The following is a 110,121-nucleotide window of genomic DNA, read 5'->3' as shown; positions in this document are numbered from 1 at the left end:
TCGCTTGGATGACGCGCGCCGCCATCTGGGCCGAAAAGTGGGACCACCACCCCGAGTGGTTCAATGTCTACAAACGGGTCGAGGTGACGCTGACCACCCACGACGTGGGTGGACTGAGCACGCTGGATGTGAAATTGGCCCGCAAAATGGACAGTTTGGCGGGGTAAGACCATGGAAACAGTAAACAACCTGCTTGCCACAGAAGTGTGGCAAGGCAAGACGCTTGGCGACTACCTGTCACTGGAATTCCTCGCCTCTGTCGTCGGGTCGGTGCTGGCGGCCATCACCATCCTGATCCTCGGCTGGATCGTTGCAGCATGGCTTGGTCGTCGCGTCACCCGGATCGGGCTGAGGAGCGCGCATCTTGACGACACGCTCTTCAACTTCCTGGGCTCGATCCTGCGCTACGTGATCCTTGGGTTCACGTTCCTGATCGTCCTGAACACCTTTGGGGTGCAGACCACGTCGGTGGTCGCCGCTGTCGGTGCCGCGGGCCTTGCCATTGGTCTGGCGCTGCAGGGCACCCTGTCGAACGTGGCAGCAGGCGTCATGCTGATCCTCTTCCGCCCGCTCAAGATCGGGGATTTCGTCGAGGTGGCGGACAAGATGGGCACGGTGAAGGACGTGACGCTGAACTTCACCGAATTGGCCAGCATTGGGAACGTGCAGATTATTATTCCCAATTCCGAGGTCTGGGGCAACGTGATCGAAAACTACTCGATCTATCCCACACGCCGGGCCGAATGGACATTCGGCGTGGGCTACGGTGTGAACCTGAAACAAGCCGAACAGGTGATCCGCGACACGATTATGGCGGACGAGCGGTCAAAACCGGACCCTGAGCCGTTCATTCAGGTCAACAACCTGGGCGACAGCTCGGTCGATTTCCTGGCGCGGGTCTGGTGCGACAGCGGCGACTACTTCCAGTATCAGGCGGACATGAAACGCAAGGTCAAGGAAGCGCTGGACGACGCGGGCCTCGACATCCCGTTCCCAACCCGTACCATCGTGCAGGCGGCCGAATAGATCAAAACGTGATCCAAATGAAAAAGGCCCCCGATTGGGGGCCTTTTATTTCATGCTGATCTGGCGCGCAGATCACATCGCCTCAAGCAGCGCCTCACCGCCTGACACCTCGCACATGCCGGGGTTTTCTTCCTCCTGCAGCACGGTCACCTTGCCGTCCTCGACCACCATCGCATAGCGCTTGGACCGGTTGATCAGGCCCGCAGGCGGTGCCGTGAACTCACGGCCCATCGCCTTGGTAAACGCCGCCTCCGCATCCCCCAGAAACGTGATGCCCGCCGCCTCGGCACCGGTGCTTTCGCCCCACGCCTTTAGCACAAAGGGGTCGTTCACGCTGACGCAAATGATCTCGTCCACGCCCTTGGCGTCGAACTGGTCCTTGGTGCGGACAAAGCTGGGCACATGCGCCGTGCTGCACACGCCGGTATAGGCGCCCGGCAGGGCAAAGATCACGACCTTGCGGCCCTTGGTCTTTTCACTCAGCTGCACCTGTGCGGGCCCTTCGTCCCCCAGATAGACCAGTGATGCGTCGGGCAGGGTGTCACCAACGGAAATAGCCATGATATGCGCCTTTCTTGGAATTGCGTCTGCGTTCCCCTGCGATATAGGCTCCGGCTTGGCAAAGGGCGAGGGCAAAGGTGCAAGACATGAGCCATGTGATTGTGATCGGGGCAGGGCAGGCGGGGGCATCCTGCGTTGCCAAGCTGCGCAATGGCGGGTTTGAGGGGGCGATCACGCTGATCGGCGCCGAGCCCGCATTGCCCTATCAACGCCCCCCGCTGTCCAAGGCGTATCTGCTGGGTGACATGCCGCTGGAACGGATGTTCCTGCGCCCCGACAGCTTCTATGCCGACAACAACATCACCGTGCGCATGGGCGACGCGGTTACGGCCATCGACACAAGCGCGCAGACCGTGACGGTGGGCAGTGACACGCTCGACTACACTGATCTAGTCCTCACCACCGGATCGTCCCCCCGCCGCCTGCCTGCGTCCATCGGCGGCGATCTGGATGGGGTCTTCACCGTCCGCGATCTGGCGGACGTGGATAAGATGGCGCCGTGGTGCCAGTCCGGCAAAACCGCCCTCATCGTGGGCGGAGGGTATATCGGGCTCGAAGCGGCGGCCGTCTGCTGCAAGCTGGGCCTGACCGTGGTGCTGGTCGAAATGGCCGATCGCATCTTGCAACGGGTCGCCGCCCCCGAAACCAGCGACTACTTCCGTACCCTGCACGCAGGCCACGGCGTTGACCTGCGCGAGGGCGTCGGGCTGACACGGCTCACGGGCGATGGCACCGTGTCGGGCGCCGAACTGACTGACGGCACGGCGCTTGACGTAGACCTCGTGATCGTCGGCGTCGGCATCTCCCCAGAAACCGGCTTGGCCGAAGCGGCGGGCATCGCCCTCGACAACGGCATCGCCACCGATGCTCAGGGTCGCACCTCCGCCCCCCATGTCTGGGCCGCGGGCGATTGTGCCTCCTTCCCTTACAAGGGCGACCGTATCCGCCTCGAATCCGTGCCCAACGCAATCGACCAGGCCGAATGCGTTGCCGAAAACATCATGGGCGCGGCCAAGGATTACGTGGCCCGACCATGGTTCTGGTCCGACCAGTTCGACGTCAAACTGCAAATCGCGGGACTGAACACCGGCTACGACCGGGTCGTGACGCGCGATGGGGGGACGGCCAAATCATTCTGGTACTACGCAGGCGACACGCTGCTCGCCGTGGACGCCGCCAACGATCCGCGCGCCTACATGATCGGCAAACGGCTGATCGAAGCGGGCAAATCGGCAGACCCAAGCGTCGTCGCGGACCCCGCGGGCGATCTGAAAGCCCTGCTCAAGTGAGGATCATCGCAGGCCGCTGGCGCGGTGTCCCGCTGGCCAACGTGGGCAGGGGCGACGCGCAGGCACATCTGCGCCCCACGCCCGACCGGGTGCGCGAAAGCCTGTTTTCCATGCTCACCCATCGCGGGGTGATAGACGGCGCACATGTGCTGGATCTCTTCGCAGGCACCGGCGCGCTTGGGCTTGAGGCGCTGTCGCGCGGCGCGGCACACGTAACCTTCGCGGAAAACGGGCGCGTGGGCCAAAAGCTGATTGCGGAAAACATCAAGAAGCTGAACGCGGGCGACCAGACCAAACTGCTGCGCCTCGACGCAACCAAACCCGGCGAGCTTGGGCCAACACCCTTCAACCTGATCTTTCTCGATCCACCTTACGGCAAGGGCATGGGCGAAAAGGCACTCGCTGCCATCCGCACGCACTGCGCCGACGACGCGCTGATCGTATGGGAAGAAAACGCCGCCATGGACCCACCCGCAGGCTACGCGCTGCTGGACCGGCGCCGCTTCGGCAGCACACACGTTACATTGCTTGAAACGGCGTAGGGTGCGCCTTTACGGCGCACCGCTCACCTATAGGTCGGATGAAACCGACCACCGGGCGACAGGGTAAAGATCTCCACCCCATCCTCGGTCACGCCCACCGAATGCTCGAACTGCGCCGACAACGACTTGTCGCGGGTGACGGCGGTCCAGTCGTCGGCCAGCGTCTTGGTTTCGGGCCGCCCAAGGTTCACCATCGGCTCGATGGTAAAGAACATGCCAGGCTCCAGGACTGCGCCCGTGCCGGGACGGCCATAATGCAGCACGTTGGGCGGCGCGTGGAAAACCCGGCCCAGACCATGCCCGCAGAAATCGCGCACAACGGACATGCGCTGGCTTTCGACAAAGCTCTGGATCGCATGGCCGATGTCGCCAAAGGTGTTGCCGGGCTTCACCGCCTCGATCCCGCGCATCAGGCTGTCATGGGTGATCTCGATCAGCCGCTCGGCCTTTCGCGGCAGCTTGCCTGCCACATACATGCGGGACGTGTCGCCATACCAGCCATCCACGATGACGGTCACGTCAATGTTCAGAATGTCGCCATCCTTCAACGTTTTGTCGCCCGGAATGCCGTGGCAGACCACATGGTTCACGCTGATGCAACTGGCGTGCTTGTATCCTTTGTACCCGATCGTGGCCGAGGTCGCGCCCGCCGCGTCGACCATATCGGTGATCATCTTGTCGATGGCGCCCGTCGTCTGCCCCGGAAACACCTGATCCGCCATCGCATCCAGGATCTCGGCCGCAAGCCGCCCTGCCGCGTGCATCCCGGCAAAGTCCAAAGGGTCATAAATGCGTATGCCGTCCTTCGTCAGACGACCGCGGGTATCGTGGTCCAAAGCGCGCTCCATCGGCGTTGAGGCCTATAATATACTGCACTGCGGCAAAAAGGGCCAGTGGGTCACATCACCACGGCCATGGGCGCACCGACCCGTACGCCTGTCGGCGTGATATGGGTGCCGAGGCACAGCGTTTCCACCCCCGCCCCGGTCGCTGTCGCATAGGCTGTAGCATAGGCCGGGTCGATGTCCGCCGCCAGTGTGAGGCGATCACAATCCGTGCGCTGCACCAGATACAGCATCACGGCCCGATGCCCCGCCTCCGCCATGCGCGCCAACTCCACCAGATGTTTGGCCCCGCGCGCGGTCACCGAGTCAGGGAACTCCGCCAGCCCCGGCTGCCGTGCGAGCGTCACCGATTTCACCTCTACATAGGCATCGGGCAACCCGTTGCCCTGAAGCAAAAAGTCGATCCGGCTGCCTTCCCCGTATTTCTGCTCGGGCCGCACGGTCGTATACGCGTCAAACCCCGGCACCTGCCTCGCCTCGAACGCCGCCCGCAGCGCCTTGTTCGGGACCGAGGTGTCCACACCGGTGAAATACCCGCCCGCATGCTCCACGAGCCGCCAGCCAAACTTCAGCTTCTTCTTGGGATCGTCATTCGGCTCCAGCCAGATGCGCACGCCCGGCTCCGCCAGCCCCATCATCGACCCGGGGTTGGCACAATGCGCCACCACCTCGCGCCCATCCTCCAGACGGCAATCCGCCAGAAACCGTTTGTAACGGCGGATCAGCGTGGCGGGAACAAGTTCGGTTTGAAAGCGCATGGGCGCAGCCCTATACCGTCACTGGCCGCAATCGCAAGGAGGCCGAGATGCCCAACCCTACCGCCGCCATGCTGGTGATCGGAGACGAGATCCTCTCCGGCCGCACCCGCGACGCCAACATGCACCATCTGGCAGGCCAGCTGACCGACCACGGCATCGACCTGAAAGAAGTGCGCGTGGTCAGCGACGACCCCGCCGCTATCGTCGCAGCTGTTCAGGCGCTCAGCGCAACATACGACAGCGTCTTCACCTCCGGCGGCATCGGTCCGACGCACGACGACATCACGGCAGATTGCATTGCCGCCGCCTTCGACACGCCCATCGACATACGCGACGATGCCCGCGCAATCCTGGCCGAACACTACGCGAAATCCGGCACCGACCTGAATGCCGCACGGCTCCGCATGGCGCGGATCCCCGACGGTGCCACGCTGATCGAAAACCCTGTCTCCGCCGCCCCTGGCTTCACGCTCAAGAACGTCCACGTGATGGCAGGTGTGCCTTCGGTCTTCCAATCCATGGTCGCCTCGGTCCTGCCCACACTCACAGGTGGCGCGCCGCTGATCTCCAAAACCATGCGGATCGAGCGAGGCGAGGGCGACATCGCAGGCCCGCTCGGCGACATCGCGACGGCCCATCCCGACCTCAGCATCGGTTCCTACCCATTCCAGAAGGATGGCCGCTACGGCGCCAACGTGGTCATCCGCGGCACTAGCGGGGCGGAGGTGGACGCCGCCCTGACCAAGCTCGCCGACCACTTCCCGGCATGATCGACGCGGCAGCCTTCTACGCTGCCATTGACGGCACATGGCCGGCCGCCACGATCACGCGCGCAGGCCCTTGGACCATCCGCGACGGCCAAGGGGGCGGCAAGCGCGTGTCGGCGGCCACAGCGGATGAGCCGACGCATGACCTTGCCCAAGCCGAACACGCGATGCGCCACGCGCACCAGACGCCACTCTTCATGGTCCGGCAAGGCGAAGACGCCCTCGACACCCTGCTCGACCAAAACGGCTACACCATCGTTGACCCCACAAATGGCTACATCACGCCGGTTGAAACACTCACCGACATCCCGATCCCCCGCGTCACCGCCTTCGCCATTTGGGAGCCACTGGCGATCATGAAGGACATCTGGGCCGCGGGCGGCATCGGCCCCGCGCGCCTTGCGATCATGCATCGGGCGCGTACGAAAACGGCGATCCTGGCACGGCACAAAGACAAGCCCGCAGGCACCGCCTTTGTCGCGATCCACGACCGCATCGCCATGGTCCACGCGGTCGAGGTGCTGGCCCATCAACGTCGCCACGGCATGGCGCAATGGATGATGCGACGGGCGGCACTCTGGGCCGCAGAAAACGGCGCCACGTACATGGCGGTGCTGACCACGGCCGCCAACGGCCCGGCCAACGCGCTCTATCAGGGGTTGGGCTTCGGGCGCGCCTGCGGCTATCATTACCGGATCGCATCGGAGGACACATGACAGATCAGCCCACCGCCCTGAACCTGCCCATGGTCGACCCGCTGCCAGCGGAAACGCAGAAATACTTCGATATCTGCATGGACAAGCTGGGCATGGTCCCCAACGTCCTCAAAGCGCACGCCTTTGATATCGACAAACTCAACGCCTTCACAACGCTCTACAACGACCTCATGCTCGCCGACAGCGGGCTGACCAAGCTCGAACGCGAGATGGTCGCCGTCGTTGTCAGCGCCACAAACCGCTGTTTTTACTGCCTCACAGCCCATGGGGCGGCCGTCCGCCAACTCTCGGGCAACCCGGCTTTGGGCGAACAACTTGTCATGAACTGGCGCGTGGCAGACATTACGCCGCGCCAACGCGCCATGCTCGGGTTCGCGGAAAAGGTCACACTCGCCTCCGCCCAAATCGAAGAACCCGACCGCCAGATCTTGCGCAACCACGGCCTCACCGACCGCGACATCTGGGACCTGATCAACGTCGCCGCCTTCTTCAACATGTCGAACCGCGTCGCCAGTGCGACGGCCATGCAGCCCAACCCAGACTACCACGCACAGGCGCGGTGATCATGCGCGGCTGGCTCACTCTGATGGCCTGCGCGCTGGCAGGACCGGCACTTGCCCTGCAACTGGAATTGCCGTCGAATGCCCGGCAAACCGCCGCGCGCGACAGCGTGCTCGACCGGGTCGAGATTGCGACCGGTCCCTTTGCCAATGGTGCGGTGCGCGCCGAAACCATTGACGGCCCGGTGCAGCGACGCAGCTACCGCGTGACGTCGCCGGGCCTGACGCCGCTGCAAATCCTGGCGCCCCTGCGCGCGCAATTGCTCGCAGCAGGGTATGAGCCGCTACTGGACTGCGCGGCCGACACCTGCGGAGGCTTCGATTTCCGTTTCGCCATCGACGTGCTGCCCGCGCCCAACATGTATGTGAACGTGCGCGCCTTCCACTTCCTGAGCGCACGGCACCGGGACAATGGGAACGCTGTGTGGTTGCTGGCCAGCACCGCGCCGGACGCGGGCTATCTGCAGGTGGTGCAGGTCGGCACGCAGCAGGCAGCGACGGCAACCGCCACACCGCCGGTCGCCGCACCGTCCGGCAACAACTCTGTCCAAGAGCTCGGCCAGAGGCTCTTGGCCAACGGCTCTGTCATATTGCGCAGCCTCGATTTCGCCGTCGGCACCACGCGTCTGGGCGAGGGGCCCGCGCCCGAACTGGAACAAATCGCCACCCTGATGGCCAACCGCCCGGGCTTGCGTATCGCCGTGGTCGGCCACACCGACACCATCGGCGGGCTCGAGGCCAACCTCACCGTCTCCCGCGCCCGCGCCCGCGCCGTGCGCGAGCGACTGATCAATCGCTACGATGTGCCCCCGAACCGGATCGAAGCCGAGGGCATGGGATACCTCTCACCCGTCGCAACCAACCTGACAGCAGAGGGTCGCGAGGCGAACCGGCGGGTCGAGGTAATTGTGGTGGGGGAAGAGGGGTAGAGGTTTGTGGTGCGGACAAAGCGCTCATTCTCTGCGGCGGCGCCAAGGTCTGCTTCAACTGCTGCTTTGCACACCTAAATTTCTTCTTGGTCGTTACTCATCCCCACGGTCCTCGCCAGCCTTTCTTTCAGCCTGTTGACGTTGCTGTGGAGCGCGAAGTCTTCGTCGTTTTCGACGGCGAGGACCATGCGCGGGCGCTCTTTTTTGGCGATGACGCGTTCCCCATTGTCGCTGTTTTTTGTGATGAAGAAAGTGCGTGCGATGTGGCGGGGGCCGGAGCTAGACATCGCGGTCAGCGCGCGACGAAGAAGGCCGGTGCCTCGCCCCTCGGAGACGGAGAAAGTGGACGGGATGCTCTGTCCGCTGCTGGCGAGATTGGCGATCCGGACCCTTTGGCCATCGCCGCCCGCGGAGGATTAGCGGACGATGGCGCACATGTCGCTGTTGTGATGGGCCGTCGGCGGGGTGGTGCGGTCTGTGCGTTCCGCGGGCACTCTTGAGCGCATTTCTGTTCGCACCCTTCGCGAAGTTACGCCGACGACGGGCGGCTGGCCACTCTCGACTCGCGCGGCGGACTGGGCCGTGGCTATGATCTGATCAGGCATATTTTAACGATTGGGTCGGGGGCTTTTTAATGAACGTCGCGCGTGATTTTGTTCAAGCCGACCGCATCCTGCGCATCGCGACACCGCTTGGCGATGATATTCTGCTGGCGGAGAAACTCACGGTCAACGAACATGTCTCGGCGCTCTTCGAGATCACCGTGTCGGTGCGCTCCAAACAGCCCGAGATCGCGCCCGATCAGCTTCTGGGCAAGCCTGTCGACGTGAGCGTCGAGCTCAGCCAGGAGCCGCCTGTGCGCCGGACCTGGAACGCCATCGTCACCGATCTGATCGCCGGCCCGCGCGCGAGCCGTGGCTTGCGCAGCTACCAGCTGGTGCTGCGCCCGGCGCTTTGGATGCTGGCCCAGAAGAGCGACTGCCGCATCTGGCTGGACAAGAGCGCCACCGAGATTGCCGAGATCCTGTGCGCCGAGCATGGTCTGCCCGCGCCCGTGACCGCGGGCGTGGTCGACCCGGTGCCGCGGCAGCACTATTCCGTGCAGTGGAACGAGACGGATCTGGACTACCTGATGCGGCGGCTCCAGGAGGATGGCTTGTTCTTCTTCTGGCAGCATGAGGCGGGCGCGCATGACCTTCATATCGCCTCGCATGCGGCGGGCTATCTGACCGCGCTGGAAGGCGATGGCGATGTGCGCTTTGCGGCAGGCTCCACGGACCGCAACCACATTAACCGCTTTGAAACGACCTTCCGTTACATCCCCGGCAGCCATGCGGGACGGGACTGGAACTTTACCACACCGGGCATGGTGCCGGGGGCGGCCGCGCCCGGCCTCGTGACGCTGCCGAAGAATGGCGGCTATGAGCTTTATGAGTACCCCGTGCAGGCGGGGTATGGCACGGGCACGCGCGCATCCGAGGGGATCGACGACGCCGAGGTCGAGCGTGTCGCGAAGCTGCGCATGCAGGCGCTGGAGGCCGAGCATGCGCGTGTCGAGGGCGCGAGCGCCGTGCGGACGCTGGCACCGGGGCACCGCTTTACGCCCTATGATGTGGCGAACCCGGACACCGTGTTCGCCCCCCACACGATCCTGTCGATCGTCCATGAGGTGACGGATACAAGTTACGAAAGCGTCGAGAACCAGCCCGAATACCTCAACCGCTTCCTGGCGCTGCCTGCCGATGTGCCTGCCACGCCGCAACGCACGACCCCGCATCCGCGTATCGACGGCACGCAGGTGGCGATTGTTGCGGGCCCCGAGGGCGAAGAGATCCACCCCGACGAATACGGCCGCATCAAGCTGTGGTTCCCCTGGGACCGCCGCGCGGCCAAGGACGGCAGCGACACCTGCTGGGTGCGCGTGACGCAGAACTGGGCGGGTGCCGGCTGGGGCGGGCAAGTGATCCCGCGCATCGGGATGGAGGTCATGGTCAGCTACCTCGACGGCGATCCGGACCGCCCCGTGGTGACCGGCGTCGTGCCAAATGAGCGGCAGAAGGTGCCGTATGAGCTGCCCGCGAACAAGACGAAGAGCGTGATGCGCACCCAGACCCACAAAGGCAGCGGCTTCAATGAGATCACCTTCGAGGATCAGGACGGTGTCGAGAACATGTTCTTCCACGCCCAGAAGGACCAGACGACCCGGGTGCTGAACGACCGCACGAAGCGGGTTGATCGTCACGAGGTTGCAGCCATCGGCGCCAACCGCGCCGTCGAGGTCGGAGGAAACCAAAAACACGAAGTCGGCGGTTCGATGAACACCGTCGTGGGCGGCACCGGCGTGTCGGCCTTCGCGCTGATGGCTGGTGTGGGTGGGCTGGCACAGAACACCGCAGGCTTCCTGCAGGAAGCCGGCGAAATTGCGGGAGCCGGAAGCCCAGCCTTGTCGGCCTTCGCAGGAACGCTTGCGTCCTCAGCGCTTGGGTTCTTTGGGCCGGGCGGTCTGATGAACCGTTCCGGCGTTGTGGGTGGCGCCAGCAACCGGCCTGACGCGGGCGCATCGCTCGCGGCCTCGGGCACCGGGATGGGCGGCGATGCCTCGGGCCTGTTCCCGATGCCAGGCGTCAAGAATACGGTCGTTGCCGCGTTCCAATCCGATACAGTCGGCGTGGCACGCGCCGAACAGATCGGCGTGAGCAAGGTGACCAATGTCGGCCAGACCTCCATCGAAAACATTGGCAAGTCCAAGAAACTTATCGTGGCCGAAGAATACGTGATCGAAGTCGGCAAATCCAAAATGATCATGAAATCGGACGGCACCGTAATAATCACGGGTGTCACCTTCCATTTCGAGGCCGAGGGATCTTTCCAACAGATCGGCAAAGTTATTGACCTGAACTGACATGGCAATTGACCTTATCAATCGCACGCCTTTCGCAAATCTCCGCTTCTCGAACCTCGATTCGGATGGTCAGGAATTCGGCGTGGTGATGGTCAAACTGGCTTTTGACATCCCCGAAAGTGGCTCCTGCGCCATCTCCGATGAGCAGGAGCCACTGGTTGTGACCGACGAATACACCGGTGCGCTGAACGAGACGTCTCTGCGCTATCCGAGTGACCTGGTGCCCTACAAACCGACGACCGATATCGTACTCGATGCCGTGGCTTATGCACCTGGTGGGCGGGCACGGTATTGGACCTCATCCGTCATTGTCGAGGACGCGACAGGTCGGCAGGTCAATGCCGCGTTGGACATTTTCGGGCCGCGCAGCTGGATACCGCGTGTGCTGCCCCGGACCACGCACGTGACCGATTGGCAGCTGACAGACCCCGACGAAGTCGACGCTGTGCCCATTCGCTACGAGCACGCCTTTGGCGGGCCCAGGGTGATCAGCGATGCCGATGGAGCGCTGAACGAAGCCTATGACGAACGCAATCCCATCGGCTGTGGCCGCGTTCCCCAAGCCTTCGCCGAGGGTGAGACGCCGGCCGCGGTGCCTGCGCCGCAAATCCTGGCTGCGGGCCAACGCTATGAAACCGCAAGTGACGCTCCCGACCCGGCGGGCTTCGGCCCGATCCCACCGGCCTGGTTACCCCGCCGACTGCTTGGCGGAACATACGACCAGAACTGGCTCGACAACATCTGGCCGAACTGGGCACCGGATTATGACTTTGCCTATCACAATTCCGCCCATCCCGATCTGCGCAGCGATCGCTTCCTGCAAGCTCCTCTTGGTGTGACGCTCACGCATCTTCACCCCACCCGGGCAGAGTGGCGGTTTCAGATTGATTACCCCAGGCTCAGCCTTTTTGCCGCCTATTCCGACGGCACCGACGCCGATCTGGAGCTGGTACTGGACAGTGTGTTCCTGGATGTCGGTGCCGCTGCGGCGGATGATCCGCGCGCCTTTCTGGTGCTGCGGGCAGTTTTTCCGATAGATCGGGTCGAGAGCCTGGAAATCTACCGTCCCTACGACAGCGCCGAAATATCGCCGATCCGGTATCACCCCCGCGACGTGTCCTGTGATCCTGCCTTGCTTGACCCCCAACCAATTGATGACCCGGAGGAGGCCGCCGAATGAGCCACCCAATTTCAGCCCGCAAAGATGGCAGCAACATCATGCACACAACCGGCCCGGACGTCTGCATGACACCCATCGGTAAAAGCGTGGTTCCGGTGGCCTATACCTCGATGGTGACGCTGGCGGGCAGCATCCGCGTGTCGCATTCGGTGCGGGACAACTCGAACCCCGATTTTCAGCTGAACTCCCGCACACGGTCCGTGACCGGACATGAACCGGGGACCAAGAAAGGTGCGAAGGTTTCGGGCTACAAAGGCTACGCCCACGCCCGCACCGCAGCCTCAACTGTGTTCTCCGAAGGCTTTGCGCTTGTCCGAGATGCCGATCCGGCGTGGATCAACCATCCCGACCCGCAGCCTCAAGAGGGCAGGCGGTCCAAGTCCAGCACGTCGGTCGGACACATGTAGGCAGCCATGCAAGACTTCGACCCCTCCCAATCCCAAGACGTGACCTCCAGTGCGGGTGGCACCGATACCAGCGGGTATGGCGCCAACGCCAATGGACGCACCGCCGTGGGGGCCGGCGGGCCAGAGATGCTGGCCGATTGGATCACGGCCTTCGACGATTATCAGCAGCGCTGGGAAGAGGAAAAGGAAGCCCTCGAAGAAGAGGTCGCGGCTATGGAAGCCGAACTCGCCGCCGAGACCGACCCGTTGATGCGTCAGATGATCGAGGCTGACCTAGCGGAGGCGCGGATCGACCTTTCGGTGATCGACGCAGAATTCGGCGGCGCCTTCAACCCATACGAAAGCGGGACGGGCCAGTGGGAAACCCGTGATTTCAACCAATGGGCCGAGCAGATGCAGATGGATCCGACGAACCCGGATCACGCGGCCATTTTCAATCAACAGATGGAGACTTATACCGAGTTCAATGAACAGTTGATCGAACGGGTCGAAGACGATCACTGGTTCTTCTATAACATCCTGAACCCGCTGGATCGTATTCTGCAATGGGATCCGCGCGGCATCTTGATGCGGCGCGCCACGCGCGAGCTAGCCGAACGGGGGTTGCGGTCTGGGCTTCGTAATGCGCCCCGTGCGCTGTCGCGGGGGCGACGCACCGCCCGCGTGAATGGCCGCCGCAACCGCACCCGGAACCGGCGCAATTGCCGCCGCGCCTCGAACCCGTTCATGCTGCCCACCGGTTTGGGCAATCACGAAGACCCCTTCTTCTTGATACCCGGCCTGATCGAGCTGTCGCTGCATTCGATATACTGGTCCGATATCGACCATGTCTCACCTCACGGGACAAACCGGATCGCGCCTTACGACGCCGTGATCAAGCGAAACCTTAGGGGCGGCTTTGACCTGCTGGATGATGACGGCTACGTCGTGTCATTCCCCGCGCCTACGCCGATCCCCGAAGGCTGGGTCGATGGCAGCACAACCCGGCCTTTAAAGCTGATGCAGGGCAGAGCGCGCGCGTTGATCCTCCGCGATGGACGGCTGTTTCACCATTTCGACAAAGGTGCTGATGGTGTCTGGCGGATCAGCCGCACATACAATGCCAATGGCAACTCGCTGAACTTTACGCGCGGCCCCGACGGCCACTTGGATCGGATCACCACACCCGAAGGCCTCACCGTCGCCTTCGGCTACAACGGCGCGTTTCGTACATCCGCCGATCTTGTCGCACCGGACGGGCAGATCAAGCGTGTATTGGAATGGCGCTACGATGAACGCGGCAACATGCTGGAGGCGCGCGCCCTTTATGGCGAACACCATCGCTTCCGCTACGACGAACGCAACCGGATCGTCGGCCTACAACGTAACGAGGTTTATGACGCCACCTATACGCTTGACGATCAAGGCCGCCGCCTGTGCAGCGACACGTCCGGCCCTTATCACGGTGACCGCGCCGTCTATGACAGCGATTCGCGCAAAACCCTGTATCTACCGGGCGGCGATCATGCGCGGGCGCAAACCTATCACTACAATGCCAACGACAACATCACCGCCGAGGAAAATGCCCTTGGCCATCTGACCCGTTTCGAGGAAGACGCAGAGGGCCTTGTCAGCGCGAGCATCGACCCCCTCGGTCACAGTACCCGCTTCCTCTACGACGCCGATGGCAATGTGAAATCCATCCGCGATCCGCTGGACCAGATCACCTATTACGGCTGGTCCGCTGACGGGCAGATCGAGCGGGTGATCGACCCGACCGGCGCAGCATGGGAATACGAATACGACGAACGCGGAAACCTCGTTTCGGTCCGTGATCCGCTTGGCCATGTCACTGATCTGAAAGTTTCGGATCGGGGCCTTGTATTGGGGGAATGCCGACATGACGGCATGATCCGAAGCTATAGCTACGATGATCGACACCGGCTGATCTCGGAGGTCGATTTCAACGGTGCACAGACGACATTCATACGCGACACCTGGGGGCGCATCACCTCTACCACCGATGAACTGGGGGCCACGATCCGCTTCGAATACGAAGACCAGCCCGGCCTCGATTTCTGGACTGCCGCGCGCGTGATCCGCGCGGATGGCGCGAAAACCGAGCTGCGCGGTCAGGCGCATGGCAGAATCGTTGAGATGCGCGACGCCGAAGGGGCCGTCACCCGCCTTGTTCACGACGCTTTCGACAATTTGATCGAGATGATCGATCCGCGCGAAGGCAGTTTACGGTTCACTTATGACGACCAGCTCGCGCTCAGCGAGGTGACAAACCAGGTGGGCGAGGTTTGGCGCTTCGAACGGGACGTCGCGGGCCGGATCATCCGTGAGGTCGACTTCGCGGGCCTGGAGCTGCGTTACGACTTTGACGATGCCGATCGGCCTATTGCGCTGCATTTCCCCGATGGCCGGACCATGCGCTTCGAATGGGATGCCGCCGATCAACTGACCGCCCGCATTGGTGTCGCCCCTGACGGCACGGTGCAGGTCGAAGATCGGTTCGACTACGACGGCCGTGGCCTGATCAAGCGGGCCACTGGGGCCGATGCAGTGATCGAACTGGAATACGATGCCATGGGCAACCAGATTGCCGAAGTCCAAAACGGCGAGCGGATCGAACGCGCCTTCGATTGCTGTGGCAATGTTACCGAACGGCGTATCGGCACACATCTGACGGAGTATCGCTATGGACCTTCGGGCTTTCTGACCGGGCTCAGCCTCAATGGGACGGATGCGCTTACCATTGACCGTGATCCGCTGGGGCGGCCCATCGCCATGCGCGGGGCCGGGGCTTTCGAACTGATGCAGGAATTTGACAGCGCCGGGCAACTCATCCGTCAACTGGCCTACGGCCCCGATCGTTTCACCCGCAGCTACGCGTGGAACCGGCGCGATACGCCAACGCGCATCGCCGACGATCTCTGGGGCGCGACCGAATATCAAGCCGACGCAAACGCCCAGATCACCCAAGCCCGCCATGGCCTGCCCTCCGGCGTCGGAATGCGCCTTGCCACGCCCGTGCCCAGTGATGTGCCGGGCTTTCCGTCCGAGACCATCGAGGTCGAACGCTTTGCCTACAAGCTCACGCAGGATGTCGAAGCCGCCGATATCGCACAACCGCAGATGCCGCTGGACCGGCCGCTGTCGTATTGGCGCACAGCGCCGGGCGGCCGTGTGCACGAAGCCGCAGGGCTGGGGGGCGAGCGCATCACCCTGTCCTATGACGCCTGCGGGCGCGTCACCGAACGCCGCGTGCAACGGGACGGATTCCGGCCCCAGACCTGGACCTACCATTGGGACGTGATGGATCGGCTGGTCGCGTGCATCACGCCGGAAGGCGAGCGTTGGGACTACACCTATGACCCGTTCGGGCGGCGCATCGAAAAACGCTCGGCCAGCACGCGCACCCGGTTCCTCTGGGATCGCGATGTCATCGCCATTGAAGCGACGGATGGAGCCGCCGCCGTCCACTGGCACTTTGAGCCGCGCAGCCACCGCCCGCTCCTTCGCGAAGGCGAGACCCTTGGCCATGTCATAACCGACCACCTCGGCACGCCGCGCGAGATCGTGGATGGCTCAGGCGCCATCCTGTGGTCGGCCACCTACCGCCTCTGGGGGAAGGAAAGGGGGCAATGGGGTGATTCCACCCTTTGCCCGATCCGCTTCCCAGGCCAATGGCATGACGCCGAAAGCGGGCTGCACTACAACCGCTTCCGGTATTATGACCCGGATGTCGGGCAGTATCTGTCCATTGATCCACTCGGTGCATCCGCCGGAACGCGCGCGCATGGCTATGTCAGCAATCCGCTACACTGGATTGATCCGCTAGGGCTTGAGGCGCGCTATCCACCTTGGATGACGCGGATGCCAGGCTTTGAGCGACATCACATTATTCCTTGGCACCTGCGAACCAACCCGTTTCTGCGATCCATCGGGTTCGACGTAAACTCGCGGCAGAACCTAATGTACCTGCCACGTTACTGTTCATCGGTTTCAGGCGGTGGGGCGGCGGCACCGCGGACGTCTGCGCAGCACCGTGGGTTCAGCGGACACAGCGATTACAACACGTATATGGCAACGCAGTTGGAACTGCTTGAAAATAGGACGCGCAACATGACCCGAACGTGCAAGAGGCTTGCCGTCCGGGCCTTTGTTCTTGCTCACAGAACCATGTTACAAACCGGTGCACTACAGATTGCCAATTGTCGTTAGGGGCGAAGAAAACATGTGCAATCGTCGTTCTTGATCGACCGAAGCGGACAGGTTTTGAACACCGGGCGATAACGTTCACGCCAGAGGATGAAGATGCAGTACTACCAAATTCAACCAGACCCACGCGTCAAATCGGTCTCGAAGGTTTACGAAAGCGACTACGATAAAAGGGTCGCTGCGGAAAACCGCGGGGAGGTCTACCTTGGGCCATTCATAGCCGACGATCTAGGGCGGGATGAGATCACCGAGCATGATTGGATCCCTTCGGTTGGGTGCAAACTGGTGACCGACCGTTTTGTGTCTGCTGTCCGTTGCTACGACATGCGTCAGCCCGAGTTCTTCGAAGTCACGATCACTTGGGGGCCCGAAAACCTGCTGGAATGGGTCGGTGACGTCATTGCAGCATACTACACAGTCAAACTTCCTCAAGTGGAGGTCATCGACGCGGAAAAAACGCCGCTTCACTTCTGGCCCACGTTGAAGAAGTTCAAAATGTTGGACTACGTCATTACCCGTCCAATGCCTGACGACGTTCATATCGGCATTGACCAGCGCCAACCCGGCGTGGTGCTGTGCACAGAGGATTTCAAATCTTGGGCGGAACGCGACCGCCTGATGGTGGGCTTTACTCCGGTCCCATGCGCGATCTGAAGTGGCACGCCCATGTCCGAACGTGAAGCCTTAGAGAGGTTTGGCAACCTCATCGCGCACGTGCGCGACGCAGCGCTAGGGGAGATCCTGCAAGACCATGCGCAGGACGGATCAAACGTCAGCGGCTTGGGTAGCCTGCTGCGCCAGCTGAATCCCTGGCCTGAGCTCGTTACCCGGATCTTCGATCTACGCCGTACTCAATTTTCTCATCGCGCTCCAAGAGGCGGAATTGGAGCATGGCATCAAGCGTCGCGACAGACGGCGCAATCGCCGCTCTTGTGACATCGCTACGCAATGCATTGCCGGGCAGTGATCGAGATCATGTTTGGCAGGCTAAAGGATTGGCGGCGGGTCCCAACGCGATATGACGGATGCCCAAAGGTCTTCCTCTGTGCAATCGCCCTCTACGGGCTACGAGGCCCGAGCCTAAGACTCTCATTCGTCGATTTTTGACGGTGCGGGTCTGAAAGCAGACCTTGAGGTCTTGGCCGGGGAATGTCGTCAACGCGGCACGCAGCTGTCATTCAGATTGGTCACATCAAGGTCCGCTCTTGACCTTCTGTGAGGTATTCCGATCAAAAGCCAACGCAGCAATAGCAACTAGAATGATGCCGCCAGAGATCATGGCGAGAACGGCCCATCCCACGCTTGAAACGACGAACCCTGCAGCGAAGGCGCAGATGGTAGAGATCAACGCAATGATCGTGTCGTTGGCCCCCTGCACGGCAGCTTTCTCGCTCTCAGACACAGCGGCGTCGAGCATTGCCGTGCCTCCGACGAACCCGAAATTCCATCCAACGCCAAGAACGATCAGCGATCCGTAGAAGTGCAGCGCGGAAAGACCAAGCGCGGCTGCAATTGCCGCCGTGGCTATGGTGACAAGCCCGATGGTCGCAATGGTTTGCGCCCCGAACCGCTTGATCAAAAACCCGGTAAAGAAGCTTGGGGCGAACATTGCAACAATATGCCAACGCACAACGTCGCTCGCGGTAGCCTTACTGAACCCGCATCCGACCATGGCAATCGGTGTTGGGATCATTAGAAACACCATGACACCCTGCGACACGGCGGCGATGCCAATGGCCTGCCTGATGGCGGGGCGGCGGAGAGCGGCGAGAGAGGCGAACTTATTTGGTGGTTCATCGGTCGGTTCCCTCTTTCGTCGAGGCATGCGAACCAGGCCAAGGGGAACAATGCCAAGCACAGCAATCAGACCTGTCGCTGCATATGCGCCAGCAAAAGGGATGGGCGCGAGTAAGTCTTTCGCGGCAATGAACACTTGTGGGCCAACAATAGCGGCGATCAGCAGAGAACTCATCATCAGCGAAATCGCCACGGGCCGCCAGTTCGTTTCAACGGCCTCTCCGGCAGCGAACCGAAAATACTGGAACGATGCCCATCCAGCGCCCATCAGGAAGTGTGCTGCGCACAGCAGGATAAAGCTTTGAGAAATCAGAGCCTGGGTGGCCAAGATCGCTCCGAGGAGCGTCATCAAACCACCCAAGGCAAAGCCAACTCGCCTGCCGAACCGCCCCATCAAGAGCGAAAAGGGTGCAGCGGCAACCATGCCCGCCAAGGTCTGAACAGATGACGGGAGTGTGGCAAGCGTCGGGCTTGGTGCCAGCATCAGCCCCGCCAAGCCTCCGAGGATGAGCTGAACAGGAAATGCCGCTCCGAGAATCGTGTTCGCAAGCAATAGGCCAGCGAAGTCGCGTTTTTGAAAAATGGACACCACGGAAACGAACGGAAAGCCTTTAGATTGAATTTGGCTTACTACGTTGTAGCGTATTTGGACATACTGTCATGGTCCGGAGCGGTCCTTCGTGGATGTCGCCGCATTCGACAAAAGGGCTCAAAACTGGCCTACCCCCAAAGAAAAAACCCCGGCACTCACGCACCGGGGTCAGTCATCAACCGAGGGGAGGTCGGTTAACTCTTACCAGTCAGACGGACCCTTTTCAGCAAAGGCGTGGACCAGGAAATCAATAAACGCTCGCACTTTGGGCTGGGTGAAGCGACCGGGCGGATACACGGCATAGATGCCCTGCGTCTCGATCGGCAGATCGGGGATCGCATCCTCGACCAACCCCTGCTCCAGCGCGTCGGCGTAAAGGAAACTGGGCAGATACGCAATGCCCAGACCCGAAATGGCCGCATTCAACAGCGACTGTCCGTCATTCACACTCAGCCAACCGGCGGTGCGCACCTGGCGCTTTTCCCCCGACGGCGCGGTCAGCTTCCAGACATTGCCCGACGACTGGTTGGAATAATGAAGCAGCTTGTGCGCGTTCAGATCGTCGATCTTTTGCGGGCGCCCATATTGCTCGAAATACTTGGGCGACGCGATCATACGCTTGGTCGTCTCGGTCAGCTTGCGGGCGCGCAGGGTGCTGTCCTCCAGCTCGCCAATGCGCACGGCCATGTCAAAGCCTTCCGAGATCAGCTCGACATAGCGGTTGTTCAGCACCATGTTCACCGTGATGTCCGGAAAATCGGCCAGAAACTCCGACAATCGTGGCGACAGGTGGTTGACCCCAAAATCCGTCGCGACAGAAATGCGCAGCAGGCCCGAGGGCGCCGACTGCATGGACGTCACCAGCGAATCCGCCTCGCCCGCGTCGTTCAGAACACGGCGGGCACGGTCGTAGTAAGCCAGACCGATCTCGGTCGGGCTCACGCGGCGGGTCGTACGGTTCAGCAGGCGGGCACCCAGACGGGCCTCCAGCGACGACACGTGCTTTGAGACGGCGGATTTCGAAATCCCCATCTTCTTGGCCGCATCGGTAAAACCGCCCTGATCCACGACCGTGGCAAAGGCTTCCATTTCTGTAAGGCGATCCATGCCTGCTACCTCAAATCACTCTGTGTTGACGGTCGGTATGCGGGTCAATAAGGGCAGGATCAGGGCAAGGGTTGGACAGTATCGCGGTCATTGCGGGGATCGTTCATGGCGTGGAAACGACCGGATTCCGCTCAGATGGCGATATCCGCACTCCAGGATTGGAAGGTTTCGGCCTCTTCGGCCAGCGGCGCGGCATCGGTCCCGCCAATCAGCAGAAAGCCAAAACCGGGCGTGTTCCAGCGGGCCAGATCCATCCCCTCTGCGGCCCCCATGCTGACGGGGGCGGCATCGGGCCCGGCCGGAATGATGCACAAGGCAACAGGCGTTCCATCGGCGCGGGCAAAGGCGATCTGCACCAGCGGCTTGTCGTTGAACCCCAGCACCTGCGCCCGTTTGAAGGTCAGGCCCTGCGCTTCGGGCAGGCCGGTGACATCAATCCCCAGCGCATCCGACACGGCGGCAAGCTGCACCGCCGCCTCCTCTGCCGTGGGCTGGGCAATCGCCAACGTCTCGGGCGTGTAAAGCACCTGGTAGGACGCCACGAAAGACACCCAACCGCGCGGCGCAGGTTCGGGTGTCCCGAACCCCGTGAACATCGCCACGGCCAGCCCAGCGGCCAACCCGGTTGCAAAGGTGCCCACACCCCAGGCCCAGCGGCCACGCGCAGGCGTCGCAACGGGCGCCGCTTCGGGCAAGTCGGGCATCGGTGGCGCGTCCTGCAACAGCGCCTCATAGGCTTCGGCAATCGGGACCATCGGAATATCCAGCATCGCAAGCTGATCGGCCACAGCCGGATCCGCCTCCAGCGCGGCATCAATCTCGGCATGCAGGGCGTCGTTCGCCTCCCCATCCAGGTAGGCGGTCAGCTCTTCATCGGAAAATGCACGCACCTGTGTCATTGAACCTGTGCCCTATCCCCGGCCATCTCGGTGTTCAGCCGCTTGCGGGCGGCCGCCAGACGGCTCATCACCGTGCCGATGGGTATCTCCATAATCTCGGCCGCTTCCTTGTAAGCGTACCCCTCTACATAGACCAGAACCACGGCCTGACGTTGGGCCTCGGGAAGTCCGTTCACCCTGTTCAACACGTCACGCGCCAGAATATTCGTTTCCGCTCCGGGGGCTTTATCAGGTAGGTCGATCTCTTCGACAGGCACCAGCCCGCCACCGGTGCGCACCTTGCGGGACCGCAACTCGTTCAACCAGATGCGCTGGGCCATGCGGAACATCCAACGGTCCAGATGGGTGCCCGGCTCGAACTGGTCGGACTTGTCCAGCGCGCGAAGGCACGTGGTCTGCACCAGATCGTCAGCCCAATCGCGACGCCCGGTCAACGACACGGCATAGCGCCAGAGGCGTGGATGTACCTCTGCCATGCCATCGCGGACAGCGCGGTACGAAATTTCTGCAACGGTACGAATAAAATCAATCCCGACGTGTTAACCTTGGATGAACTTCAACATGTCCGGGAGGAAATGAAAAATGAAAACCTTTGTCAAAGCCGTGACTTTTGCAACAGTGTTGGCCACGCCAGTATTCGCGCAGGACACGCCCGCACCGGCGGATGCGCGCGTCTACTTTGTGAACATCTCGGACGGTGACACGGTATCGTCGCCTGTCACCGTGATCTTCGGGCTCGAAGGGATGGGCGTCGCCCCCGCCGGGACCGAGGCCGACAATACCGGCCACCACCACATCCTTCTGAACCGCCCACCGCTGGGTGAGGGGCCTGAGGGCGCGGAAGAGCTGGAATTTGGCCTGCCCGCTGATGAAAACCATATCCACTTCGGCGGCGGTCAGACGCAGGTGACGCTGGATCTGCCCTCGGGCGAGCACACGATGCAGCTGGTGTTGGGCGACCTGAACCACGTCCCCCACGCCGATCCGGTGGTCAGTGACGTGATCACGATCACGGTCGAATAACCCGCCTGCGTCGGCTCAGATCCACTTGAGCCGACGCAGCACCCAGACGGCCAGCACGGTCATCACCGCAAGCGATGCGCACAGCGCGGCAAAGGCCCACGGGGCCTCAAGCCCCGGCATACCCGCCACGTTGACGCCAAACAGCCCCGTGACAAAGCCAAGTGGCAGAAACACGGCGGCGACAATCGACAGCACATAGCCATTGTGCCCCTGCAACAAGGCGGCCTGCGCGGTGTGATGGTCCTGCACCGCCGTCATCCGGGCGATCAGGCCCTCCAATTCCTCGACAGCCAGCTTGGCCAGGTTCGCCTGCTCGCGCAGAAGGTCGCGCGTGCCCTGCGCCATCAGCGGGCTGTTGGTGCCCACAAGTGCCACAAGGGCGTCGCGCTGCGGCGCCAGATACCGACGCATTCGTATGGCCATCCGCCGCTCCTCCGCCAGTTCGGTCGGCAGCGGCTGGTCGTCGTCCTGAACGCTGTCTTCCATGGCGTCCACGCGTTCCGACAGGTCAAACACAGTATCCTGCACCCGCCCCATCAGCCGAGTGGCAAGAGAGTTCACAAACGCCATGGGCGTGCTGGGGGCCTTGCCCTGTTCGGCCTCGACGCGCATCGCATCAAGGGCAAAGACCCGCCGTACCCGCACCGTCACCACCAGCTGTGCCGTCACCCACATCCGCACGGCCACCATCCGGTCGGCAGGCCCGTCGGCGTTCATGTTGACGCCCCGCAGGTTGAGGATCAGACCGTCACCAAACGCATCTGACCGGGGCCGCGTTTCGGGGGCGCTCAGAGCAGCGGCAGGAATGGACGGAACATGCGCCTCCAGAAATCCTGCCAGATCCGCGTCGCCGAGATCGAAATGCACCCAGCGGTAACCGTGTTCCGGCGGCGCATCACCCGATGCAACATCTGTTCGGTCGGGCATGATATCGAAGGCACAAATGGTCATGTCCGCACGCTATCCACACCGCTCACATGCGGCAACCGCATGGCGGGGGCGGAGGACACCTCCGCCTTACGATTGGTAAGGCGGATCCTGATCCGCCCTAGAGCGTTGCCGCCAGCCGTGTCCCCTGATCAATAGCGCGCTTGGCGTCAAGTTCCGCCGCAACATCCGCGCCGCCGATCACGTGGCACTGAATGCCTTCGGCCTCCAGCGCGTTGGCAAGCGACCGCTCCGGCACCTGACCGGCGCAAAGGATAACGTCATCCGCCTCGATCACCGTCGGGTTCTCGCGCGCTTCGCCAAAGGACACGTGCAGCCCCTGATCGTCGATGCGCTCGTAATTCACGCCGCCCACGAACTCCACATCCTTCATCTTCAATGCCGCGCGGTGGATCCAACCTGTTGTTTTCCCAAGCCTTTTCCCATGCTTCTCCGCCTTGCGCTGCAACAGCGTAACGGCGCGCGCGGGCGCTTCGGGCTGCGGTCCCTTGGGGTCAAGGCCGCTCCGGTGGTCTTCGGTGTCGGCGACACCCCATTCCTTCATCCACTCGGGCAGGTTTTCGGTCGGGCTTTCGCCTTCGTGCACAAGATACTCGGACACATCGAACCCGATGCCACCCGCACCGATCACGGCAACGCGTCTGCCCGTCTCAACCTTGTGGCGCAGCAGGTCGATATAGGAATGTACGTTGTCGCCGTCCTGACCGGGGATCTCCGGATCACGCGGCAGGACACCGGTCGCAATGATAACCTCATCATAACCCTTCAGTGTCTCGACCGTCGCCTCGGTGTTCAGCTGCACCGTAATCCCGGCCTCCGCCACCATCGTGCGATACCAGTCCACAAAGCCCCAGAACTCTTCCTTGCCCGGCACCTGCTTGGCCATGTTCAACTGCCCGCCAATCTCATTTGCACGGTCAAAGATGGTCACATCGTGCCCGCGTTCCGCCGCTGTCAGAGCAGTGGAGAGGCCGGCAGGACCAGCGCCCACGATGGCGATGGATTTCCGTGTCCCCGCGGGGACAATCTGCAATTCGGTCTCGTAGCATGCCCGCGGGTTCACCAGGCACGAACTGATCTTGCCCGAGAACGTGTGGTCCAGGCACGCCTGGTTGCAGGCGATGCAGGGCGCGATCTGGGCGGACTTGTCCTCCATCGCCTTCTTGACGAAATGCGGATCGGCGAGCATGGGCCGGGCCATCGACACCATGTCGGCGCAGCCCGTCGCCAGCACTTCCTCGGCTACTTCGGGGGTGTTGATCCGGTTTGATGTGATGACGGGGATGCTCACCTTGCCCATCAGCTTCTTGGTGACCCAAGCAAAGGCCGCGCGGGGGACGGAAGTGGCGATGGTGGGAATGCGCGCCTCGTGCCAGCCGATGCCGGTGTTGATGATCGTGGCGCCCGCCTTTTCGATCTCTTGGGCGAGTTGCACGACCTCGTCATAGGTCGAGCCGTTGGGCACAAGGTCGATCATCGAGAGGCGGTAGATGATGATGAAATCTGTGCCGACTTCCGCGCGCGTGCGTCGCACCACCTCGATGGGCAAGCGCATCCGGTTCTCGTAACTGCCACCCCAGCGGTCCTCGCGTTTGTTGGTGTGGGTGACGAGGAACTGGTTGAGGAAGTAGCCTTCTGACCCCATGATCTCGACCCCGTCATAGCCCGCTTCCTTCGCGCGGCCTGCGGTGGCGACGATATCGCTGATCTGCTTTTCGATCCCGTCCTCGTCCAGCTCGGCGGGCGGGAAGGGAGAGATTGGCGACTTCACGGGCGAGGGGGCGACGCACATGGGGCCGTAGGCGTAGCGGCCCGCGTGCAGGATCTGCATCGCGATCTTGCCGCCGTTTTCGTGCACGCGGTCGGTGACGATCTTGTGGCTGGCGACCTCTTCGGCGTTCGACAGCATCGCGGCGCCGGGCAGGACGGAGCCTTCGAGGTTGGGGCCGATGCCGCCGGTGACCATCAGGCCGACCTCGCCGCGGGCGCGTTCGGCGTAGAACTCGGCGACGCGGTTCCAGTCCTTCGTCTCCTCCAGCCCGGTGTGCATGGAGCCCATGAGCACGCGGTTTTTCAATGTGGTGAAGCCAAGATCTAGCGGCGCAAGCATGTGCGGATAGGCTGTCATGGTGTCCTCCCGAGCCAAAGTTCCTCTTGGTGTCAGACATAGGGGGCGCGATGTCACGTGCAACGCGGCGTCACCCCGTGGGGACGGGCTGTCCCCGCGGGGACAGGTTTGTATGATTTTTTGTGCTTGTCACATGAGCTAGCGGCGGGGCGCATATGTGGGAACGGTTTTGGTGCCGTTTATTGACACGGGCCTAATGAAACGGACGGCAGAGCGATGGATAAGGCAACGAAATGCGTGCTGCGCGACATGATCCGCGGCGAGGCGGATGCGCTGGGTCGGGTGATGTTCGAAGCCATTCAGGAGGGGCCGGGCGCCTACACGCCTGCGCAGCGAACGGCCTGGTGTGCCGCACCCCATGCCGGGCAGGCGTGGGCGCGCAAGCTGGCCGCGCAGGACGTTGTCGTGGCCGAGGCACAGGGCGCGCCGGTGGGGTTTGTGACGCGCGAGGGGGCCTATGTCGATCTGGCCTTTGTTCTGCCGGAGTGGCAAGGACGGGGTGTGTTTTCAGCCCTTTATGACCGCATTGAGGCGGGAGGGCGTGCCGCGGGGCTGCACCGATTGCGGGTCCATGCGTCGCTGATCGCTCAGCCTGCCTTTGCGGCGAAGGGTTTTGCCCTTGTCCGGCATGAGCGCATGGAACGGCTTGGAGAATACCTGGACCGGGCCGAGATGGAGAAAACCCTGACCGCACCCGCTTAGAGCAAAAAGGGGCGATCCGTGTTGCGGCGCTGCCCAGGCGTGTCAGGTTTCGGCACGCGATGTCTTGGATCGTGGGGGCAAAGGGTGAGCCCAAGAGATGAGTGACTGTTCGTCTATGCGACGCGGCTGGCGTCCGCTTTGCGGCCGACTGTTCATTCGTCGCGGCGCGGTTAACGGCTCCTTCGCGAATCGAATAATTGGGCCAGTTGGAGCGGGGTGATACAAACCCCTTCTCGGCTCGGCGCCCTGTATCTGCGAAGCATCGGTGACCCGAAGTGCACTCGTTTGAACCTGCCACGCTACAGCGCAGCCTGCCCTAGACGCCGTTTGCGGCTCTTGAAGGAAGGAACCTTGCGGTGGCTGTTGCCCAGACAGATACCGGACCGCCCATTTCGCGCAGTTTTCCGTGAGAGTTCGCGTCAAACATACCCGGGCCTGCGCGTCGATCATGCCTGGCACCCATTTTCGAATTTTCTTTGAACCGCTCCCTGCGCTTGCACGACCAATGAGCAATCCGGCCTGCTGGTCGATCCGCAAACACGAACGCACGAGGGTAAAGGACATGGCAACGACGTCGAACGATACAATCCAGGGTCGCAGCGGGTTTGGCGACCCGTTTGCGCCGAGCACTTCGGACCAATCCCGCGTGAAAAACGCGTTGATGAATTGGGCACAAAATTCCTCCACCCCGGTTGGCTCGCAACGGTTTGCGCTTGCTATCGAGCAGGCCAAGCACACCATGTCGCTGGCACCCTGGCTGCAATACAGTTCCAATCCGGAATTGGAACAGGCAGCCGCCGAATGGCAGCTCAAGCACCAAATCTCCGCCGCGCTGGACCAGGGGTTTGTCTTGCACGATCCCTGTTTTCCAGAGTTTTCCCGACTTGATAAGCACAATCAATTTGGGTTGGTGAACCCTGATAATCTCTACTTCCTGGCCAGTATAGAAACACCCGGAACCTATATCATCTACGGCAAACGTGGAACGAGCGCAGATTTGCAGATCCAGGTTGGCGCAGGCGAGCCGGGCTTTGACGACGACCTGACAAGCCCCATCCCCGTGAGCGAACTGGATTTGGGCGCCTTGTCGGTCAAACGCAACGGCGAATTCACCATCCTCATCAGTGACACCGAGCCTTGCGACCTGAAGACCGGTGAAAACTGGCTTTGCAACACAATTGTTACTCCGAAAGGAAAGCTGTGTGCAAACAGCGTCTTGATCAGAGAAAGCCTGATGGACTGGGACACGGAAACGGGCGGCACATGGCGTATCGAACGCATTGACACTGTCGGGAAACCGAACCCGCTGCCCACCCCTGCGCGTGTTGACCTGCAATACGAACGGGCGGCCAATTATTTGACGGGGTCCACGAAAGGTTGGATAAAATTCGTCGAGCAACTCAGGGTCAATTTACCTGCAAATCATATCAGTCCGGCGCGCAAAACCGGGCAAGGCTTGCCAGGGCAATTCAACTCTGCCGGTCATTTCCAGATGAGTGATGACACGGCCATTGTCATTACAGTTGACGAGTCTGACGCAAGGTATCAGGGCATCCAATTGGGTGATCTGTGGTTCAACGCCCTTGATTTTCGTCGTCGGCAAACGAGCCTGACGACCAAGCAAGCGTATCAAAGTGAGGATGGCAAATATCGGTTTGTCATCAGCGCGAAAGACCCCGGGTTTGAAAACTGGTTGGATCCTGCCGGCGCCTCGACAGTTTTTGTTTTCATGCGCTGGCAGGGCATACCTCACTGCCCCGGAGAGGAACCGAAAGCACCAAATAACCCCCAACGGCAGGTTTTGACGTTTGATCAGCTTGGCGAAAAGCTGAAATGCGAACCTGATTTTTCGCCAGAACAACGAAAGGAACAACTCGCCGCCCGACATGTGAGCGCGCTGAATATTCCACGAGGGTTCTGAGGTTTTTTAGGATAGCGCAATCCGGGTTCGCGTGTGTTTTTTAGCGCTTTGGGCTTGAAGCTGGTCCTGACAGCGATCTGAAGGAGCACTCAGAACGTTCACGCAGCCGACCACCTTTCAATCATGGAAACGAGACATCCTCTTCACATCGCATGGAGAATGGTGTTTTTCGGCTCAGGAACGGCCGGAGACACCCGAGATGACCCCCGAAGAGATCGAGAAGCTGCCCTATCGCAAGAATGTGGGCGTGATGGTGATGAACGGGGCGGGGCTTGTTTGGGTGGGCCAGCGCCGGGATCGTTACAAGGACGCCTGGCAGATGCCGCAGGGCGGCGTCGACAAGGGTGAGGATGCGCGGACAGCCGCCTTGCGCGAGTTGGAGGAGGAGACGTCCATTTCACCGGCCCTGGTCGATGTGGTGGCTGAGACGGCCGATTGGCTGCCCTATGAATTGCCGCATGACCTGATCCCGCAGCTTTGGAAGGGCAAGTATCGGGGGCAGAAGCAGAAGTGGTTTCTTTTGCGCTTCAACGGATCGGACGCGCAGATTGATCTGGAAACGGCGCATCCGGAGTTTTCGGCGTGGAAGTGGATGGCCCCGGCGGACTTGCCGGACGCCATCGTGCCGTTCAAGCGCGATGTCTATGTGCGGGTTCTGGCGGAATTTGCGCCGCATTTGTGAGCGCTATTGCATAACTGGGGGCTGCATCCTTACGTCCAGAGTACGTTTCGAGGAAAGGTCCGGTCAATGTTACGACTTCTGAGTTTGATGCTGCTGCTTGCCCCTCTGCCCGCTTTGGCCCTGTCCTGCGTGCCTTACGGCGTGACCAACGCGTATCAAGAGGCGGTGCAGGCGGAAGACGGTTACGTGCCCGTGCTGGGCACGCTCGACTTCGATGCCGATCTGCTGCCCGACACGGACCCGTCTGTTCAGGTGGTGCCCACTGATCCGGTGACGTCGATCCCGGCCACGTTCAAGGGTGAGGCGCTGGCCGTGCGCGGTGTGGACCGCCCGTTTGAAACTGATGTTGTTCTGGAGGTGGAGTGCATTGGCCCGTGGTGTCCCCAGATACAGCCCGGCCCGGTTTTGGGGTTTCTGCGCCAGACCACGCACAGTTATGCCCTGAGGACCGACGCCTGTGGCGGGTTTCTGTTTGGCCGCCCGAGCGAGGCGCAGGTGGATCAGCTGCGCGATTGCCTGGCCGGGCGGGATTGCGTGCCGATGGGGCTACGCTAAGGTAGCGTCGGCTTGGACACCCCTGCTTCTCAGGGGTCGATGATGGGCACGTGGGGGGCGAGGTCACGCGGGTAGCCATGCGCGATGCGCGGGTCATCCGCAATTTCGATCCGCAGCCCTGTCGGTGTGAAGCCGGACCGTTTGTAAAACCCCAGCGCCTGCTGGCTGTCGATTGTGCAGGTGTGCAGGTGGAACCGCGTGATGTCGCGGGCAAAGGCAAATTCGATCGCCCGGTCCATCAGGTACGCCCCGGCCCCCGTGCCGATCAGGGCAGGTGTGAGGCCGAAATAGTCCAGCTCGCACGCGCCTTTGACACTGAAGTCAAGCTCTAGCAGGCCTTCGGGCCGTCCGTCTTTTTCCAGGGTGTAGAGGCCCGTGTCGGGGTCCACCAGGATGTCGTGTAACTCCTGTTCCGGCATGATCGTGCGCCCGTACCAGAGCCACGGCCCGCCCACGCGGCGGAAGAGGTCGAGATAGGGCGCGACCTCTCGCGTCATGGGTTTCAGCGTGACGCCGTCGGGGCAGGGTGCGCCGCGGTATTGCGGCGTGGTCATTTCGAGGTTGGTGACCACCATGGCCACTTTGCCGGGTGGGATGTTGTGGTATCCGTCGGTGAGCATTTGTTTTCCGGGCTGATTGGGGGCCAGCCCCCAAACCCCCGCCGTATTTTCAAAGAGAAGAAGCAGGGGGTGGGGAGAGCGGGTCAGAGCAGTCCCGCGCTGGCGAATTGTTGTTTCATGTCGATTTTGGGGCGGGGGCCGATATGGCTGATCACCTCAGCCGCACAGAGGTTGCCCATGCGTCCGCAGGTGGCAAGGTCGCGTTCCGTGGCCAGCCCGTAGATGAACCCGGCGGCAAACTGGTCGCCTGCGCCTGTGGCGTCCACGGGTGTGACCGTTTCGACGGGGATGTCGTGGCGCTGGCCATTGCCGATGATGGTGACGCCGTCGCCGGATTTGGTGCAGACGAGCAGGTCGATCATGTCGGCGGTCTTGTTCAGCGCGGCCTCAAGGTCGTCGGTTTCAAAGAGCGAGGTGATCTCGTGCTGGTTGCCGATGACGAAGTCCAATTCGTTGCCGATCATGTCGAGGAAATCGGCGCGGTGCCGGTCGACGCAAAAGGGATCGGAGATGGCGATGCCCGCATTGCCGCCCGCGCCACGGGTGAGGCGGGAGGCCTGGCGGAAGGCCTCTTTGCCCTTGTCCTTGTCAAAGAGGTAGCCCTCGAGGAACATGAATTGGGCGGCTGAGGCCACGTCGTCTGGCACGTCTTCGGGGCCAAGTTCGGTCGAGATGCCCAGATATGTATTCATCGACCGCTCGCCATCCGGTGAGACGAAGATCATCGACCGCGACGTGGGCAGTTCGCCGTCGGGGATGGGCGCGTTCACGAAATCGGTGCCGCTGTCGGCCATGGACTGGGCGTAGAAACGCCCCAGCGCGTCGTCGTGGACCCGCCCGATGAAAGCGGTGGGCAGACCCAGCGCGCCGACGCCCGCGATGGTGTTGGCCACGGCGCCGCCGGGGGTTTGCAGCCGTTCGGTCATGGAGGCGTAGAGCACCTCGCCCCGGTCCTGTTCGATCAGCTGCATGATCCCCTTTTCGATCCCCATAAGATCAAGAAAGCTGTCATCGGCATGGGTGATCACATCGACAACGGCGTTGCCGATGCCAGCGAGCGTGTATTTGGTCATTCGGTTTTGTCCTCAAACGGGCAGAGATCGCGGATAATGCAGGTGGGGCAGAGCGGCTTGCGCGCCTTGCAATGATAGCGCCCGTGCAGGATCATCCAGTGGTGGGCGTGAAGCTGGAAATCGGCAGGGATGTTGTCTTCGATGGCGCGTTCGACGGCGTCCACCGTCTTGCCCGGTGCGATGCCGGTGCGGTTGCCGAGGCGGAAGATGTGGGTGTCGACGGCCTGGGCCGGGTACTGCCACCACATGTTGAGGACGACGTTGGCGGTCTTGCGCCCGACGCCGGGCAGCGATTGGAGTGCGGCGCGGGAGTTGGGCACCTCGCCGCCGTAGTCATCGACGAGGATCTGGCTGAGCTTCATCACGTTCTTGGCCTTTTGCCGGAAAAGGCCGATGGTCTTGATGTGCTCGGTGAGGCCGTCGAGGCCGAGGTCGAGCATTTTCTGGGGCGTGTCGGCGATCTGGAAAAGGGCGCGCGTTGCCTTGTTCACGCCTGCGTCCGTTGCCTGAGCAGACAGGGCTACCGCCACGACGAGGGTGTAGACGTTCACGTGCTCCAACTCCCCCTTGGGTTCGGGGTCTGCCGCGTGGAAGCGGGTGAAGATCTGGCGGATCGTGTGGTAATCGAGCTGCTTGGCCATGGCGCGGGGTTATGGGGGAAGATGGGGCAGCGGGCAAGTGGTGTGCGGCAGACCTGTTCAGTCATGTTTCCGATGTATATTTCCTGGCGGCAGACTGCGACAACTTGTCCGATTCGTGCCAAAGTTGTTCTGTCAAGATTGATTGACAGCATCGGCGTCACGACGTGGATGCAAAGTGGCGGGTCGCCATTGATCTGGGAGGGACGATGTGCAGGGCGCGGGACAGCATGATATGCAATTCGATGTCGATCTTTATGCGAGGTCGCAGGCCAACCTTCGTCTTCTGAAATCGCGATTACCGACTGGATCGGTCGAGGATCTGGCGCGCGAAGTTTTGATACGTCTGAACCGGCCCGCCGCGCAGAAGCTTGCGCAAAATCCTGACACCGATCGGATCGAGGCGTTTTGTGAGGCGTTGCTGTCCGATGACGATCAGGCGGGCGCCATGTTCATTCAGGAGGTGCGCCGGGCAGGCGCGTCGGTCGAGGTGATCTACCTCAGGTACCTGGCCGACGCGGCCTGCCAACTTGGCCGGTGGTGGGATGAGGACCGTGTGTCTTTTGCCGAGGTCACACGCGGCACGAGCCGCCTCTATGCCATCATGCACGCCATGCGCCATCAGGTGCCCATAACGGCGCCGGTCACATCGAAAAGCGCGCATTTTGTGTCCGTGCCCGGTGAAACGCACACCTTGGGTGTGCGCATGGCGGCGGACCTGTTCCGGCGCGACGGGTGGGACGTCACCCTGCTGCTTGGCAAGACCCATGACGAGATCGTGGAAGAGATCGGACAATCGCAGGCGATTGTCATCGGCATGTCGGCAGCTGGAGGCCACGCGCTGGACGCGCTGTCCCGGCTGGTTGTCGCGCTGCGATTGGAAAAACCGGATGCCGCATTGTTCGTGAGCGGTCAGATCCTGGAGACGGATGCAGAGACTGTATCCTTGCTGGATATTGATGGCATGGCCCACGATTTCGAGACGGCGCAGGCGCTGATCGAATGCCATTGGGACAATGTGTCGGCCCGCAGGAATTCGCTGTTTTAGGGCGCGCGCCCTTTGACGGAGACCTGCCACCACTTGGGCCGCCCGGCCCGGTATGAATGCGATGTCGGCACCAAATCTGCCGGGCTGGTGTCATCGAATATGCCCAACAGCAATGCGATCACCGGGTCATCGTCGATGGCGCCCAGCGTGCTGCCGCATATCGGGCAGAAGGCGCGGCTGGAATAGTCCGAGGAGCGGTAGGTCGATGGCGCACCACCCGGTCCGGTCCATGTCACTGCGTCGGCAGGAAATTCGACCCAAGCCGTTGTCAGTGCGCCGCTGTGGCGTTGGCACATCTTGCAAGAACACGTGTGCGGTTTCAGCGCAGGGCCGGTGGCCGAGAATCGGATGTGACCGCAAAGGCACCCGCCGATATGTGTGTGCGTGTCTGGCATGATCCCCCCGGTTTTCGCCGTGTGGCCTTATCGTGACGTTTAAATGGGTGTAGTCCGCCCGGTCGCCAAAGGGGTGTTTTGGCGCAGGAAACGGGTCGCGCCGATGCGTGCCGTCGCCTAGGTTCGGATCATGGAACAGATGACAGATATCCCGACTGAAACCGGCTACCACTTCAATGTCATGCGCCGGGCCATCGACCTGATCGACGGGGCCGAGGCGCCGCTGAGCCTTGAGGCGCTGGCCGCAGAGATGGGCATGAGCCCCGCGCATTTTCAGCGTATTTTTTCGCGCTGGGTGGGTGTGTCGCCGAAGCGCTATCAGCAATATCTGGCGCTGGGCCACGCCAAGGCGCTCTTGAATGAACGGTTCACGACCCTTGAGACGGCCCATGCCACGGGGTTGAGCGGGTCGGGGCGGCTGCATGACCTGTTTCTGCGGTGGGAATCCATGAGCCCCGGCGACTATGCCAAGGGCGGCGCTGGTCTGACCATTTACTGGGGGTGGTTCGAGTCGCCCTTTGGCCTTGCGTTGGTCATGGGCACCGACAAGGGGATTTGCGGCTTGGGCTTTGCCGCCGAGATGGGCGAGGAGGGCGCGATGCAGGATCTGGTCCGCCGCTGGCCCAAGGCCGACTATGTCGAGGACCCCATGCGTTTGCGCCCCTGGGTGCTGGCCGCCTTTGGGGCCGAGGATGCGGAATTGCGGCAGGCACCGTTGTACCTGATCGGGGCGCCGTTCCAGATCAAGGTGTGGGAGGCGCTGTTGCAGATCCCGTCGGGCCACGTGACCACCTATTCCGAGATTGCCGAAAGCATCGGCAACCCGCGTGCCGTGCGTGCCGTGGGCACCGCCGTGGGCCGCAACCCGGTCAGCTGGCTGATCCCGTGCCACCGGGCGTTGCGCAAGTCCGGGGGGCTTGGTGGTTATCACTGGGGGTTGCCTGTGAAACGCGCGCTCTTGGCCTACGAATCCGCGCGTGCGGAGGCCTGACACGCGTTCTCACAACTCTGCGCGGGATGTTGCTGATTACATTTTCCCCCTATTTCCGGGAACAAACCGTGCCTATCTTGCGTCCACGATAAGGGGGTGTGCCCGAACGCGTCCCCGTTTTGGAAGGCAGTAGGACAAAAGATATGCTTAAATCCCCCGTAGTTTTCGCCATTGGCGCCATCGCCGCGCTGAGCGCGTGTACCGACCCGAACGCGCTGGGCACCACCGGACCGAGCGGTGAAACCATCAACCAGAACCGCAACCGTGGTGCGGCCATCGGTGCCGCGTCGGGCGCGGTCATCGGCGCCATTGCAGGTGACCGGAGCGCCGCTGTGGCGGGCGCCGTCGTTGGCGGCCTTGTTGGCGGTGCCATCGGGTATGACCTGGACCAGCAGGAGGCCGAACTGCGCCGCGAGTTGGCCAGTGGCGTGACCATCACCAACACCGGCGACCGCTTGATCGTGTCCTTTCCCGAGGCGATCCTGTTTGACGTGAACAGCTTTACAGTGCGCCCCGGTCTGACATCGGACATGGCCGCGCTGGCCCGCAGCCTGGATCGCTATCCCGCGTCGACCGTGCAGATCATCGGCCACACCGACAGCGACGGCGATGCCGCGTTTAACCAGCAACTGTCCGAACGCCGTGCCAATGCCGTTTCCGACGTGCTGATCGGGCAGGGCGTGCCGTTCAACCGCGTGCAGGCCTTTGGCCGGGGCGAGAGCCAGCCGATTGCGACCAACGCCACCGCCGCGGGCAAACAGCAGAACCGCCGGGTGGAGATCGTGATCCTGCCCAACCCGGCCTAGGCCGAAAAACCGCTCAAACCAGTATCAGAGGCCCCGGTTCATCGCCGGGGCCTCTTGCTTTGTGGGGGGATCGCGCCATTCTGATCGTGGATAGGGAATGAAGGACGGATTATGACGACGCCAATTTTGCTGGGGATTTCGGGGTCTTTGCGGGCGGAGGCCACCAATACCAAACTGATGCGCGAGGCGGCCCGGCTGTTTGGCGACTGTACCTTTGTCGAGGGTGATCTGCGGATGCCTCTTTATGACGGGGATCTTGAGGCCGCCGAGGGCGTGCCAGAGCCTGCGCAGGTGTTGGCGCGCCAGATTGCAGAGGCTGACGCCGTCATCATCTCGACCCCCGAATACAACAAAGCGCCGCCCGGTGTGTTGAAGAATGCGCTGGATTGGGTGAGCCGCGTCGAGGGGCGGCCCTGGACCGACAAGCCTGTCGCCGTGATGTCCGCCGCCGCGGGGCGCGCTGGTGGTGAGCGCGCGCAGATGATCCTGCGCGCCTGCATGGTCGCCTTTCGCCCGCGTATTTTGCAGGGCCCCGAGATCCATCTCGCCGGGTCCAGCAAGGAGTTCGATGAGGACGGACGGCTGACGGGTGAGATTTACGTGCGCGAGTTGACAGCCTTGATGGTGGCGCTGCGGGCGGAGATCGGGCGTTAGTCGGCGCGGATCGCGATTTCGATCAGGTTGCCGTCGGGGTCGCGGACATAGAGCGATTGCATCGGCCATTGCGCCCCTGTGCGCGGGACGGGCCCGAGTTCGATCTGCGTGCCGGTTGCTGTGAGGTGTGCTTGCCAGATGTCGAGCGGGATTTCGGTGAGAAAGCACAAGTCTGCCGTGCCTGCGTTGGCTTGCGCCGCTTTGGGTTCGAATTCAGCGCCCCTTTGGTGCAGGTTGATCTTGTGCGCGCCGAAGAACAGCGCGTGGCGCGGGCGCTCGCCGGGGACGTCGAGCGTGCGGTGCGTCATGCCGAGGACATGCGTGTAGAACGCGATGGTGGCGTCCATGTCGGCGGCTGTGATCACCAGATGGTCGAGGCTGTAGAGGGTGGGCTGTTCCATTTTCCGGCTCCGTCGCGCAGGGTGCGTGTATGCAGAGTGCCAAGAGCGATACGCTTCGTCAAAGCGATGTGATGGACCCCGCGCGTGCCTGTGCGATGCAGGTCGCGCTGGGGGGTGCTGGGGTGTTGCAAGCGGGTGATCCGTTGCCGCCGTTCTTTCACCAGCTGTATTTTTGGTCGCCTGCGCCGCCGGGCGGGCTTGGTCGCGATGGGCATCCGAAGGTGGGTGGCGTGATCCCCGACATGGGCCTGCCGCGCCGGATGTGGGCCGGGGGGCGGTTGGAATTTTATGCGCCTTTGCGGCTAGGGGCTGAGGCGGAACGGGTGACGGTGTGTGAGAACGCCGTGCGCAAGGAGGGGCGGACGGGGCCGCTCGCCTTTGTCACCTTGCGCCATGAGGTGTGGCAGGCGGGTCGCCCATGCGTGAGCGAATGGCAGGATCTGGTCTATCGCGAGGATCCTGATCTGGATGCACCGCGGCCCGTGCCGCCGGTTGCGCCGGTGGATGAGGAGGAGGCTGTGGAGCATGCGTTCGACGCGACGCTGCTTTTTCGTTATTCGGCGCTGACGTTCAATGGGCACCGCATTCATTATGACCAGCCTTATGCCCGCGAGGTTGAGGGCTATGACGGGTTGGTGGTGCATGGGCCGCTTCTGGCGCAGCACTTGATGCTGATGGCTGAGGCGGCTTTGGGGCCTTTGGAGCGTTTTCGGTTTCGGGCGACATCGCCGCTCATGCACGACGAAGTCGGGACGTTTTGCCGGAAGGGGCGGACGTTCTGGGTTCGCGGGCCGGATGGGCGGATGTGTATGGAGGCGGAGGCCTAAAGCGAGGCGCTTACCTCGAACCCCTGGGGGATCGTGTCGTCGCCGTTGAGGACGAGGTCGGCCATGGTGGTGGCGACCTTGGGCGCCATGCCGAAGCCGATCTTGAACCCGCCATTTGCGATGAAGTGACCCGAGCGGTCGGGCCATGGCCCGAGCATGGGGGCGCGGCTGCGGGAGCGGGGGCGGAGGCCCGCCCATGTGCCGATGACTTTGGCATCTTGCAGAGCGGGGACGGCGGCGTGGGCGCGGGTCAAGATGTCGTCGAGTTGGTGGTCTGTGCTGGTTGGGTCGTCGTAGTCCCGTTCCGTCGTGGAGCCGATCGCGGTGGTGCCGTCGGCGTGTGGGATGATGTGCAGCGTGTCGGCGAAAAGCTGGGGGGCATCGGGGGCCGCGAAGTCCAGAAGGGCGGCTTGGCCCTTGATGCCTGCGCCGACCATACGGGTGTGGTTGGCGTTAAGTTGGTCAAGTCCTGCGACGCCTGTGGCGTGGATGGTGATGTCTGTGTCCGGAGCGCGGTCTAGGATACTGACGCCCTTGGCGTTGAGGGCTGCGGCGAGAGCCGCACAGGCCTGGCGCGGGTGAACACGGGCGCTGAGTGTGTCAAAAATTTCCATCCCCGTGGGGCTGTTTGCGGCCCATGCGGGGTCTTGAATGGGGCGGACTGTCCAGCTGGCGGCGTCGCCCCAGAGTGTTTTGGCTGTCTCTGACCTTTGGCGTGCGAGCGCGAGGGCTGCGTCGTCGGCGATGGGTTGGCAGCGGCCTGTGCGGGCGTAGCCGGCTGAGGCGCCGCCTGTGGCTTCGACCTCGGCCCAGAAGGCGTCGGCCATGAGAAGGCTTTCCAGTTGGAACTGTTTTTTCGGGTTCCAGTTTTCCGGCACATGCGGAGCGAGAGCGCCGACGATGCCACCCGATGCCCCCGCGGCGAGGCCGTGTGGATCGACCACCTGCACCTTAGCGCCCCGCTGGGTCAGGACCCAAGCGATGGACAGGCCAAAGATGCCTGCGCCGCGGACGGTTATGTCTGCCGTTGCCATTCGTTTTGCCTTTCGCCAAGGTCGCGCCGGTATCCTTTACAGGGGCGGATGATGCAGGACCAGCGGGCAGAGCTTGAGTGGCGTGAGGGCCGTGTGCCGGTGTCGGTGCGGTTTGATGATCCGTATTTTTCGCTGGATAATGGATTGGCCGAGACGCGGCATGTGTTTCTGGACGGGAATGATCTCCCAGCGCGGTTTGTCGATGGGTTTCATATTGCCGAGCTTGGGTTTGGGACGGGCCTGAACTTTTTGACCGCTTGGATGGCATGGCGGGATGCTGGGGCGCCGGGGCGGTTCAGATTCACCAGTTTCGAGGCGTTTCCGATGGATGTTGAGGCCATGGAGACAGCGTTGGGCGCGTTTCCTGAGGTGGCGGAGTTGGCGGCGCAGTTGGTTGCGGCTGGTGGCGGGTCGGCTGAGTTTGACGATGCGACGCTGACCGTGGTCGAGGGCGATGCGCGCGAGACCTTGGCCGCCTGGCAGGGCCGCGCCGATGCGTGGTTTCTGGACGGGTTTTCACCTGCGAAGAACCCGGAATTGTGGGGGGCGGACCTGATGGCGGAGGTGGCCGCGCGTACTGTCCCCGCGGGGACAGTGGCCACATATACGGCGGCAGGCTTTGTCCGGCGCGGGTTGGAGGAGGCGGGGTTCACCGTCACCCGCGTGCCGGGCTTTGGTCGCAAGCGGCATATGACGCGGGGCGTGTTGGGTTGAGCCGGGGCAATAACACGCGGCTGGGCATTGCGCTGATGATCGCGGTGTCGGTGGTGTTCGCAAGCCAGGACGGAATCTCGCGCCATCTGGCCGCCGAATACAATGTCTTCATGGTCGTGATGATCCGGTATTGGTTCTTTGCGGCCTTTGTCATCAGCGTGGCCGCGCGCAAGGCAGGGGGGGTGCGGGCGGCGGCGCAGACGCGGCAGCCGGTGGTGCAGGGGCTGCGTGGGCTGCTGCTAGCGGCTGAGATTTGCGTGATGGTGACGGCCTTTACCATCCTGGGGTTGGTGGAAAGCCACGCGGTGTTTGCCGCCTATCCGCTGCTCGTCGCGGCCCTGTCTGGGCCGATTTTGGGCGAGCATGTGGGCTGGCGACGGTGGGTCGCGATTGGGGTCGGTTTTGTCGGCGTGCTGTTCATTCTGAAACCCGGATTGGGCGTGTTTGACCCGGCGGCGGTGATCCCGTTGGCGTCGGCCATCATGTTTGCCGTTTATGGGCTGCTGACGCGGTATGTGGCGCGGGACGACAGCACGGCGACGAGTTTCTTTTGGACCGGAACCAGCGGCGCTGTGGCCATGACATTTGTCGGGGTGTGGTTTTGGGAGCCGATGAATGCGGTCGATTGGGGCTGGATGGGCGCGTTGTGCCTGACCGGTGCCTTGGGTCATTGGCTGCTGATCCGCACCTATGAAGTGGCGGAGGCGAGCGCGGTGCAGCCCTTTGCGTATTTCCAGATGGTCTTTGCCGCGCTGGTGGGCATCACCGTGTTTGGTGAGGTGATGGAGGTGAACGTGATCTTCGGTGCGGCCATTATCGTGGCGGCGGGGCTGTTTACCTTATGGCGCGAACGACAGCAGGGTTGAGCCGGTGAGCTCTTCGGAGAAGGGGATCGGCAGCGGGTCGTTGCCCAGCCGTGCGCGGTAGATGGGCAGGCTTTCGGTGACGCGCATGACGTAGTTGCGGGTTTCGCGGAAGGGGATGTGTTCGATCCAGTCGATGACGTCGAAGTCTTCGGTTCCCCGGCGCGGGTCGCCGTAGCGCAGCATCCATTGGTCGGGGCGGGAGGGGCCGGCGTTGTAGCCTGCGGACATAAGGATCACGTTGCCGTCGAAGCGGGCCGCGAGTTGGCTGAGGTAGGTGGCGCCGAGGCGCGCGTTGTAGACGGGGTCGGTGATCAGCCGCGCGGTTGTGTGGTCTGCGGAAACGCCAAGGTCGGCGGCGACGTCGCGACCTGTGCCGGGCATGATCTGCATCAGCCCGCGCGCGCCGACGCCGGATTGGACGACCGGGTCGAATTCGCTTTCGCGCCGGGCGATGGCGAGGGACATTTCGGGGGCCATGGGCAGGTCCGCGTCCGCCAACGGGTGCAGGGGGTAGTAGGGCGCATGCAGCGTGATGCCGCGCCGCGCGACACGCTTGCCGATCATGACGGCAAGGTGCGGTTGGCCTGCGGCGATGGCGACCTGGCCCAAGCGCCCTGCGGCGTCGCGGTCGAGGGTTTCCGCGAGGTGGGTCCAGAAGCGTTCGGCGAGGGTCAACTCGCCGGAGGCTTGCAGGAGCAGGCCCGCCTCAAAGAGGTCGTTGTCGGTCAGGGGGTTTTCCTGAGAGTTTGGGAAGGTTTCGGAGCCGTCGAGGAGGGGGTCGGTTGGGAGCCCGGCCCGTTCGGCGGCCAGCAGGCCGTAGAAGGAGGTTTGGTACTCTGCGCCTTCGGCATAGGCGGCGCGCGCCTCTTCGTCGTTGCCCATGGCCTCGTGGGCGCGTCCGATCCAATAGCCTGCGCGCCCGCGCGAGATGGGGGAGCGGGTGGCGTTGCGGTGGTTCTGGAAGTGGCCGAGTGCCACCTCGGGGTCCTGCAGCTTGCGCAGGGCGATATAGCCTGCCAGCCATTCGAGATCGGCATAGGCCGACCCTTCGGTCAGGAAGTGGCGGGCGGCGAGTTGGTAGGCGAGGGCCGCGTCGCCGTCGCGCATTTCATCGCGGGCGAGGGCGCGGCGGCGGTTGGACCATTCCTCTGGCTGGCCGAGGGCGTCGGCGGAGCGGGATTGGTCCATGAGCAGCGCCCTGGCGTCGTCCCAGCGGCCCTTGCGGACGCGCCATTCAAAACGAGCGTGGGCGAGGCCGGGGTCGTTCTGCTGCGCCTCGGGCACGGCGTCGATCAGGGCATCGACGTTGTTTGCAAGCGCCCCAAGCCCGATGCGGGCCTGCGCAAGCGCGAGTTGCCCCTTGTCCACCAGGTCGAACATGCGGCGAGCACTGGTCAGGTCGTCTGACCACAAAAGCGCGTCGAGGCGGGCGGCGTGGTGGGGTCTCAATAGACCGCTATGCGCGTTGATGTACCGCGCATGGGTCGTGCCCGCCATCGGCAGAGTGCGCCAGGCGAGGACGAGGTTTGCCTCGGCCTCTCCGTCCCGACCGGCGCGGGCGAGGGCGGCGGCGTGGGCGAGAATTCCTTCTGGTGTTTGGGCGGCCATTTCTTCGAAGAAGGCCAAGATGGCGGTGTCGGAGGCCTCTGCCACTGCCTCTTCCGAGCGGGCGCGCAACAGCGCTTCGCCGGGCCAGTCGGGGCGGCGGTCGAGGAAATTCACGACGTCTTGGTACGTGCCGCGACCGGCGCGCAGGCGGTGCCATTCGATGATGTCGGCGGCCACTTCGCCGTCGCGGGCGGCAAGGGCTGCGGCGGTGTCCCAGCTGCCGCCGCGCAGCGCCTCCATCGCCCAGCCCAGGGGGCGGGGCCTTTCGGCCGGCGCGGCCACAACGGATGCAAAAAGCAGGGCGAAGGCGAGGGCAATCCGGCTCATCTCTTGCAATTCCCTGCGTCGCGTGGCTAGAGCCTTTGAGAATATGTGCGGATGGTGACAGTTCAACTCACGTTTCCGGGCATATAGCAAATTCACACCAGGCCCCCTGCCTGCCACACGTCAAAAAGGAGCTTCGAGATGTTCAAAGGTTCCATGCCTGCCCTCGTCACCCCGTTTCGTAACGGCGCTTTGGATCTGGAAACGCTCAAGAAACTTGTCGAATGGCATGTGGGCGAAGGATCGCATGGGCTGGTGCCTGTAGGGACAACCGGCGAAAGCCCGACGCTGACCCATGAAGAACACGAGACGGTCATCGAGACAGTGGTCAAGGCCGCCGCCGGGCGTATTCCGGTCATTGCTGGGGCGGGGTCGAACAACACGGTCGAGGCGATCCGGTTCGTCGAATGCGCAGCCAAGGTGGGTGCCGATGCGGCGTTGGTCGTGACGCCGTATTACAATAAGCCGACCCAGCGCGGTCTGATCGCGCATTTCACGGCGCTGCATGATTGCGCTGATATTCCGATCATCATCTACAACATCCCCGGTCGGTCCGTCATCGACATGACGCCGGAGACGATGGGTGAGTTGGCCAAACTGCCACGTATTGTGGGTGTCAAGGATGCGACCGGTGATCTGGCACGGGTTTGCGATCAGCGCATGGCGTGCGGGCCGGATTTTATCCAATTGTCAGGTGAGGATGCGACAGCGCACGGGTTCAATGCGCAGGGCGGTGTGGGCTGTATTTCTGTCACTGCGAACGTGGTGCCCAAACTGTTGAGCCAGATGCAGGAGGCGTGTCTGGCCGGGGATTATGCCAAGGCGCTGGAGATTCAGGACAAGGTGATGCCGTTGCACAAGGCGATCTTTACCGAGCCGGGACTGGTTGGTGCCAAATACGCAATGTCCCGTTTGGACCTATGTTCGGACGAGGTGCGGCTGCCGCTGACCGGGTTGGCGGACGAGACCAAGGCCAAGGTTGATGCGGCACTGGCGCATGCGGGATTGACGTAAAAAAGGTGGGCAGATTGCCCACCCTACATGCCGTGCGACCGGAGGGTGGGCAATCTGCCCGCGGTCGCTTACCGCTTGCCGTAGTAGAGGCCGACCACGTGCTCTGCCTCTGCAAAGAAAAGCCAGCGTGAGGCGAGCGCGCCGGTCACGTGGCTGAGCACGGCCAGGATTGCGATCCCGTGCGAGAAGGGCATGGCGAGCAGCAGCACCGGCAGCAGCACCATAAGCACGAATGAGATGACCCGCAGCTTGATGCTGTGCTTGCGCCCTACGATGAAAGCGAATTCCTTGAGCAGGTAGTTGGTGCCGGTATGCGGCGGCTCAAAGGCCCGGACGCTGCCGTTTGTGCCGAGGCCGGTGGCGGTCGCCAGTGTGGTGCCGGAGCCCTTGAGTGCGCCGTCGCCCTGCATCCATAGCACGACCTGGATGACGCCCGCGATGGCGATCAGTGCCATGGCCCATGTGACCTGACCCGCCAGCAGCGCGCCACCCGCCAGCGAAAAGCTGAGGAACATGGCGGGGGTCAGCGGGGAGTTCCAGCGGGGGATCGTCTTGAGCTGGGTGTAGATCATCGACGTGGTGAACACGGTCAGCAGCGAGAAGATGGCGCCGATCAGGCCCAAAAGCCCCCAGCGTTGGTCGAAGAAGACGAGGCCTGCGCCGTAGAGCCCCATGGCGATCAGGGCAATGACCGCGCACCACCCTTCGCGGCTGAGCCAGGATGAGCGCCATTGTGTGAACGCCTTGAGCGCCCGTTCAGGGTGGCCGAGGTGGAAGGTGGACGAGACCAGCCCGCCCACGGCGCAGAGGTATGCGATGGCGAAGAAGGCGAAGGCGGACCAGCCTGTCACGGCAGGGTAGCCGAGGCCGAGGAAGGTCAGGAGGCCGAAGCCGATACCCGAAAAGACCGTGAAGAAGATGACGGAGGGGGCTGGATGCATCAGAGTTTCTCCAACGTCTTGTCGAGCCAGCCGAGGAAGCCCTTGGCTTCCTGTGCGACGGGTTCGAGGTAGGGGGCGAGGATGTCGATGTCGCCAGCGCCTTCGGACAGCGTGTCCTTGGGGCGGGGCGGCAGATATTTGTTGACGGGTTTGGTGCCTTGTTCGGGCATCAGGTCCATGCCGCCGCGTTCTGCGGTCAGTTTTGATACGTTGCTGTCTGGATCTGCGAAGTCACCGAAGTGCCGGGCGCCTGCGGGGCAGGTGCGCACGCAAGCCGGTTCGCGGTCTTCTTCGGGCAGGTTTTCATTGTAGATGCGGTCAACGCAGAGGGTGCATTTCTTCATCACCTTCTCGACGGCGTCCATTTCGCGGGCGCCGTAGGGGCAGGCCCAGGCGCAGAGACCGCAGCCGATGCAGTCGGATTCGTTGACCAGTACAATCCCGTCCTCGACCCGCTTGTAGCTGGCGCCCGTGGGGCAGACCGTGACGCACGGCGCGTCCTCGCAATGCAGGCAGGATTTGGGGAAGTGGATGAGTTGGGCTTCGCCTTGCGCGGGCTGCACTTCGTAGCTGTGCACGCGGTTGAGAAAGGTGCCGGATGGGTCGGACCCATACGCATCCGTGTCAGCGAGCGGTGCGCCGTAGTTTTCGGTATTCCAGCCTTTGCATGAGATCACGCAGGCGTGGCAGCCGACGCATGTGTCCAGGTCGATGACGAGGCCGAGTTTGCGGTCGGTTGACGTTGGGAGTGTGGTCATGCGGTTGTCCTCGCTGAGAGGGCAGGACTGGGGCGCTGCCCCAGACCCCGCGGTTTATCTGGCGAAATGAAGGGGGATCGTTTTTCCATTGCTCCGATAGGTTCGGCCTTGGACGCGTCCCAGTTGGCGATGAAGTAGATGAAGGTGCCCACGGCGATTGCGACGAAGGCTGCGATGGCAAGGAGGGTGCGCTGGATGGGCGTCATTTGCCGACCTTCCATGTCAGGTTTTTCGGGCCGTGACCGACGGGGGATTTGATCGGGTCCATCGCCGGTTGGGACTCGGTGGGGGCGTCGGCCTTTTCGATGCGGACCTTCAGGTCGAACCACGCCGCCTGCCCCGTAATTGGATCGGAGTTGGCCCAGCGGAGGCCGTCGCCTTTTGGTGGCAGCAATTCGTGGATCAGGTGGTTGAGCAGAAAGCCCTTGGTCGCCTCTGGCGCATTTTCATCTAGTGCCCAGGCACCCTTGCGCTTGCCGATGGCGTTCCAGGTCCAGACCGTGTTTTCGTTGAGTGCGGCCATTTCGAGGACTGGTACGGTGATTTCGCCGTGTGGCGAGGTCACTTTGGCCCAGTCGCCGTCGATCAGGTTGTTCTCGCGCATCAGCTTGGTGGGCAGGTAGAGCGGGTTGTGCCCGTGCAGCTGCCGGAGCCACGCGTTTTGGCTGCCCCAGGAGTGGTACATGGCCATGGGCCGTTGGGTGAGCGCCGTGATCGGGTAGGTGTCGCCGTGATTGTCAGGCGATGGGTCGTACCAGATGGGCAGCGGGTCCATCGTTTTCTTGATCCGTTCGCGCAGGTGATCGGGGGGCTGGCGGTCGCCGTGACCCTCGGCTGCCAGCTGGAAGCGCCGCATGGGTTCGACGTAGAGCGTGAAGAGGTAGGGCTGTGGGCTGTCGAAGAGGCCCATGCCGACGGCCCAGTCCTGATAGGCGCTGTTCCATGGCTTGTAATAGAGCGCTTCGTCCGGGATGTGTTCGACGAAGAAACCGCCGTTTTCGATGTAGCGGTTCAGCTGGTCGGGGTTCACGTCGCCGCGGCCCGTGTCGCTGCCGTCGCCGCGGAAGCCAGCAAGCGGGCCGATGCCCGGTTTGCGGATATGGTTTACGATGTAGTCGCCGTAATCGGCGTATTTCTGGCTGCCGTCGTCGTTGGTGAAGCCCGGTAGGCCGAGTTTTGCGCCGAGTTCACAGAGCACAGATTGGAAGCCGCGCACGTCGCGGTCGGGTTCGATCACGGGCCAGCGGATGGCGTCGGCCGCAGCGTCGGCCTCGCAGATCGGACGGTCGAGCAGGGAGATGCAGTCGTGCCGTTCCAGGTAGGTCGTGTCGGGCAGGATCAGGTCGGCATAGGCGACCATTTCCGAGCTATACGCATCCGAATAGATGATGCGCGGGATGACGTAGTCGCCGTTTTCGTCCTTGTCCGTCAGCATGTCCATCACGCCGCGGGTGTTCATGGAGGAGTTCCACGACATGTTTGCCATGTACATGAACAGCGTGTCGATCTTGTAGGGGTCACCTGCATAGGCGTTCGAGATGACCATGTGCATGAGCCCGTGTGCGGACATGGGGTTTTCCCAGGAAAACGCCTTGTCGATGCGGGCGGGTGTGCCGTCCTCTTTCAGCGCCAGATCGTCGGGGCCGTGGACGAAGCCCAGATGTGGGCCGTCGAGGGGCTTGTCTGGCGTGGTCCCGCAATGTGGCTTGGGGTGCGCCGTGGCGGGCTTGGGATAGGGCGGTTTGAAGCGGAAGCCGCCGGGAACCTCGACGCTGCCTAGCAGGATTTGCAGCACGTGCAGGGCGCGGCAGGTCTGGAAGCCGTTGGCGTGGGCGGAGATGCCGCGCATGGAGTGGAAGGAGACGGGGCGGCCCTGCATCGTCTTGTGCGTTTCGCCGCGGAAGTCGGTCCATTCCTGCTGCAACTCGAACGCTTCGTCAAAGGCGACGCGGGCGATTTCGGCGGCGAGCGTACAGATGCGTTTGGCGGAAATGCCGACGCGGTCGGCCACTGCCTCGGGCGCGTAGTCGTCGCTGAGGTAGCGTTCTGCCATATGCTGCATGACGGAGCGGTGGCTGATGCCTGCGTGATGATGGGTGGCGGTGAGGTCGGGTTTGACGCCCTTTTGGTCGAAGGGGGTCAGCTTGCCCGTGGCACGGTCCATGACAAGCTCTTTGCCGTTGTCGTCACGCAGGAGCAGGCCGAACTCGGGTGATTTTTCATCGCCGTTCACGAGGCAGGGCGCGTTTGTGTACTGCGCCAAGTAGTTCACGTCAATCTTGCCGGCTTTCATCAGGCAATGGACGAGGGACAGGATGAACAGTCCGTCGGTGCCGGGCGTGATGCCGACCCAATCGTCGGCTACGGCGTTGTAGCCGGTGCGGATCGGGTTCACGCCGATCACGCGTGCGCCGCGCGCCTTGATCTTGCCGATGCCCATCTTGATCGGGTTGCTGTCGTGGTCTTCGGCGACGCCAAACAGCATGAACAGCTTGGTGTGGTCCCAGTCGGGTTGGCCGAACTCCCAGAACGCGCCGCCCATCGTGTAGATACCCGCCGCAGCCATGTTGACCGAGCAGAAGCCGCCATGGGCCGCGTAGTTGGGGGTGCCGAAGTTCTGGGCGAAGAAGCTGGTGAAGCTTTGCGACTGGTCACGGCCTGTGAAGAAGGCCAACTTGCTGGGGTCATCTTTGCGGATGGGGGCCAGCCAGTCGGTGGCGATTTGCAGGGCCTCGTCCCATTCGATTTCCTCGAATTCGCCCGCGCCGCGTTCGCCCACACGTTTCAGCGGCTTGCGCAGGCGCGAAGGGGCGTTGACCTGCATGATGCCAGCGGAGCCTTTGGCACAGAGCACGCCCTGGTTCACCGGGTGGTCGCGGTTGCCCTCGATATAGGCGACTTTACCGTCCTTCATATGCACGTTGATCCCGCAGCGGCAGGCGCACATATAGCAGGTGGTTTTGCGCACCTCGTCGGACACGTGGGGCGAGGTATTGATCTTAGGTTGCTGGAACGTCATCTGGCCTCCCGTTTGCCTGGATCTCAGGCGAAATAGTAAATCCCCGCAAGTATCAGTGCTGCGATAAACAGGGTTTCTGTGACAAGCAGGCCGATAGCGGCCCCTCCGACCGCGAGCACCCGCTTGAGGTTTGTCTTCATCCCGACGGCCGCGATGGCGATCAGGAGCATCCAGCGCGAGGCCTGGCTCATCAGATCGGCGACGGGCGTCGGGATCAGGTTGAAGGAATTGAGTGTGGCGAGCGCCAGAAAGCCGATCACGAAGATCGGCAGCAGCGGCGGGCGTGAGCCGTCTTCGGGCGCTTCGGCGAAGGTGCGGATCAGGAGGGCCGCGATCAGGACCACGGGGGCCAGCATGGATACGCGGATCAGCTTCACCAGTGTTGCTGTGTCGCCTGCGCTTTCCGAGATGGAGAAACCGGCGCCGACCACTTGGGCGACATCGTGGATGGTGGCGCCGAGGAAGATGCCACCCGAGGTATCGTCCATGCCCAGTTGTGTGACGAGGATCGGGTAGGCGACCATGGCGATGGTCGACAGGACGGTGACGCCGAGTACCGTGAAGATCAGGCGTTGTTCGGAGCGATCATCCTTGGGCAGGATGGCACTGATGGCGAGGGCGGCGGAGGCGCCGCAGATGGCGACTGATCCTGCCGTGAGGAAGGCAAAGCGCCAGCCATGGCCAAAGAAGCGTGAGATCAGGAGGCCGAAGGCGATGGTGGCGGCGACGCCGCCAATGACCAGTAGCACCAGTTCCAGGCCCAGCCCCGCCATCAGTTCGAAGGAGATACGGACGCCAAGGAAGGCGATGCCCAAACGCAGGATGGTGCGTGCGGCGAAAGCGATGCCTTCGACCGTTTTGCCCTCGTCCCCGAGGAACGCGACTGCGATGCCGAGCAGCAGTGCCATCAGCATGGCGGGGGTGTCGTAGTGGTCTGCCAGAAACTGGGCGGTGATGGCGACGATGATGGCGACCAATACGCCGGGAAAGAGCGCGCGCACGCGGTTGGGGAGGTCTTGGAAGAAGGAGTTTGGGCTGCCGGTCGCTGTCATTGCGATGTGCCTGACATCAGGGCACGCGCGTCCGTTGCGATCTGGCGTTCTTCGTCGGCTTTGACCACGTGAACGGGGACGTCGCCGAAGAGTTTGAGGTGCTCCATGATCCGGGCGCGGATGGGTTCCGCGTTTTCCCCGACGCCGCCGGTGAAGGCGACGGCATCAAGCCCGCCCATGGCGACGATGGCAGAGCCCGCGTGGCGCGCGGCCCAGTAGCAGAAATGCTCGACCGCGAGTTTGGCGCGGTCTGTGTCAGCGGCGAGCAGGAGGCGCATGTCGTTGCTGCCGCCAAGGCCCTTCAGCCCGCTTTCGTGGTTGAGCATGTGGGCCGCTTCATCCGCACCGTAGATTTCGGCCAGCCGCAGGACGGCCATGCCGTCGATGGCGCCCGACCGCGTGCCCATGGTCAGACCGTCGAGTGGGGAGTAGCCCATGGAGGTGGCGACAGAGGTGCCGTTGTGGATGGCGCAAAGCGACGCGCCGGAGCCAAGGTGGAACGCCAGCAGTCGTTCGGGGAGGTCCTGCCCAAATTGCGTGACGATCCAGGCGTAGCTGAGGCCGTGGAAGCCGTAGCGGCGGATGCCCATGCTGCGCGGTTCCCGGGGCAGCGCGTAAGTCGTCGCAACCTCGGGCTGGTTCGCGTGGAATGCGGTGCCGAAGCTGGCGTATTGCGGCAGGCTGGGCGCGAGGGATTGCAGCGCGCGGATGCCTGCGAGGTTGTTGGGGTTGTGCAAGGGGGCAAGCGGTGTTGCCGCCTCGATCCCTGCGATGACTGTGTCGTCCACCGCAACAGGGTCCACCAGTGACGTGCCGCCATGCACCACGCGGTGGGCGGCAGCGGTCAGTTTGTCCGGCGTGATCCCTTGGCGCGCGAGGCTGTCGAGGATGGTTGTGAGTGCCGCGTCGTGATCGGGCGCGCTGACATTCTGGTCTTCATCGCCCAGTTTCAGATGGGCCAATGCGCCGCCAATACCGCTGACTTGCCCTGCCATCACTTGCTTCAGGTCGGGCTGGAACAGCGCCACCTTGATGGAGGACGAGCCTGCGTTGACGACCAGGATCATGTGGCGGCCATGATGGCCCCGAGGGCCACGGAGGACAGGCGCGCGGCGGGGGGATCGGCACGGCTGGTCAGCAGGATCGGGACCTTGGCGCCCATGACGATGCCGCCTGCGCAGCCGCCAGCGAGGTAGACAAAGGATTTGAAGAGCGCGTTGCCGGACACGATGTCTGGCACGATGATTGCGTCGGCTTTTCCCGCGACCGGATCGTCGGTCATTTTCTTTGTTGCGACGGACTTGGGCGAAATGATCAGGTCGAACGCCAGCGGGCCGGAGAAGTCGGCGTTTTCGATGTTTTCGCGTGCCCAGTCGCGCAGGGCGCGTCCGTCCATCGAGGACGGCACGCTTTCGATGGCGGATTCGGTGGCGGACAGGAAGGCGACCTTGGGCCGGGCATTGCCCAGCTTGTGCAGCAGTTTCACGACTTCGGTCGTCGCATCCTGACGTGTGGCCATGTCGGGGCTGACGTTGACGGCAGCGTCGGAGATCGTGATCGACCCGGTGCCGTCGGCTGTGGTGATGTGGAAGATATGGACAAAGCGGCGGCCTGTGCGCAGGCCCGCATCGCGGGATACGGCGGCGCGCATGAACGCGTCCGTATGCAGCTGGCCCTTCATCAGCACGTCAGCGCGGCCTTCGCCACAGGCCAGAGCCGCAGCCATGCCAGAGGCCACCTCGCCCTCGGCCTCGATCAACTCGAACCCGGAGATGTCCCAGTCCAGCTTCTCAGCTTCGGCCTCGATCATGTGACGCTCACCGGTGAACACCGGGATCATCATGTTGGCTTCGGTCGCTTCCTTCGCCGCCAGCATCGGCAGGGGTGCACCGGCGCGGGCGATGGCCACGCGCGGGCTCGCTGTCTTTTGCGCCATGTCGATGATATGCGCAGGTGCGATGGCGTCGGCGTCAGACAGGAAGGATTGGGGCACGAAACCGCCTTTCAAAATGAAAAAGAGGGGACGGGCGTGTGCCCATCCCCTCGATGCTTAGCAGGTTACGCAGCGGTTTGCGGCACCATATCGTCCTTGGAGATGCCAGCCACCTGGACGGGCTTCTTCATCGCGTCGCGGCGGAAGGGGTCACCAAGTTCCTGGTTGATCATGGCTTCGATCAGGGTGGTGATGCCGTTTTCCATTTGATCCTTGATCGCCTGGTTCAGGGCGGCTGTCAGCTCTTCCTGCGTGCGGGCCACGACGCCTTTCAGGCCGCAGGCGTTGGCGATACCGGCATAGGAGACCTGCTCGTCCAGCTCTGTGCCGACAAAGTTGTCGTCGAACCAAAGCGTGGAATTCCGCTTTTCCGCGCCCCACTGGTAGTTGCGGAAGACGATCTGTGTGATGGCGGGCCATTCGCCGCGGCCAATCGCCGTCAGTTCGTTCACCGCGATGCCGAATGCGCCGTCACCGGCAAAGCCGACAACCGGAACGTCGGGCTGGCCGATCTTGGCACCCACGATGGCAGGCAGGCCATAGCCGCAGGGGCCGAACAGGCCGGGGGCCAGATATTTGCGGCCTTCCTCGAAGGACGGGTAGGCGTTGCCGATGGCGCAGTTGTTGCCGATGTCCGACGAGATGATCGCCTCGATCGGCAGAGCGGCCTGAATTGCGCGCCATGCCATGCGGGGGCTCATCCAGTCAGGCTTGGCCGCGCGGGCGCGTTCGTTCCAGTTGGTGCCGGGGTCGTCCTGTTCTTCGTTCATGGACGTCAGTTCCTGCGCCCAGGCAGATTTTTTCTGTGCGATGTTCGCTTTGCGCTCTTCACGGCCTGCATCGCCTGCGTCATCGGCCAGTTGGCTGATGATGCCGTTGGCGACTTTGGCAGCGTCACCCACGATGCCAACGGTGACTTTCTTGGTCAGGCCGATGCGGTCGGGGTTGATGTCGACCTGGATGATCTTGGCATCCGTCGGCCAGTAGTCGATGCCGTAACCGGGCAGTGTCGAGAACGGGTTGAGGCGCGTGCCGAGGCACAGCACGACATCCGCTTCGGAGATCAGCTGCATGCCCGCCTTTGAGCCGTTATAGCCCAAGGGACCAGCGAACAGCGGGTGGTTGCCAGGGAACGCGTCATTGTGCTGGTAGCCAACGCAGACGGGCGCGGTCAGGCGCTCGGCCAGTTGTTTGGAGGCTTCCAAACCGCCTTGCGACAGGACCACGCCTGCGCCGTTCAGGATGACCGGGTTCTTCGCCTCGGACAGGATTTTCGCCGCTTCGGCGACCGAGTTCTGGCCGCCGGGGGATGCCTCGAATTCGATGGGATCGGGGATTTCGATGTCGATCACTTGAGTCCAGAAGTCGCGCGGGATGTTCAACTGCGCGGGGCCGGACAGACGCTTGGCCTGGCTGATGACGCGGGTGAGGACCTCGGCCACACGGCTCGGGTCACGCACTTCTTCCTGGTAGGCGACCATGTCTTCGAACAGTTTCATCTGCTCGACTTCCTGGAATCCGCCTTGGCCGATTGTCTTGTTGGCGGCCTGTGGCGTTACCAAAAGTAAAGGAGTGTGGTTCCAATATGCCGTCTTGACCGCGGTCACAAAGTTGGTGATGCCCGGGCCGTTTTGCGCGATCATCATCGACATCTTGCCGGTCGCGCGGGTGAAGCCGTCGGCCATCATGCCGGCAGACCCTTCGTGGGCGCAGTCCCAGAATTGGATGCCCGCGTCGGGGAAGATGTCGGAAATCGGCATCATGGCCGAGCCGATAATGCCAAACGCGTGCTCAATGCCGTGGCGCTGCAGGCATTTCACAAAGGCTTCTTCGGTGGTCATTTTCATGGGGCAGTCTCCAATACAGGCGGGGGCGTCGAATCGCCCCGGGATGTTGCATGGGACGATAATGGTGTGTCGGGTGGTCCGTTAGGGCCAGTTTATACATCCATTTAAGTCCAAGCTAGTGTTTCATGTGCTGCGCGATAAGGCCAATGCCGTCGTGGATCCGGTCAACATGGATGGAGGAGTATCCGAGGCGGTAGAACCCTTGCGGTTGGTCGTCGCCGGAAAAGAAGGCGTTGCCGGGTTCAATCAACACGCCAACCCCTTGCATTTGCTGGGCCATTGCCCGCGTGTCCACCCCTTGCGGTGCGCGCATCCAGTAGGAGGAGCCGCCAAAGGCCCCCTGGCCCGCGATGTCGAGCCCGTGGATTTCGATGGCGTCCTGCATGGCGTTGCGGCGCGTGTGCAGGGCCGCGCTCATTTTGCGGATTTGCGCATCATAGTGCCCCATCGACAGGAAATAGGCCGCGGTGCGCTGAATATGACCGGGCGGATGGCGCAGGACGGAGGTGCGCAGGGCGCGCGCCTCGCGGACAAACGGCTCCGAGCCGACGAGATATCCGAGCCGCAGACCCGGAAAGAGCGACTTGGAAAAGCTGCCCACATAGATCACCCGCCCGTCCGTATCCATCGACTTGAGCGCGGGCGAGGGCGGGTTGAGAAAGGACATCTCGAACTCGTAGTCATCCTCGACAATCAGGGCGTCCAACTCACGCGCCCGATCCAGCAGGGCCTGCCTGCGCGGCATGGGCATGGTGGAGGTCGTCGGGCACTGGTGGCTGGGCGTAGAAAAGATCACGTCCGTGTCGGGCGGGATGCCGTCGGGCGGCAGGCCGTCGCGGTCCACGCGGACAGGGGCCAGGTGACAGCGCGATTGGGTCAGGATGTCGCGGAGGGCGGGGTAGCAGGGATCTTCGAACGCGGCGGTGCGGCGTTGGGTCAGCAGGATTTGCGCGGCGAGCCAAAGAGCGTTCTGGGCGCCAAGCGTGATCAGGATTTGATCAGCATTGGCAGAGATGCCCCGCCGTGGCAGCGTGTTTCGTTGAATAAATTCAATGAGCTGCGGATCATCCTGGTCAAAGTAGTCGGATGTCAGGGCTGCGAAATCCCGTTGCCCCAGTGCTTGCAGGGCGCATTGGCGCCAGTTCGTATGGTCAAAGAGCTGCGGGTCGGTCTGGCCGTAGATGAACGGGTATTTGAAACGGGCCCAATCCTGCGGCTTGCTGAGCGTGTGGCCGCCGGAAAAGCGCTGACCGATGGCGCGGGTCCAGTCCACCGCGTCGCCCGATGCGGGCTGGGGTTGATAGCTGGGCGGCACGGGGGCATTGGCGGACACGTAGTAGCCGGACCTGCCCCGCGCGGTGAGGTAATCAGAGGCTACAAGCTCGGTATAGGCGAGCGTGACCGTGATGCGGCTGATGCCCAGATGGCTGGCGAGCTTTCGGGTCGAAGGCAGCTTTTCCCCCGATCCGAAGCGTCCCGACAGGATGCCATGGGCGATCATCTGCTGGACCTGGCTTTGCAGGGTGCCCTGATGGCCGGGCTGCAGGAAAAAGGTTTCGACGGGGAGTGCCATGGATCAAGCGTATTCTGGACTTACCTAGAAATCAATCTGGTATTACGCGGTGGCGAAACCATGCGCGACCTGTCGTGTCCCTGACGCGCGTTTCTTGTAATAATGAGATGTTTCGTATCATTAATGTCAGCTTAACGCAAGCCAAATCGAAAATGATGCGATGCACAGACCGTGCACAGAGTGTGCACAACCCGTACACCGTTCGGTCACATCATGCGATGTTTACCCGATCTGGCGAGGATCATGGCATTCCGTTGAAAGGACATGACCATGCCACCCCCCAGCAAGAGTGCGGCCCGTACCCAGGCCATGTACGAACTTGAAGCGTTGCAGACGGACCTGTTTATCCAGTGGCAAGACAAGAGCCTGCCGGACCAGTGGAACGGGTTTGATGTGGACGATCCGGTCGAGCCGCACAAGACGCGGGTCACGATGCGGATGGACAGCGATATGCTGGCCTAGTTCCGCAAGCTCGGACCCGGATACCAGAAGCGGATCAACCGGGTCTTGCGGGTCTATTGGCTGTCGCTGCTGTGCGGGCATATCCAAGGCTATCCATCGGACAATACATTGCCGCGGCTGGAGGCCGAAGCGCGCGACATACAACGGCAGATCCGCGAAAACATGTCCAACATGACCTGACCTGCGTCTGGCGCACCTCAAACAGACCTTGCCTGAGGCCCGTCCTGTTGCGCAGGATGCGGGCATGACCAAGCATCTTTCATTCTGGTTGGGCGTCTTTGCGGCTGCCCTTTTGGCCGTTCCGATTGCGGGCGGGATCATGGGTGCGACGGAACAAGAGGTGCGGCGCATCGCGGTCACGGTCTTTGTCGTCGTGGCGGGGTTGGTCGTGGCGCTGGTCGTCGCGCTGTTTTTTCGCGACTGGATCCTGCGCAAGCTGTTTGGTCGGGCCGAGGCGACGCTGGATGATGTGAGCGCATCGTTGATCGCGGGCGTGTCGGCGGCATCTGCAGGCGACCGGGATGCGGCGACGGCCCATGCGCAAGCGTTGGTGCAGCGCGGAATGGGCTGGTACGCGTGGACCGGGTTTTACCGCTGGGTGATTGCGACGGCGGTCGCGCTGCTGCTGGCCTTTGGCGCGTTCATGGGGACGGTTCTGTTGTTTGAGCAGAACCGGAAGCTGGGTGAGCAGACCGAGGTGCTGCGGGCGCAGGGGGAGCGGCTGGCCGAGCAGACCGGGTTCATGCAGGCGCAGACAGAATTGATGCAGGCCCAGACGGAGCGTTTGCAGGAGCAGACCGAGGCGGCTGCACTGCAGAATGAAATTGCGATGCTGAACCTCGTCAGTGATCTGCGCACGCGCATGCTGGCCAGTGCCAGACGCGTGTCGCTGGCCGAAGCCATCGGCGAGGTGGACTATCCGCTGCCCGCCAAAACCCGGCTTATCAACCAGGAAGAAACTTGCGAGGTGTATGTCAACACGGGTGTGGAGCTGACATACCCGCCAAACGGCGCGACACGCGCCGCCATTTTGGGGCTGGCGGCAAACAGCCGGTTGGCAGAGCAGGTGCAGCAAGCGCTGGTGTTTCTGCTGCAGGATGATGAGCCCGCGGTTGTGATGGGGGCAATACTTATTCTTGACTCGCTTGATATCACGCCCCCAGACGACCTGTTTTCAATTCGGAACGGTATCCTTCCGGCTGTATGGTTGGACTTGGAATGGCGGTTGGCGTTTTCTGACAGCATTGTGCACATGCTACGCTGCCCGGCGTGCGTAGTCACTGTCACTGGTTCACTTCTATACACGAGTCAGGTCGACGGCTTCTATGGGTCGCATAATTTTGAGGTTTATGGAGATTTGCTCGATATCACAGAATTTGATGCCGACAACCGATTGCAATCTATTAACGCGACAGGCATCAGCATTATAGGCAATGAGGTGAGTATCGTTGGAAACCACCTGCCGTATATCCCGGACGTCCATCGCCTGAAACTTGGCGATCCGAACGGCATCTCTTGGAAGATAAAACCGCACTTGGCCACGCGCAATTTCCTGGCGGGGCAACGCGTTGTTGACCGGGTCTTGGCGGACACTTGCCCGACACTGCAGAGTTTCGCGAACCACAACGACCTCTTTTCATTTCGCCGTGGTCCGCTGGAACCCATCGTCCCGCCCAGGGGTGTTCTGGATTTTTGACTGGGCCTGTCGTCGGCGCGTTGCGACCGAGCGGCAGACCCTTACCCGAACACCCGTGTCAGCGCGCCATCTACGGCACCGCAGATCTGGTCGATGTCGTCCTTCGTCGCGATCAGCGCGGGCGAGAAGCAGAGCGTGTTGTTCTTGCCCGGCAGGGACCGGTTGGTGGCCCCGATGACCACCGCTTGCCCCATGCAGTCCTTGACCACCGCCTGCACCATCGCCTCGTCCGCGGGGTCCTTGGTCTCGCGGTCCTTGACCAGTTCGGCGCCGAGGAAGAGCCCCTTGCCACGCACGTCGCCGATGACCGCGTGCTTGTCTTTCAGCTCGGCCAGTTTTTCGAGCATGTAGTCGCCCATGGCCGTGGTGTTTTCGAGCAGGTTCTCATCCTCGATGATCCGCATGTTTTCGAGCGCCGCCGCCGGGCCCGCCGTGCAGCCGCCGAAGGTGGAGATGTCGCGGAAGTAGTTGAGGTGGTCGGACGTGTCGTCCTTGAACATGTCGAACACGTCGTTGGTTGTCGCGAGACACGAGATGGCGGCGTAGCCGGACGCGACCCCCTTGGCCATGGTCACCATGTCGGGTTGGATGCCGTAGTGCTGGTAGCCGAACCATGTGCCGGTGCGGCCCACGCCGCAGACAACCTCGTCGATGTGCAGCAGGATGTCGTATTTCTTGCAGATCTCCTGCACCCGTTCCCAATAGCCTTCGGGGGGCACGATGACGCCGCCGCCTGCGGTGACGGGTTCGAGGCACAGCGCGCCGACGGTGTCGGGGCCTTCGCGCAGGATGACCTCTTCGATCTGGTTTGCGGCCCATGTCCCGTAGTTCGCGTCAGGCGCGCCGTCCTGTTCGTGCTTGCGGTATTCGAGGCAGTGGGGGACGCGGACGAAGCCGGGGGTGTAGGGGCCGTATTGTGCGTTGCGTTCGTCCTGGCCGCCCGCCGACAGGCACGCGATGGTGGTGCCGTGGTAGTCGCGGTCGCGGTAGAGGATCTTGTGCTTTTTGCCGCCGTAGCGCTTGTGCGCGATCTGGCGGACCATTTTGAAGGCTTTCTCGTTCGCCTCGGACCCGGAGTTGGCGTAGTAGATGCGGTCGAGCCCGGGCATCTTGGTCAGCAGCTTTTCGGCAAAGAGCGCGCCGGGGATGGAGCCGACCGTGCCGCCGAAGAAGTTCATTTTGACGATGGCGTCGCGCACGGCGTCGCCCATGCTTTCGCGGCCATAGCCCACGTTGACCGTCCAGACACCGCCCGAGACCGCGTCGATATGTTCGATGCCTTTCTGGTCCCAGACGCGCAGGCCCTTGCCCTCGATGATGATCTTGGGGTCGGCGCCGGTGAAAAACGGCTGGTGTTGCACCAGGTGGTGCCAAACATTTGCGCGGTCGGCCTCGATCACGCGGCTCATGTCGTTTTCGTTGAACGTTCCGTCCATGGGTCGAACCTTTCGAAAAATGGGGTCGGCCCATGAAACAAAGGGCCAAACAGGCATGCTGCCGCGCACAATCGCTGAGAATCTGGTCACAACAGTAGGGCCAGTTTGCCTGCACAAGTAAAGCCAGTTGCATGTGTCCGGGTGCGGATGGTCCTTGCGGGCTTGGCGAAAACCCCTTGTTTTCATGGCTCTGCGGGAAATTTGGGAATCTCAAAGGCTGAATTCACCTGCACAAAATTGCGCCATGTGCCCCGATTTTACGTTGATCCGCGCAGGATTATCGTTTCGGATCACGCCAGCGCCGCGACAGGTCGCGTGCGACAGAGGCGGACCACCGCCCGAAACGATCCAGACGCGGGCTCCACTGTCCGCGAAAAACACGGGAGTTACGATATGACATTCAAGACCAAGCTGATGGGCGCCGTTGCCGCCACCGCCATGCTGGCCGGCGCACAAGGTGCTGTTGCAGCGGGCCATGGCGGTGAGATCACCGTTGCCTATTTCCTGGAGTGGCCGATGCCGTTCCAGTTCGCCAAAGAGACCGGCATGTATGAAGAGGCCATGGGCGGGACCAAGATCAACTGGGTGAGCTTTGACACCGGGACTGCGATGTCCGCCGCCATGGCGTCGGGTGACGTGCAGATTTCGGTATCGCAGGGTGTGCCGCCCTTCGTGGTTGCCGCCTCTGCCGGGCAGGACATCCAGATCGTGGACGTGGCTGTGAGCTATTCCGAGAACGACAACTGCGTTGTTGCGTCGGCCCTGGAGATCGACAAGGACTCTGCTGGTGAATTGGCAGGCAAGAAAGTCGCCGTGCCACTGGGCACCGCGGCGCATTACGGCTTCCTGAGCCAGATGAACCACTTTGGTGTGGACCTGGCGAGCCTGGACGTTGTTGACATGGCCCCTGCCGAGGGCGCTGCGGCGCTGGCGCAAGGGTCTGTCGACATGGCCTGTGGTTGGGGCGGTGCGCTGCGCCGCATGAAGGAAAGCGGCAACGTGCTGCTGACCGGTGACGAAAAGCAGGCGCTGGGCATCCTGGTGTTTGACGCCACGACCGCGCCCGCCAGCTTTATCGCCGAAGAAGGCGAGTTGCTGAGCCAGTTCCTGGCCGTCACAGCCGAAGCCAACGCCATGTGGAACAGCGGTGAGAACACAGCCGAGATGCTGCCTGTGATCGCCAAGGACGCGGGTATGGACGAGGACGCAACCGCCGAGACGCTGGCAGGTTTCGTGTTCCCGTCGGTCGAAGAGCAGCTGAGCGACGCATGGCTGGGTGGCACCGCCGCCAGCTTTATGAAGGGTGTTGCGGACGTGTTCGTCGACTCCGGGTCGATCGACGCGGCGCTCGACAGCTATGACGGCACGGTCAACACCGGCCCACTGGCCGCCACACAATAAGCCAACGGGCCCGCGCGACACTCGCGCGGGCCTTTTCAAATCGAGGCAGGGACGAACCTGCCCGAGCCCGCGCGGCATGTCGCGCAAGCCACAGGTGGGAACCTTATGTCCGGATTATCCATCCAGAACCTTTCCATGCGTTTTGACCTGCCCAATGGCGGGCATGTTCAGGCGCTGCAAGACGTGTCGCTTGACCTGAAGGCGGGCGAGTTGATGTCTGTCCTTGGCCCGTCGGGCTGTGGCAAGACCACGCTTTTGAACATCGTCGCGGGGTTTCTGGCCCCGACATCGGGTGTGCTTGAGCTGAACGGCCACCGGGTGGAAGGCCCCGATGCCGAACGCGGCATGGTGTTTCAGCAGGGCGCGCTGTTCGAGTGGATGAGCGTGCGTGAAAACGTGGCCTTTGGCCCGTCGATGAAGGGCATGCCCAAGAAGGACAAGGATGGTATCGTCAACCATCTGCTCGACGTTGTCGGCCTGCAGGACTTTAAGGAAAAGGCGGTTTACGAGCTTTCGGGTGGCATGCAGCAGCGTGTGGCCCTGGCCCGCTGTCTGGCCAATGACCCCGATGTGATCCTGATGGATGAACCGCTGGGCGCGCTGGATGCGCTGACCCGCGAAAAGATGCAGTCCCTTGTCCTGAAGCTGTGGAAAGAGACGGGCAAGACCATCATCCTGATCACCCACTCGGTTGAAGAGGCCCTGCTGTTGGGTGAACGCCTGCTGGTCATGGCCCCGCGCCCCGGCCGCATTCACACCGAATACCGTCTTCCCTTTGCCGAGTTGGGCGTGGGTCAGGACCTGCGTGAGGTCAAGAAGCACCCTGAATTCGCGATCAAGCGCGAAGAGATCCTCGGCATGATCTGGGACATGGAAGAAGAGATTATGGGTCGCACCGAAGGAGAAGACGCATGATCCCCTTTCTGATTTACGTTGGTATCTTTGTGGTCGCGTTTTTCCTTGTGACCAAGATTGCGCAACGCACGGCCATTTCGGATTACGGCTCGCTCAAGACTGTGACCTTTGGCGATGAAAGTGCGGTGACGCCGAACCGGGCCGCGTCGGTCATTTCCATTCTGACCATTTTCCTGCTGTGGGGGATGTTCACCGGATCGTCGCTGTTGCCGAAGTTCCTGCATGCGCCTGGCCCCTTCATGGGCACGGGCAGCTTTGAATACACCGTGTCCACGGGCGATCAGAGTGACAGCGCGACCGTGACGGTGTTGGTGCACCCCATCGACGAAGACGCCGATGCGCCCGAGGTGGCACCCGGCGAGGGCTGGGCAAAGGACGACAGCATTGCCATCGGCATGTGGCGGTCGGGCCTGTTGCGCGTGGACCGGAACGATGAGTTGGGTCGTGACGAAGGTGCCGCAGTGACCGAGATCAACGGCACGTCCGTCCAACCCGGCGACAGTGTCGATGTTGGATTTGGCACCGTGACCATTTCCGACAAGGGCACGCCAAACATCATCCCGGCCAAGGGCTGGCAGATGGAGCCCATCTGGTTGCCGTCGCCCGAGGCGGTGGTGCAGCGCATTGGTGAGATTGCCAGCGCCGGTTTCCGTGGGTCCACCCTGTGGGAGCATCTGGGCTATTCCCTGTTCCGGGTTGTGGTCGGGTTTTTCTTTGGTGCGCTGGTGGGCATTCCGCTGGGCTATGCCATGGGTCTGTCGAACTGGTTCCGGGGGTGGTTTGACCCTATCGTGGAGTTCATGCGCCCGGTGCCGCCTTTGGCCCTGATCCCGCTTGTCATCATCTGGGCGGGGATTGGTGAGACCGGCAAGATCATCCTGCTGTTCCTGGCCGCGTTGTGGATTATGGCGATTGCGGCCCGATCTGGTGTGAGCGGTGTGAAGATTTCCAAGGTTCATGCGGCGTATAGTTTGGGTGCGTCGAAGGCGCAGATCATGCGGCACGTCATCGTTCCCAACTCGTTGCCCGAGATATTCACCGGGGCCCGTGTGGCCATGGGGGTCTGTTGGGGCACGGTTGTGGCGGCCGAGCTTGTGGCGGCCGAGCAGGGGGCCGGCATGATGATCATGGTCGCCTCGAAGTTTCAGAACACGGACATCGTGATCATGGGGATCATCCTGATCGGGGTGATCGGGTTCGGCATTGATATGCTGATGCGCTATGCCGAGAAGCTGCTGGTGCCGTGGAAGGGCAAGGGCTAGTCCGCGCCTGCGGCGCGGCAAACGCTCCGGTGGAGCGTTTGTAGCCCTTGCGGGCGGAGCCCCGGGGGTGGATTTGGAGAAGGACGGCGCCTGCGGGCGCCGTTTTTCGTTTTGGTTGGTCGGGCAGATTTGAAGTGTTTGGTCTGCTGATGATGACCCCTGCCGCGCAGCTTAGCTGCTTGGCATCCCCAACTTACAAAAGATCCCCCGGATCATTTGTTTTGCTGCGCAAACCTGTTTGGGATGGTGGAGCATAGCGGGATCGAACCGCTGACCTCCTGCATGCCATGCAGGCGCTCTCCCAGCTGAGCTAATGCCCCATCCTTGGTGGACCCTGACGGGCCGTGCGCCGCTGATTAGGCGCTTTGCCGGGCGGGATCAAGCGAAAAAGACCCCGCCAGACAGGCGTTTTACGCGTCGTCGTCTTCGGCTGCGACGTCGGCCAATTCGTCGAGCGACACGTTGTCATCGTCGTCGTCATCGTCGTCCAGCAGATCGTCGTCCAGCTCAACCTCGACGTCGTCATCGTCGAGCACCTGATCCTCTTCATCCGCCGATGCCTTGGCCTTGCTTTTGGCTGTGACGGCATCTTCGGCGTCGGCGGCGATCATCCGCGTCTTGGTGCTGTCGACCTCGACCATGTCACCGGTATACGGGCTGATGATGGGTGTGCGGTTCATGTCGTAGAACCGTTTTCCGGTCGTCGGACACAGCCGTTTTGTGCCCCATTCTTCCTTTGGCATATGTCATCCTCTTGTCTGCGCGTGGCCCGGAACCAATGCAATGAATGCGTGCGCGGGCGTGCCTCGTGTTGCGGCGATTCTGGGCAAGTGCCATAAGGTCGGGACGGAGTCAAAGCCTTATGGTCGGGCTGTGGCCCGGGATGGGGAGATGGGATGGCCGAACGCGTCCTTCAAGGGCAGCCCGATATCATTTTGATGTTGCGCCGGTCGGCCCGGGCGCGGCGCATCACGCTGCGCATTTCGTCGCTGGATGGGCGTGTGACCCTGACCCTGCCCACCCATGTGGCCGAGCGCGAGGCGCTGGCGTTTGCCCGGCAGAAAGAGCCGTGGATTCGCAAGCATCTGGCCGCGCGGGTCGAGGATGTGCGCGTGGGCTACGGTGTGGTCCTGCCGGTTGAGGGGCGTGACCGGACCGTGATTGCGGGATCGGGGCGTGCGGTGCGCCTGGGCGAAGAGGCGTTGGCGGTGCCGGGCCAGCCCGATGCGGTGGGCCGCCGCCTGCAAGGATTTCTGAAGGCCCGCGCGCGTGACGTGCTGGCGGCGGCCTGCGACGACTATGCCGCCCGGTTGGGCCGTTCCTATTCCGGCCTGAGCCTGCGCGACACCCGGTCGCGCTGGGGGTCGTGTTCGTCTGCGGGGCGGTTGATGTTCTCGTGGCGCCTGATCCTCGCCCCGCCCGAAGTGCTGCGCTATGTCGCCGCGCATGAGGTGGCGCATTTGGCGCAGATGAACCATTCGCCCGCCTTCTGGGCCGAGGTGACCCGTCTCTATGGCCCTTATGACGCGGAGCGGCGGTGGCTGCGCACCGAGGGCAATGCGCTGCACCGCTTTCGCTTTGGTGATTGACCCTCGGGCACGCTTGTGATCACAAAAGCACATGAGCCAAGCCCCGCGCACCCGTGACACCGCCTCTGCCGCGCATGACCGCGTGTATCGCCGGTTGCGCACCCGCATCATGCATGGCGACATGTCGCCGGGTCAGGCGCTGACGCTGCGCGGGATCGGCAAGCAATATGACGTGTCCATGACCCCTGCGCGCGAGGCTGTGCGGCGGTTGGTGGCGGAAGGGGCATTGACCCTGTCACAATCGGGGCGGGTGTCCACACCGGAGCTGTCCAACGAGCGGATTGAAGAGCTGGCCGCGCTGCGCGCCTTGATCGAGGTTGAGCTGGCGACGCGCGCACTGCCCCGCGCGCACCTGGCGCTGATCGAGCGGTTGCAGTCCATCAACAGTTCGGTGGCCGAGGCCGTCGCGCACCGCGATGCGGTCAGCTATATCCGGACGAACCTTGAGTTTCACCGCACGCTGTATCTGCGCGCGCAGGCTCCGGCGATGCTGGCGATGGCGGAAACCGTTTGGCTGCAGATGGGGCCGACCATGCGCGCGCTTTATGGTCGCCTGCGCCGGACGGAGCCGCCGCGCTATCACCGTCTGATCATCGCGGCCCTGCGGGCCGGAGACGAGCCGAGCCTGCGTCTGGCGGTGCGGTCGGACGTGACGCAGGGCCTGCGGATGTTGGCCAGCTGACTTTAAGCGTTTCGTAGCGCCTGCGTGTTAGTCAACCATGACACGCAACGGATGCAGGATGTGAGACGCTTGGACTATTCGATCTACGATATGGTGGACACGCCGGTTTTCGTGCTGGTCGGGGACAAGGATGATCGTCCCATTTTCGATTTCATGAACAGGTTCGGCTGCACCCTGTTGGGGATGACGATGTCTGATATCGCGGGAAAACCGGTGCATGAGGTTTTGAAAGGCCGCGCCGCCTATGCCGTGTATCGCCAGCAGTTAAAGGCGTGGCGTGCTGGCGAGACGGCCGAGTTCGAGACCGGTCTGCCGCTGGGCGAAAGGATTATGTGGTTCCGCACCTGTCTGGTTGCGTCGCGCGATGAGGAGGGCACGCTGATGCGCATGGTCGGCACCTCGCATGACATTTCCGCCGAACGCGCCCTGTTGCATCAAGACGCGATGACCGCCGCGGCGACGCGCGAGGTGGAGGAGCTGGTGTGTCTGGCCGCGCATGATCTGCGCAGCCCGATCAGCAATCTGAAATCGCTCGCCTATCTGATGCGCCATGAGTTCGTGGATCACGGGGATGGCAAACGTGAACTGATCGACATGATCGACGATCTGGCCGACAAGTCGCTGGTCATCATTTCCGAAACGATGTCGCAGGTCATGGCGAAGTCTGAGCCGGCCGCCTTGCGCCCCGTCGATCTTGGCGCGTTGTGCGACGACATTGTTGTCCTGCTGGATCCGTTGCGCAGGCATTCGGTGTCGTATCCAAGGACCATGGTGGAGGCCGATGTCACCGCTGTGCAGATCATCCTGCGCAATCTGATCGACAATGCGTTGAAACATTCCGGTGATGACGCCGTGCGTGTCGATGTGGCCGTGACGCATGTCAACGCGCGGCGTCTGGCGCTGTCTGTCCGCGATCACGGGTGCGGGTTTGAGTTTGATGCCGACACGCCTGCGGGCGACATTCCGTCCGAAGGTGGCTACGGATTGCCGGGTGTCATGCGGTTGCTCAAGGCGCGGGGCGGCGCCTTTTCCGTGGAGCGGCCGACGGACGGTTCGGGGACCGAAATACGTGTGGAACTGCCGGGCCGGATCCTGGACCAAGGCGACGCGCATGTGCGGGCCGGCTGATCAGGCCGCGAGCCCCGTGTTGCCCAGGCCAAGGAATTTCCGCCTGCGATCTTCGATCAGATCGGTGCGCGTCTTGCCGTCCAGCTCGGCCAGCATGGCAGTGATCGCGTTGCCGACGGACGTGATGGTCGCGTCGCGGTGCCGGTGGGCGCCGCCGACCATTTCGGGAATGATTCGGTCTGTCACGCCAAGTTGCTTGAGGTCCTGCGCCGTCAGCCGCAGCGCCTCGGCCGCTTCGCGCATCTTTTCCGCGTCTTTCCAGAGGATCGAGGCGCAGCCTTCGGGGCTGATCACCGAATAGACCGCGTGTTCGAGCATCGCGAGCTTGTTCGCGGTGGCAAAGGCGACGGCGCCGCCGGAGCCCCCTTCGCCGATGACGACGGATACCAGCGGGACGCCGATTTGCAGGCATTTTTCGGTGGACCGGGCGATCGCCTCGGACTGGCCGCGTTCTTCGGCCCCTTTGCCGGGATAGGCGCCGGGCGTGTCGACCAGTGTGATCACCGGCAGGTTGAACCGGTCGGCCATGTCCATGAGGCGGATGGCCTTGCGATACCCTTCGGGCCGGGCCATGCCGAAATTGCGTTCGATCCGCGATTTGGTGTCGTTGCCCTTTTCGTGGCCGATGATCACCACGGGCTTGTCATTGAACCGCGCGAGCCCGCCCATGACGGCGTGGTCGTCGGCGAAGTTCCGGTCGCCCGCGAGCGGGGTGTATTCGGAAAAGAGCGCGTCAATGTAGTCCACGCAGTGCGGCCGGTCCGGGTGCCGCGCCACCTGGCATTTGCGCCATGGCGTGAGGTCGGCATACAGGTCTTCGAGCAGTTGGGTGGCCTTGGCGTCGAGGGCGGATGCCTCTTCGGTGATGTCCATCTCGTCGCTTTGGCGCGCGAGGGCCCGCAGTTCTTCTGCCTTGCCCTCGATGTCGGCCAGGGGTTTTTCGAATTCCAGATATTGCGTCACGCCTGCGTCCTCGGTCCGGTTTTTCGGCTATATGGCCGCAGGATGCACCTTTTGCAATGTCAGGGGAAGAGGACGGGGTAGAGCGAGGCGACCAGGAGGGCCGCCATGGTCCAGTTGAAGGCCGTCAGCCGTGCCGGGTTGGTGAGGACGCGGGCCATTTGCTGGCCCAGCAGTGTCCACGAGCTGACCGCGGGCAGGTTGATGGCGCCGAAGACGATGGCTACAGCAGCAATCGCCCAGAGCGTGGTGTCGGGTGTGTAGACGGTGACGGCGGTCAGCGCCATGGTCCAGGCCTTGGGGTTCACCCACTGGAACGCCGCCGCTTGCAGGAAGGTCATGGGCGTGCCGGTGCCTGCGCCGTCGCGGATCGGCGCGGCGGTGGCGATTTTGCAGGCGAGGTAGAGCAGGTAGGCGACCGAGCCGATTTTGAGGATCGTGTGGCTGATCGGGTAGGCGTCGAACACCTGGACCAGACCCGCGCCGACCAGCAGGACCATGAACACAAAGCCGAGGCCCACGCCCAGCATGTGCGGGATGGTGCGCCGGAAGCCGAAGTTGGCGCCCGAGGCCATGAGCATCAGGTTGTTCGGCCCCGGTGTGATCGAGCTGACAAAGGCAAAGGCGGCGAGGGCGGTGATAAGGTCGAGCGTCATACGCAATGAATGACGTATTGGATGGGGTGACGGGTTGTGATTTGCCTTAAACTGCGCAAAAAAATGCAATGAATGGCGAAGTTTGATGACATAAACGAAGAGATATTGCGTGAGCTTGGCCGGGACGGTCGGATCAGCAATATCGAGTTGGCGGACCGGGTTGGTCTGTCCCCGTCGGCCTGTTTGCGGCGGGTCCAGGAGCTTGAGCGGTCGGGTGTGATCACGGGCTATCGCGCGGTTCTGGACCGTACGCGGCTGGGTGTCGGGTTCGTGGCCTATATCGGCGTCGGTCTGAACGATCATTCGAAGGCCAGCCAGGAAGCGTTCGAGCGGGCCATTTCGCGTGCGCCAGAGGTGCGGGAATGCCACAACACCACAGGCACCATCGAGTATCTGTTGCGCGTCGAATGCGCAGATCTGGCCAGCTACAAGACGTTTCACACGGACATGTTGGGGGCGCTGCCGCAGGTGAATGGCATCACGTCCTACGTCGTGATCGGGTCGCCCAAGGATGAACGCGCCTAAGGCCGTTTGAGCGCCCGCCGCATGTGCATGTCGGTTTCATGGAACAGGCGATGGTAGGTGCTGTGGCATAGCCCTTTGGGCATGGGCGCGTCGGTTGGTCGATGCGTGTTTTGCTGTGCGGTGGCCTTGCGTTTGTGGCCCGCGTCGCGTGTCGCGCTTGCGCGCTGGATATCCTTGGTCGTTTCGTCTGGCGCGTTGGGGTGGCGCAGGGCGTAATTTTCAATGAGCACGGCAAGCGGGACCTGGATGGTGTCATCGACCGTCAGCGGCGTTGCGGACGCGCAGCGGCGCAGTGCGTGGCGCAACGGGCGCAGGTCGCGCATCTCGGTTTCTGTGACGGGGATGAGGATCCGTTGCCGGGCGTCGATCCCGAGGGGCCGTTGATCGCCCAACGTCGCGCCGGTGCGCAGCCGTAACACGCCAAGCGCCTGTGCCACAGACCCGTCGCCCCATGTCCGCCTGAGCCAGCTAGATGTTTTCAGCGTCACAGCGATAATCCCGGCAATGCGCCGATCCTCTTGTGAGGCGTGGAAATGCGCGACCTCTTGCGCGAATGCGGGGGCGGACAGCAGCCGTGTGACCGGATCGACCTTGGCCGATGCGGACAGGAAAGCGGCCCGTTCGGCGAGGGTTTCCTCGCGCAGGAGCAGGCAGCCCATGGCGGGGACACTGAACAGGTTGAGCAGGAAGATCGTCGGCGCCGCTTCGGAAAAGTACCAGCGCATGATGTCCGTCGGTGCGACGAATGCCGACAGCATGTGCAGATTCATTGCGAGGCCCAGAATGATCAGCTTGCCGATGTCGTGTAGCGGCAGCCTGTGGCGCATGAGCCCCCACGCGTATCCCGCCCCACCCGCAAGCAACATGCCGATGACGCCGGCGGGCATCCCGACACCACCGATAGAGACGCGCATGGCAATCGCGATGCATAGGCAGACCGCGAGCCCCCGAAGACCCAGAAACGCCCCGGCCAGTACGATGGGCACCTGGCGCATATCGACGATCACACCGTCAGTCGGGCTGAGCGGCATCGACATCTGCAGCCCGACGACCAGACCAAAGAACACCCCAAGCACCGGTGCGACATACCATCCGCTGCGCAGCGCCGGTGCCAGCGCACTGAAGCTCAGCACCAGAAGCCCGAGGACCGCAAGCGAGCTTACGAAGTCCAAGAGGACCGTTGCATCAACGAATGCCATACCATTTCCCTTCAACTACGCTGCCATCTAGGCCCGAACTGTTGAAGAAAGTCACAAGCTGGACCTGTGGATCCAGATGAAATCGTTACGTTTTTTAGCTTATTTTACAGCTGTTTCCGCAATGGCGGCGAAAATGGTGTCGAGCTCTGCTGCCAGTGTGGCCAGATCCGCGCCCGCCTCGGGCACGTAAGGTGCAAAGACTGTCGAGGGCAGCTTGTAGCTGAGCGTTGCCGTGCCGTCGGTGTTTTCGGTGACGTAGACCCGCACCGGCGCCTCGATCATGGCGGCGGTTGACAGGTTCAGCACATTGACCGCGTAGACATTGTTGAACAGGCCGATCACCCGGTTGCCGGGGATCGCAATGCCCCGCGCCTTGGCGGCGCCTGTCGGTCCGGCCTGGGTGACTACGCCCATCTTGTTGGCCTTGGCCGCTGTCTTCACATCGGCGATCAACTGGTCGTAACTTTTGGATGTCGGGGTGACGGACCAGCCGTCGCGTGGGGCCATGTCCGCTTGGGCCAGAACGGTTGTCAGGAACAGGGCAAGCGTGGCGAGGGGCAGGCGCATTGTCGGTCTCCGGCGGTCTGTATGACTGATAGGGAAGCACGTGGGCGGACCCTTGCCCAATCACGTCTGTGTGCGTGGATTTCGTCCGGACGGGGCGGTAGGGGAGAGCTTATGAAACACGTCCTTTTGATCCTCGTCCTTACCCTGCTGGCGGCCTGTTCCGCGCCCGAGCCCGAGGCGCCGCCGGTGTCTGCCGTGCCGCTTTATCCCAACGAGACGCCCGAATTGCGCGCACAGATCGAAGCGGCAGCGGCAGAGAACGATGTGCCCGTGGCGCTGGTGCAGCGCGTTGTCATTCGCGAAAGCACGCACCGTCCGTCCGCGCGGAACGGGCCGTATTACGGACTGATGCAAATTCTGCCTGCGACGGCGCGCAGCATGGGATTTCGCGGTCAGCCCAGTGATTTGCTGGATGCGGAGACCAACCTGAAATACGCGGTGCGGTATCTGCGGGGGGCCTGGTTGGTGTCGGGCGGCGACATGGACGCGGCCGTGATGTGGTATGCGCGCGGGTATTACTTTGAGGCCAAGCGGCTGGGTCTGATCGAAGAGACCGGCGTTGATGGGCGCAAGGTCTGGCCGGATTAGCGATGTCGGGGTGACGTGCTTTGGCCTGCGCCAAAGACACCCCACCCGCCATCCCTGATGTCGAGCGGGGCTACGGGTTGGCTTTGCCATCGTAGCAGGCGAAGGCGAGTTTGTTGCCATCGGGATCGCGCACGTAGGCCACATAGAATTCGTCGCCATAGGCTTCGGGCCGGAAGCCGGGTTTGCCTTCGTCCGTGCCACCGCCCTGCATGGCGAGGTCGTGAAGCGTGTCGACGTCGGATGCGGTTTTGAGCCGGAACGCCGTCATGGTGCCGTTGCCCACCGTGGCGGGCTGGTCATCGAACGGGTAGCAGACGAAGAAGCGCGGCATCGTCTCGTCGTCTCTTTTGCCCCAGGACGCGACTTGCGCGTCCTCAAAGCAGAGGGGCATTCCCATATGTTTGAAGAGGGGGGCGTAGAAGGCCTTGGCCCGGGTCAGGTCCTTGGTGCCGACAATCGTGTAGCCGATCATGTTGGGTGCGCCTTTTGTCGCTTACTGCGTTTTGAATACGCGGTTTGCGTCGGCGCGGCTACAGTCTGGATATGCCCTGAGCGTGCCGGCGGCGGCGCGCTCAGGGTGTTTGGCTGTCAGGCGCTGGCGATCATTTCCGACTGTCGCACGATCACTTCCGCCTGCTTGATCGAGGCGATGTCGACGAGGCGGCCTTTGTAGACTGTCGCGCCTTCGCCGTTGGCCTTGGCCTCTTCCATCGCGGCGAGGATTTCGCGGGCTTCCGTGACCGCATCCTCGGACGGGGTGAAGACGTCGTTGGCGAGCGCCACCTGTTTGGGATGGATCGCCCATTTGCCGACCATGCCGAGCGTGGCCGAGCGCAGCGCCTGCGCGCGGAAGCCTTCGTCATCCGAGAAGTCACCGAAGGGGCCGTCGACCGGCAGCACGCCGTGGGTGCGGCAGGCCGCGACGATGGCAGCCTGGGCCCAGTGCCAGGGGTCGGACCAGTGTTTCTGGCCCTCGTGCAGCATGTAGTAGTTGGCTTGCGTGCCGCCGATGCCGGTGGTGGCCATGCCCATGGAGGCGGCGAAGTCCGCGGCACCGAGCGACATTGCGGCGAGGCGGGGGGAGGCGGCTGCGATCTCTTCCACGTGGGCGATGCCAGCGGCGGATTCGATGATCACCTCGAACGCGATGGGTTTGGTCCGGCCCTTGGCCGCTTCGATGGAGGACGCGAGGGCGTCAACGGCGTAGATGTCGGCGGCATTGCCGACCTTGGGGATCATGATCTGGTCGAGCCGGTCGCTGGCCTGTTCCAGCAGGTCCACCACGTCGCGATACCAGTAGGGGCTGTCGAGCCCGTTGATGCGCACGCTGAGTGTCTTGGTGCCCCAGTCGATGTTGCCGATCGCCTCGATCACGTTGGCGCGGGCGCTGTCCTTGTCCGAAGGGGCGACGCTGTCTTCGAGATCAAGGTTGATGACGTCGGCGGCGGAGCCCGCCATCTTTTCGAAGATCGCGGGGCGTGAGCCGGGGCCGAAGAGTTGGCAGCGGTTGGGGCGGGCCGGGGGTGTCGGTTGAAGGCGGAATGACATGATGCGACCTTTGGTAAGATAATTTCGTTTTGGTTGTCTTGGCTGGTATTAAATTGCGCTTGCGGCTGCAAGGGTCATTTTGCAGGTGCAGCATTGGGTGAAGATTCTGTGGTGGTGTGAATTTGGCATGCAAGAAAATTCGCCAGATCATCAGATGGCGCACAATTCTTCGAACATCGCGCCGTTTCCGGAGTATTTCGCGATGCCATTGCGCTGTGCTTGCGTAAACTGTCCTGCAACGATCGAGGGGATGTCAGATGATTCAAACACCGTATCTTTTGTTTCTGGGTGATGCGCCGGACCAGTTGGCGGCCAAGGTGGCGCAGGGGATCAAGGATTGGCGTCCTGAGAATGCCGTGGGCCAGATCCGGCTGGAGGGCTGCGGCGCGGATATGGGCCTGACCGACATGACCCTTGAGGACGGGCTGGCCGCGGGGGCGAAGACGCTTGTGATCGGTGTGGCCAACCGGGGCGGTGTGATTTCCGACAAATGGAAGGTGGTTTTGGTGCAGGCCCTGAAGATGGGCTATGATCTGGCGGCCGGGCTGCACAACCTGCTACGCGATGAGAATGAGCTGCAATCGGCGGCCAAGGTGAACGGTGGCACATTGCATGATGTGCGGGTGCCGACCATTGCGTACCCCATCGCCAACGGGAAGAGGCGCAGCGGCAAGCGGGTGCTGGCCATCGGCACAGATTGTTCCTGCGGCAAGATGTATACGGCCATGTCCATGGATGCCGAGATGCGCGACCGCGGCATGAAGTCGGATTTCCGCGCTACCGGGCAGACCGGTATCCTGATCACCGGCAAAGGTGTGCCGCTGGATGCGGTCATCGCGGATTTCATGGCGGGCGCGGTCGAGTATCTGACCCCCGACAACGACGACGATCACTGGGATCATATCGAGGGGCAGGGCAGCCTCTTTCACGTGTCTTACTCTGGCGTGACCATGGCGCTGATCCATGGCGGGCAGCCCGATGCGCTGGTGCTGTGTCACGAGCCGACGCGGACGCATATGCGCGGTCTGCCGCATTACGGTCTGCCGTCGCTTGAGACCCTGCGCGACACGGCACTGCCCTTGGCCCGTGTGGCGAACCCGGATTGTTTTGTCGCGGGCGTTTCGGTCAACACCAAGGCGCTGGATGAAGATGCGGCGCGGGCGTGTTTGGAAGAGATCGAGGCGCGTATGGGTCTGCCTGCGACGGACCCGTTCCGATTTGGCGCAGGCAAGCTGGTGGATACGCTGACATCATAAGCGTCGGGCCTGTAGCCAATCGGCCCTTTCCTATCGGTGGCATAGCCACCTGACGGGCAGTGGGGTAGGTTTCTTTGAAACAGGGAAGGTGGACGGATGCGCATTGAAGTGACGCGGGATGTGTTTCAGCTGGCGCAGGCCTTTACCATTTCGCGCGGGTCGCGGACCGAGGCGCATGTGCTGACGGTCCGGGTGTCGGACGGGGTGGACAGCGGCTGGGGGGAGTGTGTGCCCTACGCCCGGTATGATGAGACGTTGGACACTGTCACGGCGGAGATTGAGGCATTGTCCGGGGATCTGACCCGTGATGGTTTGTATGATCTGTTGCCTGCCGGGGCGGCGCGGAACGCTGTGGACTGCGCATTGTGGGATCTGGAGGCGAAGCGGGCGGGCAAGCGGGCCTGGACCCTGGCCGGGTTGGCGGCACCCGGGCCGGAGATCACCGCCTATACCCTGTCGCTGGGCACGCCGGAGGCGATGCAGGCGCAAGCCGCGCAGAATGCGCATCGGCCCCTGCTGAAGATCAAGCTGGGTACGCCGGATGACATGCCGCGGTTGGAGGCGGTGCGGGCAGGTGCGCCGACCTCGCGCATCATTGTGGATGCCAATGAAGGGTGGTCCGCGGAGGTCTATGCCGATCTGGCGCCGCATCTGGTGCGCTTGGGCGTGCAGATGGTGGAGCAGCCGTTGCCTGCGGGGGATGATGACGCCCTGATCGGGATGGAGCGGCCCGTGCCGGTTTGTGCGGACGAATCCTGTCACGACCGGTCGGATCTGCCTGCCCTCAAGGGCAAGTACGACATGGTTAACATCAAGGTGGACAAGACCGGCGGTTTGACCGAGGCGCTTGCCTTGCGGGATGCGGCGCGTACCGAGGGGTATGACATCATGGTGGGGTGTATGGTGGGGTCATCCCTTGCCATGGCGCCTGCGACCCTTGTGGCGCAGGGCGTTGCCGTGACCGACCTGGATGGTCCGCTGCTGTTGGCCGAGGATCGGGAGGCGCCGCTCGTCTTTGACGAGGCGGGTGTGCATCCGCCGACGGCGGCCCTGTGGGGCTGAGACATCACATCTAACGGGTGCGACAGTGCGTCGACGCCCCTTGCACCGATTGAAATCGTAACATAACGCCAAGCGCAAAGACCCGTGCCCGAAGGAGCGACACCCATGACCCGGACCGTATATGTAAACGGAGAGTACCTGCCCGAGACCGAGGCCAAGGTGTCGATTTTCGACCGGGGGTTCCTGATGGCCGATGGGGTCTATGAGGTGACGTCGGTGCTGGACGGCAAGCTCATCGACTTTGACGGTCATGCGGTGCGCCTGCAGCGGTCGCTGGACGAGTTGGAGATGCAGTCGCCCATCTCGAAAGAGGACCTTTTGGAAGTGCATCGTGAACTGGTGCGCCTGAACGGGGTCGAAGAGGGCATGATCTACCTTCAGATCACACGCGGGGCGCCGGATGACCGGGATTTTGTGTTCCCCGACCCGGAGACGACCGCGCCGACCATTGTGCTGTTCACCCAGAACAAGCCCGGCCTGGCCGACAATCCGGCGGCCAAGAAGGGCATGAAGGTCATCAGCATCGAGGACATCCGCTGGGGTCGCCGCGACATCAAGACTGTGCAGCTGCTGTATCCGTCCATGGGCAAGATGATGGCCAAGAAGGCGGGCGCCGATGATGCCTGGATGATCCAGGACGGGTTCGTGACCGAAGGGACATCGAACAACGCCTATATCGTGAAGGGCAACAAGATCATCACGCGCGCCAAATCGAACGACATCCTGCACGGCATCACCCGCGCTGCTGTTCTGCGCTTTGCCGAGGAGGCGCAGATGGAGGTGGAGGAACGCAATTTCACCATCGACGAGGCGCGTGAGGCGGACGAGGCGTTTATCACATCCGCCTCCACTTTCGTGATGCCCGTGGTCGAGATTGACGGCGCGAAACTGGGTGACGGCGTGCCCGGTCGGGTGGCGCCGCGGCTCCGCGAAATCTATCTGGACGAGAGCCGCAAGGCTGCCATCTAACCGCCCGAATTTAGGCCCGCTTTTCGATTATCCCTTGAAAAGCGGGCTTTTTATTCCCATCTGGGTATGTGAAGCATATTAACATCGAGGGATAAATTAAATGAACGAAGAGATCATCCTGAGCCTTTTGAGCGAGAATCTGATCCTGATCCTTGCTGCCATTTTCTTGTTGGTCTGCCTGTTTCTGGGCGTTCGCATCGTGCCGCAGGCCGACAAGTTCGTGGTCGAACGCTTTGGTCGCCTGCATGCGGTGCTGGGCCCCGGCATCAACTTTATCGTGCCGTTTCTGGACGTGGTGCGTCACAAGGTGTCGGTGCTGGAGCGTCAGCTGCCCAATGCGAACCAGGACGCCATCACGTCGGACAACGTGTTGGTGCAGGTGGAAACCAGCATCTTTTACCGCGTGACGGAGCCTGAGCGGACGGTGTACCGTATTCGTGACGTGGATGGCGCTGTACAGACGACGGTTGCGGGTATCGTGCGGGCCGAGATCGGCAAGATGGAGCTGGACGAGGTGCAGTCGAACCGGTCGCAGCTGATCACGCAGATCAAGCATCTGGTGGAAGAGGCGGTGAACGACTGGGGCATCGAGGTGACGCGGGCCGAGATCCTGGACGTGAACCTGGACAAGGCGACGCGCGATGCGATGTTGCAGCAGCTGAATGCCGAACGGGCGCGCCGTGCTGCGGTCATGGAAGCCGAAGGTCACAAGCGGGCGACCGAGTTGAACGCCGATGCGGAGCTCTATGCCGCGGAACAGGCGGCCAAGGCGCGCCGCGTTGAAGCCGATGCCGAAGCCTATGCCACGCAGGTTGTGGCCGAGGCGATTGCGACGCACGGGATCGAGGCGGCGCAGTATCAGGTCGCTTTGAAACAGGTTGATGCGGTGTCGGCCATCGCGTCCGGCGCGGGCCAGCAGACCATCGTTCTGCCGTCGAGTGCGATGGATGCGTTTGGCGAAGCCTTTGGCATGTTGAAAGGGAGGAAAGCGTGATGACGACTTTGTGGAGTATCTGGTGGGTGTGGATCGTGGCCGCCCTTGTGCTGGCCTTTGTCGAGGTGTTCGTGCCCGCCTTTGTCTTTCTTGGCATGGCCGTAGGGGCGGTTGTTGTCGGGGTCGCGCTGGGTTTTGGCGCGCTGGGCTGGATCGGGGCGGGGTTGCCCGCGCTTCTTTTGCTCTTTGCCGTGTCGTCGGTTGTCGCCGCGATTGGTTTGCGCAATGTGATTGGTGTGCGGCGCGGGCAGGTCAAGATTGTCGAGCGGGACATCAATGACTGACGGGTAAGGCGGAGCACAGCTCCGCCTTACAATTTACGCGCCATTGCCGGCGTGGCTGGCGGTCTCGGTGCCGTTGTGCACAAGGCGTGTGGTCCACGGGATCGGGTTGCGCAGGGCGAAATGGGCCATGCACGCCCCTTCGGCCTCGGCCAGCAGCGCTTCGATCCGGTCGCGCGGTTCTGGGCTTTCGATCAGCACATGTGTTTCGACCAGTTCGGTCTTGCCATCCGTCGTGTGTCCAAAGTCGCGCATGTGCCCGAGGTTCGTGGCAAAGCGCACGCGCTGTTCCAGCTTCAGCGACGTGATCTCGATCTTGCGCGCGGTGTAGATGTCGGTGAGGTGGGTCATCAGGCAGAACCCGATCCCGGCGCAGAAATAGGCGAGTGGTGGCGGGGCCTGATCCTCGCCCACAGGGGGCTGTTCGTCGCAATAGAGCGTGAGGGGCGAGAAGCCGGGGATGTTGACCGAGACAGAGCCGGTCTTGTGCTGTTTGGTGCCCGCCTCGGCCACCAGGTTCACTTCGAATTGCAGCGGGTCGGGGGCCTTGGTCCGTTTGAACGGATCCGGGATGAAGGCGGTGGGCGTCGGGGCGTTTTCGGCGCGCGCGCCGACGCGGTAGGTCACTTTTTGTCCCCGACATTTTCGGCAAAGGCCTCTTTGAAGTCGGCCTTTTGGGTGTCGGATGCTTCGGTCTGGTGGTTGGCTTTCCACTCGGCCATCGTCATGCCGTAGAACGTTTCGCGGGCGTCATCCTTGGACATCTCAATGCCTTTTTCGGCGGCCGCTTCCTGATACCAGCGCGACAGGCAGTTCCGGCAGAAGCCCGTGAGGTTCATCATGTCGATGTTCTGGACGTCTGTCCGGTCCTCCATCAGGTGCTGGCGCAGGCGGCGGAAGGCGGCGGCTTCAAGTTCGATACGGGTTTGATCGTCCATATGCGTTGTCCTTTTTGGGTGTGTCGGACCGGGGCGCCGCCCCGGACCCCGTGGTATTTCGGGTCAGAAGAAACTCAGATCAGAGATTGGCGTGCGCGCGGGCGGCTTCAAGGTGATATGCGAGGAGGTTGGCCCAATGACGCTGGCCCTCGGGCTTTGCGATCAGGTCCTGGCGGATTTCGAGGATGACATTGGGGCGGCCCGGGATGTGGGCGTGCTGGCTCATTGCGTCGCCGGGGAAGAAGCCCGCGTAGGGCACGTTGTCCCCGACGGGTGAGGTGAGGGTCCCCGATAGGCTTGCTATGAGCGGGTCGGCGAGGCGGCGGTCGCGGGCGGACAGGACGCCGATTTCCCAGGGGCGTCGCGGGCGGCCCACAAGTTGCGGCGTGAAGCTGTGTATGGCAAGGAAGGTGACGTCGCGGGTGCCCGCCGTGCGCGCGATCGCGTCGTGATAGGGGGCATAGAGCATGTCGATCCGGCGCTGGCGTTCGGCCCCTGTCAAGGGGCGGTTGCCGGGAATGATCGTGCCGTCATAGAGCTGCGGCACCAGTGTCGGATCGTCGGCGCCCCGGTTCGGGTCAATCACCAGCCGCGAGAAATTGGCGCTGACCACGGGCGCGTTCAGTGCCGTGCCCAGAGCATGGGCCACGCCAAGCGCGCCGATGTCGATGGCGATGTGACGCTGCATTTCGGTTTCGGGCAGTCCCAGCGTCCCGCCATTTATGTGCTGCGGCACCGTGTTGGTCGCATGATCACAGGTGATCACCCATCTTCCGCCCCGGTCGCCCCCATCTATTAAAAACGGGTCATGTGTCATTTGATCGTCACGCATTGCGCTGAAGGTTTAGGCCAGTTGCCACGTGATGTGAATTGGGCAATAAGAGCGCCGTTAGCGGTATCATCAAAAGGGGCAAGACCATGCGACGCCTGCGCAACGTGAAAATCGTGGCCACCCTTGGCCCTGCCTCGGACACATATGACACCATCCGCGCGCTGCATCAGGCGGGCGCCGATGTGTTTCGCCTGAACATGTCGCATGGCAGCCACGAGGAGATCGCGGAGAAGCACGCCATCATACGCAAGGTGGAAGACGACACCGGGTCAGCCATTGCCATTCTGGCCGATCTTCAGGGTCCGAAGCTGCGCGTCGGTGTCTTTGCAGGCGACAGCGAGATGCTGGACGAGGGCGCCAAATTCCGTTTGGATCTGGACGAGAAAGAGGGCGACAGCCGACGGGTCTGCCTACCCCACCCGGAGATTTTCCAGGCGTTGGACGTGGGCAAGACCCTGCTGGTCAATGACGGCAAGATCCGACTGAAGGTCGAGGCGTGTGGCCCGGACTTTGCCGATTGCGTGGTCACCGCCGGAGGCGTGATTTCGAACCGCAAGGGCGTGAATGTGCCGGATGTCGAGCTGCCCTTGGCTGCCTTGTCGGACAAGGACAAGTCCGATCTGCACTTTGTGGCCGATCTGGGCGTGGACTGGATTGCGCTGAGTTTTGTGCAGCGCGCCGCGGATGTGGAAGAGGCGAAAGCGATGATCAAGGGGCGCGCGGCTGTGCTGTCCAAGATTGAAAAGCCCAATGCTGTCGAACGCTTTGATCACATCCTGCAGGTCAGCGACGGGATCATGGTTGCCCGCGGCGATCTTGGGGTAGAATTGCCGGTACAGAACGTACCGCCGATCCAGAAGCGCCTGGTGCGCAAGTGCCGCCATGCGGGCAAGCCGGTGATTGTGGCCACACAGATGCTGGAAAGCATGATTGAAAGCCCGATGCCCACCCGGGCCGAGGTGAGCGACGTGGCCACTGCCATCTATGAAGGTGCGGATGCCGTAATGCTGAGCGCCGAGAGTGCCGCGGGCAGCTACCCGGTTGAGGCGGTCACCACGATGGATCGTGTTGCGGCGGAGGTCGAACGGGACCCGACCTACACCCAGATTATCGAGGCCAGTCGCGGCGCGAGCCGTGCGTCCGTGGCGGACGGTATTGTTGCCGCGGCGCGCGAGATTGCAGAGACGACGGACATCAAGGCCATATGCTGTTTTACCCAAAGCGGCACCACGGCCATGCTAGTGGCCCGCGAGCGGCCGCGTGTGCCGATCTTGGCGCTCACCCCGCTTGTGCGCACCGCGCGGCGGATGGCGCTGAGTTGGGGGTGCAATTGCTATGTGACGCCCACGATGGAGCGCTTCAAGGAGGCTGTCGTCGGGGCGGCCCGTGCGGCGCGGGATGGCGGCTTTGCGGATGCAGAGGACCAGATCGTCGTGACCGCTGGGGTGCCGTTCAACGTCACGGGCACAACCAACATCCTGCGTGTCGCGCCCTGTGATGAACGTTTGATTTATTCCACTGATCCAGAGTAGCGTAGCCAGACTTAGCGTAAGGTTATGACATGAGCCCTGACTTCTATTTGGTTCTTGGCATTCTGATTGCCGGATTCTCAATTCCGTCCGTGCTGTCCGCGATCTCTGACAGGCGGGCGCCGCGGGCCTCGGCGATCACTATTCTCATTGCGGGCGGGCTGATCGTGTTGGCCTTGCAGACGCAACCGGGCGGGTATTCGATACAGGAAATTCCGGATGTTTTTGTCCGGGTGATTGCCAGCTTTATCTGATCCCGGCACCTGCGTGAGGCGCGCGCGGAATTCCCCTTGCCATGGATATGATCTGCTCGTATACGCCAGCTTCGTTCCGCGCGTCCGGCCCAAGTGGCATGCCGAGTCGCGCATCTACCGCACTCAAACGATGGAGACGGAAATGCCCAAGATGAAGACCAAGTCGAGCGCCAAGAAGCGCTTTAAGGTGACCGCCACCGGTAAGGTGATGGCAGGTCAGGCCGGCAAGCGCCACGGCATGATCAAACGCACCCGTAAATTCATTCGTGACGCCCGTGGCACCACGACCCTGTCTGCCCCCGACGCGAAAATCGTCAAGGGCTTCATGCCCTACGACCGCTAAGAAGAAGGAGCAGATACATGTCCCGCACCAAAGGTGGAACCGTCACCCACGCCCGTCACAAGAAGGTCATCAAGGCCGCCAAAGGTTACTATGGCCGCCGCAAGAGCACCTTCAAGGTTGCACGCCAGGCCGTCGACAAGGCCAACCAGTACGCAACGCGTGACCGTCACAACCGCAAGCGCAACTTCCGCGCGCTGTGGATCCAACGCATCAACGCGGCTGTGCGCGCCCATGACGAAGCGCTGACCTACAGCCGCTTCATCAACGGCCTGAACCTGGCTGGCATCGAAGTGGACCGCAAGGTTCTGGCAGATCTGGCCGTAAACGAGCCAGAGGCATTTGCCGCGATTGTCGATCAGGCCAAGGCGCAGCTGACCGCCTGATTCCAACCGCAAGTTGATGAAAAAGCCGCTCCGTACGGGGGCGGCTTTTTTATTGCGTTTTGGGTTCTCTGAATACCGTGATTTCGCTTGATCCTGTGCCAAGCGCAGTTCACGATACTACATGTAGGATTTAAGAGGTGGCGTGATGAATCTCACTCGGCTGGTTTACTATTCGCAACGGAACCCATCGGAGAGCCTGGATTCGCAGGAGTTGATCGAGACCTGTCAGCGCAACAACAAGCGCATGAACCTGACCGGGATGCTGCATTACAATGGCGACCATTTCCTGCAGGTGATCGAAGGCGGGCGGGTCGAAGTATCGGCGCTGTATCACCGGATTTCACGCGACCCACGCCACAGCAACATCATCCTGTTGTCCTGCATGGACGCGCGCGAGCGTATCTTTCCCACGTGGTCGATGGGCCTGCATCAGGGCATGGATGACCGGGCGCAAGGCATATATTTGCGCTACTTTTCCACGGACGAGATCAACCCTGAGACGGTGAATGTGGACAGCTTGCTTGACGTGTTGCAGGACCTGTCTGTTGAACTGTCGCCGCGCTTTTCGGTCGACCGGGCGTAAGGGTCAGCGTCGGGCCTTCCGGCGCTCACGCACCAAGGCATTCTCGGCGCTGCGGGCGCGGTCTTCGGCCACGTTCGCCCTGCGACGCCATTTTGCCGTTTCACCGGACAGCATCGCGATGTGTGCCGCGCTTTCGTTGCGATACTTCTGCCGCGACAGCAGGTAGCCGATCACGGCTGACACGGCCATGAACGCCAGCGCGATGCCAAACTGAAGCGCAATGGTCGCCATCACCGGGCCTCCCCTTTCAACACCCGCAATTCCACGCGGCGATTGATTCCGTCATCGCCGTTACTGCCCTGCTCGAGCGGGGCGCGGGATCCAAAGCCGACCGTTTCGAATTGGCGCGTGTCGATGCCAAGCGCTGACAGCGCCTCGACCGTGTTTTCGGCGCGGGTCCAGCTGAGTTGAAGGTTGGCAAGGTCAGAACCCGAGCTGTCCGAATGCCCCGCGACCAGGACACGCGCCTGCGGGCAGGCGTTCACCTGTGTCCCGACCTGCAAAAGCTGGTCGTAGCTGCCGGGTGGTACCAGCGCGCTGCCCGCGTCAAATTGCGTCAAAATGCCGGACAGGTCAGCAGCCAGTGTCACAACGCAGTCCTGTTCGATTGCGGCGGGCGGTGATGTGTGGACCGGTTTTGGTGCAGTTTGCTGCGCCTGCTCCAACGCGATAAGCCACGGCATTTCGCTTTCTTCTTCGACGGGTGTTGCTGCCACGCTCGGCACAGAGCGATCTGGACTTTCGGTCGCTGTTTGTGTGGTGTCTGCGATGGCGAGATCAACTTCGGTTGCAGGTGCGACGGCTGTCGGCAGCGAGGCAGGTGGTCGCGCCGTAGCGGCCACATTGCCGCCGGGAAGGTTCATGCTCAGCACGCCAACGCCAGCCAGGACCATGATGCCCAAACCTCCCAGTGCGGACAGAGCCAGCGTCGATCCACCTTTGGTCTGTGCCAGTCGTTCTGCCCCGGCCAGTGTCAGACCAGCTGCTCGTAACGCGCGCATTTCGCGCTGCTTTGCCTTAGCCCGCATGTCGTCTCCCCCAGGTGACGTTTACTTGTAAAAAGTGACAGACAGTCCCGCTTCGTTGCGTTCGAAATGCACCTGCAGCCCCAATAGCTGCGCCGTTTCACGGATCATCGCCTCGTTCTCGGCCAGGTCGAGTTCGGTGCGCCCGTCGTCGAGAACGAGGGTCAGCCCCAGTTCCCGCACAGTGTGTTGCAGCACCGACTTCAAACGATGCGAATACATGATTGGTCTCATTCGTTGCGACCGTCACTTCCCATTTACACGATTCTCAAACCATACCATATCCAGTGCAATACGCTATCGAATATCCCAAGTATTGCGGTCTTTCATAGGTTTAGTGGGAGTTCTCTTTCGGCGGGAACCCTGCTATCTGAGAGTGCAGCGCGCTTGGCCACATTCTTTCACATGCGCACCCAACATTCGGCATATTCTGCCCCTCATAATGCCACCAGCCCTCAGCCAGTATGCAATAGGACGCGCAATACTTTGCCCCGGATCAGTGAACTTCATTACTCCAACGCATACGCGCGGAATTCCGGCGTGTCAGAGTTTCTGGAAGTGGCGCTTGGCCCTTTGGACAATCCGGCGGATTTTGTCGTTGGCTTCTATCAGGACGACGGCAGTCTCGGCATTGAAGTGCGACTGGATGATCCCCGCGTTGTTCAATCCACTGATCCAGACAATGGCGAGGTGATCTTTGTCCTGTCCGCGGACAATCTGCCGATCTTGCTGACCGACCCGGATGGGGGCGGTTCGGACAACTACGAAGCCTATGCGCTGACCAACACGGCGACGGGCGATGTGCTGGATTTCTATGATATCGGCGGCGGAACGCAGAACATCACGGCTCAAGGCGGCGCGGCTGCGGGTGCTGTGTCGGAGAACGTGGCTGTTGTCGTTGGGCCCAATGCCACAACGACTTCTATCCAGTTCAACCAACCGAACCCGGACCAGATCACGTATGGGGCGACAAGTTCGGGGGACACCGGTATCGCCTGCTTTGTTGCGGGCACGATGATCGACACACCGGAGGGCCCGCGCGACGTGGCCACGCTGGAAGCCGGGGACATGGTGCGGACACTTGATCAAGGTCCTATGCGCCTGCTCTGGAGCGGGCAGCGCACCGTCGCCGGAACAGGGCGGTTCGCACCCATCGAATTTGCGGCCGGTTGCCTCGGGGCGCACTCCGCGCTCCGCGTCTCACCGCAGCATCGCATCCTGATCCGCGGGTGGCAGTCCGAGCTTTACTTCGGTGCGGAAGAAGTGCTGGTTCCCGCCAAGGCGCTGGTCAATGGCACAACCGTGATCCAACGCTACGTCCCGCGGATCAGCTATGTCCATCTGCTGTTCGAGTCGCACCAGATCGTATGCGGCAACGGCATGTGGAGCGAAAGCTACTTTCCGTCATGCGCCGCAACGGGCCACTGGAACCCGGAGACGGAGGCCGAGATGTTGGACCTTTTTCCCGAACTCCAACAGCCCGGGGGTTTTGTCACGGCGCGACCATCCTACCCGGTCCACCTGGGATCCCTTCTGAACGTCGCCTGATCTTGCCATCCTGCCGCGTTGTGGTAGCAGGGCAGCGAATGAAGGAGCACGTCATGGACGATCTCAAATCCAAGTATCTGACCCAAATCGCAGACGCCGCTGATGAGGCCCTGCTTGAGGACATCCGCATCGCCGCCGTTGGCAAGAAGGGCGAAGTGGCTCTGAAGATGCGCGAACTGGGCAAGATGACACCGCAAGAGCGTCAGGTGGCTGGGCCCGCGCTGAATGCGCTCAAGGACGAGATCAACAGCGCCTTGGCTGCCAAGAAAGCAGCACTTGCCGATGCCGCGCTTGATGCGCGATTGCGGTCTGAATGGCTGGACGTCACGCTGCCCACCCGGCCCCAGCGCCATGGCACACTTCACCCGATCAGCCAGGTGAGCGAAGAGGTCACGGCCATCTTCGCCGAAATGGGGTTTTCCGTCGCCGAAGGGCCGCGGATCGACACCGACTGGTACAACTTCGATGCTCTGAATATCCCGGGTCATCACCCCGCGCGGGCCGAGATGGACACATTCTATATGCACCGGGCCGAGGGCGATAATCGCCCGCCCCACGTGCTGCGCACCCACACCTCGCCCGTGCAGATCCGGTCGATGGAGGCCACGGGCGCGCCCACCCGCATTATTTGCCCTGGCGGCGTCTACCGTGCTGACTACGACCAGACGCATACGCCGATGTTCCACCAGGTTGAGGGGCTTGCTATCGACAAGGACATTTCGATGGCAAACCTGAAATGGGTGCTGGAAGAGTTCGTGAAATCCTATTTCGAGGTGGACGGCGTCGACCTGCGCTTTCGCGCGTCGCACTTCCCCTTTACCGAACCGTCGGCCGAGGTCGACATTCGCTGCTCCTGGGAAGGTGGCACGCTCAAGGTGGGCGAGGGCGACGATTGGCTCGAAATCCTCGGCTCCGGCATGGTGCACCCCAAGGTGTTGGAAGCAGGCGGGATTGACCCCAACGAATGGCAGGGCTTTGCCTTTGGCATGGGCATCGACCGGATTGCGATGCTGAAATACGGGGTGCCAGACCTGCGCGCGTTCTTTGACAGCGACCTGCGCTGGCTGCGCCACTACGGCTTTGCGGCGCTGGACGTGCCGACGTTGCATGGCGGGTTGAGCCGATAGGCGACAGGTGCGCGGAAACCGCGCACCCTATTTGGGATGTGCATTCATTGCGCACCGCACGGCCCGCTCTATGTGGCCTGGCATGCGCAAATGGCTTGTCCTGACCCTCGTTACGCTGATCGTGATTGCCCACATTTTCCTGTGGCGCTCGGACATGCCCGCGCATCTGAAGCTGACCTTCACCATCATCAACGCAGCAGGATGGACAATCGTTCTGGCTCCGATCCTGCTGATCGACCGCTGGCTTGCAGCCGTCCAGAGGCGCAACAGCGACGACCACGACAATGTGACGTGACATGCGGGGGTGAATGGATAGCGTGCGCGCATGACACGCTTCCTTGCCCTTTTCGCGCTGGTGACCGCGCTGCCCGCCATCCTGTCTGCTCAGACTCAAAGCGACAGGTGCCATCTGGATGTGCCTTGCGCTCTGGGCGACCGATCCTACCATGTCAAAGAGCCGGACGGCTGGGATGGCACCAGCCCGATGCCCGTGCTGATCCACTTTCACGGCTGGCAGCGCACGGGTGCGCTTCCTGTCCAGCACCAGCGCATTTCTGGTGCGACCCGTAGGCGCGGCGTGCTGCTGATCGCACCCAACGGCCAGCGCAAGACCTGGAACATGTGGACGCCCGAGACTGAGGACGTGCAATTCGCAGCCGATGTGCTGGAGGATGTCAGGGCCCGCTATCCCGTCGACGCCGATAACATCTTTCTGTCCGGTTATTCCTACGGGTCGATCATGGCGTGGCGCGTCGCTTGCGACCGGGGCTCCGACATGAACGTGCGTGCGCTTCTGGGCATTTCCGGCACGATCAGCCTGGCCGAAGACTGCGCGCAGGCCCCGCGCGAGGCGCGGCATGTGCATGGTCTCAAGGACAACGTGCTCGACTTTCCCTACGGCCCCGGTGGCGATACCATGTTCCCGGCATCGCTCTGGCGGGACCGGCTGGACTGCACGAATGTGCAGACCGATGGCGGCGACTGGTCGGCGGTCGAGTTCCTGACCCTGACCCGCACCGAATGGCAGGACTGCGCCGGCGGGATCAAGGTCACGCTCGACATCCATCCGGGCGGCCATTTCATCCCCCATGGATGGATCGCGCGGCAACTTGACGAGCTTTTGGGCCGCACTCCGGTCTATCCCTGACGCCCGGACTGCTTGCGCGTCCCGCGCTTGCACCTTGGCCCGAACTTTGCCATTGCAGGCCCGTATTGCACTGCAGGGGACGACCCGATGAAATTCACGCTCAGCTGGCTCAAGCAGCACCTCGACACCACCGCTTCGGTGGACGAGATTACCGATGCGCTGACCGACCTTGGACTGGAAGTCGAAGGGATCGAGGATCGCGGGGCGAAGCTGGCCGACTTTACCATCGGCAAGGTATTGAGCGCGGAAAAGCACCCCGACGCTGACCGCTTGCGCGTGTGCCAGGTGGCCACGGACGAAGGCGAGAAACAGATCATCTGCGGCGCCCCCAACGCGCGCGAAGGGATTACCGTCGTCGTGGCGAAGCCCGGCGTCTACGTGCCCGGCATCGACACCACTATCGGCGTGGGCAAGATCCGTGGGATCGAGAGCTTTGGCATGATGGCTTCGGAACGCGAGATGGAGCTGTCGGAAGAACATGATGGCATCATCGAACTGCCAAGCGGCGAGGTGGGCGACCGCTTTGTCGACTGGCTGGCCGAAAATGATCCAGCCAAGGTCGATCCGGTGATCGAGATCGCCATTACCCCCAACCGCCCCGATGCGCTGGGTGTGCGTGGCATCGCGTTGGACCTGGCCGCACGCGGCATCGGCAAGATGAAACCGGCGCACCACCCGTCGGTCGAAGGTGCATACCCGTGTCCCGTCACGGTCACAATCGACGACGACACGCTGGACCAATGCCCGGTCTTCTTCGGTCGCCTGATCCGCGGTGTGACCAACGGGCCCAGCCCCGCGTGGCTGCAAGACCGCCTGCGCGCCATCGGCCTGCGCCCCATCTCGTTCCTGGTGGACGTAACGAACTTTTTCACCTTCGACCGCAACCGGCCTCTTCACGTGTTTGATGCAGACAAGATCGCTGGCAACGCCCTGCGCATTCACCGCGCCAAAGGGGGTGAGACGCTGATGGGCCTTGATGAAAAGGAATACACGTTCGATGCGGGTATGACCCTGATCTCGGATGACAACGGCCCCGAAAGCATCGGCGGCGTCATGGGCGGTCTGCATTCGGGCTGCACCGAAGAGACGGTGAACGTCTTTGTCGAGGCGGCCTATTTCGATCCGATCCGCACCGCCTATACGGGCCGCGCGCTCAAGATCAACTCGGACGCCCGCTACCGCTTTGAGCGTGGCATTGACCCGGCCTTCACCCCGGAAGGGCTCGATCTGGCTTGCGAAATGATCCTGGAGCACGCAGGCGGCGACGTGTCGAGCAAGGTACAGGCAGGAGCCATTCCCGACACCGCCCGTGCCTTCAAGCTGGATGCCGCCCGTGTGCAAAGCCTTGTGGGCATGGATATCCCCGAAAGCGAACAGCGCCAGACCCTGACGCGACTTGGTTTTCGGCTTGAGGGCGACATGGCGCATGTGCCCAGCTGGCGGCCCGATGTGATGGGAGAGGCCGATCTGGTCGAGGAAGTGGCCCGCGTCGCCTCCTTGACCAAGTTGCAGGGCAAGCCGCTGCCGCGCATTACTGAAGGTGTGCCGAAACCGGTGATGACCCCGATCCAGCGCCGCGAACAGATCGCGCGCCGGACGGCGGCGGCACTCGGCTACAACGAATGCGTGACCTATAGCTTCATCGACCAGGCTTCGGCCAAGCTGTTCGGCGGCGGTGAAGACGCGACCATGCTGGAAAACCCTATTTCCAGCGACATGAGCCACATGCGTCCCGCGCTGCTGCCCGGCCTCTTGCAAGCCGCTGCCCGCAACCAGGCGCGCGGCTTTGCCGATTTGGCGTTGTTCGAGGTTGGCCCCGCCTTCCACGGCGGTGAGCCGGGGGAACAGCGCTTGCTCGTCTCCGGTCTGCTGGTGGGGCGCACCGGGCCAAAGGACGTGCATGGTGCGTCGCGCGCCGTCGATGTCCATGACGTGAAGGCCGATGCCGAAGCGATCCTGTCGGCCATCGGCGCTCCGGCCAAGGTGCAGATCATGCGCGGTGCCGATGCGTGGTGGCACCCCGGTCGTCATGGCAAGATCTGTCTTGGCCCCAAGAAAGTGCTGGGCATCTTCGGCGAACTGCATCCCCGCGTTCTGGACGCGATGGATGTGAAAGGGCCGGCCATGGCCTTCACCCTCTGGCCCGCCGAGGTGCCGCAACCGCGCAAGGCCGGTGCCAATAAGGGCGCTCTGGACATCAGTGATCTGCAAGCGGTCGAGCGTGACTTTGCCTTTGTCGTCGATGCAGAGGTCGAGGCACTGACCCTCGTCAACGCCGCCATGGGGGCCGACAAGGCCCTGATAGAAGACGTGCGGGTCTTTGACGAGTTCATCGGCGGTTCTTTGGGGGAGGGCAGGAAATCCCTCGCCCTGACCGTTCGCCTGCAGCCCAAGGATGCGACCCTCAAGGACGCGGATATCGAAGCGGTCGCGCAGAAGGTGATTGACAAGGTTACCAAGGCGACCGGCGGCACGCTGCGCGGCTGAGTGCAACACCGTAGGGTGCGCATTTACTGCGCACCTTCCACCGCAGATCAGCTTTCGGACAGCATGTCTGTCAGCAGATCGAACACCAGCCGGATGCGCTTGCTCGTGTGCAGGTCGCGGTGAGTGACCAGCCAGACCGGAAAGGTCAGGTCGGTCACGCCGTCCAGCAGGCGCAATGCGTCATCGAATTGTTCTGCTATGTGGTCAGACATCGGAAAAAGCCCAAAGCCCTTGCGCATCATCTCCCACGTTGTGATCCCACTGGTCGAACCGGCGCGCAGATTGTCCCGCGTGACCGGGATGCCCCGGTCCGCCATGGCGGCGATAAACAGATCATCGTCCGCCATGCTGATAAAGTCGTGTTCTTTCAGATCCTCGACGGTCGCCGGCATTCCGCGCCGCGTCACGTAGTCCTTTGACGCATAAAGATGGGCCGACGCATCACTGATCTTGCGCGCAATCAGATCGGGTTCGGTGGGGCGCACATGGCGGATGGCGATGTCCGCCTCGCGCTTGAGGATGTCCCGAATGTCATTGGCCGCGACCACATCGACCCGCAAGCGCGGGGCAATGCTGCGCAGTTTCAGCAGCGTGTCAGGCAGCACATACGCGCTCATCATATCCGATGCTGTGACGCGGATCGTGCCGTCCAGTCCATCGGTCCGCCCTTGCGCGATGACGCTGATGCGCTGGGCAGCATCGCCCATTCGGCGCGCCTCAACCAACAGGTCGCGTCCCGCATCTGTCAATGTCATGGCGCGCGCCGTGCGCTCGAAGAGGGCAAGTCGCAGCTCCTGCTCCAACGCTGCGACCTGCCGCCCGACTGTTGGCTGCGTCACGGCCAATTGTCGCGCTGCCGCCGACAGAGACCCGGTCTCGGCCGTCGCCAAAAAGGCGCGCATATGTGTCCAGTCAAAACCTCTGTCCATGCAAATCTGTATATCTGGGCTGCGAAAAAGGTCAATTTCTGCCGGTGAAAAGGCGGCTTATATGCGTGAGCGAAGGAGACGCATATGAAGACCTCAGCAAAATTCTGGGACGGGGTCGCGGTGAAATACGCGGCACAACCCGTCAGCGACCCCGACGCCTACGATCAGACGCTGGAACGGGTGGCATCTTATCTCAAACCGACGGACCGTGTTCTGGAACTCGGGTGCGGGACCGGCACGACCGCGCTGCGACTGGCCGAACACGCCGGGTCAGTTCTCGCAACAGACTATTCCGGCGGCATGATCGCGCAGGCCGAGGCGAAGATGGGTGTCGAGAATGTCCGTTTTTTGCAAGCGGATGTCTTCAGCCCCGATCTGCAGGACGGCAGCTTTGACGTGGTGATGGCCTTCAACCTGTTTCACCTCGTGGACAAGGTCGACGCGGCCTGGGCCCGCGTGCATGATCTGCTCGCCCCCGGCGGGCTCTTTATCACCAAATCGCCTTGCCTGGGGGAGCGGTCACTTGGTTTCAAGTTTGGTCTGCTGAAGCGGCTCATCCCTGTGATGCAGTTGGTGGGCAAGGCCCCCTATGTGCGGTTTGATACCATCGCCGATCTGGACGCGCGGACCACCCGTGCCGGGTTCGAGATATTGGAGACCGGGAATTATCCGCGGCGTCCGCCCAATCATTTCGTCGTGGCGCGCGCGGTCTGACCCCTTGCCTTTGGCCGCCCAAGGCGCAGGTTAGGCGGGACCACAGCGACAGGGAGCGACGCGATGCTGAATGTGTATTTGTCCGGTGAGATCCACACCGATTGGCGCGAACAGATCGTCACGGGCGCCCAAGGGCTCGACATCACCTTCTCTGCGCCGGTCACGGACCATGCGGCCAGCGACGACTGCGGCGTGGCGATCCTGGGGGCCGAAGATCAGAAGTATTGGCATGACCACAAGGGGGCCATGGTCAACGCGATCCGCACCCGCAAGGGAATTGCGGATGCGGATGTCGTCGTGGTGCGCTTTGGCGATCAGTACAAGCAATGGAATGCGGCCTTTGATGCAGGCTATGCCGCGGCCCTTGGCAAGTCGTTGATCATCCTGCACGGGCCGGATCACGCCCACGCGCTCAAGGAAGTGGACGCCGCAGCGCTCGCGGTCGCAGAGCAGCCGGGACAGGTCGTAGACATCCTGCGCTACGTTTTGACAGGTGCGCTGCCCGGCTGAACGGAGACTGGCGCAGTTTACATCCGGCTTTTGATGCAAATAACCAGGCCGCACGTGAAAACCGCGACGGTTTCCAAATGGTCTTTGCGTCAAAGATCAGCGCCGTCCGACCTAGGGTCACGCTTGTGCCATCAGCGCCCCACTCATAGCGTTCCGGCTGGGAGGAGGGCATATGAAATTCGACTACGTGATCGTCGGCGGCGGGTCCGCAGGCTGCGTGATGGCATCGCGGTTGAGCGAGGACCCATCCGTGTCCGTCTGCCTGATCGAGGCGGGGGGGAACGGGCGCGACATCTTCGTCCGCGCTCCGGCGCTTGTGGCGGGCATGATCTCGGGCCGGCCCAAGGTCAACAACTGGGCCTTTCACACCGAACCGCAGCCCGAACTGAACGGGCGGCGCGGGTTTCAGCCGCGCGGGCGGACGCTGGGTGGCTCCAGCGCGATCAACGCGATGCTTTATGTGCGGGGTCATCGCAAAGATTATGACGAATGGGCTGATCTGGGAGCTGAAGGTTGGGATTGGGACAGCGTGTTGCCCTATTTCAAGCGGTCCGAGGGCAATGTGCGCGGCAGCGATGATCTGCACGGCGGGGATGGCCCCTTGCAGGTGGCCGAACAATCCGAACCGCGCACGATCACGCATAGCTTTGTCGAAGCTGCTGCAAAACAACAGGTTCGCATCACGGATGATTTCAACGGGGACCGGCAGGAGGGTGTTGGGCTTTATCAAGTGACCCAGCACCACAGCGGGCCAGCGCGCGGCGAACGGTGCTCGGCCGCTGCAGCCTACCTGCCGCCCGCGGTGCGGGCGCGCAGCAACCTGACCATCCTGACGCGCGCCGTGGCCCAAAAGGTCGAGATGGACGGCGCCCGCGCCATCGGTGTGCGCATCCGGCAGCAGGGCAAGATCAAGCTGTTGGAGGCTGCGCGCGAGGTCATCCTTTCGGGCGGTGCCTTTGGCTCGCCGCACCTCTTGCTCTTGTCCGGCATCGGCCCGGGGGACGAACTGGCGCAGCACGGCATTGACGTGGTGCATGAGCTGCCCGGCGTCGGGCAGAACTTGCAGGACCACCTGGACTACATCATCAGCTACCGCTCGAAACGGGATGATGTGGTGGGGCTGAACCCCGCAGGGTTGCTGGCGCTGGCCAAGGCGGGTCTGCGCTGGCGCAAGGATGGCACGGGGCTCTTTGCCTCTCCCTTTGCCGAAGGGGGTGCGTTTTTGCGGTCAGAACCGTCCGCGGACCGGCCCGATCTGCAACTGCATTTCGTTGTCGGTATCGTCGATCAGCATATGCGCAAGATCCACACGGCGTTCGGCTATTCCTGCCATGTCTGCGTGCTGCGCCCGCACAGCCGCGGCCATGTGGGACTGCAATCCTCGGACCTCGCGGCGCCGCCTCGGATCAATCCGAACTATCTGACGGATCGGCGCGATCTGGACCTGCTGATGAAGGGCGCGCGACGGATGGAGAACATCCTGACCGCCCCGCCGCTGGATCCGTGGCGTGGCAAACAGCTTTATGCCCATGATGGCAGCGATACAGCGCTTGAGGCGGACATCCGTGCGCGGGCCGATACCATCTACCACCCTGTCGGCACCTGCCGGATGGGGCAGGATGATATGGCGGTGACCGACCCTGCCGGCCGAGTGCGTGGGCTTGAGTGTCTGCGCGTCGTAGACGCGTCGCTGATGCCGCGGCTGGTGGGTGGGAACACGAATGCGCCCACAATTATGATGGCCGAAAAGATCAGCGCGGGTATGCGCGCGGGCTGATCCAAGGGACGCTGCGCGACACCTCTTTTTGATTGGGGCTTTGCCGTCGCCAGTGTCTCTCGGACCAATGGCGCGACAAAGGCGTCCCCCGTGGTATTTTTAGCCAGAAGAAGGGATTAGGGGCGTGGCGGGATGTTCTTGGCCTTGTCCACCGCCGGGCGGGCGTAAAAGCGGTCGACATAGGCGACCAGGTTCGTGTGGTCGCTCCAGCCCACCAAGTCTTGGGCGCCGTAGAAGTTCAGGGCGTTCAGCCATGGGGCGATAGCGATATCCGCGATAGAGTACTCGCCGGTGATCCAGTCCTTGCCCTCCAGTTCCTGTTCCAGCACGGCCAGCAGGCGCTTGCCCTCGTCCACGTAGCGCTGTTGCGGTCGTTTGTCCTCCCACTGGCTGCCCGCAAACTTCACGAAGAACCCTATCTGCCCCAGCATCGGGCCAAGGCCGCCCATCTGGAACATCAACCATTGGATCGTCTTGGCCTTGTCCGTGGCCGTCTTGCCCATCAGCTTGCCGGACTTTTCGGCGAGGTAGATCAGGATCGCGCCGGATTCGAAAAGGCCCACCGGTGCGCCATCCGGCCCGTTGGGGTCTATGATCGCCGGGATCTTGTTGTTTGGGTTGAGCGACAGGAATTCGGGGCTTTTGACATCGGGATCCGCCAGCGTGACCAAATGCGCCTCGTAGGGGATTTGCATCTCTTCCAGCGCGATCGACGCCTTCACCCCGTTGGGTGTCGGAAAGGAAAAAAGCTGTAGGATCGACGGATCCTTGGGTGTCCATTTTTGCGTGATCGGAAAGGCGCTGAGGTCAGCCATGGGTCGTCTCCTTGAAACCATGGGTCCGACATAGGCGAAATTCCCCGTCAAAATAGTCTTTGCTCTGTGAGCAGTTGTGTTAACCAATGTTCACGCACGCACCAAAAACAACATAACGCGTGCAAAAGCCAACAAGGGACGAAATATGCTAAGCGAATTCAAGGATTTCATTGCCAAGGGCAATGTCATGGACATGGCCGTCGGTATCATCATCGGCGCGGCCTTTACCGCCATCGTGACGTCATTGGTGGGGGACCTGATCAACCCCATCATCGGGCTGTTCACCGGTGGTCTGGATTTCACCAACAACTACGCCGTGCTGGCTGGCGACGTCGCCGCAGGCGCCTCGCTCGAAGCTGCGCGAGAGGCGGGCGCCGCCGTGTTCGCATACGGCGCCTTCCTGATGGCGGTCATCAATTTCCTGATCATCGCTTTCGTGGTGTTCATGCTGGTGCGCTACGTGAACAGGGTCAAAGCGATGGCCGAAAAGCCGCAAGAGGTGGAGCCGGAGGTGGAAAGCGGCCCGAGCGAGTTGGACATCCTGATCGAGATCCGCGATCAGCTTTCCAGACAGGGCTGATCCAAGCGCCAAGAACGCACCGCCGCCCGTACGCCTTGGGCGGCGGTTTTTACCACTACTGTTTAATCGCACAGTCAGGTGCGACCACGTCGATGCCCAAGGCCTTGCCGACCGCGTCAAAGGTCAGTTGGCCCGCATGCACGTTCAGGCCCGCCATCAGGTGCGGATCGTCTTCGCAGGCCTGCCGCCACCCTTTGTCCGCCAGCGCCAGCATGAACGGCATCGTGGCATTGCCAAGTGCGATGGTCGAGGTGCGCGCCACCGCGCCGGGCATGTTGGCAACGCAGTAGTGCATGATCCCGTCCACGTCATAGATCGGGTCTTCGTGGGTTGTTGCGCGTGACGTTTCGAAACAGCCACCCTGGTCGATTGCGACGTCTACGATGGCGGCGCCCGGCTTCATCGTCGACAGCTGCGCGCGGCTCACCAGCTTGGGGGCCGCCGCACCCGGGATCAATACCGCGCCGATCACCATGTCGGCTGCCGCCACCAATTCTGCGGTGTTGCCCGCGCTGGCAAAGCTGGTCTTGAACAGACCGGCAAATATGTCATCCAGATAGCGCATGCGGGGCAGGGACCGGTCCAGCACGGTCACATCCGCGCCCATCCCGGCGGCCACACGGGCCGCATGGGTGCCCACGACACCGCCGCCAATCACCACAATGCGCGCGGGGCCGACACCGGGGACGCCGCCCATCAAAACACCGCGTCCCCCATTGGCCTTTTGCAGCGTCCAGGCGCCCACCTGCGGGGCGAGACGACCCGCAACCTCTGACATGGGCGCCAGCAACGGCAGTCCGCCAGACGCATCGGTCACCGTTTCATAGGCGATGGCCGTGCAGCCCGAAGCCAGCAAATCATGCGTCTGCTCCGGGTCCGGCGCGAGGTGCAGATATGTGAACAGCAACTGCCCCTCGCGCAGCATCTTGCGCTCAACGGCCTGCGGTTCCTTGACCTTCACGATCATGTCGGCGGTGGCAAAGACCTCCTTTGCCGTGTCTACGATCGCGGCGCCTGCCGCGATGTAATCATCATCGGCAAACCCCGCGCCCTGACCCGCACCGGCCTGCATGGTCACCCTGTGGCCATGTGCAACCGCTTCGCGCGCGGCATTGGGCGTCAGCCCAACCCGGTATTCCTGTGGCTTGATTTCCGTTGGGCATCCGATGTGCATGGCTGATCCTCCTGTGGATGGCTCCAGCTTCGCGCATTCTGCTTGCAATCGGACACCGAAAATGGCTCGTGTTGGCGCATGACAGTCGAAGAAATCCGCGCCGAAGCATCAATTCAACGAAGGATTCTGCGCACATGACCCTTGACGCGACAGATCGGCGTATCCTGTCAGCCCTGCAAAAAAAGGGGCGCATGTCCAACGCAGACCTCAGTGAACGCGTGCACCTGTCCCCTTCGGCATGTCACCGCCGCGTGCAGCGGCTGGAACAGGCGGGCTACATCCGGGACTATGTCGCCCTGCTGGATGCGCGCAAAATGGGCGTGCCCACCACCGTCTTCGTCGAGATCACGCTGCAGGGTCAGGCGGACGAAGTACTCGAGGCGTTTGAAAAGGCGGTTGCGCGCATTCCCGATGTGCTCGAATGCCACCTGATGGCAGGCACGGCGGATTACATCCTCAAGGTCGTGGCCGAAGACACCGAGGACTTCGCGCGCATCCACCGGCAATCCCTCGCCCGCCTGCCCGGCGTGGCGCAAATGCAGTCCAGCTTTGCCCTGCGCACCGTGTTCAAAACCACCGCCTTGCCGGTGTGAATTGGCCCGCGACATAACGCCCAAGTTATCCATTCGTCACATAGCGGTGATGTTCATGGTGCACGCACACGCGGGGCGTGAATCGCCACACTCAAAACACTAGGGAGTTCACGATGAAAGACGCAGATATTCAGGATCTGTCCTTTGACGATTGGGACGAGCTGAAATTTCCACGCAAAACAACGCAAGACTTCGACGAGGTTGTCGAGCGCGCCATTTCGCGCCGCGGTTTTCTGGGCAGCGTGCTGGCCTTCGGATCGGGTGCCGCCGTCATGGGCACGGGCCTGCTGAAGGGCACGACGGCCATGGCCGGACAGTCCTCGCGCTTTGCCTTTGACCAGCTTGCGCCGCAAACAGACGGCACCGTACATGTGCCCGATGGTTACAAATGGGACGTTCTGGTCCGTTGGGGCGATCCGCTCTTCTCCGACGCGCCTGAATGGGACGCGACCACCGGTATCCCGACCGAAGGATCCGACCGTGTGTTCGGCGAAAACACCGACGGGATGGAGCTGTTCCACAAGGGCGGCACAGAACTGTTGGTGGTTAACAGCGAATATCCCAACCCCAAGATCAACCTCGCCGTCGAGCAGGAAGGCGCGTCCATGTCCGCCGACGACGTCGTGCGCCTGCAGAACTTCCAGGGCGTCAGCGTCATGGAAGTGACCGAAGGCGAAAACGGCTGGGAAGTGGTTGTCGACAGCCCCTATAACCGCCGCATCCACCACCGCACGCCCATGATCATTGACGGCCCAGCAGCCGGTCACGATCTGCTGAAAACCGATGACGACCCAACGGGCGCTGCCTCGCTTGGCACGTTCAACAACTGTGGGTCGGGCCGCACGCCCTGGGGCACCTACTTGACGTGCGAGGAAAACTTCAACGGTTACTTCGGCACCACCGAAGAGCTGTCGCTGGACGATGTGCACGCTGCCAGCTTCAAACGCTACGGCGTGAACACGGATGTCGAACCGGGCCGCTACAACTACCATAGCTTTGACGCGCGCTTTGATATCTCCAAGAACCCGAACGAGCCGCACCGCGCAGGCTATATCGTGGAAATCGACCCCTGGAACCCGGATGCGACCCCTGTCAAGCACACCGCTCTGGGCCGGTTCAAGCACGAGAACGCGGCCTATGCGCTGTCACCGGAAGGTCAGGTCGTGGTCTACATGGGCGACGATGAACGTGGTGAATACATGTACAAGTGGGTCAGCCGTGACATCTATGTCCCCGGCGGCGACACCTCGACCCTGCTGAGCGAGGGTCAGTTGCACGTGGCCAAGTTCAACGATGATGGCACCGGTATCTGGATCGCGCTCACGCCCGAAGACACCGGCATGACGCAAGCCGAAATCTCCGTCTTTACCCGTATGGCGGGCACGGCCGTCAGCGCGACGACTATGGACCGTCCCGAATGGATCGCGGTCAATCCCACGGCGGTCGAGGCCTATTGCTGCCTGACCAACAACTCGCGCCGCGGGGCCACCAATGATGACGGGTCAATCCGCACCAACGCGGCCGGAGAACCCATGGTGCCCAACGCGCCGAACCCGCGGGAGCTGAACAACTACGGTCAGATCGTGCGTTGGCGTCCCCATAACGACGACCATGGTGCGTCCACCTTCGATTGGGACCTCTATGTCATGGCGGGCAACCCCACCGTGCACAGCGACGGGCCATATGCCGGGTCGGCCAACATCAATGCGGGCAACCTCTTCAACTCGCCCGACGGGATGCAGATCGACACAACCGGTCTGATCTGGATCCAGACAGACGGCGATGACGACAACGAAGGCGACTTTGCTGGCATGGGCAATAACCAGATGTTGGCGGGTGATCCGGTGACAGGTGAGATTCGCCGATTCCTGACTGGCCCCAACGGCTGCGAAGTGACGGGCCTCACCTGGTCCGCTGATCGCCGCACGATGTTCGTGGGCATCCAGCACCCAGGCTCGCCGTTCCCGGATGGTGAAGGGTCGCTGCCCCGCTCGTCGATCATCGCGGTCAAGCGCGACGACAACGCGCTGGTCGGCTAGCGCACGGCTCATATCCGGCAGGCGCGGTATCCAGCGCCTGCCTTGATGGCGCGCCTTTGCAAAAGGCGCGCCATTGTCGTTTAGGCAAATGTTCAGAGATTCCGGCATAGAAAGCGCCCATCACATTTGGATGATAGGCAATGCGTGTATTTGTAATGATGGCCCTGTTGGGATTGGCGGCCCCGCTGGCAGGTTTGACTCTTCAGCCGCCCAAGCAATCAGATCTACGGCTGGTGTTTCTGGCGCCCTGGCAGGATGCCGATATGTTGGCGCAGTCTGCCGGCGGCACGCTGGTGGGCCCGCAACAGGCGCTCTTTGCCGCTCTTGTGCAAACGGATGACCCCGCGCGTTTTGATCAGCGCGCCCGGGACTTCGGCGCGTTCGGGGTACGTGACGGCGCTGTCATCGCTGCATTGTGCGGAGTTGCGTTGTAATGGTCGATATTCAAAGATCACTCGAAAAATCGCGCCGGCTCGCCGCCTACTGGATCCTGGTTGGCTGTGCCGTGTTCGCAGTTTTCATCGGCGCTGCGGGCCTCCTGCTGCCGATCTCCTCGCTCTGGCCCGCTGTGATGTGCTTCGGCGCGGTCGCGCTCGGCTTCTGGTCTTTCAAGCGTCGGCACAAACATTATTGCATCATCGTCGGCCAGACAGCCGTGGCGCAGTCCATCGGCCTTGTGGCGGCACTCAGCGGGACCGGGTGGCAGGTCGACGGGCATATGCTTTTCTTCGCGGCACTCGCCACCCTTGTGGGTCTGGTACATGTCCCGACCATCATGCTTGCAGCCGCGACGACCGTGCTGCACCACCTGTCGCTTGGCCTCGTCCTGCCGCACCTCGTCTTTCCCAGCGTGAACCTGCTGGAAAATGCCGAGCGCGCCCTGTTTCACGGGGCAATTGTCGGCATTGAAGTGTTCGTCCTGACGTTGATCGTACAAAAGCGGCTGGACATGACGCGCGCAGTGCATGCGGCCTTTCACGATGCTGACACCGCCTTTGCAGCGGCAGAACAGGCCAAACAGGCCGCGGAAGCGGCCCAGCATCTTGCGGAGGCAGAGGCGCAGCGCGCCCACACCGCCCAGTCCGAAGCCGAGGACCTTGTTCATGCGCTGACGAAGGAGAAAGCGGCGCGTGAACAGGCCATCGCCGCCAGTGACGCTGCCGATCTGCGGACGGCTGAGGCGCAAAAATCCATGTATGATGCGCAGTCCATCGTCGTCACTTCCCTGCGCGACGGGCTCGAACATGTGGCGCACGGGGATATGTCCTATCGGATCAACGCGGCTTTCCCCCAAGACTACGAGCCACTTCGCCGTGACTTCAATCGGGCTGTCGGCACCCTGGGCGATGTCATCGGCGACGTGATGCGCGGCACATCCGACCTGATGGACCTTGTGGCCGCTGTCGAGCGATCCGCCCATGACCTCGCCCGTCGGACCGAGGCGCAAGTGGCGTCGCTTGAAGTCACCAGCCACGCCGTGGACACGCTGCACGGCGCCGTGCGCGCGTCGACCGACAACGCACAGGCAACAGCCTCCACCGCGGACAAGGTGCGCAACGACGCCGTGGCGGGCGGTGAGATTGTTCGTCGCGCCGTAACCGCCATGGGCGGGATCGAAACTTCCTCCCGCGAAATTGCGAAGATAAACGCGGTCATGGACGGCATCGCGTTTCAAACCAATCTGCTCGCGCTCAATGCCGGGGTCGAAGCCGCCCGCGCAGGCGAGGCGGGCCGCGGCTTTTCCGTTGTCGCCTCCGAGGTGCGCGCCCTGTCGCAGCGCGCCACCGAAGCCGCGCGGGGTATTTCCGACCTTACGGAAAAAAGCAACGATCAGGTCCAGGCGGGCGTTGCATTGGTCACGCAAGCGGGCGACGCGCTGCAGGACATTGTTCAATCCGTCTCAGGCATGACCAGGTCTGTGCAAAAGATCGCGGACGCGACACAGGCGCAATCCGATCAATTGAGCGAAGTGAACGTCTCGGTCTCTGAGATCGACAAGGTGACCCAGGGCAACGCCACCATGTTCGAAAGCACAAATGCGGCCTGCGAATCGCTCACCAAGGAGATGAAAAGAATGATGGGAAGCCTCGCACAATTCACGCTCTCGCCACAGGCGGCACAGGGCGACGATGACATGCCCGCGCATGGTTTGCACGCCGCGGAGTAGGGGCCGGGGCAGCACTGCTTTCATTGTACAAACAAAAACCCCGAAGCCGGGCGGCTACGGGGTTCTTTAATTCAACAGCACTCACAAATGGCTCAAAGCAGCCCTTCGCGTTGCGCTTTTTTCCGAGCCAGCTTGCGGGCCCGGCGGATCGCTTCAGCTTTCTCGCGCGCTTTTTTCTCGGACGGCTTCTCGAAATGTTGCTTCAGCTTCATTTCACGGAACACGCCTTCGCGTTGCAGCTTCTTTTTCAGGGCACGAAGCGCCTGATCAACATTGTTGTCGCGAACACTAACCTGCATGTGGTTGTCACCACCTTTCTAGATAAGAGTTGCAAGGATTTGCAGGAGGCCGCCGTATAGCAAGGCCTCCCGCCTTTGTCCAGTGCCGCGCCGTTTTGATCAGTGCGACCTTAGAACAGGAAATCTCCGGCATTAAAGTCGTCAATATCGATGTCGATCAGAACCATCTTGTTCCCGTTGAAATCGTCAATGACCGCATGGGACCCCAACTGTTTCAGATGACCGTCAGACACCAAATCCTGGAACGATGTGATGGTGGTCACCTCGCTTAGATCGATGATTTCGCCAGCCTCGCGCCTATCGAAGTCACGCACGATGTCCCGGCCTTCAGAAAAGATGAAGGTATCGTCGCCTTCGCCGCCGGTCAGTGTGTCGTCCCCGGCGCCGCCGTTTAACTGGTCTCGACCACCGCCACCGTTAAGCCGGTCTGCTCCATCTCCGCCGTCCAGGATGTCACGCCCGATGCCTGCATCGAGCGTATCGCGACCCGCCCCGCCAAAAAGCCGGTCATCTCCGTTGCCGCCCTTTACGAAATCCCTGCCGCTCCCGCCGTAAAGATCGTCGTCTCCGACACCTCCATAGACACTGTCATTGGCGTCACCACCATTGATACGGTCGTCGCCGCCATTGCCGCTGATCCGGTCGTCTCCGGATCCGCCCACCATGACATCCTTTTGCTGGCCGCCGGACATCCGATCATCGCCCGCTCCACCATCCAAGGTATCCCGGCCTGTGCCGCCGAACAGAATATCATCGCCGCCGCGCCCGCTGACTGCGTCATTCCCGGCCATGCCGTCCAGCCGATCACTGCCTGTACCACCGATCAGGATGTCATTGCCGTCGCTTGGCCCTTCTACCGGGGGCGATTTCGGCGGCGATGTGTCCAGTTGGACTGGCGCAGATGTCGCCGCAAAGTTCTGCGTGACGTAAACCGCATCAAATCCGCGGTTGTCGCCGTTTTCGATTCCAATCCCGATCACTTCAAAATCAGGATTCAGGATATTGGCGCGGTGGCCGGCGCTGTTCATCAGTGACGTGTGCAGGTCCGCAACGTCGTCGGCAATTCCCGGTGCGCCGCGCTCGGATTGGAAGGCGATGTTTTCGCCCCAGGCCCAGTTGCCGGACAAAACAAACCCGGCATCCTCCATGCGATCGCCGGCGCTGGATCCTCCGATCCCTGTATGACTGAAGGCGCCGGTGTTCTCCATCCACGCACTGTGGTCTTCGCTGGCCTCGTTCAGGCGCAGTTCGAGCGTAAGCGGATCAATGCCCCGCGAGGTACGCTCTTCGTTAATCAGGTCGAGCATCAGTCGTTCAAATTCGCTTGCAACAGACATCTCATTTCTCTCTCTGGTTGAAAATCCACACCTCTTCTTTCCTGTGATCTGAGCAGGTCGGCAAGCTCTCTGTTTGTGCGCCGTCAATCGAGCGAAATGGCGCAGAAAACCCGGCCTTTTTGAGGCGGCAAACCGCTGTGCGACCGGCGCCAAAGATGTGTCGGCTGCTAATCGCCAGTGGGCATCAAGCCTTCGGGCAAGCTGGTGCCTGAGGGCGCGGCCAAGGGACGCAAATTTAAGGCGCGACCTTGTTTGACCGGCGGCTCCGCTCTACCATCCGGCAATGGAAAATACTCCGAACGACGTAAAAGACCGGCTGCTGGATGCTGCCTTGCTGCACGTGCCATTTGACGGGTGGTCCGAGACCACGCTCAAGGCTGCAGCGGTGGACGCAGATGTCGACATGGCTATGGTTCGTGCGGTGTACCCGCGCGGCGCCGTGGATCTGGCGCGTGCCTACCACGCGCGCGGCGATGACATCATGGTTGCCCGCTTGGGTTCAGATGATCTGCCCGACCGCTTCCGTGACAAGATTGCGGCAGCCGTACGCTTTCGCATCGAGGCGGTCACGGACAAGGAAGCGGTGCGCCGTGGCACGACGCTCTTTGCGCTGCCGATGTACGCTGGCGACGGGGCCAAGGCGATTTGGGGCACGGCGGACAAGATCTGGACCGCTTTGGGCGACACATCCGACGATGTGAACTGGTACACAAAGCGCGCAACCTTGTCCGGTGTCTATTCCGCGACGGTCCTGTATTGGCTGGGTGACGACAGCACCGACAACCAGGCCACGTGGGCTTTCCTCGACCGCCGCATCGATGACGTCATGCAGATCGAAAAGGTCAAGGCGCAGGTGCGCGACAGTAAATTCCTGTCGACACTTTTCGCTGGCCCGAACTGGGTGCTGGACCAGGTCAAAGCGCCATCGGCGTCACCGCACACGGACATGCCCGGCTCATGGTCAGCTTCGCGCGACTGACCACGCTACGATCACAACGATCTGAACGGCGACGACCACCAAATTGGTCAGCACAACCGGGCTGGCCACACCCACGGATAGGACAGTGGTCAGCTTGTAGGTGATTTGCACCGCAAACAGGGCAAAGGTCATGGGTACAGCCCACGCATGCTTGCCCAGATGGAGCGCAATCAGGCCAAGGCTCACAGCGGCAATGCTGATGTACACGCAGGTCAGAATGCGACGGGCCTCAGTATCCGGGCCAAAGGCGGCGTCCGCCCCGCCTGTCAGCAATGCAAGGACCACAGGCACGAGAACCGCGATGTTCAAACATAGCGCCGCAATCAGCATATGGCTTCCTTTCCCCGTGATGACCAAGGTACGGTGCGCAAAAGGAAAGGGATCAGAATGGGCCATGACATGAGCGCCGTCGAAATCAACGCACCGGGCGGGCCGGAGGTGTTGCAGCCTGTCACACGCCCCCGGCCGCGGGCGGGCCATGGGCAGGTCGTGATCGAAGTGGCCTGGGCGGGCGTCAATCGTCCTGACGCGCTGCAGCGCGCCGGACTCTACAACCCGCCTCCGGGCGCCAGCGATCTGCCTGGCCTTGAGGCATCTGGCACGGTGGTCGAGGTGGGCCCCGGCGTCAGCGACTGTGCCGTTGGCGATCAGGTCTGCGCGCTCCTGCCCGGCGGGGGCTATGCCGAATACGTCGCCACACCCGCCGCACACTGCCTGCCTGTGCCGGAGGGTATGGGGCTCAAACAAGCGGCCTGCCTGCCCGAAACCTACTTCACCGTGTGGTCGAACGTGTTCGTGCGCGGTGCTCTGACCGGCGGCGAACGGTTCCTGGTCCACGGCGGCTCTTCGGGCATCGGCACAACAGCAATCCAGCTGGCCCACCACTTCGGCGCGCGCGTGTTTGCGACGGCAGGATCGGATGACAAGTGCGCCGCCTGCCGCGATCTCGGGGCCGAGGTCGCCATCAACTACCGCGACGCCGACTTCGTGGAGGTGATGAAAGAGCAGGGCGGCGCCAACCTGATCCTGTGCATGGTGGGCGGGCCCTATATTCGCCGCAACCTGTCTGCACTGGCCGATGACGGGCGGCTTGTGCAGATCGCCTTCCTGCAAGGGCCAAAGGCCGAAGTGAATTTCGCCCAACTGATGACGCGCCGCCTGACCATGACCGGCAGCACGCTGCGCCCGCAAAGCGATCTGGCCAAAGCGCAGATCGCCCAGGATCTGCGCGAAGCGGTGTGGCCAATCCTGTCCGCCGGGCGCATCGGTCCGGTCATGGACTCTGAATTTCCGCTGAACGAGGCAGCCGCAGCGCACACCCGCATGGAAAGCTCGGGCCATATCGGCAAGATGGTCCTGGAGGTTGCAGGCGGCTAAGCCGTGATCCAAAGGCCGCTGCGCGACACCGTTCTTTAGGGGGCGCTGCCCGCGCCCTTCGGGCGCCCCCGTGGTATTTTAGTCAGAAGAAACTGAATATTTAGGTTAATGGGCTTCTCTCATCGCGCGGTACAGGCTGTGGAGCCGATGGCCGTGTCAGGAGAAGGGTTTGCTTTCCTCCTTCGCCCGCGGTGCTCACATTGGATGAGTGGCGCGGGCGTTTTCGTTTCTTCTGACCAAAAATACCACCGCCGGAGGCTCCGACACCCGCCAAGTGCACCGACGCCAGGCTGATACGCGCGTGCTGCAAGGGGTGCTCTTGAATTTGAATGCGAATCGAGACATATGTGTCTCATGCGAGACATAAATGTATCAACCGAAGCCCATATTCTCGAAGCGGCCTTTGCCGTCTTCAGTCAGAACCCCGGGGCATCCCTTGCGGATGTGGCCAAACATGCGGGCGTCGGCCGGGCCACTTTGCACCGCCATTTCGCGGGTCGTGACGATCTGATCGTTGCGCTGACCCTGACTGCGGCGCAGGAGTTGGACGAGGCGGTCGAAACGGCAACCGCGCATTGCCAGACCTACACGCACGCACTTGAGGTCGCGCTTGGCGCCATCCTGCCCCTTGCCGCACGGCACATGTTTCTGGCCACCGAACCCGCGATCAATGATCCCCGTGTGGCCGAAGTCTATGCCTCGCAAACCCGCGACCTGACCCATGACATCGACATGGCCAAGGCCGAAGGCGCCTTCGACCCGCATGTGCCGACCGAGTGGATCGTGCAGGCCTATGACAACCTGATTTACGCCGGCTGGGCCATGGTGGCCGCCGGCGATGCCACCCCGAAACAGGCCGCCGCCCTAGCCTGGCGCACCCTCACTCAAGGAACAGGAAATGACGCCCCAAGCGCTCGAAACCCTTGGCACCCGCATTGACGAAGTCTTCCTGTTGATCGGCGCCGCCATACTGCTCATCGAACTCGCCGAAGTGCTGTTCAAGGGCAGCCACAAGGGCCGCACGATCGCCGAAATGCTGGTCAGCGCCAGCACACAGATCCCCTCGATTGCCGTGCAGGTCTTCATCCTGACCGGCGCCTACATCATCTACTACATCCTCGCCGAAGTGGCGCAGCCCTGGCAGATCCCGCTCACATGGTGGGGCATTGCACTGGCCGTCATCGCCGCCGATTTCACCTATTACTGGGAACACCGCATCGCGCATCAGGTGCGCATCCTCTGGACCCAGCACGCGGTCCACCATTCCTCGCGCGACTACAACATCATCACCGGCATCCGCTTTGGCCCGCTCGAAGGGGTGTGGAATCTGATCATGCACATCCCCCTGGTTTTCCTCGGCTTTTCGCCTGAGATGATCTTTTTCGGCATTATCGTCGTGCTGGCCTACCAGACCTGGATCCATACCGAGGTCATCGGCAAACTGGGCTGGTTCGACAAAGTCATGAACAGCCCCGCCAACCACCGCGTCCACCACGGCTGTGACGACAAATATATCGACATGAACTACGGCGGCATCACCGTGATCTGGGACCAGCTGTTCGGCACCTACCAGGCAGAGGAGGAAACGCCCCGCTACGGCCTCAAGCGCGACTTCGACAGCCGCAACCCGATCAAGGTCTGGTTTTCCGAACTGCCCGGCCTCTGGCACGACGTCACCCGCGCCCGCTCGTGGGGTGAGGCATGGCGCTACATGATGCGGCCTCCGGGCTGGAAACCCTCAGCGGACCGGGGTGAATAGCGCGTCCTTCACCGTGCAGTCCCGCACCACATCCTGCCCGCAGGGCACCGGATCAAGGTCGCGGGACAGGCATATCCGGGCCTCCTGGATATGCCCCTCGCGGCAGGTGATCGTCACGCCATCGGCCCCCATCCCAGGATTGGCCTGCAAAAACGCTTCCTCCACCACAGATGCGGGCAGCTTCACCGTCTTGTCCAGCTTGCGAAAGACCTCTGGCCGGACCACCCTGCCGTAGGCGTCGCGCGACAGCGCATAATAAGCAGGCGCCGACAGTCCGGAACACACCCCATGCTTTTTCCACTGGTGCCACGCCAGACCGGACGTCCCCATGATATCCGCCATATCCCGTGTCATCGCCCGGCTTGGCGGGCGCTCTGCCGTTGGACAGTATTCAGGATAGCCGCGATGGTATTGCGGCCACAGCCCATGCAGGATCCAGCCATAGTCATGGCGTGTATCGCACTGGTCCGACCCGCGCGCATCTCCCTCATAGGCGCACCAGTTGGGCGACCAGCTCAGCGACAGAACGTAGTAGTCGAATTCCCCCGACCGATCCTGCGCCCACACCGCGCCCGCCATCACCAGCCACATCAAAACAACACGCATCAGGCTTTCCTTTTCCGTTTCAGCCGACTATATCCACGCGACGTTCCCCGACAACGGAAACCGCCTTGAGACCCAAGGCAGCCCATTTCAGGCGACGGGACAGTTATGCATAGGAGCATGTGACAATGGCAAAACCGATCATGGCCAAGGCCACCGCCGTCTGGCTGGTGGACAACACGACGATCAGCTTCAAGCAGATCGCGGACTTTGTTGGCATGCACGAATTGGAAGTGCAGGGCATCGCCGATGGCGACGTGGCCGCAGGGGTCAAGGGCTTTGATCCCATTGCCAACAACCAGCTTACCCAGGACGAAATCGACGCGGCCGAAAAAAGCCCGCTGCACAAGCTGACGCTGAAATTCAACGCTGCCGCTGTGGGTGAAGAAAAACGCCGCGGCCCGCGGTATACTCCTCTGTCCAAGCGGCAGGATCGCCCGGCGGCCATCTACTGGCTGGTGAAATTCCATCCTGAGCTGACCGACGGCCAGATCTCGAAACTGGTGGGCACGACCAAGCCGACGATCCAGTCGATTCGCGAGCGCACGCACTGGAATATCTCCAACATCCAGCCGGTGGACCCCGTGGCCTTGGGCCTGACCAAGCAGTCCGAGCTGGACGCCGCCGTGCAGAAGGCCGCCGCCAAGAAAGCCGCCGAAGGGTCGGTCATGTCCGACGACGAACGCCGCAAGCTGGTCAGCACCGAACAGTCGCTGGGCATGGAGGCCGAGCCGAAGATCCCGACCGCCATCGAAGGGCTGGAAACCTTCTCGCTCGCCGATGATGACGACGACAAGGAAGACGAAAGCACCCTCGTGGACGCCGACAGCTTGTTCAACCTGCCCAAGGGCGGTGGCGACGACGAAGACGAACAGCCCTAACGCCGGGAACTTTTCCGGTTCTGCCGCGTTGCAGCGTCATGGACGCTACAACAACAGACATGCCCAAATTGCCGCCTTGCACAGAGGCGGCAATTTTTTTGGACTTCGACGGCACGCTCGTCGATCTCGCCCCGACCCCCGACAGCATTCACATACCGGACACTCTGCCCGCCCTCCTCACGGATCTGCAGGGCCGGGCAGGCGGTGCGCTGGTTCTGATCTCGGGCCGCGCTGCGGGTGATCTGGCCCATTGGCTGCCCGACTTCTCCGGCCTGATTGTCGGCGGGCACGGGGCGGAATGGCGGCAGGGCGGCACGGTTCAGCCCCGCGTGGACGTGGCCCCTGACAGTCTCGCCATGCTCCGCGACGCGGCCAGCGCCTTTGCCGGCACAACGCCGTCCATCCTGCTGGAGGAAAAGCCAACCGGCCTCGTCCTGCACTACCGCGCCCAGCCCGACCTGCAAGACAGGGTCGAAACCTTCACCGCCGATCTCAGCCAGACCCATACCGACTTCGAAGCGCACCCCGCCAAGATGGCGATCGAGATGCGGCCGCGCGGCGTCGGCAAGGATCTGGCGATGGCCGACGTGATGGCGTTAGAGCCTTACGCCGGACGCACCCCCGTGATGATCGGCGACGACACCACCGATGAACCGGCCATGGCATGGGCCCAAAAACAGGGCGGTCTCGGGATCAAGGTGGGCACAGGCGATACCAATGCCCGGCACCGCTTGCCGGATACACTTGCTGTCCATAGGCTTTTGAAACACTGGCCCTAGGGCCAAAGGAGAGATAGATGTCCCCCCGCCTGATCGTCGTATCCAACCGCATCCCGACCGAGGCGGAACCGTCCGGCGGGCTGGTCGTGGCCCTGCATGACTGCCTAACCACCCAAGGCGGCGTGTGGATCGGCACCAGCGGCACGCCGGTCAAAGACCCGGCACCTGAACTGCGCGAAATCGCGCAAGGGGCCTACACCCGCATGGTCTTCGACATCTCGGAGGCGGAACACGAAGGCTATTACCTCGGCTACGCCAATTCCGTGCTCTGGCCGCTCTTTCACCGACGCGCTGACCTTGTGCAGGTGCAACCGGACTACGCCGACCGCTACATGGCCGTGAACACGCGGCTGGCCGACATGTTGGCCGAATTCGCCAAACCGGACGACCTATTGTGGATCCACGACTACCACTTCCTGCCGCTGGCGGCGCTCTTGCGGGACAGGGGCGTGACCGCCCGCATCGGTTTCTTCCTGCACATTCCGTTCCCGGTGGTCTCCGACATTCTGGCGCTGCCACAGGCCAATGACCTCAAGGATTGGGTGGCTGCTTACGACGTCTTCGGCGTCCAGACCCAGGGCGATGTTGCCCGTGTGATGGCGCACTACCGCGACGACCCCGACGCGATCTTTGACACCCAGGGGCGCATGGTCACGCTCGACAACGGCGTGGCCCCGCGCCACTTCCCCATTGGGATAGACGCGCATGACTTCGCGGCGCTGGCCAAGGCTAGGGCCGATATCGTGCCGCTGGCCATGTCGCCGGGCCAAAAGCTTGTGCTGGGCGTCGACCGGCTCGATTACTCCAAGGGGCTCGTCCACCGCTTTGAAGGGTTCGCAACCTTCCTCGACGCGCGCAGCGACGACAGCCCCAAGGCGACGCTCCTGCAAATCGCACCGCCCTCCCGCGAGGATGTGGACGCCTACAAGGACATCCGCACCGAGCTTGAACAGGCGGCGGGCATGATCAACGGCGCCCATGCCGAACTCGACTGGACCCCCATCCGTTACATTCGCCGCTCCATCGACCGCGACACGCTGGCCAGCGTCTACCGCCGCGCAGACGTGGCAATGGTCACACCGCTGGCCGACGGCATGAACCTGGTGGCCAAGGAATTCGTCGCCGCCCAGGACCCCGAAGACCCCGGCGTACTGATCCTGTCCCACTTCGCAGGCGCGGCCGAACAGTTGACCGACGCCGTCATGGTCAATCCATACGACGCGGCTGAAGTGGGAGAGGCGGTCGCCACGGCCCTCACCATGCCACTGGACGAACGCAAAGCGCGGCACGCCAAACTGCGCGACAACGTGATGACCGAAGATATCGCATGGTGGACAGACAGCTATCTCGCGGCCCTGCGTGGAACGGATTGAACACCACATGTCGCGAGCATAGGGTGATCCCGAACCAGGCTGAGGGACCCGCGATGAACCAATATGCTGCCATGTCGACCAAACCAACCGCGCAGATCATCTGCGACCTGCGCAGCGACACCGTCACGCGCCCGGACGCTGCCATGCGCAAGGCCATGGCCGAGGCCGAGGTCGGCGATGACGTCTTTGGCGATGATCCCACGGTCAACCGGCTCGAATCCACACTCGCCGAACGGCTGGGTAAGGACGCGGGGCTGTTCCTTTCCTCAGGCACGCAAAGCAATTTCGTGGGCCTGCTCGCCCATTGCGCGCGGGGCGAAGAGATCGTCACGGGCCGCGCCTACCACATTCACAAGTATGAGGCCAAAGGCGCCTCCGTTTTGGGTGGTATCGCGTTCGAACCGCTGGACGTGGCCGATGACGGCGCCCTTGAGGCGAAAGCGATCGCGGCAGCGGTCAAGGACGACGACCCGCACATGCCTGTCACCCGGCTTCTGGGCCTGGAAAACACCCACAACGGCATGGCGATCCCGCTCACCCGTTTGGGCGACGCGGTGCAGGCCGGACGCGACGCGGGCCTCGCCGTCCATCTGGACGGCGCGCGCTATTTCAACGCAGTGGCCGCGCTGAACTGCCCGGAAAGGGCATTGGCGGACATGTTCGACAGCATTTCGATCTGCCTGTCCAAAGGGCTTGGCACGCCGGTCGGATCCGTTCTGGTAGGTCCCCGCGATCTGATCGCGCGTGCCCGCCGCTGGCGCAAGATGCTGGGGGGCGGGATGCGGCAGGCCGGTGTTCTGGCCGCGGCAGGCCTGTATGCGCTCGACCAGAACATCTCGCGTCTGTGCGACGACCACACGCGCGCCACGGCACTGGCGGATGTGTTGCGTGAGTACGGCGATGTGCAGCACGCAACCAACATGATCTTCTTCACCCCGCCCGGCGGCGTGACCGCAGACCTGCCTCAGCACATGGCCGCCCACGGCGTGCAACTGACCGGGGCCACCGGAACCACTCGGTTGGTGCTGCACAAGGATGTCACCGACGACGGGCTGCACGCCGCCATCGACGGGTTTCGCAGCTTTTTTGGCGGTTAGATGCTTTGCAACTTACCAAACAGCAAACGCACCCACGCAAACCTTAACGGCGGGCATGTGTGCACAAGACCTTAACGGTTCCGGGACACCCAAAATACGCAGTTTCAGGCCCAAACATCACGCTCTGTGGAAAACCCTCGATTTTGGCCCGTTTTGAAGGGGTCACAATGCGCAGTCTACCCTCGAAAATGTGCAGTTTGGCCAATCCTGCCCACCCCAAGCCCACCGCGAGGCGGCTCAAGACATCACAACGCCTTGCGCGCCCGCAGCGCCGCCGTGATCGTCCCGTCGTCCAGATAATCCAACTCGCCCCCGATGGGCACACCCTGCGCCAGCGACGTCAACTTGACCTGACCGTCCAGCTGATCGGCGATGTAATGCGCCGTTGTCTGCCCGTCGATGGTGGCGTTCAGGGCCAGGATGACCTCGTTGATATTCTCTGTCTGCACCCGGTCAATCAGGCGTGGGATTCGCAGCTCGTCCGGGCCGATGGCGTCTAGGGCCGACAGGGTTCCACCCAGCACATGATAGCGCCCCTTGAACACGCCAGCCCGTTCCATCGCCCACAGATCGGCGACATCCTCCACCACGCAAAGCTCTGAATTGGCACGCTTTTCTGACGAGCAGATGTCGCAGATGTCACTGGTGCCCACATTGCCGCAATTCAGGCATTCGCGCGCCGTGACCGCCACGGTTTGCATCGCGTCGGCCAGCGGGGTCAGCAGCAGCGCACGCTTGCGGATCAAGTGCAGCACGGCACGGCGCGCGGACCGCGGCCCAAGCCCCGGCAGCTTCGCCATCATTTCGATCAGGTTGTCTATATCGCGGGTACTGCTCATCTCGTTGATCCTATTGCGCTTTCGGCAGAACAAAAAGGGTCTGTTTGGGTTCATCACTTCTCAACCATACGGACGCTAGGGTGCGGCCAGTCGTTGATCAAAGGCAGGTGACCATGCGCGTCGTCAGGTGGAGTATCCCGTTGTTTCTATGCGTTTTTCTAGTGGCAAGCCCGGCGCTCGCCTGCGTTTATCCCAGCAGCTTGCGCACCATTAACGCCACCCTCCTGACCGTTCTGAACGTCGGCGGGGAAGTGTCCGTACATCACCGTGGCGCACTGCGACGCAGCCTCGGCCAACTGGACACGGCCGCAGTTCTGAGCGCATTGCAAGAAGACGCAACGCGCCGCGACGCACGCGCGGCCCAAACCATTCTGACCGTGGCCCAAGCGCTCGCCGACGGGCGTGGCGTCCGGGTCGAAGATGGCGTGCGCAGCGACGTCACCCGCCTTGCCAGCGCAGCGGACGCGGCCTGTTCCGGCGCTGCAAATGCGGCCACATCAGGCGAAGATGCGGCGGGTGCAGAGCAAGGCAAAGGGCGGAACACAGGGCAGGGCGGCCGCGCCCTGACATTTCAGGAAGGGGTGGTCAGGCTCAGCCTGACTTTCACCATCTACTTGATTTTCCTTGCTTTCCTGCTTGGCTTGCGGCGCCAGCTGCGCGAGCGCTACGGACGGATTCAGCAGGAAGAGGACAAGACCCAGCCAGCCCAACCCTTCGATCAGTCAGCAATCTGAGCAGCCTCAGAACGGCAGCTTCATTCCCGGTGGCAGGCCCAGCCCTTCGGTCAGCTTGCTCATCTCTTCCTGCGCACGTTCCTGTGCCTTGGCCTGCGCGTCCTTGATCGCGGCAAGGATCAGGTCCTCGACCACTTCCTTGTCATCGCCATTGAA

At 62.3% G+C, this 110,121-nt stretch carries 118 protein-coding genes and 1 tRNA gene (2 of these 119 only partly in view); 69 read left to right on the top strand and 50 right to left on the bottom strand.

What is annotated here, in order from left to right; genetic code table 11:
- Positions 1-167, top strand: partial view of a 4a-hydroxytetrahydrobiopterin dehydratase gene (locus BWR18_RS14910; RefSeq protein ID WP_076629251.1) — the 3' portion only. It extends 130 nt beyond the left edge of the window; only the last 167 of its 297 coding nucleotides appear in the window; its start codon lies off the left edge, out of view; the stop codon is at positions 165-167.
- Positions 168-171: 4 nt separating this feature from the next.
- Entirely contained in the window at positions 172-1,026 is an 855-nt protein-coding gene (locus tag BWR18_RS14905; RefSeq protein WP_076629250.1) for a mechanosensitive ion channel family protein, read from the top strand.
- Between the two features lie 72 nt (positions 1,027-1,098).
- Here the strand turns inward: BWR18_RS14905 and BWR18_RS14900 are convergent, their stop codons facing one another.
- Positions 1,099-1,587: a peroxiredoxin gene (locus tag BWR18_RS14900; RefSeq protein ID WP_076629249.1), complete on the bottom strand. Its 489-nt coding sequence runs from the start codon at positions 1,585-1,587 to the stop codon at positions 1,099-1,101.
- An 86-nt stretch (positions 1,588-1,673) separates the two neighbouring features.
- On the opposite strand from BWR18_RS14900, the gene BWR18_RS14895 reads away from it, so the two are divergent.
- Positions 1,674-2,876, top strand: coding sequence for an NAD(P)/FAD-dependent oxidoreductase (locus BWR18_RS14895; protein ID WP_076629248.1), 1,203 nt, complete (start codon positions 1,674-1,676; stop codon positions 2,874-2,876).
- Positions 2,873-3,418, top strand: coding sequence for a 16S rRNA (guanine(966)-N(2))-methyltransferase RsmD (gene rsmD, locus BWR18_RS14890; protein WP_076629247.1), 546 nt, complete (start codon positions 2,873-2,875; stop codon positions 3,416-3,418). Before BWR18_RS14895 ends, rsmD begins: the two co-directional genes overlap by 4 nt.
- Positions 3,419-3,441: 23 nt before the next feature.
- On the opposite strand, the gene map is transcribed toward rsmD, so the two are convergent.
- Positions 3,442-4,254, bottom strand: coding sequence for a type I methionyl aminopeptidase (map, locus tag BWR18_RS14885; RefSeq protein ID WP_438873635.1), 813 nt, complete (start codon positions 4,252-4,254; stop codon positions 3,442-3,444).
- 62 nt (positions 4,255-4,316) lie between these two features.
- A complete protein-coding gene (gene sfsA / locus BWR18_RS14880) occupies positions 4,317-5,021 on the bottom strand; it encodes a DNA/RNA nuclease SfsA (protein ID WP_076629245.1) in 705 nt (234 codons plus the stop codon).
- A 47-nt stretch (positions 5,022-5,068) separates the two neighbouring features.
- Between sfsA and BWR18_RS14875 the strand changes: the two genes are divergently transcribed.
- From BWR18_RS14875 to BWR18_RS14860, 4 genes are read left to right on the top strand one after another with little or no spacing between them, the layout of a single operon-like run.
- Positions 5,069-5,791, top strand: coding sequence for a competence/damage-inducible protein A (locus BWR18_RS14875; protein ID WP_076629244.1), 723 nt, complete (start codon positions 5,069-5,071; stop codon positions 5,789-5,791).
- Positions 5,788-6,504: a GNAT family N-acetyltransferase gene (locus BWR18_RS14870; RefSeq protein ID WP_076629243.1), complete on the top strand. Its 717-nt coding sequence runs from the start codon at positions 5,788-5,790 to the stop codon at positions 6,502-6,504. The genes BWR18_RS14875 and BWR18_RS14870 overlap by 4 nt, the downstream gene beginning before the upstream one ends.
- Entirely contained in the window at positions 6,501-7,067 is a 567-nt protein-coding gene (locus tag BWR18_RS14865; RefSeq protein WP_076629242.1) for a peroxidase-related enzyme, read from the top strand. Before BWR18_RS14870 ends, BWR18_RS14865 begins: the two co-directional genes overlap by 4 nt.
- 2 nt (positions 7,068-7,069) lie before the next feature.
- Positions 7,070-7,993, top strand: coding sequence for an OmpA family protein (locus tag BWR18_RS14860; RefSeq protein ID WP_076630339.1), 924 nt, complete (start codon positions 7,070-7,072; stop codon positions 7,991-7,993).
- Between the two features lie 74 nt (positions 7,994-8,067).
- On the opposite strand, the gene BWR18_RS14855 is transcribed toward BWR18_RS14860, so the two are convergent.
- Positions 8,068-8,280, bottom strand: a complete 213-nt coding sequence (locus BWR18_RS14855; protein ID WP_076629241.1) for a hypothetical protein — start codon at positions 8,278-8,280, stop codon at positions 8,068-8,070.
- A gap of 347 nt (positions 8,281-8,627) precedes the next feature.
- Between BWR18_RS14855 and BWR18_RS14850 the strand changes: the two genes are divergently transcribed.
- The 5 genes from BWR18_RS14850 (at position 8,628) to BWR18_RS14830 (ending at position 17,342) form a co-directional block, all read left to right on the top strand.
- Complete coding sequence (locus BWR18_RS14850; protein ID WP_076629240.1) at positions 8,628-10,895, top strand: type VI secretion system Vgr family protein; 2,268 nt, start codon at positions 8,628-8,630, stop codon at positions 10,893-10,895.
- A 1-nt stretch (position 10,896) separates the two neighbouring features.
- Positions 10,897-12,075 carry a DUF2169 family type VI secretion system accessory protein gene (locus tag BWR18_RS14845; RefSeq protein ID WP_076629239.1) on the top strand — a complete coding sequence of 393 codons (1,179 nt, stop codon included), beginning with the start codon at positions 10,897-10,899 and terminating at the stop codon, positions 12,073-12,075.
- Positions 12,072-12,482: a PAAR-like domain-containing protein gene (locus BWR18_RS14840; protein ID WP_076629238.1), complete on the top strand. Its 411-nt coding sequence runs from the start codon at positions 12,072-12,074 to the stop codon at positions 12,480-12,482. The genes BWR18_RS14845 and BWR18_RS14840 overlap by 4 nt, the downstream gene beginning before the upstream one ends.
- 6 nt (positions 12,483-12,488) lie before the next feature.
- Positions 12,489-16,691 (top strand): RHS repeat-associated core domain-containing protein, encoded by a 4,203-nt coding sequence (locus BWR18_RS14835; protein ID WP_076629237.1) that lies wholly within the window; start codon positions 12,489-12,491, stop codon positions 16,689-16,691.
- A gap of 93 nt (positions 16,692-16,784) precedes the next feature.
- On the top strand, positions 16,785-17,342 hold the full coding sequence (locus BWR18_RS14830; RefSeq protein WP_157598795.1) for a hypothetical protein: 558 nt from the start codon (positions 16,785-16,787) through the stop codon (positions 17,340-17,342).
- 538 nt (positions 17,343-17,880) lie between these two features.
- Here BWR18_RS14830 and BWR18_RS14825 read toward each other — a convergent pair.
- From BWR18_RS14825 to BWR18_RS21740, 4 genes are all read right to left on the bottom strand, one after another.
- Positions 17,881-19,074, bottom strand: coding sequence for an MFS transporter (locus BWR18_RS14825; RefSeq protein WP_254684872.1), 1,194 nt, complete (start codon positions 19,072-19,074; stop codon positions 17,881-17,883).
- A gap of 204 nt (positions 19,075-19,278) precedes the next feature.
- Positions 19,279-20,184 carry a LysR family transcriptional regulator gene (locus BWR18_RS14820; protein ID WP_076629235.1) on the bottom strand — a complete coding sequence of 302 codons (906 nt, stop codon included), beginning with the start codon at positions 20,182-20,184 and terminating at the stop codon, positions 19,279-19,281.
- Between the two features lie 131 nt (positions 20,185-20,315).
- A complete protein-coding gene (locus tag BWR18_RS14815; RefSeq protein WP_076629234.1) occupies positions 20,316-21,083 on the bottom strand; it encodes an anti-sigma factor family protein in 768 nt (255 codons plus the stop codon).
- Entirely contained in the window at positions 21,080-21,559 is a 480-nt protein-coding gene (locus BWR18_RS21740; protein ID WP_076629233.1) for an RNA polymerase sigma factor, read from the bottom strand. Before BWR18_RS21740 ends, BWR18_RS14815 begins: the two co-directional genes overlap by 4 nt.
- A gap of 106 nt (positions 21,560-21,665) precedes the next feature.
- On the opposite strand from BWR18_RS21740, the gene BWR18_RS14805 reads away from it, so the two are divergent.
- Positions 21,666-22,106: a DUF4399 domain-containing protein gene (locus BWR18_RS14805; protein ID WP_076629232.1), complete on the top strand. Its 441-nt coding sequence runs from the start codon at positions 21,666-21,668 to the stop codon at positions 22,104-22,106.
- Positions 22,107-22,121: 15 nt separating this feature from the next.
- On the opposite strand, the gene BWR18_RS14800 is transcribed toward BWR18_RS14805, so the two are convergent.
- Both BWR18_RS14800 and BWR18_RS14795 read right to left on the bottom strand, forming a co-directional pair.
- Complete coding sequence (locus BWR18_RS14800) at positions 22,122-23,057, bottom strand: CorA family divalent cation transporter (protein ID WP_076629231.1); 936 nt, start codon at positions 23,055-23,057, stop codon at positions 22,122-22,124.
- Between the two features lie 97 nt (positions 23,058-23,154).
- Entirely contained in the window at positions 23,155-25,182 is a 2,028-nt protein-coding gene (locus BWR18_RS14795) for an NADPH-dependent 2,4-dienoyl-CoA reductase (protein WP_076629230.1), read from the bottom strand.
- A gap of 216 nt (positions 25,183-25,398) precedes the next feature.
- On the opposite strand from BWR18_RS14795, the gene BWR18_RS14790 reads away from it, so the two are divergent.
- The 4 genes from BWR18_RS14790 to BWR18_RS14775 all read left to right on the top strand — a co-directional run bounded on the left by BWR18_RS14790 (position 25,399) and on the right by BWR18_RS14775 (position 29,042).
- Positions 25,399-25,884 carry a GNAT family N-acetyltransferase gene (locus BWR18_RS14790; protein WP_076629229.1) on the top strand — a complete coding sequence of 162 codons (486 nt, stop codon included), beginning with the start codon at positions 25,399-25,401 and terminating at the stop codon, positions 25,882-25,884.
- A 505-nt stretch (positions 25,885-26,389) separates the two neighbouring features.
- A complete protein-coding gene (locus tag BWR18_RS14785) occupies positions 26,390-27,805 on the top strand; it encodes a hypothetical protein (RefSeq protein WP_076629228.1) in 1,416 nt (471 codons plus the stop codon).
- A 199-nt stretch (positions 27,806-28,004) separates the two neighbouring features.
- Positions 28,005-28,487: an RNA pyrophosphohydrolase gene (locus BWR18_RS14780; protein ID WP_076629227.1), complete on the top strand. Its 483-nt coding sequence runs from the start codon at positions 28,005-28,007 to the stop codon at positions 28,485-28,487.
- Positions 28,488-28,553: 66 nt separating this feature from the next.
- The gene (locus BWR18_RS14775) at positions 28,554-29,042 is read left to right on the top strand and encodes a hypothetical protein (RefSeq protein WP_076629226.1); all 489 of its coding nucleotides are present in this window, start codon (positions 28,554-28,556) and stop codon (positions 29,040-29,042) included.
- A gap of 29 nt (positions 29,043-29,071) precedes the next feature.
- On the opposite strand, the gene BWR18_RS14770 is transcribed toward BWR18_RS14775, so the two are convergent.
- From BWR18_RS14770 to nth, 3 genes are all read right to left on the bottom strand, one after another.
- Positions 29,072-29,662, bottom strand: coding sequence for a GNAT family N-acetyltransferase (locus BWR18_RS14770; RefSeq protein WP_076629225.1), 591 nt, complete (start codon positions 29,660-29,662; stop codon positions 29,072-29,074).
- A gap of 83 nt (positions 29,663-29,745) precedes the next feature.
- Positions 29,746-30,735, bottom strand: a complete 990-nt coding sequence (locus tag BWR18_RS14765) for an adenosine kinase (RefSeq protein ID WP_076629224.1) — start codon at positions 30,733-30,735, stop codon at positions 29,746-29,748.
- Positions 30,732-31,376, bottom strand: coding sequence for an endonuclease III (gene nth, locus BWR18_RS14760; RefSeq protein ID WP_076629223.1), 645 nt, complete (start codon positions 31,374-31,376; stop codon positions 30,732-30,734). The genes BWR18_RS14765 and nth overlap by 4 nt, the downstream gene beginning before the upstream one ends.
- Positions 31,377-31,608: 232 nt before the next feature.
- On the opposite strand from nth, the gene BWR18_RS14755 reads away from it, so the two are divergent.
- The gene (locus BWR18_RS14755) at positions 31,609-32,421 is read left to right on the top strand and encodes a cobalamin B12-binding domain-containing protein (RefSeq protein WP_076630337.1); all 813 of its coding nucleotides are present in this window, start codon (positions 31,609-31,611) and stop codon (positions 32,419-32,421) included.
- Here the strand turns inward: BWR18_RS14755 and BWR18_RS14750 are convergent.
- Complete coding sequence (locus BWR18_RS14750; protein ID WP_076629222.1) at positions 32,418-32,816, bottom strand: GFA family protein; 399 nt, start codon at positions 32,814-32,816, stop codon at positions 32,418-32,420. The two genes, BWR18_RS14755 and BWR18_RS14750, sit on opposite strands and share 4 nt — an antisense overlap.
- Positions 32,817-32,946: 130 nt before the next feature.
- On the opposite strand from BWR18_RS14750, the gene BWR18_RS14745 reads away from it, so the two are divergent.
- From BWR18_RS14745 to BWR18_RS14735, 3 genes are all read left to right on the top strand, one after another.
- Complete coding sequence (locus tag BWR18_RS14745; RefSeq protein ID WP_076629221.1) at positions 32,947-33,807, top strand: methylated-DNA--[protein]-cysteine S-methyltransferase; 861 nt, start codon at positions 32,947-32,949, stop codon at positions 33,805-33,807.
- 143 nt (positions 33,808-33,950) lie between these two features.
- Complete coding sequence (locus BWR18_RS14740; RefSeq protein WP_076629220.1) at positions 33,951-34,613, top strand: OmpA family protein; 663 nt, start codon at positions 33,951-33,953, stop codon at positions 34,611-34,613.
- Between the two features lie 111 nt (positions 34,614-34,724).
- The gene (locus BWR18_RS14735) at positions 34,725-35,267 is read left to right on the top strand and encodes an NADPH-dependent FMN reductase (RefSeq protein ID WP_076629219.1); all 543 of its coding nucleotides are present in this window, start codon (positions 34,725-34,727) and stop codon (positions 35,265-35,267) included.
- Here BWR18_RS14735 and BWR18_RS14730 read toward each other — a convergent pair.
- Positions 35,264-35,668 carry a VOC family protein gene (locus tag BWR18_RS14730; protein WP_076629218.1) on the bottom strand — a complete coding sequence of 135 codons (405 nt, stop codon included), beginning with the start codon at positions 35,666-35,668 and terminating at the stop codon, positions 35,264-35,266. The genes BWR18_RS14735 and BWR18_RS14730 overlap by 4 nt on opposite strands.
- A 29-nt stretch (positions 35,669-35,697) precedes the next feature.
- Between BWR18_RS14730 and BWR18_RS14725 the strand changes: the two genes are divergently transcribed.
- Positions 35,698-36,495: an FAS1-like dehydratase domain-containing protein gene (locus BWR18_RS14725; RefSeq protein WP_076629217.1), complete on the top strand. Its 798-nt coding sequence runs from the start codon at positions 35,698-35,700 to the stop codon at positions 36,493-36,495.
- Here BWR18_RS14725 and BWR18_RS14720 read toward each other — a convergent pair.
- A complete protein-coding gene (locus BWR18_RS14720; protein ID WP_076629216.1) occupies positions 36,492-37,529 on the bottom strand; it encodes an NAD(P)/FAD-dependent oxidoreductase in 1,038 nt (345 codons plus the stop codon). The two genes, BWR18_RS14725 and BWR18_RS14720, sit on opposite strands and share 4 nt — an antisense overlap.
- A gap of 51 nt (positions 37,530-37,580) precedes the next feature.
- On the opposite strand from BWR18_RS14720, the gene mnmD reads away from it, so the two are divergent.
- Complete coding sequence (gene mnmD, locus BWR18_RS14715; protein ID WP_076630336.1) at positions 37,581-38,243, top strand: tRNA (5-methylaminomethyl-2-thiouridine)(34)-methyltransferase MnmD; 663 nt, start codon at positions 37,581-37,583, stop codon at positions 38,241-38,243.
- Positions 38,240-39,109: a DMT family transporter gene (locus BWR18_RS14710; protein ID WP_076629215.1), complete on the top strand. Its 870-nt coding sequence runs from the start codon at positions 38,240-38,242 to the stop codon at positions 39,107-39,109. The genes mnmD and BWR18_RS14710 overlap by 4 nt, the downstream gene beginning before the upstream one ends.
- Here BWR18_RS14710 and BWR18_RS14705 read toward each other — a convergent pair.
- Positions 39,083-41,044 carry a lytic transglycosylase domain-containing protein gene (locus BWR18_RS14705; protein WP_076629214.1) on the bottom strand — a complete coding sequence of 654 codons (1,962 nt, stop codon included), beginning with the start codon at positions 41,042-41,044 and terminating at the stop codon, positions 39,083-39,085. The two genes, BWR18_RS14710 and BWR18_RS14705, sit on opposite strands and share 27 nt — an antisense overlap.
- Positions 41,045-41,182: 138 nt before the next feature.
- On the opposite strand from BWR18_RS14705, the gene dapA reads away from it, so the two are divergent.
- Complete coding sequence (gene dapA, locus BWR18_RS14700; RefSeq protein WP_076629213.1) at positions 41,183-42,055, top strand: 4-hydroxy-tetrahydrodipicolinate synthase; 873 nt, start codon at positions 41,183-41,185, stop codon at positions 42,053-42,055.
- A gap of 68 nt (positions 42,056-42,123) precedes the next feature.
- On the opposite strand, the gene BWR18_RS14695 is transcribed toward dapA, so the two are convergent.
- From BWR18_RS14695 to BWR18_RS14655, 9 genes are all read right to left on the bottom strand, one after another.
- Positions 42,124-42,996: a dimethyl sulfoxide reductase anchor subunit family protein gene (locus BWR18_RS14695; protein WP_076629212.1), complete on the bottom strand. Its 873-nt coding sequence runs from the start codon at positions 42,994-42,996 to the stop codon at positions 42,124-42,126.
- Positions 42,996-43,754, bottom strand: coding sequence for a 4Fe-4S dicluster domain-containing protein (locus tag BWR18_RS14690; protein WP_076629211.1), 759 nt, complete (start codon positions 43,752-43,754; stop codon positions 42,996-42,998). The genes BWR18_RS14695 and BWR18_RS14690 overlap by 1 nt, the downstream gene beginning before the upstream one ends.
- The gene (locus tag BWR18_RS21910; protein WP_076629210.1) at positions 43,751-43,960 is read right to left on the bottom strand and encodes a hypothetical protein; all 210 of its coding nucleotides are present in this window, start codon (positions 43,958-43,960) and stop codon (positions 43,751-43,753) included. Before BWR18_RS21910 ends, BWR18_RS14690 begins: the two co-directional genes overlap by 4 nt.
- Entirely contained in the window at positions 43,957-46,773 is a 2,817-nt protein-coding gene (locus BWR18_RS14680; protein ID WP_076629209.1) for a molybdopterin oxidoreductase family protein, read from the bottom strand. The genes BWR18_RS21910 and BWR18_RS14680 overlap by 4 nt, the downstream gene beginning before the upstream one ends.
- A gap of 23 nt (positions 46,774-46,796) precedes the next feature.
- Positions 46,797-47,825, bottom strand: coding sequence for a YeiH family protein (locus BWR18_RS14675; RefSeq protein WP_076629208.1), 1,029 nt, complete (start codon positions 47,823-47,825; stop codon positions 46,797-46,799).
- On the bottom strand, positions 47,822-48,892 hold the full coding sequence (locus BWR18_RS14670; protein WP_076629207.1) for an acetate/propionate family kinase: 1,071 nt from the start codon (positions 48,890-48,892) through the stop codon (positions 47,822-47,824). Before BWR18_RS14670 ends, BWR18_RS14675 begins: the two co-directional genes overlap by 4 nt.
- On the bottom strand, positions 48,889-49,818 hold the full coding sequence (locus BWR18_RS14665; RefSeq protein ID WP_254684871.1) for a phosphate acyltransferase: 930 nt from the start codon (positions 49,816-49,818) through the stop codon (positions 48,889-48,891). Before BWR18_RS14665 ends, BWR18_RS14670 begins: the two co-directional genes overlap by 4 nt.
- Positions 49,819-49,883: 65 nt before the next feature.
- Positions 49,884-51,665: a sulfoacetaldehyde acetyltransferase gene (gene xsc / locus BWR18_RS14660; protein ID WP_076629206.1), complete on the bottom strand. Its 1,782-nt coding sequence runs from the start codon at positions 51,663-51,665 to the stop codon at positions 49,884-49,886.
- 115 nt (positions 51,666-51,780) lie between these two features.
- On the bottom strand, positions 51,781-53,238 hold the full coding sequence (locus BWR18_RS14655; RefSeq protein ID WP_076629205.1) for a PLP-dependent aminotransferase family protein: 1,458 nt from the start codon (positions 53,236-53,238) through the stop codon (positions 51,781-51,783).
- 270 nt (positions 53,239-53,508) lie between these two features.
- Here BWR18_RS14655 and BWR18_RS21735 point away from each other — a divergent pair, with 270 nt between their 5' ends.
- The 3 genes from BWR18_RS21735 to BWR18_RS14650 all read left to right on the top strand — a co-directional run bounded on the left by BWR18_RS21735 (position 53,509) and on the right by BWR18_RS14650 (position 55,396).
- Entirely contained in the window at positions 53,509-53,700 is a 192-nt protein-coding gene (locus BWR18_RS21735; RefSeq protein WP_157598791.1) for a hypothetical protein, read from the top strand.
- A 45-nt stretch (positions 53,701-53,745) separates the two neighbouring features.
- A complete protein-coding gene (locus tag BWR18_RS22295) occupies positions 53,746-53,880 on the top strand; it encodes a hypothetical protein (RefSeq protein ID WP_302622824.1) in 135 nt (44 codons plus the stop codon).
- A gap of 64 nt (positions 53,881-53,944) precedes the next feature.
- Complete coding sequence (locus BWR18_RS14650) at positions 53,945-55,396, top strand: hypothetical protein (protein WP_076629204.1); 1,452 nt, start codon at positions 53,945-53,947, stop codon at positions 55,394-55,396.
- Positions 55,397-55,437: 41 nt separating this feature from the next.
- Here BWR18_RS14650 and BWR18_RS14645 read toward each other — a convergent pair whose 3' ends face one another.
- Positions 55,438-56,832, bottom strand: coding sequence for an aminotransferase family protein (locus BWR18_RS14645; RefSeq protein WP_076629203.1), 1,395 nt, complete (start codon positions 56,830-56,832; stop codon positions 55,438-55,440).
- A gap of 393 nt (positions 56,833-57,225) precedes the next feature.
- On the opposite strand from BWR18_RS14645, the gene BWR18_RS14640 reads away from it, so the two are divergent.
- From BWR18_RS14640 to BWR18_RS14630, 3 genes are all read left to right on the top strand, one after another.
- Complete coding sequence (locus BWR18_RS14640; RefSeq protein ID WP_076629202.1) at positions 57,226-58,233, top strand: taurine ABC transporter substrate-binding protein; 1,008 nt, start codon at positions 57,226-57,228, stop codon at positions 58,231-58,233.
- A gap of 105 nt (positions 58,234-58,338) precedes the next feature.
- A complete protein-coding gene (locus tag BWR18_RS14635) occupies positions 58,339-59,148 on the top strand; it encodes a taurine ABC transporter ATP-binding protein (RefSeq protein ID WP_076629201.1) in 810 nt (269 codons plus the stop codon).
- Positions 59,145-60,410, top strand: coding sequence for an ABC transporter permease (locus BWR18_RS14630; RefSeq protein WP_076629200.1), 1,266 nt, complete (start codon positions 59,145-59,147; stop codon positions 60,408-60,410). Before BWR18_RS14635 ends, BWR18_RS14630 begins: the two co-directional genes overlap by 4 nt.
- Before the next feature lie 244 nt (positions 60,411-60,654).
- On the opposite strand, the gene BWR18_RS14625 is transcribed toward BWR18_RS14630, so the two are convergent.
- Positions 60,655-60,730, bottom strand: a tRNA-Ala gene (locus tag BWR18_RS14625).
- A 90-nt stretch (positions 60,731-60,820) separates the two neighbouring features.
- A complete protein-coding gene (locus BWR18_RS14620) occupies positions 60,821-61,153 on the bottom strand; it encodes a TIGR02300 family protein (protein WP_076629199.1) in 333 nt (110 codons plus the stop codon).
- A 153-nt stretch (positions 61,154-61,306) separates the two neighbouring features.
- Here BWR18_RS14620 and BWR18_RS14615 point away from each other — a divergent pair, with 153 nt between their 5' ends.
- Genes BWR18_RS14615 through BWR18_RS14605 form a run of 3 tightly spaced genes read left to right on the top strand, consistent with a single transcriptional unit; the run spans position 61,307 to position 63,809 of the window.
- Positions 61,307-61,999 (top strand): M48 family metallopeptidase, encoded by a 693-nt coding sequence (locus tag BWR18_RS14615; RefSeq protein WP_076629198.1) that lies wholly within the window; start codon positions 61,307-61,309, stop codon positions 61,997-61,999.
- Positions 62,000-62,030: 31 nt separating this feature from the next.
- Positions 62,031-62,681 carry a GntR family transcriptional regulator gene (locus BWR18_RS14610; protein WP_076629197.1) on the top strand — a complete coding sequence of 217 codons (651 nt, stop codon included), beginning with the start codon at positions 62,031-62,033 and terminating at the stop codon, positions 62,679-62,681.
- A 60-nt stretch (positions 62,682-62,741) separates the two neighbouring features.
- Entirely contained in the window at positions 62,742-63,809 is a 1,068-nt protein-coding gene (locus tag BWR18_RS14605; protein ID WP_172839393.1) for a PAS domain-containing sensor histidine kinase, read from the top strand.
- Here the strand turns inward: BWR18_RS14605 and BWR18_RS14600 are convergent, their stop codons facing one another.
- Entirely contained in the window at positions 63,810-64,772 is a 963-nt protein-coding gene (locus BWR18_RS14600; protein WP_076629195.1) for an acetyl-CoA carboxylase carboxyltransferase subunit alpha, read from the bottom strand.
- Between the two features lie 59 nt (positions 64,773-64,831).
- The gene (locus tag BWR18_RS14595) at positions 64,832-65,425 is read right to left on the bottom strand and encodes a LysE family translocator (protein WP_076629194.1); all 594 of its coding nucleotides are present in this window, start codon (positions 65,423-65,425) and stop codon (positions 64,832-64,834) included.
- A gap of 72 nt (positions 65,426-65,497) precedes the next feature.
- On the opposite strand from BWR18_RS14595, the gene BWR18_RS14590 reads away from it, so the two are divergent.
- Entirely contained in the window at positions 65,498-65,950 is a 453-nt protein-coding gene (locus BWR18_RS14590) for an Lrp/AsnC family transcriptional regulator (protein WP_076629193.1), read from the top strand.
- On the opposite strand, the gene BWR18_RS14585 is transcribed toward BWR18_RS14590, so the two are convergent.
- Positions 65,947-67,149: a LytS/YhcK type 5TM receptor domain-containing protein gene (locus BWR18_RS14585; protein WP_076629192.1), complete on the bottom strand. Its 1,203-nt coding sequence runs from the start codon at positions 67,147-67,149 to the stop codon at positions 65,947-65,949. The genes BWR18_RS14590 and BWR18_RS14585 overlap by 4 nt on opposite strands.
- Before the next feature lie 99 nt (positions 67,150-67,248).
- A complete protein-coding gene (locus BWR18_RS14580; protein WP_076629191.1) occupies positions 67,249-67,716 on the bottom strand; it encodes a DUF302 domain-containing protein in 468 nt (155 codons plus the stop codon).
- A gap of 111 nt (positions 67,717-67,827) precedes the next feature.
- Here BWR18_RS14580 and BWR18_RS14575 point away from each other — a divergent pair, with 111 nt between their 5' ends.
- Positions 67,828-68,304, top strand: coding sequence for a lytic transglycosylase domain-containing protein (locus tag BWR18_RS14575; protein ID WP_076629190.1), 477 nt, complete (start codon positions 67,828-67,830; stop codon positions 68,302-68,304).
- A gap of 70 nt (positions 68,305-68,374) precedes the next feature.
- Here BWR18_RS14575 and BWR18_RS14570 read toward each other — a convergent pair whose 3' ends face one another.
- Both BWR18_RS14570 and BWR18_RS14565 read right to left on the bottom strand, forming a co-directional pair.
- Positions 68,375-68,776, bottom strand: coding sequence for a VOC family protein (locus BWR18_RS14570; protein ID WP_076629189.1), 402 nt, complete (start codon positions 68,774-68,776; stop codon positions 68,375-68,377).
- A gap of 116 nt (positions 68,777-68,892) precedes the next feature.
- Positions 68,893-69,852, bottom strand: a complete 960-nt coding sequence (locus tag BWR18_RS14565; protein ID WP_076629188.1) for an L-malyl-CoA/beta-methylmalyl-CoA lyase — start codon at positions 69,850-69,852, stop codon at positions 68,893-68,895.
- A 257-nt stretch (positions 69,853-70,109) separates the two neighbouring features.
- Here BWR18_RS14565 and dgcN point away from each other — a divergent pair, with 257 nt between their 5' ends.
- From dgcN to BWR18_RS14540, 5 genes are all read left to right on the top strand, one after another.
- Positions 70,110-71,108 (top strand): N-acetyltransferase DgcN, encoded by a 999-nt coding sequence (gene dgcN / locus BWR18_RS14560; RefSeq protein WP_076629187.1) that lies wholly within the window; start codon positions 70,110-70,112, stop codon positions 71,106-71,108.
- A gap of 96 nt (positions 71,109-71,204) precedes the next feature.
- Positions 71,205-72,170, top strand: coding sequence for an N-acetyl-D-Glu racemase DgcA (gene dgcA, locus BWR18_RS14555; protein ID WP_076629186.1), 966 nt, complete (start codon positions 71,205-71,207; stop codon positions 72,168-72,170).
- A 105-nt stretch (positions 72,171-72,275) separates the two neighbouring features.
- Positions 72,276-73,139 (top strand): D-amino-acid transaminase, encoded by an 864-nt coding sequence (locus BWR18_RS14550; protein WP_076629185.1) that lies wholly within the window; start codon positions 72,276-72,278, stop codon positions 73,137-73,139.
- Positions 73,140-73,239: 100 nt separating this feature from the next.
- A complete protein-coding gene (locus BWR18_RS14545) occupies positions 73,240-74,133 on the top strand; it encodes an SPFH domain-containing protein (RefSeq protein ID WP_076629184.1) in 894 nt (297 codons plus the stop codon).
- Complete coding sequence (locus BWR18_RS14540) at positions 74,133-74,417, top strand: hypothetical protein (protein ID WP_076629183.1); 285 nt, start codon at positions 74,133-74,135, stop codon at positions 74,415-74,417. Before BWR18_RS14545 ends, BWR18_RS14540 begins: the two co-directional genes overlap by 1 nt.
- 33 nt (positions 74,418-74,450) lie before the next feature.
- Here BWR18_RS14540 and BWR18_RS14535 read toward each other — a convergent pair whose 3' ends face one another.
- From BWR18_RS14535 to BWR18_RS14525, 3 genes are all read right to left on the bottom strand, one after another.
- Positions 74,451-75,041: an OsmC family protein gene (locus BWR18_RS14535; RefSeq protein WP_076629182.1), complete on the bottom strand. Its 591-nt coding sequence runs from the start codon at positions 75,039-75,041 to the stop codon at positions 74,451-74,453.
- A complete protein-coding gene (locus tag BWR18_RS14530; RefSeq protein WP_076629181.1) occupies positions 75,038-75,352 on the bottom strand; it encodes a DUF1244 domain-containing protein in 315 nt (104 codons plus the stop codon). The genes BWR18_RS14535 and BWR18_RS14530 overlap by 4 nt, the downstream gene beginning before the upstream one ends.
- A gap of 79 nt (positions 75,353-75,431) precedes the next feature.
- Entirely contained in the window at positions 75,432-76,184 is a 753-nt protein-coding gene (locus BWR18_RS14525; RefSeq protein WP_254684870.1) for an N-formylglutamate amidohydrolase, read from the bottom strand.
- An 86-nt stretch (positions 76,185-76,270) separates the two neighbouring features.
- On the opposite strand from BWR18_RS14525, the gene pyk reads away from it, so the two are divergent.
- The 5 genes from pyk to BWR18_RS14500 all read left to right on the top strand — a co-directional run bounded on the left by pyk (position 76,271) and on the right by BWR18_RS14500 (position 79,276).
- Positions 76,271-77,716: a pyruvate kinase gene (gene pyk / locus BWR18_RS14520; RefSeq protein ID WP_076629180.1), complete on the top strand. Its 1,446-nt coding sequence runs from the start codon at positions 76,271-76,273 to the stop codon at positions 77,714-77,716.
- A gap of 29 nt (positions 77,717-77,745) precedes the next feature.
- On the top strand, positions 77,746-77,967 hold the full coding sequence (locus BWR18_RS14515; RefSeq protein WP_076629179.1) for a hypothetical protein: 222 nt from the start codon (positions 77,746-77,748) through the stop codon (positions 77,965-77,967).
- A 142-nt stretch (positions 77,968-78,109) separates the two neighbouring features.
- Positions 78,110-78,310 (top strand): 50S ribosomal protein L35, encoded by a 201-nt coding sequence (gene rpmI, locus BWR18_RS14510; RefSeq protein ID WP_027263382.1) that lies wholly within the window; start codon positions 78,110-78,112, stop codon positions 78,308-78,310.
- Between the two features lie 17 nt (positions 78,311-78,327).
- On the top strand, positions 78,328-78,693 hold the full coding sequence (gene rplT, locus BWR18_RS14505) for a 50S ribosomal protein L20 (RefSeq protein ID WP_076629178.1): 366 nt from the start codon (positions 78,328-78,330) through the stop codon (positions 78,691-78,693).
- Positions 78,694-78,838: 145 nt separating this feature from the next.
- Entirely contained in the window at positions 78,839-79,276 is a 438-nt protein-coding gene (locus BWR18_RS14500) for a BLUF domain-containing protein (RefSeq protein ID WP_076629177.1), read from the top strand.
- Between the two features lie 3 nt (positions 79,277-79,279).
- On the opposite strand, the gene BWR18_RS14495 is transcribed toward BWR18_RS14500, so the two are convergent.
- Genes BWR18_RS14495 through BWR18_RS14485 form a run of 3 tightly spaced genes read right to left on the bottom strand, consistent with a single transcriptional unit; the run spans position 79,280 to position 80,523 of the window.
- Entirely contained in the window at positions 79,280-79,507 is a 228-nt protein-coding gene (locus BWR18_RS14495) for a hypothetical protein (protein ID WP_076629176.1), read from the bottom strand.
- Positions 79,507-80,304: an OmpA family protein gene (locus BWR18_RS14490; protein ID WP_076629175.1), complete on the bottom strand. Its 798-nt coding sequence runs from the start codon at positions 80,302-80,304 to the stop codon at positions 79,507-79,509. Before BWR18_RS14490 ends, BWR18_RS14495 begins: the two co-directional genes overlap by 1 nt.
- 21 nt (positions 80,305-80,325) lie before the next feature.
- Positions 80,326-80,523, bottom strand: a complete 198-nt coding sequence (locus tag BWR18_RS14485) for a hypothetical protein (RefSeq protein WP_039681974.1) — start codon at positions 80,521-80,523, stop codon at positions 80,326-80,328.
- A gap of 318 nt (positions 80,524-80,841) precedes the next feature.
- Here BWR18_RS14485 and BWR18_RS14480 point away from each other — a divergent pair, with 318 nt between their 5' ends.
- The 5 genes from BWR18_RS14480 to pheT all read left to right on the top strand — a co-directional run bounded on the left by BWR18_RS14480 (position 80,842) and on the right by pheT (position 86,610).
- Entirely contained in the window at positions 80,842-81,849 is a 1,008-nt protein-coding gene (locus BWR18_RS14480; protein ID WP_254684869.1) for a Hint domain-containing protein, read from the top strand.
- Positions 81,850-81,902: 53 nt separating this feature from the next.
- The gene (pheS, locus tag BWR18_RS14475) at positions 81,903-82,976 is read left to right on the top strand and encodes a phenylalanine--tRNA ligase subunit alpha (protein WP_076630333.1); all 1,074 of its coding nucleotides are present in this window, start codon (positions 81,903-81,905) and stop codon (positions 82,974-82,976) included.
- Positions 82,977-83,058: 82 nt separating this feature from the next.
- Positions 83,059-83,271 carry a hypothetical protein gene (locus tag BWR18_RS14470; RefSeq protein WP_076630332.1) on the top strand — a complete coding sequence of 71 codons (213 nt, stop codon included), beginning with the start codon at positions 83,059-83,061 and terminating at the stop codon, positions 83,269-83,271.
- Positions 83,272-83,301: 30 nt separating this feature from the next.
- Positions 83,302-84,123 carry an alpha/beta hydrolase family esterase gene (locus BWR18_RS14465; RefSeq protein ID WP_076629173.1) on the top strand — a complete coding sequence of 274 codons (822 nt, stop codon included), beginning with the start codon at positions 83,302-83,304 and terminating at the stop codon, positions 84,121-84,123.
- A gap of 87 nt (positions 84,124-84,210) precedes the next feature.
- Entirely contained in the window at positions 84,211-86,610 is a 2,400-nt protein-coding gene (pheT, locus tag BWR18_RS14460) for a phenylalanine--tRNA ligase subunit beta (protein ID WP_076629172.1), read from the top strand.
- Positions 86,611-86,657: 47 nt separating this feature from the next.
- Here the strand turns inward: pheT and BWR18_RS14455 are convergent, their stop codons facing one another.
- Entirely contained in the window at positions 86,658-87,539 is an 882-nt protein-coding gene (locus BWR18_RS14455; RefSeq protein ID WP_076629171.1) for a LysR family transcriptional regulator, read from the bottom strand.
- An 84-nt stretch (positions 87,540-87,623) separates the two neighbouring features.
- On the opposite strand from BWR18_RS14455, the gene BWR18_RS14450 reads away from it, so the two are divergent.
- The 3 genes from BWR18_RS14450 (at position 87,624) to BWR18_RS14440 (ending at position 90,540) form a co-directional block, all read left to right on the top strand.
- Entirely contained in the window at positions 87,624-88,253 is a 630-nt protein-coding gene (locus tag BWR18_RS14450) for a class I SAM-dependent methyltransferase (RefSeq protein WP_076629170.1), read from the top strand.
- A gap of 63 nt (positions 88,254-88,316) precedes the next feature.
- On the top strand, positions 88,317-88,763 hold the full coding sequence (locus BWR18_RS14445) for a YtoQ family protein (protein ID WP_076629169.1): 447 nt from the start codon (positions 88,317-88,319) through the stop codon (positions 88,761-88,763).
- A 172-nt stretch (positions 88,764-88,935) separates the two neighbouring features.
- Positions 88,936-90,540 (top strand): GMC family oxidoreductase, encoded by a 1,605-nt coding sequence (locus BWR18_RS14440; RefSeq protein WP_076629168.1) that lies wholly within the window; start codon positions 88,936-88,938, stop codon positions 90,538-90,540.
- A gap of 116 nt (positions 90,541-90,656) precedes the next feature.
- Here the strand turns inward: BWR18_RS14440 and BWR18_RS14435 are convergent, their stop codons facing one another.
- Positions 90,657-91,355 carry a glutathione S-transferase family protein gene (locus BWR18_RS14435; RefSeq protein ID WP_076629167.1) on the bottom strand — a complete coding sequence of 233 codons (699 nt, stop codon included), beginning with the start codon at positions 91,353-91,355 and terminating at the stop codon, positions 90,657-90,659.
- 145 nt (positions 91,356-91,500) lie between these two features.
- Here BWR18_RS14435 and mscL point away from each other — a divergent pair, with 145 nt between their 5' ends.
- The gene (mscL, locus tag BWR18_RS14430; protein WP_076630331.1) at positions 91,501-91,935 is read left to right on the top strand and encodes a large conductance mechanosensitive channel protein MscL; all 435 of its coding nucleotides are present in this window, start codon (positions 91,501-91,503) and stop codon (positions 91,933-91,935) included.
- 55 nt (positions 91,936-91,990) lie between these two features.
- Here mscL and ald read toward each other — a convergent pair whose 3' ends face one another.
- Positions 91,991-93,109: an alanine dehydrogenase gene (ald, locus tag BWR18_RS14425; protein ID WP_076629166.1), complete on the bottom strand. Its 1,119-nt coding sequence runs from the start codon at positions 93,107-93,109 to the stop codon at positions 91,991-91,993.
- A gap of 134 nt (positions 93,110-93,243) precedes the next feature.
- On the opposite strand from ald, the gene BWR18_RS14420 reads away from it, so the two are divergent.
- The 4 genes from BWR18_RS14420 (at position 93,244) to BWR18_RS14405 (ending at position 97,908) form a co-directional block, all read left to right on the top strand.
- Positions 93,244-93,702, top strand: a complete 459-nt coding sequence (locus tag BWR18_RS14420) for an Lrp/AsnC family transcriptional regulator (protein ID WP_076629165.1) — start codon at positions 93,244-93,246, stop codon at positions 93,700-93,702.
- 113 nt (positions 93,703-93,815) lie between these two features.
- Positions 93,816-95,741 (top strand): PhoX family protein, encoded by a 1,926-nt coding sequence (locus BWR18_RS14415; RefSeq protein WP_076629164.1) that lies wholly within the window; start codon positions 93,816-93,818, stop codon positions 95,739-95,741.
- A 140-nt stretch (positions 95,742-95,881) separates the two neighbouring features.
- Positions 95,882-96,175: a hypothetical protein gene (locus BWR18_RS14410; protein WP_157598788.1), complete on the top strand. Its 294-nt coding sequence runs from the start codon at positions 95,882-95,884 to the stop codon at positions 96,173-96,175.
- Entirely contained in the window at positions 96,175-97,908 is a 1,734-nt protein-coding gene (locus BWR18_RS14405) for a methyl-accepting chemotaxis protein (protein ID WP_076629162.1), read from the top strand. The genes BWR18_RS14410 and BWR18_RS14405 overlap by 1 nt, the downstream gene beginning before the upstream one ends.
- A gap of 92 nt (positions 97,909-98,000) precedes the next feature.
- Here the strand turns inward: BWR18_RS14405 and rpsU are convergent, their stop codons facing one another.
- Positions 98,001-98,207, bottom strand: coding sequence for a 30S ribosomal protein S21 (gene rpsU / locus BWR18_RS14400; RefSeq protein WP_005614280.1), 207 nt, complete (start codon positions 98,205-98,207; stop codon positions 98,001-98,003).
- Positions 98,208-98,317: 110 nt separating this feature from the next.
- A complete protein-coding gene (locus BWR18_RS14395) occupies positions 98,318-99,697 on the bottom strand; it encodes a CAP domain-containing protein (protein WP_254684868.1) in 1,380 nt (459 codons plus the stop codon).
- A 130-nt stretch (positions 99,698-99,827) separates the two neighbouring features.
- On the opposite strand from BWR18_RS14395, the gene BWR18_RS14390 reads away from it, so the two are divergent.
- On the top strand, positions 99,828-100,523 hold the full coding sequence (locus BWR18_RS14390; RefSeq protein WP_076629160.1) for a COQ9 family protein: 696 nt from the start codon (positions 99,828-99,830) through the stop codon (positions 100,521-100,523).
- Here BWR18_RS14390 and BWR18_RS14385 read toward each other — a convergent pair.
- A complete protein-coding gene (locus tag BWR18_RS14385; protein ID WP_076629159.1) occupies positions 100,506-100,853 on the bottom strand; it encodes a hypothetical protein in 348 nt (115 codons plus the stop codon). The genes BWR18_RS14390 and BWR18_RS14385 overlap by 18 nt on opposite strands.
- Positions 100,854-100,910: 57 nt before the next feature.
- Here BWR18_RS14385 and BWR18_RS14380 point away from each other — a divergent pair, with 57 nt between their 5' ends.
- The 3 genes from BWR18_RS14380 to BWR18_RS14370 all read left to right on the top strand — a co-directional run bounded on the left by BWR18_RS14380 (position 100,911) and on the right by BWR18_RS14370 (position 103,659).
- Positions 100,911-101,900, top strand: coding sequence for an NAD(P)H-quinone oxidoreductase (locus tag BWR18_RS14380; protein WP_076629158.1), 990 nt, complete (start codon positions 100,911-100,913; stop codon positions 101,898-101,900).
- A 354-nt stretch (positions 101,901-102,254) separates the two neighbouring features.
- Positions 102,255-102,839 (top strand): TetR/AcrR family transcriptional regulator, encoded by a 585-nt coding sequence (locus tag BWR18_RS14375; protein ID WP_076629157.1) that lies wholly within the window; start codon positions 102,255-102,257, stop codon positions 102,837-102,839.
- Positions 102,799-103,659, top strand: a complete 861-nt coding sequence (locus BWR18_RS14370; protein WP_076629156.1) for a sterol desaturase family protein — start codon at positions 102,799-102,801, stop codon at positions 103,657-103,659. The genes BWR18_RS14375 and BWR18_RS14370 overlap by 41 nt, the downstream gene beginning before the upstream one ends.
- Here the strand turns inward: BWR18_RS14370 and BWR18_RS14365 are convergent.
- Positions 103,639-104,265, bottom strand: a complete 627-nt coding sequence (locus BWR18_RS14365; RefSeq protein WP_076629155.1) for a ribonuclease T2 family protein — start codon at positions 104,263-104,265, stop codon at positions 103,639-103,641. The two genes, BWR18_RS14370 and BWR18_RS14365, sit on opposite strands and share 21 nt — an antisense overlap.
- 125 nt (positions 104,266-104,390) lie before the next feature.
- Here BWR18_RS14365 and BWR18_RS14360 point away from each other — a divergent pair, with 125 nt between their 5' ends.
- The 4 genes from BWR18_RS14360 to ltaE all read left to right on the top strand — a co-directional run bounded on the left by BWR18_RS14360 (position 104,391) and on the right by ltaE (position 108,392).
- Entirely contained in the window at positions 104,391-105,143 is a 753-nt protein-coding gene (locus BWR18_RS14360; protein WP_076629154.1) for a DUF1013 domain-containing protein, read from the top strand.
- Between the two features lie 98 nt (positions 105,144-105,241).
- Positions 105,242-105,922, top strand: coding sequence for a trehalose-phosphatase (gene otsB, locus BWR18_RS14355; protein ID WP_172839392.1), 681 nt, complete (start codon positions 105,242-105,244; stop codon positions 105,920-105,922).
- A 17-nt stretch (positions 105,923-105,939) separates the two neighbouring features.
- Positions 105,940-107,295: an alpha,alpha-trehalose-phosphate synthase (UDP-forming) gene (locus tag BWR18_RS14350; RefSeq protein WP_076629153.1), complete on the top strand. Its 1,356-nt coding sequence runs from the start codon at positions 105,940-105,942 to the stop codon at positions 107,293-107,295.
- A 53-nt stretch (positions 107,296-107,348) separates the two neighbouring features.
- The gene (gene ltaE / locus BWR18_RS14345) at positions 107,349-108,392 is read left to right on the top strand and encodes a low-specificity L-threonine aldolase (RefSeq protein WP_076630329.1); all 1,044 of its coding nucleotides are present in this window, start codon (positions 107,349-107,351) and stop codon (positions 108,390-108,392) included.
- 245 nt (positions 108,393-108,637) lie between these two features.
- Here the strand turns inward: ltaE and recR are convergent, their stop codons facing one another.
- Positions 108,638-109,231: a recombination mediator RecR gene (gene recR / locus BWR18_RS14340; protein WP_076629152.1), complete on the bottom strand. Its 594-nt coding sequence runs from the start codon at positions 109,229-109,231 to the stop codon at positions 108,638-108,640.
- Between the two features lie 200 nt (positions 109,232-109,431).
- Here recR and BWR18_RS14335 point away from each other — a divergent pair, with 200 nt between their 5' ends.
- Complete coding sequence (locus tag BWR18_RS14335; protein ID WP_157598786.1) at positions 109,432-109,965, top strand: hypothetical protein; 534 nt, start codon at positions 109,432-109,434, stop codon at positions 109,963-109,965.
- Positions 109,966-109,971: 6 nt separating this feature from the next.
- On the opposite strand, the gene BWR18_RS14330 is transcribed toward BWR18_RS14335, so the two are convergent.
- Positions 109,972-110,121: the final stretch of a YbaB/EbfC family nucleoid-associated protein gene (locus tag BWR18_RS14330; protein ID WP_076629150.1), read on the bottom strand. The gene runs 195 nt beyond the window's last position; 150 of the gene's 345 nt are visible here — the last part of the coding sequence; the start codon falls outside the window, past its right edge; the stop codon is at positions 109,972-109,974.

It is taken from the genome of Tateyamaria omphalii (assembly GCF_001969365.1).
Classification (GTDB): domain Bacteria; phylum Pseudomonadota; class Alphaproteobacteria; order Rhodobacterales; family Rhodobacteraceae; genus Tateyamaria; species Tateyamaria omphalii_A.
The sequence above is the reverse complement of the archived record's forward strand: the minus strand, read 5'-3'. Positions and strand labels throughout refer to the sequence as shown.

Bases quoted from the DNA above. Each gene is read 5' to 3' on its own strand.
- BWR18_RS14800 (WP_076629231.1), bottom strand. From the start codon at position 23,057: ATGACCATTTGTGCCTTCGATATCATGCCCGACCGAACAGATGTTGCA.
- BWR18_RS14540 (WP_076629183.1), top strand. From the start codon at position 74,133: ATGACGACTTTGTGGAGTATCTGGTGGGTGTGGATCGTGGCCGCCCTT.
- BWR18_RS14610 (WP_076629197.1), top strand. From the start codon at position 62,031: ATGAGCCAAGCCCCGCGCACCCGTGACACCGCCTCTGCCGCGCATGAC.
- BWR18_RS14435 (WP_076629167.1), bottom strand. From the start codon at position 91,355: ATGGCTGACCTCAGCGCCTTTCCGATCACGCAAAAATGGACACCCAAG.
- BWR18_RS14620 (WP_076629199.1), bottom strand. From the start codon at position 61,153: ATGCCAAAGGAAGAATGGGGCACAAAACGGCTGTGTCCGACGACCGGA.
- BWR18_RS14360 (WP_076629154.1), top strand. From the start codon at position 104,391: ATGGCAAAACCGATCATGGCCAAGGCCACCGCCGTCTGGCTGGTGGAC.
- BWR18_RS14590 (WP_076629193.1), top strand. From the start codon at position 65,498: ATGGCGAAGTTTGATGACATAAACGAAGAGATATTGCGTGAGCTTGGC.
- BWR18_RS14805 (WP_076629232.1), top strand. From the start codon at position 21,666: ATGAAAACCTTTGTCAAAGCCGTGACTTTTGCAACAGTGTTGGCCACG.
- BWR18_RS14385 (WP_076629159.1), bottom strand. From the start codon at position 100,853: ATGCTGATTGCGGCGCTATGTTTGAACATCGCGGTTCTCGTGCCTGTG.
- BWR18_RS14690 (WP_076629211.1), bottom strand. From the start codon at position 43,754: ATGACCACACTCCCAACGTCAACCGACCGCAAACTCGGCCTCGTCATC.
- BWR18_RS14470 (WP_076630332.1), top strand. From the start codon at position 83,059: ATGCGCAAATGGCTTGTCCTGACCCTCGTTACGCTGATCGTGATTGCC.
- mscL (WP_076630331.1), top strand. From the start codon at position 91,501: ATGCTAAGCGAATTCAAGGATTTCATTGCCAAGGGCAATGTCATGGAC.
- BWR18_RS14630 (WP_076629200.1), top strand. From the start codon at position 59,145: ATGATCCCCTTTCTGATTTACGTTGGTATCTTTGTGGTCGCGTTTTTC.
- BWR18_RS14515 (WP_076629179.1), top strand. From the start codon at position 77,746: ATGAGCCCTGACTTCTATTTGGTTCTTGGCATTCTGATTGCCGGATTC.
- BWR18_RS14465 (WP_076629173.1), top strand. From the start codon at position 83,302: ATGACACGCTTCCTTGCCCTTTTCGCGCTGGTGACCGCGCTGCCCGCC.
- ltaE (WP_076630329.1), top strand. From the start codon at position 107,349: ATGAACCAATATGCTGCCATGTCGACCAAACCAACCGCGCAGATCATC.
- BWR18_RS14870 (WP_076629243.1), top strand. From the start codon at position 5,788: ATGATCGACGCGGCAGCCTTCTACGCTGCCATTGACGGCACATGGCCG.
- BWR18_RS14655 (WP_076629205.1), bottom strand. From the start codon at position 53,238: ATGGCACTCCCCGTCGAAACCTTTTTCCTGCAGCCCGGCCATCAGGGC.
- BWR18_RS14565 (WP_076629188.1), bottom strand. From the start codon at position 69,852: ATGTCATTCCGCCTTCAACCGACACCCCCGGCCCGCCCCAACCGCTGC.
- BWR18_RS14795 (WP_076629230.1), bottom strand. From the start codon at position 25,182: ATGACAGCCTATCCGCACATGCTTGCGCCGCTAGATCTTGGCTTCACC.
- dgcA (WP_076629186.1), top strand. From the start codon at position 71,205: ATGCGCATTGAAGTGACGCGGGATGTGTTTCAGCTGGCGCAGGCCTTT.
- xsc (WP_076629206.1), bottom strand. From the start codon at position 51,665: ATGAAAATGACCACCGAAGAAGCCTTTGTGAAATGCCTGCAGCGCCAC.
- BWR18_RS14530 (WP_076629181.1), bottom strand. From the start codon at position 75,352: ATGGACGATCAAACCCGTATCGAACTTGAAGCCGCCGCCTTCCGCCGC.
- BWR18_RS14860 (WP_076630339.1), top strand. From the start codon at position 7,070: ATGCGCGGCTGGCTCACTCTGATGGCCTGCGCGCTGGCAGGACCGGCA.
- BWR18_RS14490 (WP_076629175.1), bottom strand. From the start codon at position 80,304: ATGCGGGCTAAGGCAAAGCAGCGCGAAATGCGCGCGTTACGAGCAGCT.
- BWR18_RS14380 (WP_076629158.1), top strand. From the start codon at position 100,911: ATGGGCCATGACATGAGCGCCGTCGAAATCAACGCACCGGGCGGGCCG.
- BWR18_RS14450 (WP_076629170.1), top strand. From the start codon at position 87,624: ATGAAGACCTCAGCAAAATTCTGGGACGGGGTCGCGGTGAAATACGCG.
- rplT (WP_076629178.1), top strand. From the start codon at position 78,328: ATGTCCCGCACCAAAGGTGGAACCGTCACCCACGCCCGTCACAAGAAG.
- BWR18_RS14785 (WP_076629228.1), top strand. From the start codon at position 26,390: ATGAGCAATCCGGCCTGCTGGTCGATCCGCAAACACGAACGCACGAGG.
- BWR18_RS14830 (WP_157598795.1), top strand. From the start codon at position 16,785: ATGCAGTACTACCAAATTCAACCAGACCCACGCGTCAAATCGGTCTCG.
- BWR18_RS14895 (WP_076629248.1), top strand. From the start codon at position 1,674: ATGAGCCATGTGATTGTGATCGGGGCAGGGCAGGCGGGGGCATCCTGC.
- BWR18_RS14875 (WP_076629244.1), top strand. From the start codon at position 5,069: ATGCCCAACCCTACCGCCGCCATGCTGGTGATCGGAGACGAGATCCTC.
- BWR18_RS14405 (WP_076629162.1), top strand. From the start codon at position 96,175: ATGGTCGATATTCAAAGATCACTCGAAAAATCGCGCCGGCTCGCCGCC.
- BWR18_RS14500 (WP_076629177.1), top strand. From the start codon at position 78,839: ATGAATCTCACTCGGCTGGTTTACTATTCGCAACGGAACCCATCGGAG.
- BWR18_RS14845 (WP_076629239.1), top strand. From the start codon at position 10,897: ATGGCAATTGACCTTATCAATCGCACGCCTTTCGCAAATCTCCGCTTC.
- BWR18_RS14840 (WP_076629238.1), top strand. From the start codon at position 12,072: ATGAGCCACCCAATTTCAGCCCGCAAAGATGGCAGCAACATCATGCAC.
- BWR18_RS14730 (WP_076629218.1), bottom strand. From the start codon at position 35,668: ATGGAACAGCCCACCCTCTACAGCCTCGACCATCTGGTGATCACAGCC.
- BWR18_RS14735 (WP_076629219.1), top strand. From the start codon at position 34,725: ATGACGACGCCAATTTTGCTGGGGATTTCGGGGTCTTTGCGGGCGGAG.
- pheT (WP_076629172.1), top strand. From the start codon at position 84,211: ATGAAATTCACGCTCAGCTGGCTCAAGCAGCACCTCGACACCACCGCT.
- BWR18_RS14850 (WP_076629240.1), top strand. From the start codon at position 8,628: ATGAACGTCGCGCGTGATTTTGTTCAAGCCGACCGCATCCTGCGCATC.
- BWR18_RS14410 (WP_157598788.1), top strand. From the start codon at position 95,882: ATGCGTGTATTTGTAATGATGGCCCTGTTGGGATTGGCGGCCCCGCTG.
- nth (WP_076629223.1), bottom strand. From the start codon at position 31,376: ATGGCCAAGCAGCTCGATTACCACACGATCCGCCAGATCTTCACCCGC.
- BWR18_RS14670 (WP_076629207.1), bottom strand. From the start codon at position 48,892: ATGATCCTGGTCGTCAACGCAGGCTCGTCCTCCATCAAGGTGGCGCTG.
- BWR18_RS14580 (WP_076629191.1), bottom strand. From the start codon at position 67,716: ATGCGCCTGCCCCTCGCCACGCTTGCCCTGTTCCTGACAACCGTTCTG.
- BWR18_RS14815 (WP_076629234.1), bottom strand. From the start codon at position 21,083: ATGACACAGGTGCGTGCATTTTCCGATGAAGAGCTGACCGCCTACCTG.
- ald (WP_076629166.1), bottom strand. From the start codon at position 93,109: ATGCACATCGGATGCCCAACGGAAATCAAGCCACAGGAATACCGGGTT.
- BWR18_RS14675 (WP_076629208.1), bottom strand. From the start codon at position 47,825: ATGACAGCGACCGGCAGCCCAAACTCCTTCTTCCAAGACCTCCCCAAC.
- BWR18_RS14390 (WP_076629160.1), top strand. From the start codon at position 99,828: ATGGAAAATACTCCGAACGACGTAAAAGACCGGCTGCTGGATGCTGCC.
- rpsU (WP_005614280.1), bottom strand. From the start codon at position 98,207: ATGCAGGTTAGTGTTCGCGACAACAATGTTGATCAGGCGCTTCGTGCC.
- pheS (WP_076630333.1), top strand. From the start codon at position 81,903: ATGGACGATCTCAAATCCAAGTATCTGACCCAAATCGCAGACGCCGCT.
- BWR18_RS14545 (WP_076629184.1), top strand. From the start codon at position 73,240: ATGAACGAAGAGATCATCCTGAGCCTTTTGAGCGAGAATCTGATCCTG.
- BWR18_RS14755 (WP_076630337.1), top strand. From the start codon at position 31,609: ATGCAATTCGATGTCGATCTTTATGCGAGGTCGCAGGCCAACCTTCGT.
- BWR18_RS14770 (WP_076629225.1), bottom strand. From the start codon at position 29,662: ATGCTCACCGACGGATACCACAACATCCCACCCGGCAAAGTGGCCATG.
- BWR18_RS14780 (WP_076629227.1), top strand. From the start codon at position 28,005: ATGACCCCCGAAGAGATCGAGAAGCTGCCCTATCGCAAGAATGTGGGC.
- BWR18_RS14485 (WP_039681974.1), bottom strand. From the start codon at position 80,523: ATGTATTCGCATCGTTTGAAGTCGGTGCTGCAACACACTGTGCGGGAA.
- BWR18_RS14750 (WP_076629222.1), bottom strand. From the start codon at position 32,816: ATGCCAGACACGCACACACATATCGGCGGGTGCCTTTGCGGTCACATC.
- BWR18_RS14635 (WP_076629201.1), top strand. From the start codon at position 58,339: ATGTCCGGATTATCCATCCAGAACCTTTCCATGCGTTTTGACCTGCCC.
- BWR18_RS14855 (WP_076629241.1), bottom strand. From the start codon at position 8,280: ATGTCTAGCTCCGGCCCCCGCCACATCGCACGCACTTTCTTCATCACA.
- recR (WP_076629152.1), bottom strand. From the start codon at position 109,231: ATGAGCAGTACCCGCGATATAGACAACCTGATCGAAATGATGGCGAAG.
- BWR18_RS14420 (WP_076629165.1), top strand. From the start codon at position 93,244: ATGACCCTTGACGCGACAGATCGGCGTATCCTGTCAGCCCTGCAAAAA.
- BWR18_RS14740 (WP_076629220.1), top strand. From the start codon at position 33,951: ATGCTTAAATCCCCCGTAGTTTTCGCCATTGGCGCCATCGCCGCGCTG.
- BWR18_RS14775 (WP_076629226.1), top strand. From the start codon at position 28,554: ATGTTACGACTTCTGAGTTTGATGCTGCTGCTTGCCCCTCTGCCCGCT.
- BWR18_RS14790 (WP_076629229.1), top strand. From the start codon at position 25,399: ATGGATAAGGCAACGAAATGCGTGCTGCGCGACATGATCCGCGGCGAG.
- BWR18_RS14455 (WP_076629171.1), bottom strand. From the start codon at position 87,539: ATGGACAGAGGTTTTGACTGGACACATATGCGCGCCTTTTTGGCGACG.
- BWR18_RS14350 (WP_076629153.1), top strand. From the start codon at position 105,940: ATGTCCCCCCGCCTGATCGTCGTATCCAACCGCATCCCGACCGAGGCG.
- mnmD (WP_076630336.1), top strand. From the start codon at position 37,581: ATGCAGGACCAGCGGGCAGAGCTTGAGTGGCGTGAGGGCCGTGTGCCG.
- dgcN (WP_076629187.1), top strand. From the start codon at position 70,110: ATGATTCAAACACCGTATCTTTTGTTTCTGGGTGATGCGCCGGACCAG.
- BWR18_RS14595 (WP_076629194.1), bottom strand. From the start codon at position 65,425: ATGACGCTCGACCTTATCACCGCCCTCGCCGCCTTTGCCTTTGTCAGC.
- BWR18_RS14415 (WP_076629164.1), top strand. From the start codon at position 93,816: ATGAAAGACGCAGATATTCAGGATCTGTCCTTTGACGATTGGGACGAG.
- BWR18_RS21740 (WP_076629233.1), bottom strand. From the start codon at position 21,559: ATGGCAGAGGTACATCCACGCCTCTGGCGCTATGCCGTGTCGTTGACC.
- BWR18_RS14720 (WP_076629216.1), bottom strand. From the start codon at position 37,529: ATGGCAACGGCAGACATAACCGTCCGCGGCGCAGGCATCTTTGGCCTG.
- BWR18_RS14765 (WP_076629224.1), bottom strand. From the start codon at position 30,735: ATGACCAAATACACGCTCGCTGGCATCGGCAACGCCGTTGTCGATGTG.
- BWR18_RS14550 (WP_076629185.1), top strand. From the start codon at position 72,276: ATGACCCGGACCGTATATGTAAACGGAGAGTACCTGCCCGAGACCGAG.
- sfsA (WP_076629245.1), bottom strand. From the start codon at position 5,021: ATGCGCTTTCAAACCGAACTTGTTCCCGCCACGCTGATCCGCCGTTAC.
- BWR18_RS14445 (WP_076629169.1), top strand. From the start codon at position 88,317: ATGCTGAATGTGTATTTGTCCGGTGAGATCCACACCGATTGGCGCGAA.
- BWR18_RS14695 (WP_076629212.1), bottom strand. From the start codon at position 42,996: ATGCATCCAGCCCCCTCCGTCATCTTCTTCACGGTCTTTTCGGGTATC.
- BWR18_RS14680 (WP_076629209.1), bottom strand. From the start codon at position 46,773: ATGACGTTCCAGCAACCTAAGATCAATACCTCGCCCCACGTGTCCGAC.
- BWR18_RS14495 (WP_076629176.1), bottom strand. From the start codon at position 79,507: ATGGCGACCATTGCGCTTCAGTTTGGCATCGCGCTGGCGTTCATGGCC.
- BWR18_RS14575 (WP_076629190.1), top strand. From the start codon at position 67,828: ATGAAACACGTCCTTTTGATCCTCGTCCTTACCCTGCTGGCGGCCTGT.
- rpmI (WP_027263382.1), top strand. From the start codon at position 78,110: ATGCCCAAGATGAAGACCAAGTCGAGCGCCAAGAAGCGCTTTAAGGTG.
- BWR18_RS14745 (WP_076629221.1), top strand. From the start codon at position 32,947: ATGGAACAGATGACAGATATCCCGACTGAAACCGGCTACCACTTCAAT.
- BWR18_RS14725 (WP_076629217.1), top strand. From the start codon at position 35,698: ATGCAGAGTGCCAAGAGCGATACGCTTCGTCAAAGCGATGTGATGGAC.
- BWR18_RS14645 (WP_076629203.1), bottom strand. From the start codon at position 56,832: ATGGACGGAACGTTCAACGAAAACGACATGAGCCGCGTGATCGAGGCC.
- BWR18_RS14835 (WP_076629237.1), top strand. From the start codon at position 12,489: ATGCAAGACTTCGACCCCTCCCAATCCCAAGACGTGACCTCCAGTGCG.
- BWR18_RS14905 (WP_076629250.1), top strand. From the start codon at position 172: ATGGAAACAGTAAACAACCTGCTTGCCACAGAAGTGTGGCAAGGCAAG.
- BWR18_RS14375 (WP_076629157.1), top strand. From the start codon at position 102,255: ATGCGAGACATAAATGTATCAACCGAAGCCCATATTCTCGAAGCGGCC.
- BWR18_RS14640 (WP_076629202.1), top strand. From the start codon at position 57,226: ATGACATTCAAGACCAAGCTGATGGGCGCCGTTGCCGCCACCGCCATG.
- BWR18_RS14370 (WP_076629156.1), top strand. From the start codon at position 102,799: ATGACGCCCCAAGCGCTCGAAACCCTTGGCACCCGCATTGACGAAGTC.
- BWR18_RS14440 (WP_076629168.1), top strand. From the start codon at position 88,936: ATGAAATTCGACTACGTGATCGTCGGCGGCGGGTCCGCAGGCTGCGTG.
- BWR18_RS21735 (WP_157598791.1), top strand. From the start codon at position 53,509: ATGCCACCCCCCAGCAAGAGTGCGGCCCGTACCCAGGCCATGTACGAA.
- dapA (WP_076629213.1), top strand. From the start codon at position 41,183: ATGTTCAAAGGTTCCATGCCTGCCCTCGTCACCCCGTTTCGTAACGGC.
- BWR18_RS21910 (WP_076629210.1), bottom strand. From the start codon at position 43,960: ATGACGCCCATCCAGCGCACCCTCCTTGCCATCGCAGCCTTCGTCGCA.
- BWR18_RS14365 (WP_076629155.1), bottom strand. From the start codon at position 104,265: ATGCGTGTTGTTTTGATGTGGCTGGTGATGGCGGGCGCGGTGTGGGCG.
- BWR18_RS14525 (WP_254684870.1), bottom strand. From the start codon at position 76,184: ATGCGTGACGATCAAATGACACATGACCCGTTTTTAATAGATGGGGGC.
- BWR18_RS14615 (WP_076629198.1), top strand. From the start codon at position 61,307: ATGGCCGAACGCGTCCTTCAAGGGCAGCCCGATATCATTTTGATGTTG.
- BWR18_RS14900 (WP_076629249.1), bottom strand. From the start codon at position 1,587: ATGGCTATTTCCGTTGGTGACACCCTGCCCGACGCATCACTGGTCTAT.
- BWR18_RS14650 (WP_076629204.1), top strand. From the start codon at position 53,945: ATGACCAAGCATCTTTCATTCTGGTTGGGCGTCTTTGCGGCTGCCCTT.
- BWR18_RS14705 (WP_076629214.1), bottom strand. From the start codon at position 41,044: ATGAGCCGGATTGCCCTCGCCTTCGCCCTGCTTTTTGCATCCGTTGTG.
- BWR18_RS14865 (WP_076629242.1), top strand. From the start codon at position 6,501: ATGACAGATCAGCCCACCGCCCTGAACCTGCCCATGGTCGACCCGCTG.
- pyk (WP_076629180.1), top strand. From the start codon at position 76,271: ATGCGACGCCTGCGCAACGTGAAAATCGTGGCCACCCTTGGCCCTGCC.
- BWR18_RS14570 (WP_076629189.1), bottom strand. From the start codon at position 68,776: ATGATCGGCTACACGATTGTCGGCACCAAGGACCTGACCCGGGCCAAG.
- BWR18_RS14585 (WP_076629192.1), bottom strand. From the start codon at position 67,149: ATGGCATTCGTTGATGCAACGGTCCTCTTGGACTTCGTAAGCTCGCTT.
- BWR18_RS14820 (WP_076629235.1), bottom strand. From the start codon at position 20,184: ATGGATCGCCTTACAGAAATGGAAGCCTTTGCCACGGTCGTGGATCAG.